95 protein-coding genes and 1 other annotated feature are annotated in these 105,410 nt (G+C 40.3%); of the genes, 88 read left to right on the top strand and 7 right to left on the bottom strand.

The window, feature by feature from the left end; translation table 11 throughout:
- Window positions 1-428: 428 nt before the first annotated feature.
- Window positions 429-1,547, bottom strand: coding sequence for an IS110 family transposase (locus G608_RS0113725; RefSeq protein ID WP_026496527.1), 1,119 nt, complete (start codon window positions 1,545-1,547; stop codon window positions 429-431).
- A 78-nt stretch (window positions 1,548-1,625) separates the two neighbouring features.
- Window positions 1,626-3,710 (bottom strand): methyl-accepting chemotaxis protein, encoded by a 2,085-nt coding sequence (locus tag G608_RS0113720; protein ID WP_026496526.1) that lies wholly within the window; start codon window positions 3,708-3,710, stop codon window positions 1,626-1,628.
- 275 nt (window positions 3,711-3,985) lie between these two features.
- Between G608_RS0113720 and G608_RS21225 the strand changes: the two genes are divergently transcribed.
- The 29 genes from G608_RS21225 to G608_RS0113580 all read left to right on the top strand — a co-directional run bounded on the left by G608_RS21225 (window position 3,986) and on the right by G608_RS0113580 (window position 31,174).
- Complete coding sequence (locus G608_RS21225) at window positions 3,986-4,282, top strand: NUDIX domain-containing protein (protein ID WP_081677432.1); 297 nt, start codon at window positions 3,986-3,988, stop codon at window positions 4,280-4,282.
- A gap of 209 nt (window positions 4,283-4,491) precedes the next feature.
- Window positions 4,492-5,526, top strand: coding sequence for a hypothetical protein (locus tag G608_RS0113710; protein ID WP_026496525.1), 1,035 nt, complete (start codon window positions 4,492-4,494; stop codon window positions 5,524-5,526).
- A gap of 71 nt (window positions 5,527-5,597) precedes the next feature.
- Window positions 5,598-6,230 (top strand): helix-turn-helix domain-containing protein, encoded by a 633-nt coding sequence (locus G608_RS22590; protein WP_051209345.1) that lies wholly within the window; start codon window positions 5,598-5,600, stop codon window positions 6,228-6,230.
- Between the two features lie 3 nt (window positions 6,231-6,233).
- Complete coding sequence (locus G608_RS0113700) at window positions 6,234-6,464, top strand: hypothetical protein (protein WP_026496524.1); 231 nt, start codon at window positions 6,234-6,236, stop codon at window positions 6,462-6,464.
- Window positions 6,465-6,762: 298 nt separating this feature from the next.
- Window positions 6,763-7,605, top strand: coding sequence for a macro domain-containing protein (locus G608_RS22585; protein WP_051209343.1), 843 nt, complete (start codon window positions 6,763-6,765; stop codon window positions 7,603-7,605).
- Between the two features lie 15 nt (window positions 7,606-7,620).
- A complete protein-coding gene (locus G608_RS0113690) occupies window positions 7,621-8,628 on the top strand; it encodes a DarT ssDNA thymidine ADP-ribosyltransferase family protein (RefSeq protein WP_026496523.1) in 1,008 nt (335 codons plus the stop codon).
- 400 nt (window positions 8,629-9,028) lie between these two features.
- On the top strand, window positions 9,029-9,925 hold the full coding sequence (locus G608_RS0113685; protein WP_026496522.1) for an FkbM family methyltransferase: 897 nt from the start codon (window positions 9,029-9,031) through the stop codon (window positions 9,923-9,925).
- Between the two features lie 35 nt (window positions 9,926-9,960).
- Entirely contained in the window at window positions 9,961-10,872 is a 912-nt protein-coding gene (locus G608_RS0113680) for a glycosyltransferase family 2 protein (protein WP_026496521.1), read from the top strand.
- A gap of 55 nt (window positions 10,873-10,927) precedes the next feature.
- Window positions 10,928-11,932, top strand: coding sequence for a stealth family protein (locus tag G608_RS0113675; RefSeq protein ID WP_026496520.1), 1,005 nt, complete (start codon window positions 10,928-10,930; stop codon window positions 11,930-11,932).
- Window positions 11,933-11,972: 40 nt separating this feature from the next.
- Window positions 11,973-13,142, top strand: coding sequence for a glycosyltransferase family 4 protein (locus tag G608_RS0113670; protein ID WP_026496519.1), 1,170 nt, complete (start codon window positions 11,973-11,975; stop codon window positions 13,140-13,142).
- Between the two features lie 22 nt (window positions 13,143-13,164).
- Window positions 13,165-14,370 carry a hypothetical protein gene (locus G608_RS0113665; RefSeq protein WP_026496518.1) on the top strand — a complete coding sequence of 402 codons (1,206 nt, stop codon included), beginning with the start codon at window positions 13,165-13,167 and terminating at the stop codon, window positions 14,368-14,370.
- Between the two features lie 37 nt (window positions 14,371-14,407).
- On the top strand, window positions 14,408-15,850 hold the full coding sequence (locus tag G608_RS0113660; protein WP_026496517.1) for a lipopolysaccharide biosynthesis protein: 1,443 nt from the start codon (window positions 14,408-14,410) through the stop codon (window positions 15,848-15,850).
- A complete protein-coding gene (locus G608_RS0113655) occupies window positions 15,825-16,718 on the top strand; it encodes a glycosyltransferase family A protein (RefSeq protein WP_196810204.1) in 894 nt (297 codons plus the stop codon). The genes G608_RS0113660 and G608_RS0113655 overlap by 26 nt, the downstream gene beginning before the upstream one ends.
- Window positions 16,719-16,751: 33 nt before the next feature.
- Window positions 16,752-17,639 (top strand): ATP-grasp fold amidoligase family protein, encoded by an 888-nt coding sequence (locus G608_RS0113650; protein WP_051209341.1) that lies wholly within the window; start codon window positions 16,752-16,754, stop codon window positions 17,637-17,639.
- 13 nt (window positions 17,640-17,652) lie between these two features.
- On the top strand, window positions 17,653-18,321 hold the full coding sequence (locus G608_RS22580; RefSeq protein WP_155833298.1) for a DUF1919 domain-containing protein: 669 nt from the start codon (window positions 17,653-17,655) through the stop codon (window positions 18,319-18,321).
- A gap of 168 nt (window positions 18,322-18,489) precedes the next feature.
- The gene (locus G608_RS0113640; protein WP_026496514.1) at window positions 18,490-19,176 is read left to right on the top strand and encodes a DarT1-associated NADAR antitoxin family protein; all 687 of its coding nucleotides are present in this window, start codon (window positions 18,490-18,492) and stop codon (window positions 19,174-19,176) included.
- A 282-nt stretch (window positions 19,177-19,458) separates the two neighbouring features.
- Complete coding sequence (locus G608_RS0113635) at window positions 19,459-20,229, top strand: Fic family protein (RefSeq protein WP_026496513.1); 771 nt, start codon at window positions 19,459-19,461, stop codon at window positions 20,227-20,229.
- Window positions 20,230-20,302: 73 nt separating this feature from the next.
- On the top strand, window positions 20,303-20,479 hold the full coding sequence (locus G608_RS23285) for a hypothetical protein (RefSeq protein WP_155833297.1): 177 nt from the start codon (window positions 20,303-20,305) through the stop codon (window positions 20,477-20,479).
- Window positions 20,480-20,647: 168 nt separating this feature from the next.
- Window positions 20,648-21,514, top strand: a complete 867-nt coding sequence (locus G608_RS0113625; protein WP_035795660.1) for a CtkA family protein — start codon at window positions 20,648-20,650, stop codon at window positions 21,512-21,514.
- Window positions 21,515-21,517: 3 nt separating this feature from the next.
- Window positions 21,518-22,294 (top strand): recombinase family protein, encoded by a 777-nt coding sequence (locus tag G608_RS0113620; RefSeq protein WP_026496511.1) that lies wholly within the window; start codon window positions 21,518-21,520, stop codon window positions 22,292-22,294.
- Between the two features lie 118 nt (window positions 22,295-22,412).
- Window positions 22,413-24,542 carry a DUF7309 domain-containing protein gene (locus tag G608_RS0113615; protein WP_026496510.1) on the top strand — a complete coding sequence of 710 codons (2,130 nt, stop codon included), beginning with the start codon at window positions 22,413-22,415 and terminating at the stop codon, window positions 24,540-24,542.
- An 8-nt stretch (window positions 24,543-24,550) separates the two neighbouring features.
- Window positions 24,551-24,715 carry a hypothetical protein gene (locus G608_RS23605; RefSeq protein ID WP_196810201.1) on the top strand — a complete coding sequence of 55 codons (165 nt, stop codon included), beginning with the start codon at window positions 24,551-24,553 and terminating at the stop codon, window positions 24,713-24,715.
- A 13-nt stretch (window positions 24,716-24,728) separates the two neighbouring features.
- A complete protein-coding gene (gene sfsA / locus G608_RS0113610; RefSeq protein ID WP_026496509.1) occupies window positions 24,729-25,409 on the top strand; it encodes a DNA/RNA nuclease SfsA in 681 nt (226 codons plus the stop codon).
- 4 nt (window positions 25,410-25,413) lie between these two features.
- Window positions 25,414-26,088 (top strand): hypothetical protein, encoded by a 675-nt coding sequence (locus G608_RS0113605; RefSeq protein WP_026496508.1) that lies wholly within the window; start codon window positions 25,414-25,416, stop codon window positions 26,086-26,088.
- Window positions 26,089-26,111: 23 nt separating this feature from the next.
- Window positions 26,112-26,786, top strand: coding sequence for an HAD hydrolase-like protein (locus tag G608_RS0113600; RefSeq protein WP_026496507.1), 675 nt, complete (start codon window positions 26,112-26,114; stop codon window positions 26,784-26,786).
- A gap of 175 nt (window positions 26,787-26,961) precedes the next feature.
- A complete protein-coding gene (locus G608_RS0113595; protein ID WP_026496506.1) occupies window positions 26,962-28,512 on the top strand; it encodes an FxLYD domain-containing protein in 1,551 nt (516 codons plus the stop codon).
- A gap of 40 nt (window positions 28,513-28,552) precedes the next feature.
- A complete protein-coding gene (locus G608_RS0113590; protein ID WP_207637696.1) occupies window positions 28,553-29,110 on the top strand; it encodes a VanZ family protein in 558 nt (185 codons plus the stop codon).
- A 59-nt stretch (window positions 29,111-29,169) separates the two neighbouring features.
- The gene (locus G608_RS22575) at window positions 29,170-30,171 is read left to right on the top strand and encodes an SH3 domain-containing protein (protein WP_051209338.1); all 1,002 of its coding nucleotides are present in this window, start codon (window positions 29,170-29,172) and stop codon (window positions 30,169-30,171) included.
- 13 nt (window positions 30,172-30,184) lie between these two features.
- Entirely contained in the window at window positions 30,185-31,174 is a 990-nt protein-coding gene (locus G608_RS0113580; protein ID WP_026496504.1) for a LacI family DNA-binding transcriptional regulator, read from the top strand.
- Window positions 31,175-31,230: 56 nt separating this feature from the next.
- On the opposite strand, the gene G608_RS21200 is transcribed toward G608_RS0113580, so the two are convergent.
- Both G608_RS21200 and G608_RS0113570 read right to left on the bottom strand, forming a co-directional pair.
- The gene (locus tag G608_RS21200) at window positions 31,231-32,028 is read right to left on the bottom strand and encodes a hypothetical protein (protein ID WP_035795657.1); all 798 of its coding nucleotides are present in this window, start codon (window positions 32,026-32,028) and stop codon (window positions 31,231-31,233) included.
- Window positions 32,015-32,827 carry a hypothetical protein gene (locus G608_RS0113570; RefSeq protein ID WP_026496503.1) on the bottom strand — a complete coding sequence of 271 codons (813 nt, stop codon included), beginning with the start codon at window positions 32,825-32,827 and terminating at the stop codon, window positions 32,015-32,017. The genes G608_RS21200 and G608_RS0113570 overlap by 14 nt, the downstream gene beginning before the upstream one ends.
- Window positions 32,828-33,041: 214 nt before the next feature.
- Between G608_RS0113570 and G608_RS0113565 the strand changes: the two genes are divergently transcribed.
- The 31 genes from G608_RS0113565 (at window position 33,042) to G608_RS0113415 (ending at window position 62,418) form a co-directional block, all read left to right on the top strand.
- Window positions 33,042-33,761 carry a Uma2 family endonuclease gene (locus tag G608_RS0113565; protein WP_026496502.1) on the top strand — a complete coding sequence of 240 codons (720 nt, stop codon included), beginning with the start codon at window positions 33,042-33,044 and terminating at the stop codon, window positions 33,759-33,761.
- A 75-nt stretch (window positions 33,762-33,836) separates the two neighbouring features.
- Window positions 33,837-34,190, top strand: a complete 354-nt coding sequence (locus tag G608_RS0113560) for a hypothetical protein (protein WP_196810199.1) — start codon at window positions 33,837-33,839, stop codon at window positions 34,188-34,190.
- A 69-nt stretch (window positions 34,191-34,259) separates the two neighbouring features.
- Entirely contained in the window at window positions 34,260-34,808 is a 549-nt protein-coding gene (locus G608_RS0113555) for a helix-turn-helix domain-containing protein (protein ID WP_026496500.1), read from the top strand.
- Window positions 34,805-35,614: a hypothetical protein gene (locus tag G608_RS0113550; RefSeq protein ID WP_026496499.1), complete on the top strand. Its 810-nt coding sequence runs from the start codon at window positions 34,805-34,807 to the stop codon at window positions 35,612-35,614. Before G608_RS0113555 ends, G608_RS0113550 begins: the two co-directional genes overlap by 4 nt.
- A gap of 616 nt (window positions 35,615-36,230) precedes the next feature.
- Window positions 36,231-36,758, top strand: coding sequence for a hypothetical protein (locus tag G608_RS0113545; protein WP_026496498.1), 528 nt, complete (start codon window positions 36,231-36,233; stop codon window positions 36,756-36,758).
- A gap of 67 nt (window positions 36,759-36,825) precedes the next feature.
- Window positions 36,826-37,935, top strand: a complete 1,110-nt coding sequence (locus tag G608_RS0113540) for a hypothetical protein (protein ID WP_026496497.1) — start codon at window positions 36,826-36,828, stop codon at window positions 37,933-37,935.
- A 125-nt stretch (window positions 37,936-38,060) separates the two neighbouring features.
- Complete coding sequence (locus G608_RS0113535; protein ID WP_026496496.1) at window positions 38,061-39,563, top strand: AMP-binding protein; 1,503 nt, start codon at window positions 38,061-38,063, stop codon at window positions 39,561-39,563.
- Window positions 39,511-41,058 (top strand): BCCT family transporter, encoded by a 1,548-nt coding sequence (locus G608_RS0113530; RefSeq protein WP_026496495.1) that lies wholly within the window; start codon window positions 39,511-39,513, stop codon window positions 41,056-41,058. The genes G608_RS0113535 and G608_RS0113530 overlap by 53 nt, the downstream gene beginning before the upstream one ends.
- A gap of 1 nt (window position 41,059) precedes the next feature.
- Window positions 41,060-42,211 carry a hypothetical protein gene (locus tag G608_RS0113525; protein WP_155833296.1) on the top strand — a complete coding sequence of 384 codons (1,152 nt, stop codon included), beginning with the start codon at window positions 41,060-41,062 and terminating at the stop codon, window positions 42,209-42,211.
- A gap of 19 nt (window positions 42,212-42,230) precedes the next feature.
- Window positions 42,231-42,464: a phosphopantetheine-binding protein gene (locus tag G608_RS0113520; RefSeq protein ID WP_051209336.1), complete on the top strand. Its 234-nt coding sequence runs from the start codon at window positions 42,231-42,233 to the stop codon at window positions 42,462-42,464.
- A 22-nt stretch (window positions 42,465-42,486) separates the two neighbouring features.
- Window positions 42,487-42,924 (top strand): adenylyltransferase/cytidyltransferase family protein, encoded by a 438-nt coding sequence (locus G608_RS0113515; protein WP_026496492.1) that lies wholly within the window; start codon window positions 42,487-42,489, stop codon window positions 42,922-42,924.
- A gap of 12 nt (window positions 42,925-42,936) precedes the next feature.
- Window positions 42,937-43,893: a DUF1919 domain-containing protein gene (locus G608_RS0113510; RefSeq protein ID WP_026496491.1), complete on the top strand. Its 957-nt coding sequence runs from the start codon at window positions 42,937-42,939 to the stop codon at window positions 43,891-43,893.
- A gap of 11 nt (window positions 43,894-43,904) precedes the next feature.
- Window positions 43,905-45,089 carry a LicD family protein gene (locus G608_RS0113505; RefSeq protein WP_026496490.1) on the top strand — a complete coding sequence of 395 codons (1,185 nt, stop codon included), beginning with the start codon at window positions 43,905-43,907 and terminating at the stop codon, window positions 45,087-45,089.
- Window positions 45,090-45,174: 85 nt separating this feature from the next.
- A complete protein-coding gene (locus tag G608_RS22570; protein WP_051209333.1) occupies window positions 45,175-46,383 on the top strand; it encodes a radical SAM protein in 1,209 nt (402 codons plus the stop codon).
- 22 nt (window positions 46,384-46,405) lie between these two features.
- Entirely contained in the window at window positions 46,406-47,212 is an 807-nt protein-coding gene (locus G608_RS0113495) for an aldo/keto reductase (RefSeq protein WP_026496489.1), read from the top strand.
- A gap of 34 nt (window positions 47,213-47,246) precedes the next feature.
- Window positions 47,247-47,690, top strand: a complete 444-nt coding sequence (locus G608_RS0113490; protein ID WP_026496488.1) for a hypothetical protein — start codon at window positions 47,247-47,249, stop codon at window positions 47,688-47,690.
- Between the two features lie 4 nt (window positions 47,691-47,694).
- Window positions 47,695-48,981, top strand: a complete 1,287-nt coding sequence (locus G608_RS0113485) for a hypothetical protein (protein WP_026496487.1) — start codon at window positions 47,695-47,697, stop codon at window positions 48,979-48,981.
- A gap of 272 nt (window positions 48,982-49,253) precedes the next feature.
- Window positions 49,254-49,835 (top strand): hypothetical protein, encoded by a 582-nt coding sequence (locus tag G608_RS0113480; protein ID WP_026496486.1) that lies wholly within the window; start codon window positions 49,254-49,256, stop codon window positions 49,833-49,835.
- A 1-nt stretch (window position 49,836) separates the two neighbouring features.
- Complete coding sequence (locus G608_RS0113475; protein ID WP_026496485.1) at window positions 49,837-50,034, top strand: hypothetical protein; 198 nt, start codon at window positions 49,837-49,839, stop codon at window positions 50,032-50,034.
- Between the two features lie 89 nt (window positions 50,035-50,123).
- Window positions 50,124-51,707, top strand: a complete 1,584-nt coding sequence (locus G608_RS0113470) for a sugar phosphate nucleotidyltransferase (RefSeq protein WP_035795654.1) — start codon at window positions 50,124-50,126, stop codon at window positions 51,705-51,707.
- Window positions 51,707-52,303, top strand: coding sequence for an SIS domain-containing protein (locus G608_RS0113465; protein WP_026496483.1), 597 nt, complete (start codon window positions 51,707-51,709; stop codon window positions 52,301-52,303). Before G608_RS0113470 ends, G608_RS0113465 begins: the two co-directional genes overlap by 1 nt.
- Before the next feature lie 17 nt (window positions 52,304-52,320).
- On the top strand, window positions 52,321-52,542 hold the full coding sequence (locus G608_RS0113460) for a hypothetical protein (protein ID WP_155833295.1): 222 nt from the start codon (window positions 52,321-52,323) through the stop codon (window positions 52,540-52,542).
- The gene (locus G608_RS0113455; protein WP_026496481.1) at window positions 52,523-53,782 is read left to right on the top strand and encodes a hypothetical protein; all 1,260 of its coding nucleotides are present in this window, start codon (window positions 52,523-52,525) and stop codon (window positions 53,780-53,782) included. Before G608_RS0113460 ends, G608_RS0113455 begins: the two co-directional genes overlap by 20 nt.
- Complete coding sequence (locus G608_RS0113450; RefSeq protein WP_026496480.1) at window positions 53,767-54,138, top strand: hypothetical protein; 372 nt, start codon at window positions 53,767-53,769, stop codon at window positions 54,136-54,138. Before G608_RS0113455 ends, G608_RS0113450 begins: the two co-directional genes overlap by 16 nt.
- 110 nt (window positions 54,139-54,248) lie before the next feature.
- Complete coding sequence (locus tag G608_RS0113445) at window positions 54,249-54,917, top strand: ribulose-phosphate 3-epimerase (RefSeq protein WP_026496479.1); 669 nt, start codon at window positions 54,249-54,251, stop codon at window positions 54,915-54,917.
- A 34-nt stretch (window positions 54,918-54,951) separates the two neighbouring features.
- Window positions 54,952-55,677 (top strand): IspD/TarI family cytidylyltransferase, encoded by a 726-nt coding sequence (locus G608_RS0113440; protein WP_026496478.1) that lies wholly within the window; start codon window positions 54,952-54,954, stop codon window positions 55,675-55,677.
- A 60-nt stretch (window positions 55,678-55,737) separates the two neighbouring features.
- A complete protein-coding gene (locus G608_RS0113435; RefSeq protein ID WP_026496477.1) occupies window positions 55,738-56,787 on the top strand; it encodes a galactitol-1-phosphate 5-dehydrogenase in 1,050 nt (349 codons plus the stop codon).
- A 171-nt stretch (window positions 56,788-56,958) separates the two neighbouring features.
- Window positions 56,959-58,611: a hypothetical protein gene (locus tag G608_RS0113430; protein WP_155833294.1), complete on the top strand. Its 1,653-nt coding sequence runs from the start codon at window positions 56,959-56,961 to the stop codon at window positions 58,609-58,611.
- A gap of 50 nt (window positions 58,612-58,661) precedes the next feature.
- Complete coding sequence (locus tag G608_RS0113425) at window positions 58,662-60,281, top strand: glycosyltransferase family 2 protein (protein WP_026496475.1); 1,620 nt, start codon at window positions 58,662-58,664, stop codon at window positions 60,279-60,281.
- 407 nt (window positions 60,282-60,688) lie between these two features.
- A complete protein-coding gene (locus G608_RS0113420) occupies window positions 60,689-61,021 on the top strand; it encodes a hypothetical protein (RefSeq protein WP_026496474.1) in 333 nt (110 codons plus the stop codon).
- 125 nt (window positions 61,022-61,146) lie between these two features.
- Window positions 61,147-62,418: a UDP-galactopyranose/dTDP-fucopyranose mutase family protein gene (locus G608_RS0113415; RefSeq protein ID WP_026496473.1), complete on the top strand. Its 1,272-nt coding sequence runs from the start codon at window positions 61,147-61,149 to the stop codon at window positions 62,416-62,418.
- Window positions 62,419-62,496: 78 nt separating this feature from the next.
- Here the strand turns inward: G608_RS0113415 and fliD are convergent, their stop codons facing one another.
- Window positions 62,497-63,789 carry a flagellar filament capping protein FliD gene (gene fliD, locus G608_RS0113410; RefSeq protein ID WP_026496472.1) on the bottom strand — a complete coding sequence of 431 codons (1,293 nt, stop codon included), beginning with the start codon at window positions 63,787-63,789 and terminating at the stop codon, window positions 62,497-62,499.
- 294 nt (window positions 63,790-64,083) lie between these two features.
- Here fliD and rpmG point away from each other — a divergent pair, with 294 nt between their 5' ends.
- The 16 genes from rpmG (at window position 64,084) to G608_RS0113330 (ending at window position 83,348) form a co-directional block, all read left to right on the top strand.
- Window positions 64,084-64,233, top strand: a complete 150-nt coding sequence (gene rpmG, locus G608_RS0113405) for a 50S ribosomal protein L33 (RefSeq protein WP_026496471.1) — start codon at window positions 64,084-64,086, stop codon at window positions 64,231-64,233.
- Window positions 64,234-64,319: 86 nt separating this feature from the next.
- Window positions 64,320-64,526: a preprotein translocase subunit SecE gene (secE, locus tag G608_RS0113400; protein WP_026496470.1), complete on the top strand. Its 207-nt coding sequence runs from the start codon at window positions 64,320-64,322 to the stop codon at window positions 64,524-64,526.
- Between the two features lie 14 nt (window positions 64,527-64,540).
- Window positions 64,541-65,179: a transcription termination/antitermination protein NusG gene (nusG, locus tag G608_RS0113395; protein WP_026496469.1), complete on the top strand. Its 639-nt coding sequence runs from the start codon at window positions 64,541-64,543 to the stop codon at window positions 65,177-65,179.
- A 148-nt stretch (window positions 65,180-65,327) separates the two neighbouring features.
- Entirely contained in the window at window positions 65,328-65,753 is a 426-nt protein-coding gene (gene rplK, locus G608_RS0113390; protein WP_026496468.1) for a 50S ribosomal protein L11, read from the top strand.
- A 14-nt stretch (window positions 65,754-65,767) separates the two neighbouring features.
- Window positions 65,768-66,457 carry a 50S ribosomal protein L1 gene (rplA, locus tag G608_RS0113385; protein WP_026496467.1) on the top strand — a complete coding sequence of 230 codons (690 nt, stop codon included), beginning with the start codon at window positions 65,768-65,770 and terminating at the stop codon, window positions 66,455-66,457.
- 137 nt (window positions 66,458-66,594) lie between these two features.
- On the top strand, window positions 66,595-67,923 hold the full coding sequence (locus G608_RS0113380; protein WP_196810198.1) for a CapA family protein: 1,329 nt from the start codon (window positions 66,595-66,597) through the stop codon (window positions 67,921-67,923).
- A 62-nt stretch (window positions 67,924-67,985) separates the two neighbouring features.
- Window positions 67,986-68,110, top strand: a sequence feature (ribosomal protein L10 leader region).
- A gap of 23 nt (window positions 68,111-68,133) precedes the next feature.
- A complete protein-coding gene (rplJ, locus tag G608_RS0113375) occupies window positions 68,134-68,721 on the top strand; it encodes a 50S ribosomal protein L10 (RefSeq protein ID WP_026496465.1) in 588 nt (195 codons plus the stop codon).
- Window positions 68,722-68,776: 55 nt separating this feature from the next.
- Window positions 68,777-69,151 (top strand): 50S ribosomal protein L7/L12, encoded by a 375-nt coding sequence (gene rplL, locus G608_RS0113370; protein ID WP_026496464.1) that lies wholly within the window; start codon window positions 68,777-68,779, stop codon window positions 69,149-69,151.
- A 302-nt stretch (window positions 69,152-69,453) separates the two neighbouring features.
- Window positions 69,454-73,314 (top strand): DNA-directed RNA polymerase subunit beta, encoded by a 3,861-nt coding sequence (gene rpoB / locus G608_RS0113365; protein ID WP_026496463.1) that lies wholly within the window; start codon window positions 69,454-69,456, stop codon window positions 73,312-73,314.
- A gap of 66 nt (window positions 73,315-73,380) precedes the next feature.
- Entirely contained in the window at window positions 73,381-77,076 is a 3,696-nt protein-coding gene (gene rpoC, locus G608_RS0113360; RefSeq protein WP_051209348.1) for a DNA-directed RNA polymerase subunit beta', read from the top strand.
- 182 nt (window positions 77,077-77,258) lie between these two features.
- Window positions 77,259-77,678: a 30S ribosomal protein S12 gene (gene rpsL, locus G608_RS0113355; RefSeq protein ID WP_026493590.1), complete on the top strand. Its 420-nt coding sequence runs from the start codon at window positions 77,259-77,261 to the stop codon at window positions 77,676-77,678.
- A 164-nt stretch (window positions 77,679-77,842) separates the two neighbouring features.
- The gene (rpsG, locus tag G608_RS0113350; protein WP_026496461.1) at window positions 77,843-78,313 is read left to right on the top strand and encodes a 30S ribosomal protein S7; all 471 of its coding nucleotides are present in this window, start codon (window positions 77,843-77,845) and stop codon (window positions 78,311-78,313) included.
- A 52-nt stretch (window positions 78,314-78,365) separates the two neighbouring features.
- The gene (gene fusA, locus G608_RS0113345; RefSeq protein WP_026496460.1) at window positions 78,366-80,483 is read left to right on the top strand and encodes an elongation factor G; all 2,118 of its coding nucleotides are present in this window, start codon (window positions 78,366-78,368) and stop codon (window positions 80,481-80,483) included.
- Between the two features lie 166 nt (window positions 80,484-80,649).
- The gene (gene tuf / locus G608_RS0113340; protein ID WP_026496459.1) at window positions 80,650-81,840 is read left to right on the top strand and encodes an elongation factor Tu; all 1,191 of its coding nucleotides are present in this window, start codon (window positions 80,650-80,652) and stop codon (window positions 81,838-81,840) included.
- A 268-nt stretch (window positions 81,841-82,108) separates the two neighbouring features.
- The gene (locus G608_RS0113335) at window positions 82,109-82,450 is read left to right on the top strand and encodes an arsenate reductase family protein (protein ID WP_026496458.1); all 342 of its coding nucleotides are present in this window, start codon (window positions 82,109-82,111) and stop codon (window positions 82,448-82,450) included.
- A 310-nt stretch (window positions 82,451-82,760) separates the two neighbouring features.
- Window positions 82,761-83,348: a hypothetical protein gene (locus G608_RS0113330; protein WP_026496457.1), complete on the top strand. Its 588-nt coding sequence runs from the start codon at window positions 82,761-82,763 to the stop codon at window positions 83,346-83,348.
- Between the two features lie 95 nt (window positions 83,349-83,443).
- On the opposite strand, the gene G608_RS0113325 is transcribed toward G608_RS0113330, so the two are convergent.
- Window positions 83,444-85,051 (bottom strand): CTP synthase, encoded by a 1,608-nt coding sequence (locus tag G608_RS0113325; protein WP_026496456.1) that lies wholly within the window; start codon window positions 85,049-85,051, stop codon window positions 83,444-83,446.
- A 727-nt stretch (window positions 85,052-85,778) separates the two neighbouring features.
- On the opposite strand from G608_RS0113325, the gene trpD reads away from it, so the two are divergent.
- The 11 genes from trpD (at window position 85,779) to G608_RS0113270 (ending at window position 103,820) form a co-directional block, all read left to right on the top strand.
- The gene (gene trpD / locus G608_RS0113320; RefSeq protein ID WP_026496455.1) at window positions 85,779-86,795 is read left to right on the top strand and encodes an anthranilate phosphoribosyltransferase; all 1,017 of its coding nucleotides are present in this window, start codon (window positions 85,779-85,781) and stop codon (window positions 86,793-86,795) included.
- Window positions 86,792-87,586 (top strand): indole-3-glycerol phosphate synthase TrpC, encoded by a 795-nt coding sequence (gene trpC, locus G608_RS0113315; RefSeq protein WP_026496454.1) that lies wholly within the window; start codon window positions 86,792-86,794, stop codon window positions 87,584-87,586. Before trpD ends, trpC begins: the two co-directional genes overlap by 4 nt.
- Window positions 87,583-88,188, top strand: coding sequence for a phosphoribosylanthranilate isomerase (locus G608_RS0113310; protein WP_026496453.1), 606 nt, complete (start codon window positions 87,583-87,585; stop codon window positions 88,186-88,188). Before trpC ends, G608_RS0113310 begins: the two co-directional genes overlap by 4 nt.
- 117 nt (window positions 88,189-88,305) lie before the next feature.
- A complete protein-coding gene (trpE, locus tag G608_RS0113305; RefSeq protein WP_026496452.1) occupies window positions 88,306-89,781 on the top strand; it encodes an anthranilate synthase component I in 1,476 nt (491 codons plus the stop codon).
- Between the two features lie 13 nt (window positions 89,782-89,794).
- A complete protein-coding gene (locus G608_RS0113300) occupies window positions 89,795-90,400 on the top strand; it encodes an anthranilate synthase component II (RefSeq protein ID WP_026496451.1) in 606 nt (201 codons plus the stop codon).
- Window positions 90,401-90,709: 309 nt separating this feature from the next.
- Window positions 90,710-92,479 carry an ammonium transporter gene (locus G608_RS0113295; protein WP_026496450.1) on the top strand — a complete coding sequence of 590 codons (1,770 nt, stop codon included), beginning with the start codon at window positions 90,710-90,712 and terminating at the stop codon, window positions 92,477-92,479.
- A gap of 76 nt (window positions 92,480-92,555) precedes the next feature.
- Window positions 92,556-94,139 carry an asparagine synthase B gene (asnB, locus tag G608_RS0113290; protein WP_026496449.1) on the top strand — a complete coding sequence of 528 codons (1,584 nt, stop codon included), beginning with the start codon at window positions 92,556-92,558 and terminating at the stop codon, window positions 94,137-94,139.
- Window positions 94,140-94,260: 121 nt separating this feature from the next.
- Window positions 94,261-96,369, top strand: a complete 2,109-nt coding sequence (locus G608_RS0113285; protein WP_035795646.1) for a glutamine synthetase III family protein — start codon at window positions 94,261-94,263, stop codon at window positions 96,367-96,369.
- A gap of 116 nt (window positions 96,370-96,485) precedes the next feature.
- Window positions 96,486-100,958, top strand: a complete 4,473-nt coding sequence (gene gltB / locus G608_RS0113280) for a glutamate synthase large subunit (protein WP_442852224.1) — start codon at window positions 96,486-96,488, stop codon at window positions 100,956-100,958.
- Between the two features lie 17 nt (window positions 100,959-100,975).
- Window positions 100,976-102,463, top strand: a complete 1,488-nt coding sequence (locus G608_RS0113275; RefSeq protein WP_026496446.1) for a glutamate synthase subunit beta — start codon at window positions 100,976-100,978, stop codon at window positions 102,461-102,463.
- A gap of 142 nt (window positions 102,464-102,605) precedes the next feature.
- Complete coding sequence (locus tag G608_RS0113270) at window positions 102,606-103,820, top strand: LL-diaminopimelate aminotransferase (protein WP_026496445.1); 1,215 nt, start codon at window positions 102,606-102,608, stop codon at window positions 103,818-103,820.
- Between the two features lie 15 nt (window positions 103,821-103,835).
- On the opposite strand, the gene G608_RS0113265 is transcribed toward G608_RS0113270, so the two are convergent.
- The gene (locus G608_RS0113265; RefSeq protein WP_026496444.1) at window positions 103,836-104,636 is read right to left on the bottom strand and encodes a YlmH family RNA-binding protein; all 801 of its coding nucleotides are present in this window, start codon (window positions 104,634-104,636) and stop codon (window positions 103,836-103,838) included.
- A 189-nt stretch (window positions 104,637-104,825) separates the two neighbouring features.
- On the opposite strand from G608_RS0113265, the gene G608_RS0113260 reads away from it, so the two are divergent.
- A partial coding sequence (locus tag G608_RS0113260) for an endo alpha-1,4 polygalactosaminidase (RefSeq protein ID WP_196810197.1) occupies window positions 104,826-105,410 on the top strand: 585 nt, incomplete at its 3' end.

Genomic DNA, 105,410 nt, shown 5'->3' with positions numbered 1-105,410 from the left:
TTAACTGATATGTAATGACCTCCTGTCAAGAGAAAACTTACAGGGAGTCACCACAAACTTATTTAATTGTTACTAAAGACATCCGGAAAGAGCCTCGGGGTATCAGTTCCCGGCATTGGCCACTCTGATATACGTGGATTGGTTACCGACAGGTCAATGGTCCGCCGTGAGCTCTACCGTCTAAAAGCGTGGATCACAGATCACTCTGTGCCGGCATAGTTAAATCGTAGATAGCTCGAACCTTGAAATGGCCGAAGCCCTTTCAAGATGCCTTCAGTTGTTACTTGGTTCTTGCCAGATGTAAATGGCATAAGCCATCTTACATCTGCTTGATCACCCACTATAACAGCGGGATGATGATGTCAAGGCTGCGTAGCACCGCCACAGGCGGTTTGGCCTTGATATCAGCAGTACGATGTTATACCTCATCAGGCTATGTTATCGGTCATCATGCCCCACATAAAGCACGCGAGTTCTCTTGCGATGGCAGTTTTTGCAACGTTATGTTTCTTGCACTTACTGAGAACCATTTTATAGTACCTGCGTCTCAGGCGCTCGTTAGCCTTATCGGCATAGGCGATGACCTGTGGAGTATTTCCATCCTGACGCGCCTTCAAGGCTTTTGATTTATAACCTATCTGTCCTCTTGAATAGCACTGAGAAGCCTCCGTCAGGAGCATGCGTACATGCCGGTTTCCGGCCTTTGTAATGCCCAGCCTCGTTTGATCGTCACCGCTTGAATCTTCGCCGGGAACAAGCCCAATATACGAGGCAAACTTTTCTGCAGAAGCAAAGCGTTTGAAGTCGCCCACCTCAACAATGACGGATAATGCTGTATGTGTCTTCACACCGATGAAACAACAAAGTTTCCTGACAGCCTCTTTGTATTCATCCTTTGCAGCAAGCTCTTCGATCCTTTTATCAAGACGTTCGAGTTTATCGCTTAAGGTAATATATGTCAGCAGATACTCATCGAGGATCTCTTTGTAAAGAGCCTCAGGGGTTAATGACTTGAGCCAGTTTATATGAGTTGCCGTCCAATGGCTGTTTCCGTCATATCGGTAATCATGCCTTAGACAGAATGCCAGGATCTGCTGCTTGACCTTTTTAAGTGCGAGTTTATGATCATCGCGCATACGGAGGAATTCTTTTACTTCCTCGTCAGATGCGGTAGGAACATGTACCGGACTGTAGTTGTGCTGGGCAAGGCATTTTCCTATGATCTCAGCATCACGCTTATCCGTCTTGATCCTCTTTTTGCTACGTTGCTCCAGCATCGTGGTAGGAGCAAGGATCACACAGTCGACATGATGATCGGTCAACTGGTGATATAAGGTGTAACCGAGGCAGCCCGCCTCATAACCGCATACGAAGATAGTATCGTTTCCGTAGACGGTGCGAAGGAATTCCAGATACTTCAGGACTTCCTTATAATCTGCGGGTGTTCTTCTGGAATAGGAGCCTTTCTCTTTCTCCAGAGTATAAGCACAAAGTGTAAAACTTTCTTTGTGGACATCCATTCCTACGTAAACTGTGGTATTATTCATTTGTGACCTCCTTTTGTATGCGGTAATCCCTGTTACCATTTGTTTTAGCAACTATAGTATACAGGTAAATCCACGTTGCTACAAAATGGAGGTCATTACATATTGTCTAATGGTGAACTTCTCAAGGTTATCATTGATGGTATCAACTGCATCCGATACGGAGGAAGCTGCATTAGCAACCAGCTCTGAAGAAGTTGCAACGCCTTTAGCTGCTTCTGTAACACGTTCTACGTTGTCTGCGATTTCCTGAGTTGATGCTGACTGCTCTTCGGATACAGATGCCATGTTAGTGGCAACATCGTTAACCTTCTGCATCTGACCTGCCATTTCGGTAAGTGTAGCATTTGCTTCTGAAAGTTCCATAGTGATTTCTTTGAAGGTGGTTGCTGCGGTATTGACTGTCTCAGCACTGTTGTTGATAAGCTCTGTATTGGACTGAGATTTTTCTGAGAGCATCTTTACTCTTGCGGACATTTCTTTGATGATCTCAGCAATCTGGTTTGTTGCATTGGCTGAGTTCTGTGCGAGAGCTCCTATCTCGGAAGCTACTACCGCGAAGCCTTTACCCATCTCACCTGCTCTTGCTGCCTCAATTGAAGCATTGAGTGAAAGAAGGTTTGTCTGTGAAGAAATGGAGTTGATGAGATCAATTATCTGTGTGATCTTCTCGGCTGCATCATCAACGCTTTCAACGGCTTCAGCCATATCTTTCATGGATTCAACGATATTGTTCATCCCGCCTGCAACGGTTGCCATATCATGCTGTCCGCTGTCTGCCTTTACAACCAGGTCGTTCATGGCCTCTTCTATCTGATGCTCCTGATCTGTTACGCTTGCAACGGTCTGAGCCAGAATAGTTGCATTTTCAGCAACCTCGTTAACGGCATCAGCCATGTTTTCAATGTTTTCGCGAATCTGAGTCATGCTTGCAGACTGGTTATTTGCTGCATCCTCAAGATCTTCTGCGGTGCTCTTGGAGGTCTGTGCATCTCCAAGGAGCCTTCCGGAAACATCTTTTATCTCACCAAGTGATGATCTCATTCCATGGATGAAATCGCCCATTGCTCTGTTCATGTAAGCAATTTCGTCGTTTCCGTTTGAGGTGATATCCACTGTGAAATCACCGCCTGAAATCTTTTCAATGTTATCTGTAAGAGATGTAACAGGCTTTTTGATCATTCCGTGGAGAACTCTTGAAATGATGAATATTACAACGATTACTGATATTACGGTTACGCATAACAGAACGAGAATGAGTCTTGTAAGGGTGGCGAGAACTTCATTTGACTTGGCATAGATGATTACGCGCCAGTTCGTTCCGCTTACAATGGAGGATACTACATAGTATTTATTGGATCCTGCCTTGAGAGACTGAACCTCGGATTCTTCTTTTCCTGATTCGCTTGCAGCGAATTCACCCATGGCTGTAAGGAACGGATTATCGGAGATTTCAGAGATGTTCTTTCCACATACACTTGGGTCATCTTTGTATGTCAGAACCAGTCCCTGCTCTGTTATCATCATTGCTCCACCTGTTTCATAGAGCTGTATGCCATTGAGCTCTTCCTGAGCACCGGCCATCATAAGATCTGCTGCAAAGCATCCTTCGCGACCGTCCTTTAGATGTACATGTCTGATAACTGTAGCACACAGATCACCGGTTACTTCATCAAAATAAGGGACATCATAGTAATAGAACCAGCTGTTGTCGTAGCTTACGGCCTCTTTATACCATGCCTTTTCAGTGATGTTCTCCATGGTAAAATCAGGAGCACTGGGGAAGAGGAAGGTTCCGTCTTCAAGAGCAAGGTATGCGCCGGTCGGGATCATGCCGTATCTGCCAACGGTACCGAGCATATATGCCATGATCTCATCGTTGCTGTCATACTCATTTTGTTCAACGGCATCGGCAACACCGTTAAGATAATAGAAAGTGGAAGACAGCTCTCTGTTTATCTGACCTGCATCTGCTGCAACCTCATTTTTCAAAGATGTATCTATCAGGTCTTTTACCATTCCGTATCCAAAGGCCAGAACCATAAGCTCTGCCACAAGAATACTGAGTATGAGTAGTATTACAAATATAATTGACAGTTTCAGACTTATTGGCTTTGGGGCTGCTTTTGCCTTGGCGCCTGCGTTGTTGTTTTCATTTGCACCCATCTTGTTATAACCTCCTATTAGTTTGTGTGTTGAGTTTCATGTTGGTTAATGGGCATAATAGCCACTCTATATATTATAAAAAACAAAAGTAATCGTAATTTTAATGATTTCTGTATTAAATATAAAATAATGGAAAAATATTTAATAAGTGGCGGAATTTTGTGAACGTGATTGGCTTTGCATGACTTATGGGGATTTTGAGATTGGTTTTCAAGTGGTAGAATGGAAAATGTGAGGTAAGAAAGAGATTGCCTCCGGGAAAGGATTATGAAGTTATGAGTGAGATTTTAAGAGATAAAAACGGACTTACAGAAGAGGAGTATTTAAAGGATTATAATCCGGATAAGTGGAAGAAGCCTTCACTTACAGCGGATATCTGCATAATTACCAAAAGTGAAGGCGCAAGAAAGATTCTTCTTATCAGAAGAGGAAATCATCCCTATATCGGAAAATGGGCACTTCCCGGCGGTTTTACACAGCAGGGAGAAAAGATTGAGGAGACGGCTTCAAGAGAGCTTGAAGAAGAGACCGGAATTCGTATGGATGCAATAAGTAGGCTTATGGCCGGCTGATTGTAATGCTGTTTTCTACAGCGCGATTCTTAAGATTTTCTTATGTTTTCCATATATTCTTAAGGTTTTCTTAAAAGGTATTGCCTTGCCTGTGCCAAGGTGATATCTTTTTTATTGCGTCATTTCTTGACGTTATCTGCCACTATACAAGCGGCAGAAAAATCCCGGGATTATTTAATTACAATAATAAAACAGGAGGATTATTTTAAATGAATATTAAAAGAGTAGCCTGCGTTTTAAAGCGTGTGGCCGTAGCTGCCTGCATTTCTGGAGCAATTTTTTTCTTTGCCCCTGTAATGCCGGCTTCCACGGTACATGCAGAAAGCTGCGGGCATGAAGTATATGAATGGGTAGAGCTTATCAAGCCAACCTGCAGTAAAGAAGGTAAAAGGGTAAGAATATGCCAGGACTGCGAAAAGGTCTTGGAGACAGAGGCTATAGACAAAACAGAGCATAAGGGAAAATGGGAGAAAACACAGGATGCCACCTGCAGCGCTGAGGGTGTTAAGTCCTATATCTGCAAGAATTGCAGTGAGGTGCTGGAAACAGAGGATATACCCAGAAAAAAGCATGTCTTTTTATGGACTACCACAAAGGATCCGACTTGCGAGGAGGAAGGATTAAAGCAGCAGATTTGTAAGTACTGCGATGCAGAGGGAGAATCCAAGGCTATTCCTGCCAAGGGCCATAGAATGGTCAAAAGGAAAACTACAGCTGCTACCTGCAGATCACCAAAGCTTATTGAAAAGGAATGTAGTCTGTGCGGTATCACCACCACAGAGCGCGAGGGAAGTACAATAGATCATCGCTATAAATGGGCTACTACAACGGCAGCTACCTGTGCTGATGCAGGGGTGAAGACCGGGACCTGCAGCATGTGCGGAGGTACAAAGTCGGAAGCCATCGCACCAACAGGAAAGCACAAATATGGTAACTGGTCCATCGAATCAGCCCAGATTAATGGTAAGGTTTTGAAGCTTACCCAGTCACGTACCTGCAAGGTATGTGGCAGACAAAAGCAGACGGTCACCGGGAAAACAGCACCTTTTTCCAAAAAGCATGACAAAAAGAAATACTATTATAAGCTTACTCAGAAAACCGGAAGGGTAGTAATTCTTTGCACTGACTGCCGCCAGTCTGTAACCGGCAAAATTTCATCAGGAGCACTGAAATTCACAAAGCCTAAGAAGGATAAGACGAGGACTATTTCGAAAGCGTGGAAGAGGCTTAAGATTGAAGGGTGACTTGCCTTGCTTGCGCATTAGTTTGTCAGTATAATATTCGTAATTAACGATATTTTTATCCGGAGGTATTTATGACAATAGGTCAAAGAGTTTTTCATTTACTGGAAGAAAAGAATATGACTCAGCGAGAGTTTTCGCGTAGAACGGGTATTGCAACCAATACTATAAGTAATTGGAAAAAGAAAAATACTAATCCCGGATCAGACAAAATAATGTGCATATGCGCTGCTCTGGAAGTAACTCCGGAATACCTTCTTTCCGGAGTTACTGAAGATAGCAAAAGAGGAAAGGAAGTGGATTTTATGGTTATTCCAAGTGGAACAAAGGAGCGAGAACTATTGGAAATGTTTAATGACATGGAATGGATTGACCGTGAGCATCTTCTTGACTATGCAAAGAAGACACTATCTAAATATGCTCATCATAGTGGAATTCGCAAAGAATCCGATTCTTTGGAAAAGATAGCAGAGTTCAACGATATTGAAATTTTTATGGATTCGAATTTTGAAGGAAAGCCTTCGCTTGCAGTGTACTATATTGATGATGATATTACAGGAACAATCGACATCCAAAAGGGGCTTATCGAAGGTGACTTTTCTGAGTATGTGCGTCCTGTTATTTATGAATGGCTTAATGATAACAGGGCTCAGCTTTTAGATATGTGGGGGAAAAAGAAAATAGAATTATTGCCAGAGTGGGAGTAGTAAATGGCGTGTATAGTAATAAAAAGAATACTTGGATATGAGCTTTGTGTACTGGAAAAGGAGGGAACGCTTTTTTATTCGGATCCTGTTGTAATAATTCGGAAAGAGAATTTTACTGAAATCTATAACATTCAAAAGCATGAACATGAAACCGGTGATATTATTCAAAAGAAAACTACAAGAGAAACAATATATAGTTATATAGAGAATCATTTAGAGTTGTTTGAATTGTAAATTATCAGTATGTGTATTGAAGATTCTATCGCTCAATATACAGCATATTTCCATGACAAATGCCCATATTTAGCGTATAATATCCCTATAGAACGTCTAGTTCTATGGGGATTTTCTTATGATTTGTACCAATGAAATTTGGTGCATAAACTTTATGAAAAGAGTTTAATTTGGGGGCATACATAACGATTAGTTTAGCGGCAGCGCGCCTGGATGCTCCAAGACATACGTGCTGCTTTTTCTATAAGTTCGATCGGAGCTTTATACTGGCATAAAGTAAGGGGAGACGGTATAATACATGATTAAATATTTAAAGGGGGACATTTTTAGCAGTCCTGCTCAGGTTATTACAAATACGGTTAACTTGGAAGGGGTTATGGGAAAGGGAATCGCTCTTGAATTCAAAAAGAGATATCCCAAGATGTTTGATGCATATAAAAAGAAATGCGATAGTGGAGAATTTAAAATTGGGAATTTGATGCTGTTTAGAGAAGTTGATAAACAGATTTTGCTTTTTCCAACAAAGGATAGGTGGAGAGCAAAATCACAACTTGAATATATTGAGAAAGGATTAATCAAATTTGCTCAAAATTGGGATAAGTTGGGGATTCACTCTATAGCTTTTCCTGCGTTGGGATGTGGCAACGGGGGATTGTTATGGGATGATGTTCGAAAGCTTATGGAAAAATACCTTAAAAAATTGCCCATTGATATCTATATTTATATTGATAGCTATTTTGACAGTAAGAGCAATATCGAGGAACTGTCAGATATTGAAAAAATGATGAAGGGTGAAGTCGGATTAGAGGGATACGTTTTATTTAGGCATAGATGTATTACATATATCAAGGAAAATGGCTTTGTAACGGTTGATGATGGCAAGAAATGGACATTAAGTGCAGATAATGAATTGCAGTTAGATTCATCTATAGTTGATGAGAATTGTCTTATTCATGCATGGGACTATATTAGAAATGTAAAAGTTATATCAAGAGAGGATGCAAAGAAAAAGGACAATTCATTAGTTTATCCTCTGATGGGATTGATGAAAAGTCTGGATTATACATATAGGGTTTTTGTATCAAAAGACGGTTTGCAGTTTACGGATGAACCTAATGCATATGCGTTTTGTGCTGCTTGATTTGGTGATATAGGAATGGAATATAAGAGAATACTTGGAGAACAGGCAAAGAAATTGAATATTGCTTATAAGTATTGGCCTCTTTATCTATATCATTTTTCTGACATTCATAATATTGTTAATATTTTGAGTGATGGTATCATACTTTCAAGGAATGAAGCCAGAAGGCGTGGTGTAATGTTTTCAGATAATTCAAGTGAACGAGTTATTGAAAAAACTAAAGAAGAAGCCTTTAATTACGCAAGGCTTTACTTTAGACCACAAACTCCAACCCAGTATCATAGCGAAGGGTATAAACCAAGGGCTGTACGTGATCGTGAAATAAATGCAAGCTGCCCTGTACCAGTTTTTTTGGTATTAGATGCGGATATTATTCTTGGTATGAAGGATACATATTTCGTTGAGCAAGGTATTGCGGGAGCAGGTCATAAGGTTTCGAATGGAATTGATGAGTTTAAACAGCTTAGCTTTGAGCGAATATATGATAACAGACTATACTCAGGAGATAAGTGGGAGATAGAAAAGAAGTACAGAATGTCTGAAATCATAAATCAAAGAGGGTTCCCATTAGAGAAAAGCTTAAAAGGAATAGTGTGCAGAAGCGAAGCAGAGAAAGAGACACTATGTTGCTTGCTTACGGAAAAGTCGGGTGACTTATATGAAAAATATAAGAATTATGTCAATTTCAAGCCAGATTTTGAATGCTTTTTTTATAATGGTTTATTTGTGAATAGCGTTGAAATCAGAGGTAATACATTGGATGTTGATTTTAACACGCCTGCTGAGAGACGTTATCAGATTGCCCAGATAGATGTGAAAATACAATTAACTATGTGGGATGCTTATGGGACAAAAGTTGATAACGCCGAGTACGAGAGGAATGCAGACTATGACAGTACAGTAGGCTTTCAGATACCAATAGAGCTTCCATTATCTACAGACAGGATTGGTATACGAATTCTGTTTGATGGCATAGAAATGTATAAGAGTTATGTGTATATCGGACAAGAGATAATGATATAGAGGCTTATGCGCAGTATATGGTACTATGATTCGACAAAAATATGTAAATATCTGCGTGTTTAGGCAAAAGTGACTTAATAATATTGTGATTAACAAGAATTTTAAGACTGTTTTCTACTGCATCTTGGTTGCATCTTGAGGTTGTTTTCAATGACAAATGCCCATGTTTAGCGTATAATATCCCTATAGAACGACTTGTTCTATGAGGATTTTCTTATGATTTGTACCAATGAAATTTGGTACATAAACTTTATGAAAAAAGTTTAGATTTTGGGGGCATACATAACGATTAGTTTAGCGGCAGCGCGCCCTTAGTCTATAGGTGCGACTGCCGTTTTGTTATTGTTCATAATACACGGTTCCAATGTATGGGAGAAAAAGGAATCTATGTGGGGGCATTATGGTAAAAAAGGCTATTTATAGACTTTATTATTCGTTGCAAAAAAACAAATTATTCTTTGGTGTTGTGGCTTGGTTGCAGAGTCATTACATAACTATTTTTATTGGCGATTTGGTAAATTACCCTCAAAATGTGCGTAACCGTATTAATCCGAAAAAATACAAGGAAAAATCATGGAATTTCTTTGAAAGCAATAAGCAAAGAGTTGCGAATGTAACAAATATGCTCGAAGACGACAAATCAAAAAAAGCATATATGGCTGCGATTGGGTTTAGAACAACAAGCAGACGTTTTAAAAGAGATGAATGGTCTCTTTGTGATCAGTACTTTGTTGAGGATATTATATGTTTGTCTAAAAATGAGGTTTTTGTTGATTGTGGAGCTTATGATGGAGATATAATAAGAAAGCTTTTGAGACATTCTAAAAAGGATAAGGAAAGTTCCGTAAAACAGGTGATTGCTTTTGAACCTGGGCAACTAAGTGGTGATTTCTTAAGAAAGCATTTTTGCAAAGACAGTAGAGTGTTGCTTGTTGCAAAAGGTGTTTCCGATAAAGAGAGGGAGGTTTACTTTAATGATAAAGGCAGCTCATCAAAGGTGACGTCTAAAGAGCAGGCTAATAAAAAAATTTTAGTAACATCAATAGACCAAACACCGGAATGTAAGGATGCTACTTTTATAAAAATGGATATTGAAGGGGCTGAATGGGATGCCTTACATGGTGCTAGAGATACTATTGTAAGAAATAAGCCTAAGCTAGCTATATGTATATATCACAGTGATGAAGATATGATAAGAATATCAGAGTATATTCATGAAATCGTTCCAGAATACAAATTGTTCATTAGGCATCATACAAGAAGAGACCATGAAACGGTTTTGTATGCTGTTTTGTAAGCGCGAAAAACAGTGGCGTTATGTGAGGAAGAGCTATGAAATGTAGAGATGTATGTGCTGTCGTAGTTACTTACAATAGAAAAGAACTTGTTGATAATTGTATTAAAGGTATTCTTTCGCAGGAAGGAGAATCCTGTGATGTTATTATCATTGATAATGGTAGTAGTGATGGAACGGAGGAAATGCTGAAAGCTAAATACGCATATGATAGTATTAAATATTTCAATATGCATGAAAATCTTGGATGTGCTGCAGGGACATCCAGGGGAATAAAGGAAGCGGTTGAAACTGGCTATAAATATGTATGGGTGATGGATGACGATGTAATTCCACATACTGATACATTATCTGAATTACTAAAGGCAGCTAGAGAATTGGGAGACGAATGGGGAATCCTTTCAAGCGCGGCATATTGGACAGATGGGAGCATATGCGAATCTAATCGTCAAAAGAAAACACTGTTCAAATTCATGAAAGAAGATGATTATAACAAACGACTTGTTAAAGTTTGCATGGTATCTTTAGCCTCTATGTTTATTAGAGCAGAAGCTGTGAAAGAAGTGGGGCTTCCTATATCAGAATATTATATTTATACCGAGGATTACGAATTTTGCAGTAGAGTAGGGAAGAAATATTCGATATATGTAGTGCCATCAAGTAAAGTGACACATGCAATGAAAATTAATAGAAAGGCTAATCTAGTAAAAGATACTCCAGACAGGCTATACAGATACAAACATTTATATAGGAATGATGTTCATTGTTATAGGCACTTGGGAATAAAAGGGTGGTTATATTTGGCGGTAAAATTTGTATATACATTTCTTATGGTTTTAGTTAAAGAGAAAGAGCATAAAATAGATAAATTAAAAACGCTAGTAGAAGGATATGCTGAAGGGGTTAGATTCAATCCTTCGATTGAACGAATTGATGCTTCTACGGTGTAATATTCGCAGTAAAATAAGGATGTGAGTTTACGTGGGAGAGGAGCGAGAATGACTAATGAACTCTGAGAAAATAGATTTTGTAATCTTGTGGGTTGATGAAAGTGATTCAAAATGGCTCGAAGACAGAAAAAAATACAACCCTTCAGCTACAGATGATGTAAGTGAAAAACGCTATAGGAATTGGGACAATCTTCAGTATTTTTTTCGAGGGGTAGAAAAGTTTGCGCCTTGGGTGAACAGGATTTTTTTCATTACATATGGACATATTCCCAAATGGCTTAATATGAGTCATCCAAAGTTGAAGGTAGTTAAACATGAAGAGTATATGCCGGCTGAATGCCTGCCTACTTTTAATAGCAATCCTATTGAGCTGATGTTGAATAGGATTGAAGAATTGTCAAATCATTTTGTGCTTTTTAATGACGACATGTTTTTGATAAAGAAAACTGAGCCATCGGATTTCTTTTTTAATGGATTGCCATGCGATTCAGCTTGCTTAAATATTCATTCGATTTCACCTACGAAGATGAGCGTATATTCAAGTCTGCAAGCTACAGGGATCATAAATAAATACTTTGATATGAAAAAATCAATTATGGGCAACTGGAAAAAATGGTTTTCACCATGCTATGGAAAACAAATGTTGAATACATTATATCTTCTTCCGTGTAAGGCGTTCCCGGAAATAAAGCAGATTCATTTACCATATTCATATCTAAAATCAACATTTGATACTGTATGGGAGAAAGAGGGCGACGAACTGCTTGGAACCTGTCATAACAGATATAGAACTAAACTTGATTATTCTCATTGGACTATGAGAAATTGGCAGATTGCGTCAGGAAACTTTTATCCTAGAAAGTTTTCGTTTGGTAAAAGCTTTTATATATCAGATGAAATAGCACTTTCAGAATGCATAAGATATATGCGCGATTCAAAAGGAAAAGTTATATGCATAAATGATGGAGATATGTCATTAGATTTTTTTAGTAAGTGTAAGTCTAGAGTTAATGGACAATTAGAAACATTATTACCAAATAAAAGTAGTTTCGAAATATAAAGCGATTGTTTTTATATTTCATTATCAGGAGATCGGAGCGATGAATATTCTTGTGATAACTCCGCTGTATTACATAGAAGGCAGACCTAAATTGTATCATGATACCAGTTCTATACATTACCTGGTAAGGGAGTGGGTAAAGAAACATAATGTACTTGTTGTTGATGTTTACTTTGAGACATTAAGAAGAATTGGGAGATATATCAGTAGCGAAGAGCGTAATTTCAGAAAAGGATATAAATACGAAATTGATGGAGTAAGAGTTGGCCTTATAGAAGTAATGCGTCCTTTTAAGCAAGGATCCAGATTGAGCAGATATGAAAAGAATAGAGTAATAAAATATATAAATAAGTTTACAGCCGACAATAGTTTTAAGCCGGATATGATAGTTACACATATTCCGATTACAGTTGTTAATGCAGTCGCAGAAGTGTTTTGTGATATCCCTAAAATTGCAGTATTACATTCAACTGATAGAAGATACTGGAGCAGAAATAAATCAGAATCAAAGAAAGTCAGGCAGACGTTTGATGCATTTTTTGCCAGAAGTAAAGATATTAGGGATTTTTTTGATGAGCAGCAGTTGGAAGGACTTAAGCATGAGTTAATTTATTCGGGAGGTAAAAAAGCAGATTCAACAGGGCAAAAATCTTCAGATAGAATTTCAATTATGTATGCCGGAAAATTGATTCCTCAAAAACATGTGGAAGTTGTAATCGAAGCATTAAGTTTACTTAAAGAAAAATATGATTTCCGATTTGAAATCTATGGAGATGGCACTGAGATGCAAAGCCTTAGGGAACTGGCAGGACAGAGACTAGATGAGTCTGATTATTTTTTTGCAGGAAGTGTGGAACGTGAAAAAATATTGTCAGCCATGTCAAGGAATGACTTCTTTGTTATGGTTAGTGAGAATGAATGCTTTGGATTGACGTATGTTGAAGCAATGATAAATGATTGCATTCCTATTGGAAGTAAAGGCGAGGGAATAGATGGAGTTATTGTTGATGGATATAACGGTTTTTTAGTTAGAACCAATGAAGTTATTGAACTTACTGATTGTCTAGATAAATGCTTTTCAATGAAAAGTGAAGAGAAAAATGTAATATTGAAAAATATTGCAGAGAGTAAAAAAGCCTTTTCTGAAGAAGGGGCGGGAAATAATTATTTGACTTTAATTGAAGCTGAGTATAAACGTTTAAAAAAGTAATCTTGCGATAGAGGATATGTTTATGTGGGGGAAAAACTTAAAATCATATTCGAACATCAGCATGCCACAAAATTTGTGGTATGACATTGCGTTTATAATGTGGTTTGGTGGCGAGCTTATATTCAAATCAACGTTGGAGACAATTAATGATATACCCTTGTCGTACTACGAGGAGCGAGTAACTTATATAGTTACATTTATGCTTATATTTCAAGTGTTTTTTCTCCAAAAATATACAAAGAGAGATATATTCATAATAACCGGAATAACGGTTATTGTTTTGTTGGCAACCTATAATAGCGGGGCTCAATATTTGGCCGCAGCATGGCTTTTTATAATGGCTTCCAAGAATTGCCATTTAAAAAACATGACAAAAATAGCTTTTTGGGTGCTCACCTTAGGAATTCTGTTAGTCTTGACAATGTACAAGGTGGGAATTATTACAGAAACAATTGTGTATCGACATGGAATGATACGACATTCATTTGGATTTTCTCATCCAAATCAGTTGGCGCTTAGAATATTTCAATGGATTTTGTGTTTTAGCTATACATATTGGGAAAACTTCGGAATTTTTCATTTTTCTGTAGTATGTATAGTAGGTTATTGGATGCATTCGGTAACTGATTCTCAAACAGCAACAGTATGTGCCGTAGCATTCATTATTATGACAATAATCATTAAGAGATTGGAAAAGCGTAAGGATAAATATATTGCTTATGTTGGTGTCATGTTAAGAATAGGAAGTGTAATAATAGGTGTACTAAGTGTCGGCCTGACATATATTGATGTACGTACAGTTCCTTTGTTGAGTATTATTGACCGAATAATATCAAACAGATTCTTTTGGACGCATAAAGTATATAAGCGAGTAGGGAATTCTCTTCTAGGTAAAAAGTTCTCTATTGGAGCAGTGATGAATGGAATGATTCAGATTAGAAGGGGAATGTATTTTGACAATGGATATGCGAATTTATGGTTGAGATTTGGAATTATTGTTCTGATTTGTTTTTTGACCGGATATTATATTCTCATGAAAAAAAGTGCAAATAATAAGCTACTGACCGTCATTCTATTTATTTATTCAATATATGGAATCATGGAAGCGGGATTTGTACAGCTGACGCATAACATTTTTTTACTGGCATTAGCGCAAGTGATTTATTCGGATAATGCATATTTGAATGAACAAAAAAGAGAGAACAGGAAAATTGTTTTTAGAATGTGACTGTGATGTTATGTACTAAAAATGATGAGTGTGATGGATGATAGTAAAAAACATTCTTTGGCGATTTTTTGAGAGAATCGGAGCACAATTAATTGAATTATTGGTTACTATTATTCTTGCAAGAATACTTGCTCCGGAAACATTCGGTACCGTTGCCTTGCTTACTGCTTTTTTGTCTATTTTGCAGGTGTTTGTTGATGGCGGATTGGGAAATGCACTGATTCAAAAAAAGGATGCAGATGATTTGGACTTTTCATCAGCATTTTTCTTTAACATTATATTTTGCGTAGTTGTCTATGTTGCTGTTTTTTTATCGGCACCTTATATTGCCGGCTTTTATCATAATAATGACTTAATAAACATGATAAGAGTGGCAGGGATAGTTGTAGTAATCTCTGCTGTGAAAAATATCCAACAGGCAGCTATTGCAAGGCAAATGCTGTTTAAAAAGTTCTTTTTTTCTACTTTGATAGGTACAGTTATATCAGCTATAGTCGGAATTTTGCTTGCACTTAATGGATTTGGTGGTTGGGCACTTATAGCTCAGTATTTGAGCAATGCTTTAATTGATACTATCGTAGTGTGGATTATTGGTGTATGGAAGCCGGGATTGCAATTTTCACTTAATAGGTTGAAGGGGCTTATTTCAGTAGGATGGAAATTATTATTTTCGAATCTTATTGATAATATTTATGGGAATATACGACAGTTAATAATAGGTAAATTTTATTCACCCAGTGATCTCGCGCATTATAATCGAGGAAGGAGTCTTCCTAACATAATAGTAAGAAATGTGAATACATCCATAGATAATGTATTGTTTTCTGCAATGTCAAAAGACCAGGATGATTCTGATAAGCTGCGAGAACTGACAAGAAAGGCAATACTTATAAGTAATTTTATAATGTCGCCGATGATGATGACGCTTTTTTTTGCAGCAAATAATCTCGTTGAGTTGGTACTTACTCCAAAATGGCTGCCATGCGTGTTATACTTACGCATTTTTTGCATAATATATATGATGCAGCCTATTCATACTGCTAATCTGAATGTGATCAAAGCAGTTGGAAGAACAGACCTTTTACTAAATATTGAGATACTAAAAAAGATGATAGGAATTGCCTTTTTAATTATTCTGGTCCCTAGAGGAATGAAGGCCATTGCATATGGATATTTAGTCAATAATTTTTTTGATCAGGTAATAAATAGCTACCCCAGTAAAAAACTAATTAAGTATAAATATTTTGATCAGTTAAAAGATATTCTTCCGTGCATGATTTTGGCTGTTTTTGTCGGCGGAGCCAGTCTTGTTTTTCCTTATTTTAAAGTGAATCTTATAATTAGCACAGGCTTACAAATTATATTTATTGTGACAGCCTATTTTATAATGGCTGATTTGCTGAAGCTGGAGGCGTATTTACATTTTAAGGATGTTGTTCGTGAATTATTCAAAAATGAAAAAAATAGTTGCCAGAGTTAATTATTTATATAGATCAAAAAAAAGATATGGACTGTTTTTGCTTAGATGGAAGATATTTCAGTTAGGTGGAAAAAGGCAGTACGGATCTAGGAATGTGGATGTCATAGTTTCTTTGACTTCCTATCCTGGAAGAATTAATTATGTACATGAAACACTAAGGTCTTTGATTGTTCAGTCGTATACTGCTAAAAAGATAGTTTTATGGCTTGCAAGAGATGAATTTCCTAAAGGTGAAGAAGCATTATCGCAAAACATAAGAGATTTATTTAAGTATGGAGTAGAGGTACGGTGGTGTGAAAATATTTATTCATATAAAAAGCTTATCCCGTCGCTTTTAGAATTTGAGACAGATGTAATTGTTACAGCTGATGATGATGTTTGTTACGATAAAAGATGGTTGGAACAGTTAATTATTCAGCATGAAAGATATCCAAATTGTATTTGTGCACATAGAATAACGAAATTTGTTGTCAATAACGATAAGTACGACATTATTCCGGGGGGATATGATACGTGGCCGTTTCCGTCCGGCTTGAATAAATTGACCGGATGCGGAGGGGTTTTGTATCCCATAGGAACATATAGAAAAGATTATTTGAATGAAGAAATATTTTTCAAGTATTGTAAAACTAATGATGATATATGGTTTTGGCTTATAGCTGTTATAAATGGAGTTTTAGTTGTTCCTGTGCATAATAGTTGTAATTTACCAATAACTACGATACCTGGGGCACATAAGGAAGGGACTTTGTCGGATATAAACGATAAGGGAGAAAAATTATTTTGGAAGGATTTTTACAACATGATTTCGTTATGTAAGGAACTGGATCACATATTAAAGCAAGAATATGCTGACAATTGTAGATGACTTTCAAGGATTATTCGTAAGGAAAAAATAATTATGATTCGATACTCGGGGGCAAAATATCTGATAAAAAAATATATGCCGGGGTTTTTGTACCCTTCTTTGTTAAAACATCAGTATAATATAGCTTTTGGTAAGCGATGTAATTTGAAAAATCCATGTACATTCACCGAAAAAACACAGTGGGCTAAGTTGTATCGTGATAATAAAAGACTTTCGGAATATGCGGATAAGATAAGTGTCAGAGAATATGTAGGGAGTACAGTAGGATCAGAGTATTTGATTCCTATTATTGGTTCGGTTTATAAATCAGCTGATGAAATTGAATTTGATAAGCTACCAAATCAATTTGTGATTAAAACAAATCATGGATGTGGATTTAATTATATTGTTAAGGATAAAACCAAGGAAGACTATGATTATATAAAGAAAACTGTTAACCAATGGTTGAAATATGATAGTTCCGTTATTTCGTTGGAACAGCAGTATAAATACATAGAACCCAGGATTTATATAGAAAAATATATGATTTCCGAAGGCATTAATGACTTACCGGATTACAAATTCTTCTGTTTTGATGGAAAGGTTTTTTGTTCATACACCATGATGGATTACACTTTTAATCATAAGGAAGGGAAGCTTGGATTCTTTGACAGAGCTTATAATTTGATGCCCTATCATAGGGCAGATTATAAGCCAATAACAACTCAATTGCCCAAACCTGAAAATTACGAAAAAATGGTAGAAATCGCAGAAAGGCTTTCAAAAGGTTTTTCACATGTAAGGATTGATTTGTATAATATTAAAGGAAATATTTTTTTTGGAGAAATGACATTTACTACAAATGGAGGGTTTTGTCATTTTGTTCCTGAAGAATTTGATAGAATACTTGGAAATCAGTGGGATTTAAAGGCGGGGATATAGAGGTGAGGGGATAGTGCTGGCGAGAGTGTTAAAAGGTATTTGGAATAATATTCGTTCTGTAATGGTTGAATTTCATAAAGCAAATATTAGAAGAAAGATTAATCAGACAGATGTGTCTATCATTTCACAAAATTGCATTGGAGGGATTATTTATAATTATATAGGAACAGAGTTTTCAAGTCCCACAATTAATATGTTCATTGAAGATGAGAATTTTGTGAAGTTGGTGGAAAATCTTCCTCACTATTTAAGCGTTACACCCGTTGCACTTTGCGAAAAATATATTGATCCAATTGATCCGAGTATTTCGTATCCTAAAATTATAGTAGATGATATAGAAATCTGCTGTATGCATTATGCTAATTGCGATGAGGCTATTTTGGCATGGGAACGAAGAAAGAAGAGAGTTAATCTTAATAAGGTTTTGATAATAGCAAATTCATGGAATATGCATGAAAATGAAGAACTGGTAAAACGTATTTGTGATATCTCTCAATATAAAGTTATATGCTTCACTTATGGGAATTATGATATGAAAAACTGCGTTCACTTAGATGGCGACTTTTGGAGGCTTGATGATCGTAAGATTGTTCATCCAATTCTTACGGCATATAAACCCAAATCATATAAGAGATATTTTGAAGACTTCATAGATATTTCGGAGTTAATTAATTGTGTGTAGGGTTGGAATAGCAATGTTGGAAGAGATTATTAAGAAAAGAAATATAAAGCGTCTTTTTCATTTTACAAGAGCCGAGAATCTTTTCAGTATTTTTGAGTATGAAATCTTGCCAAGGAGTGAACTAAATAAACGCAATATACCTTATTTATGGAATAATGAGGGCATCAAATGGCTAAAAGACCAGTGTTTATTGTGAAAATGGACGACAATTATATCGAAAAGATAGATATGGAATTTACTTATTATAATGGATTTAGTGCTGAGCAGAAAAGAAAAAGCATCCGAAGTCTTCATGAAGAGTATAGAAAAGCATTCATAAAGAGCGAAATATTGGAAATATCGAGCAAATCTGATAATGATTTGGGAATACAAGCAAGTGCGTTTAATTTGAAAATTAAGTTACCTAATGATAATGTGTGTTCAGTAGAATCGGCGTTTCAAGGAAGCAAAGTATTTGAAAAGGGCGGTCCATATAGAGATTTGTTGATGAAATCATCAATTGATGTCAAAAAAGATGAAAGACTACGAAGTAGCGGAAATATTACAAGTTTCGATTATTGTGGAGAAATCTTTGATAAGGAGCCTAAAACTCTTTTTTATAATTGGCTCTACATAAATGCGTTGCCTGAACAACATCAATTAGCAGAGAAGATTATTCAATATGATGCTTTTACTGATATAGAATTTAATCCCAAAAAATCACTTAACTGCCAAGCAGAGGCTGCCGCAATTTATGTATCTTTATATAGGCAAGGAAAGATTGCATTAGCATTAGAAAGTAAAGAGTGTTTTAAGCAGATTGTTTATACAGAATCAAAAGAAAATCCCAATTATACTCAAATGACATTTTTTTGAAAAGGGATGCGTATGAGAAATCTTGACGGGAGCATACTTGGTGATAGAAATTGCGATTACTCTTGTGAGTATTGTTGTTACGATTATCAGTATCATCGTAACGATCATCAGTATTTACAAAGAATCAAAAAAGTAAGCATCAAAAAAGACCGCCACGACTCCAAGTGTTCGGTCTTTTTTGATTGAACTATTAACGGAGCCAACCGTCTATCGGCAGCACCTTTTACATGTATATATTAGCATAACAGATTCATTTTTCAAGCAAATCAAAAGGAAAAAACAATGCCAATAAAATACTCAGATATTTTATCTAAATGGAAAGAAAACAGCATAAAAACTGAAGCAGACCTTGATGTGCTCCTGGGTGATTTCAGGGTTTTGTTTGCATATAATTCCAATAAGATTGAAGGCGCGGGAGTGTCAATTCATCAGACAAGAGAGATATTTGAGAATGGTAAGGTTGTTGGATATACGGGAGATCTGAGAGCACTTTTTGAAGCTGAGAATCAGAGAGCTTGTTATGTTTTTCTGAAAGATAAGATTCTTGTAAGAGAGAAGGTATCAGAGAACCTTATTTTAAATGTGCAGGAAATCCTATGCCATGGCTGCTATGATGAGAGCAGATGGCAAAAGGGAGAACGCCCGGGAACCTATAAGAAGAATTATTATGGCGTAGGGCTTTCTGTTGGAGTTATGCCGGAGGATGTGCCAGAAGAAGTTCGATTTATTTGTGATGAACTTAATGGGTATCAGTTTGATAATGCTGAGAAGGTTCTGAAGGCAGCAGCGTGGTTTCACTGCAGCTTTGAGAGGATACACGCTTTTGCAGATGGCAACGGCAGGGTCGGCAGGACGCTTCTTAATTACATACTTATGATTAATGATGTGCCGCCGATAATCCTTTTTGATGAGGATAAGGAAACCTATTATATGGCATTGGAAGTCTTTGATCATACCGACAAGATAGATGGGTTTGTTGCCTATTTAAAGGAACAAATGGTGAAGACTTGGACAAGGACTAACCCGAAGGGGGAGGAGTTTATTTGTATATAAGGTGATAGAACATTCAAGGGTGAGGTGTTTGTTTACGAATAACTCACCCTATTGTTTAAGGTAAGGAGTAGCCATGCCGGTTACACAAAACGACATATTTGAATTTCTTGAAAAAGCAAATATCAAGCACGATGATATCGTTACAATCCATTGCTCGCTTAAATCAATCGGAGAGATTGAGGGCGGTGCAGATGGCTATCAGGCAGCAGCCTGGTTTCACTGCAGCTATGAGAGGAAACAACTTATTTGAAAAACTCTACAGAATGCAGGTTCAATTGTTTAAGTGGTATTGGCAGATAGGTGACAGTTCCATGAATTTGCGAGAACAATGTCGCAATAAACATGATAATGAAATATGATACATGGCTTGTAGACGGGCTATATTTGTGATAGTATCAAAATAAAAAGATAAGTTAAAATGAGACTAAAAGATATGGATTTTACAAACTTTCCGAGATCAGGAACCTATTATGGAGGGTCTGAGAAAAAAATAGGAATTGTAATAGATGATGAAGAATATATGCTCAAATTTCAGAAGAAAACACCTTTTGGAATGCGATATAATCATCTTTCAGAATATATAGGATGCCACATTTTTGAAATTGCGGATTTCTCTGTTCAGGAAACCTTTTTGGGCACATATGGTAGCGAAAGTGTGGTGGCGTGTAAGAATTTTATAAGAGCTGACGAGCAGTTTGTTCCATTTAATGATGTTGGAGAGAGTACTTTGGATCGGGATAAAGAGCTATATCAATATGATTATGATGATATTATGCAAATGCTATTGGATAATTCAAAGTTGACAAATATCAGTGAGACTATCGATCTGTTCTGGGAAATGTATATTATGGATGCTCTGCTTGGAAACTTTGATCGTCATGGTGGTAATTGGGGCTTTATAAAAAGAAATAACAAATATTCTCTGGCCCCGGTTTTTGATAATGGCTCCTGTCTTTTTCCGCAGATGATTGATGAAAATTTGATGCATGTAATAATTGGCTCTGAGGAGGAAACACGGAAGAGAGTGTACTCTTTTCCTACTTCACAGATAAAACATCATGGAAGAAAGAGTTCATACTACGAGATTATTAGTAGCCTGGAATACCCGGAATGCAATAAGGCATTGATTTCTGTTGCAGATAGAATTAAATCCAATTTTGATGCCATGTTTGAGATGATCGATGATATAAAGTATATTTCTTCAATACATAAAGAATTCTATAAACATATGATAAGGTCACGATATGAGCTGATAATTGAATCATCGCTCAGAAAAATGAGGTAGTACATGGATAGTATTGAAACAACAGGTTTAATTGTTCTTCAGGATAATTACCATATTGAATATAAAATTGCGAAGATAGTATATACTGAGTATCAGAATGGTGATTTTCAATATGATTTTATGCCCTATTATAATGTGATTGATCTGCTGGGGGCGGATCTGTTTCAAGGTATTCCGGGAATTGATCTAGATAAGAGAAAAAAGTGTTATACCAGAAAAAATCTAGTTCCGACTTTTATAAGTGAAAGAACTCCATCAAAAAATAGGGAAAATCTGTGGGAATTATTAGACGAAGTTGGTATGGACTATCTCAATCAGCTTGAATGGCTTATAAGGACAGATACACATTATAGTGGAGACAGGCTTTATGTCCGCCGATTTGAAGCATCTGATGAGAAAAAGAAGGTGGAATATAGTGTTAGTAATAATGCTTGCAGGGCCAAAAACATGAGTCATGATTTGCTTATTCATATTTGTCAGGGTGATGATATTCTGATAGAGGGTGCAGAGATAAATGATTCCAATCGCATGGCATTTTATAGTCTGCTTTTTAATATGTATAAAAATGAGTCGGAATACAGGAATTCAAGGTTGAGAGAGGGTGTTGCAGAAGCTAAAAAGAAGGGGCTTTATAGAGGAAGAAAGAAAAAGAAAATATCTCGTCCAAAGATTTACGAAGTCAGTAGAAAGCTAAAAGAGGGACTAATAACGGAAGATGAGGCTATTGCTGAATTGGGTGTAAGTAGAGCTACTATGTATAGAAGATTTAAGGAACTATGATGATTATAGCCCTTTGTGGATTAGATCTTACGAAAAGGCGGTAAAGGGCAAAGTGGTTCCAAGGGATAGTCTTAAAGAGGTATACAAAGAACTGGTTAGATAATAGAGGAGACATGTAATGAAATACATTTTGAAAATAGAGCTTGTTGGCGGGGCGTATTATACCCATGGGGTGATGAGAAAAATAGAAATTGGCGGAACGTCCACTCTGGATGACCTTTGTATTGCCATACTTAATTCTGTTAGTTTTGATTACGATCATCTTTATGATTTTGAAATAGATGGCGTTGTTTATGAGAGAATGAAGTCGGAATTTGGAAGTGGCAAGAAAACTAATGTGAAGCTTTATTCAACAGGAATAAGGAAAGGTTCAGTTTTCAGGCTGAACTATGATTATGGCGATGATTGGACATTCCTTATAACGGTAGAAGATGCTATCGATGAAAAGGGCTTCATTCCTGCGAAAGTCATAGAAAGCTCTGGAGAAGTGGAGCAGTATCCGGATGAAGACTGGGATGATGAATATGCTGATGACAGTTTTTATGATGAGTATTTCGAGATAATAGACAGTGATGAAACGGCAGATTATCCGGCAGGAACAAGAGAAGAGGCGACCAAAGAGGAATGGGAGAAGCTTTACAAACTTGCTTTTGAGTTTAAAAAGAAGAAACCCTGGACTTATATGATGAACTCAGATGTTGTGGAAATCCGTTTTGATGATGAGGTTTTTGGTGAATTCATTATCATGGGTAATGGCGGAATGGAATACGGATTTTCTCTATATCTTGGAGATGAAGGCTATAGCCAAATGAGAAGAATGGTATTAACGGACCATTATGGAATAGAAGATTCGCATGTAATACTTGGGCAAAATAGCATAAATATGTGGATTGGAGATAAGGAGGATTTGTCTCCCGGACATGAAGAACTGATCAAGAAGCTTGGACTTAAGTTTCGGGGAAAGAAATCTTATATCTATTTTGATAAGTATTCTCCCGGGTTTGCACCATATATACTTGATGGAAAAGAAGTAAGAATATGTACAGAATTTTTGACTCTTTTGCTGGAGATTCTCGATAGATGCAAGGAAAATATAAATGAGATCAGAGACAATTTTACTATTTTTTCATATGAGTCAAAGGGTGGAGATTTCGAGTTTGGAATAAAGAAGCTACCTGAGAAGGAAAAACTATTTGTGGCTCCACAGATGGTAGTTGATAGCAATACAACCAAGTTGAAGAAAGCAAAAAAGAATAACGATACATGGGAACTGGATATGCAGATTAGCGGAGGAATAGTTCAGGATGAAGAATTCTCAAAACCGCTTTTTATGCCCACTGTTCTTATTGCTTCCAGAAAAAATGAAATCATAATTGCCCGTATGATGATAGAGCCGTCCATGATAAAAGAAGAGGAAGCTTGTAACCTTCTGGCAAATGCTATTTTATCACATGGAAAACCGAAGTCGATAGTTGTAAAAGATATCATGATTTCAAACATGATAGCAGATGTATGCAAGGTGTGCGGAATAGAGATTACATTAGGTGATACGCCAATAGTCTCAGATTTTTATGAATATGTAGACGATCCGGAAACAGACAGGGAAATCGCGGAAATGATGAATTTCCTTGGGATAGATATGGATGAAGCGTTGGAAGCTGCGTCCAGATCAGAAGCAGATTTCATGGAATATGCTAAGAGCAAGATATCTGAGAACCTTATGAATGGAGATTTTTACGGCCTTGTTCCGGAGGAAGAAAAACTATCTTCTCAGAAGCAGAAAATACAGAGAGTTTTGGATGCATTTGGTGAGGGGCAGTTTGATGAGGATACTCTTGAAGAGTTAGATATAATCATTACCTCTGAATGGGCGCAGCGCACCAGAGATGTAGTCTCCATGTGCAAAAAGCAGACTCTTGAGTATATGGTCGGGGAGCTGGGGCTTTTGGTGAACAGTGGAGCAAAAAAAGAAGTTCTGGTCGACATAATTACTGACAGGATAATACGAAAGCCAAATGAGATGGTAAGCTTCCTTAATGCGGATGAGAAGAAACTGCTAAAGACATGCATGCGACTTACAAAAAGCGATGACTGTGAATTTCCGGAGGATTGTCCTTTTTCATCAGATACAGTAATATCTCTCGTTGAAAAAGGTATGCTCGATGTGAAGTGGCTGACCAGTAACTTTGGGATTCAGCTAGTACTATGTCCGTTAAAAGCTATGGAGAAAGTGATTAAAAAGTTTTAGTGCAGGGGATGCTATGCCGGTTACACAAAACGACATATTCAAAGCTTGGTGATGCGCTTGTATATGTCTGCGACGCCAGGAAAATGACGGATACTGTTCGGAAGATCTGGGATAGAACTGACAGGGATCTATGCATAGCACCTATGAAGATTCCGGAGGAGTATTATCAGTAACGGAGAATTTTAAATGCAATATAATGCAATTTCTGAGGCGAAATTCATATCCCGGCCAAACAGATTCATAGCTAAGGTTATGCTTGATGGAAAAGAGGTCACAGTTCATGTGAAAAATACCGGAAGATGCAGAGAGCTTCTAATTCCGGGCTGCAGGGTATTCTTGGAAAAGGCGTCAAATCCTGAGAGAAAAACTCCCTATGATCTTGTGGCAGTAGAAAAGGATGGACGCATAATCAACATTGATTCTCAGGCACCTAATGCTGTTGTAAGGGAGTGGCTGCTTGGTAAGGGTGAGTATAGTCTTGTAAAACCTGAATATAAATTCGGTGATTCGAGAATTGATTTTTATATGGAAAAAGGTGATGAAAAGCACCTTATGGAAGTTAAGGGCTGTACGCTTTTTGTTGATGGCGTAGGCTATTTTCCTGATGCTCCCACAGAGCGCGGTGCAAAGCACCTCAGGGAGCTTGCAGGTGCTGTTTCAGAGGGTTATGAGACTGCAGTTGCTTTTGTTATTCAGGGTGAGGGCATAACTGAGGTGAAGCCTAATGATGCCACAGATCCTGATTTTGCAGCTGCCTTTGCAGAAGCCAGGGCAGCAGGAGTGAAGGTGATTTTTTATCTGTGCAAGGTCACGGAGGATAGTCTTGAGATTGTGAAGGAGATTGTGGGGTATCGCGGTAGCGATTAAAGATATGAAAAAAAGATTAGTATATATAACAGCGATATTAGCAGTTGCGCTTTTTACTGGTTGCGGAAGCAAGAAGCAGGATGAAAGCGCAGAGTTATGGACGCAGATTCAGGGTGAAAGCGTTGATGAGGAAAAAACAGAAGCGAATAAGCGAACAGAGGATACTGCCCAAATAAATGAGTCGGTTACATCAGAATCAATAACTACCGAGGCAGATTCATCCCGGTCTTCTGCAGCTACAGCCTCGACAAAGCCCGGTCTCCTTAAGTCCACTGCAGATATAAAGCTTACCGATGTTGATGGAAGCGGCGCGAATTATACTTTTATGTATGATGGCGAGCAGTACAGTGCAGAATACATCACGGATAACTGGAAGATCATAAACTCCTACAAGATAAATAATGAAAGTGATATGATTATTATTTGTAAGGCTTTGATTGACGAAAAGCCTGTTCATGGCAGGGACATGGAGTCCTTCAGAACAGCTGACGACATGGTTTATGAGTGGATCATACACAACATGGCGTACGAGTTTTTAGAGGATGATGATCCAATGAAATCCCATGCCAAGGATGTGGATTTTGATCCCGAGGACCAGAACAGAACCTTTGAGGAAATCTATAAAGACAGAACCGGCAAGGATTTTGACCTTAATGATTTCTTGAATTTTATGAATTGAAATCTGTTCAGACAGAGGATTATATGAAATATAAAAACTTACTATTTGATTTAGACGGAACACTTACGGATTCATCGGAGGGCATCTTTAAGTGTTTTCACTATGCCTTTGAAAAAATGGGATATAAGCAGCCGGAGCAGAGCCTTCTTCAGACCTTTATCGGACCGCCACTTGGGAGCAGTCTTGTAAGAGGCGGCATTCCGGAAAGTGAAAAAGAAAGGGCAATAGCAGTTTACAGAGAGCGCTATAACACTGTCGGAAAGTTTGAGAATAGCCCTTATCCCGGAATGACAGAGCTTTTACAGAAGCTAAAGAGTGAAGGCTTTAAGCTTTATGTGGCTACTTCAAAGCCAGAAAAGACATCCCTTGAAGTGCTCGATCATTTTGATATGACAAAGTATTTTGATGAGGTTGCAGGATCGACCATGGATGGCAGTCGTGAGACCAAGGAAGATGTCATAAAATATCTTCAAAAGAAAATTGAAACTGCCAAGGACAGCACGGATTCAGTAACTATTGAGGAGCACAATACAGTTATGATAGGAGATACCTCATACGACGTACTTGGCGCAGCTGAATGCGGAATCCCTACTATTTGCGTAGCCTGGGGCTTTGGCGATAAGGAACAGATGATAAAAGACGGAGCCCTTGCCATCGTTAGCAGTATGGATGAGCTCTATGCATTTTTGCATAACTAAAGGCCAACTAACTTAGTTATACTGACAGCAGCGACAGAGGGGTTCAAAAATCGGCAAAATGTGCCGATATATATATGAATAAAATGTGTTTTGCATTGCTATAAATGTTGATGTTTGCTACCATTTTATGTATAAAGTGGTTTTTAACCACTAATCTGTGTCTGAGGGGAGTGTCATGAAATACGCAATTACATCTTTTGCACTGATAATAACGCTGGTTTGTGGATTTATTTTCGGTGCTTATTATATGTATAACAAGTATAATCCCAAGCCCATCGTCGAGACAGTTGAAAGTGAAACGGCCGAGGAAGAGGAGCTTGATAACTCTGCCTATTATGACAGTGATGGTAACTGGATTTTCAGATACGGAACCGATGAAAACATAAATGGTGAAACAGGCTCAAATGCAGTTTCGGCCGGTGGTACAGCAGCAGAGAACATAGATTATCGCATAACCGGCACTAACTTTGTTTATGAGGATGATGGTACGTACTCGGGCTTTCATGCAGTTGTAACTGTGGAAAATATCGGGTCCGGCAATCTTTACCTTGGAAGCAATTCTGTTTTTGATATTGAAGACAGAACGCTTAATGTAGTAGATTCCTATGATTATGTCAGGGCAGTGCCTGATGTTATTGCTCCGGGCGAAAAGGGATTTTTCTATGTGCCCTATGGCCAGATAAAGACAAGGGAAGACAGCGTCACAATCGAGGAGGGCGATCTTTCGGGAGAGGTTCTTGATGTAGAGAGCGGCGATACTATTGAAGGCGCCATAGATAATGGCGAAGATGTAAATGCTGTTGATATAGACGAGCTTGAAAAAGCGCTGGGAATAAGAGATGTTGATAACGGCGATATCGAAGAAAGCAGCGAGAATTCAGGACCCGGTACCAGCATTACAGAAGATGACGGTTCATCCGATTCTTCTAGCGAATCCAGCGGAACCAAGCTTGATGATGCAAGGCTGGAATCAGGAAAAACAAATACAATAGCTTCAATAAAAGCAGGAGCGTCTGAAAGCGGAGTATCATCTGTGGATGTCAGACCTCAGATTTTCCTGGCGGCAGCAGATGCTTCCAAGGATGCAGATGCAGCAGAATCTTCCAGCGAAAATGGCGATAATAAGGCAGCAGAAAAATCGGACAGTTCATCTGACACTGAAAAATCAGACAATAAGTCGGATGCATCAGAGTCTGCAACTGATGCAAATACAACAGATGCTAATGCAGCTGACTCAGATACATCAGCAAGTGATGAGAGCGCATTGGAAGATGCCGAACCAGGAACAGTACTTGAAGGTATCACATCTGAAGCTGCAGATGAAGCAGAAGAGGATGCTGCGCCTGAGAAGCCGCAGTACCCCGGGCTTTCATTATATAAGGTAAATGAGTATTTCATCATGCCACGCCTTGATATCCAGAAATGTGCGGATGATCCCAAGGTTGATCATGATATTGACAGAATAGTATATGGAAGTAACAATAAGGGCTATTTTACATTGTCCGCGAATGTTACTAATGAGACGGAGAAAAATATAGATTTTATCCCTGTTACAGTTATTGCACTTGATAGGCGCGGTAATGCCATAGCAGCCTGCCGCGACTCCATTACGGATTTTTATTCGGGAGCAACCAAGAGCTTTGGCGTAAGCTATGTTCTTACAAGAGAGCAGCGCTCTAATATTGTGCAGTGCATAATTTATGCAAGGGATACTGTAGTTAAATGATATGATTTTGGATTTTTTAAACGAAAATAAGGATGTTTTTATGCGCATCCTTGACGATATAGGTAATGTTACAAGATACGCCGGAGTCGGCATTGTGATCGCCCTAATCTATGGGGCGGTCTATTTGCTGTATTCCCTTTTTTGTAAGCTTTTAAAAAAAGAGAGAAGACTTGGTACCGATCACGCGGTGGCGGTTTTCATGCTTCTTATATATATGACGGCCTTCGTTTATATTGTGCTTATGAGCAGGGAGCCTGATAGCTTTTCCGGTGTGAATACACAGCTGTGGTCCACCTGGGGACACTCTGTTACGACCAAGGCATTTTTTATAGAAAACATACTGCTGTTTATTCCGATGGGAATTCTCATGCCCTCAGCTTTTAAGGCATTCAGGAAGCCGCATATATGTATTCCTGCGTGCATTCTGGTTTCGCTTTGTATCGAGGTGATCCAGTATTCCTTTGGCCTTGGGTTTGCGGAGCTCGATGATGTGGTCACAAACACCATTGGAAGTGCCATAGGTTATACCATATGGGTGATGCTTTTATTTATTCACTGGATTTGTAATAAATTTGACAAATCTGTAAAAATGGGTTAACATTCGGATTTGTGGGGAGCAGTGCGCTCCCTTCTGTTTTATAGACTCCGAGGTTATTTATGAGCCATATTTCGATAAGACAAAAGAATGTTACTTCATTCGAATTGACGATGCTTGCGGCATCGGCTATTGTTATGCTTATTTTAATATGTGCTTCTTTACTAAGACCTGCCACTACGGCGCAGACACCGGTTGTTGCTGAGGCTTTGGAGATCGAAGCTGTCGATGAAGAAAAGTCTTATGATGTGAGTAAGGCTGTCGTTATGGCGAAAGCAAACGATGACGAAGAGGCTGAGGAAGGTCTTGTTTCTATTAATAATACTCCCGAAGAAGATATTGTGATTCCGGATTACAGCATCAGTGTTTTTGAATCTGAGAAAACGCTTTATACAAGTGACAGAGTTAATGTCAGAACAGGTGCCGGAACAGACTATGACAAGGTTGCAGTTTTAAACAGAGGCGTCAGCGTTTCTGCACTTGGCGAGACTGACAACGGCTGGTATCAGGTCCTTTATGATGGCGAAGCAAGGTATATCAAGAGCGATTATTTGCAGGAGAAGGTTGTTCCGGTGGTATCAAATTTTGTTTTCGCAGGCGATTCAAGAACAGTTCAGATGAATCAGGCTGTAGGAAAAAGTGGCAGCGTATGGGTTGCACAGGTAGGCGAGGGCTATGATTTCTTTGTGAACACTGCAATCCCTTCAATTGATGCAAATGCCGGAAGCGGAACAGCTATCATAATTAATTTTGGCGTAAACGATCTGCATAATGTAGATAAGTATATTAAGAAGGTTAATTCCAAGATTGATTCATGGGTATCAAAGGGGGCAACTGTCTACTATGCTGCCGTTCTTCCCGTGAGTGATTATCCTACCATTACCAATGCTGATATTGAGGCATTCAATTCTAAGCTTCAGAGCGGCCTCGACAGCAGAGTATGTTATCTTGACGGATACACATTTTTGCAGAATAATGGATTTAGCACAAATGATGGGCTGCACTATGATTACGACACTTATAGAAATCTGTATGCCTATTATATGAGCAAAATATCCGTTTGAGAGGCATGAAGTAATGGTTTCTATCAAGGATGTGGCGAAAGAGGCAGGGGTTGCCATTTCAACAGTTTCAAAGGTTCTGAATAATTATCCAAATGTAAGCGAAGAGACAAGACGAAAGGTTAATGACGCTGTTGAGCGTCTTAATTTTGTGCCCAATCAGGTGGCAGCAGCTCTTTCATCCAAACGTTCCGGCAGAATCGCACTTCTCCTTAAATTAAACATGAAAACACAGGCAATCGATGAAATCGATATGCAGTATATCTCCGGTGCCCTTGGAATGGCCCAGGAAAAGCAGCTTGACTGTATCACAGTATTCTATTCAATGATCGCCAAGATGAATCTTGAAGAGATGATCAGATATTTTGCATCCCAGAACATCAGCGGTATTGTGATCTTTGGAATGAACAATGATGACAAGGTTTTGCATCAGCTCATTGATTCACAGTATTTTAAGATAGCTGTGGTTGACGGTGCTACTACAAATGAGAGTACATCTGTGGTTGGTATTGATCATTATCAGGCACAGATTGATGTTGCAGAAAAAACAATAAAAGAGAACTACTGCAAGCGCATCCTTTATATCGCCGGAATGCGAAACAGCTATGTTACAGAAGAGAAAATACGAGCTATGGAGGATCTTTGTAAAAAGAGAAAGCTTAAGCTTTTTATAAGGAACGGAGACTTTTCAGAGCTCAAGGCCCGTAACCTGACACTTCGCTACGGTAAAAACAAGGATATCGTGGTATGCGGCTCGGATCTTATGGCAATCGGTGCCATGAAGGCCTTGATGGATATGGATATTTTCAGACCTGTTTGCGGTTTCGATGGCATTATTCTAATGGGCTATGTTGGAAAGCAGATGAACACAGTAAAGCAGAATTTCAACAACGTGGCAGCAGAGGCTGTCCGCGAACTTGCCCGCCTCCTTACAGGCTCAAAGGGCAGGAAGGTCCGTCTTCCTCACACCCTGGTGAGAATGAAGTATGAGGATATTATTTGCTGAGATTTGTAGAACTGCGGGGCTTGGTTATGCGTATAACCAAGCCCCGTTCTTGATAGTCACCACTGATTTCGCAACACTTCGCCATATGAGTATAGGTTTCCCTTTGTGTTTTCTTTTATAGGCGAGAGCTGACCAAGCTTTACCATATAGGATATATTTTGTCTTGAACATTCCAGGATATCACAGCACTGCGCGGTATCAAGGAGGTTCTTTTTTGCAAAGGTGAAAAAATCATCAAGTGTAAGCGGTATTATTGTTCCTGTTTCGCGTAATATATAAGCAGGGATATCGATAGAATTATTAAACGTAAGAAAATACCCTCCGGTTCCAACTTTACAGGATGAAAAAAGAGTCGGATTATTAAGAATTTTATCTAAATCAGCGAAATTGCTGATTTTTTTCATATCGATTTTCCTTGTGCTGTCGTCACTGAAAAAGCATAAAAGTGTGTGATCGCCTAGTACGGTACATTCTGTAAGATTTGCTTTTTGTCTGCTTATCACATATTCCGGTAATTCATCCAGCTTTTTTATATACAGACTGTCCTGAGAACAACGGCCATCTGATAATTCAAGAAATTTCATCTCGTCGTATTCTTTAAGGCGATGCGTGTTAAGGATGCTTCCTATATTCTGTCGCCCACTAGGAATAATGCGTTCCTTTACCCATAGAAGGCTGATATCCCTGGGGATTGTATACACACCCTTTTTTATAAAGCTTGTGAGCAATAAAGGCGCTGTCCATTCGTCCAGTTTTTCCTGAAGCTCTATTATAAAAGTTCTTTCTTTTTCATAGTAAAGGAGAACGCCGATTGAAATATTGATTTCTTCATCTATAATTTCATAGATTTTCATAGATTAAGTACCTTTCATATATCATTGACCAGATTTTGTCTATAAAAACATCTGATAATATTCCGTCCAGACCGTCAAAAATATAAGCTTTATCAGATTCTGTAAGACGATTTTTGAATACATAATCGCGGTCTTTGATAAGGTTTAGGTTTTCAAGGCAGGATCCTGATCCAATGAAATTCTGGCAACGTTTGTCTTCCATTATATCGAAGGCGGCAGCAGCCTCCTCTGAACCACATGAATAGAGAAGAGAGAGCCCGTGATCAAACAGCGGAGCAATTCGAAGAGTGTGATTTCTAGTGTTTCGCAAAATCTCAATGTTTGCCCCGTGCCGGTCTCTGTTGAGTATGATAAAATCTATCGCAATCATCTCATCAATGTAGTCTTTAAAACCGTTTCTTGCGCAGAATTCATAATGTGATTCTCCAGGCATAGCGTTGGTTCTGAAGTAATCATCCAGGGCTATTTTGCTCTCACCTCTGTTCTTGAAGTCTTCGGAAGCACATAAATACGTATTGAAAGTTCTTCCCTCTATTTCTATATCCGCGTTGATCAGGTTGTAGCTCAAATGGTCGACACCTAATATAGAAAGCAGGCGGTCAACAATTATCTCGTTAACGCATTCATGGCCAATGACACCCTTTTCTGAATCAAAATTGGAGAGTTTATAATAAATCTTTGCTCCACCAAGAGAAGACTGGGATTTTAGAAAGGTCCCCGCCGTGCCACTGGAGCTTCGTATATGTGACCATTTAAGGTAGGTGAGATCTTGTTTTTTGTGGATGATTGCAGTTTTCATTGTTTCACTCCGTTTGCGCGATATATTTGACGTGCGTCAAATATAAATACTTTCTTAATTACATTATAGAAGCTTATTTGACGCGCGTCAAATAAAATACAGAATCGAATAAATATCCATTAATGGATATCTTAATATGGTTGTTTTGTGACTGGCGATATTATATAATGGATATGAGAATATGGATTAATGGATCTATGAAGGAGTAAAGCATATGACTATAGATCAGATGATTAGGCGAAAAGAAGAGCTTGGGCTGACCTACGAGCAGATAGCTCAGAGGTCGGGAGTGCCGGTTGGCACAGTTCAGAAGGTCCTTGGGAAAATTACGAAGTCTCCAAGGTATGACACCATCAGTGCGCTGGAGAAGGTTCTTGGTGCTACAGGGGAGTTTACTATAGAAGATTATTACGCCCTGCCGGATGATCAGCGTGTGGAGCTCATAGATGGCGTGTTCTATGATATGAGTGCTCCGTATACCTCACACCAGATAATTGCCTTGGATATTTTTACTCAGATAAAAAATCACATCAGGTCTAAAAAGGGCAAATGCATTCCTTTAGCAGCTCCATGCGATGTGCAGCTTGATAAGGATAATAAGACCATGCTGCAGCCGGATGTGATGATCATATGCGACCGGGATAAGGTTGTTAAGCAGAAGGTTTATGGTGCTCCTGACTTCATAGTTGAAGTATTGTCGAAATCAACTAAGAAGAAGGATATGACTCTTAAGATGACGAAATATGAAAATGCCGGAGTAAAGGAATACTGGATAGTTGATCCGGATAAACAAAAGATCATAGTGTATGATTTTTTGCATGACTATGACGTCTCGATATATGGATTTGAAGACGAAGTGCCGATAGCTATTTATGATGGAAAATGCAAGGTCGACTTCAAACAGATTATAGAGGATATAAGCTTCTTATTATAAGAAGAACAGACAAAAGATTTATTGGTACTGTATATATTAGAGGCAATGAGGGAAATAATGACATTATACCGTTTTATGTCAAAAGAAGAATATGAGCAGCTGCTTGCGGGAAAGGTTCTTGTGAATGAAGAAGATCACACAAGGGAATATAAGACCGCAAGTGTTGGGTTTTGCTTCCTTAATATCAATGATTATTCCCCAAGGCAGGCATACGAATTTCTTAGGGGCATAGTATCAGATTATGCGGCAGTGATGTTCGAAGTGGACGAGAAACTTCTCACGCCTTCCTACGGTGTCTATGCCTATGTGGACAAAATTACCGAGTACTACACAACTACCTATTCAATTGAAACTTTCAGGCCAATAAAGGTCAGCTTCAATTTTATGGACAGGACTCATGCTGTGTGGCATGAGATAGCGAAAAGATGAGATGACATACCATCAAAATGATTGTAATAATATATTTACTTACCATCAAAATAATGGTATATTTCAGTTATGAATAAAAATAATTATGTGACGCCTAACTACATAAAAGCAGAGGACATAAAAGCAGTAAGAGCAAAACTGGGGATGACACAGAAAGAGTTTGCTCTTTTTTGCAATGTTTCAAAGCCTACAGTTGAACGCTGGGAGATGTCTGATAAAGAGGTGACGGGTCCTATTACTCTGCTTGCACAGATAGTACTTCTTCATCCCGATATTGCCAAGGAGCTTGCGCTTCCGGAGAAAAAGTACCCGATGAGATTGTGGTATTACCATAGGGATACTGTATGCACAATTATTGATGTAGATATTATTAATATGAGAGTTAAGATTAAGAACTACACTGATAATCTTATTTTTCGTGCATTTGGCAGGAATGAACATCCATCATTTTCTGAATATGAGGATTTCCTTCGCTCCAGATGCTTCCCTGAAGAACGTGACAAGATGAAGCTTGTTCTAAAGGATTTGGGGATACCGTTCTACGATCCGCTTTTAATAATAGAAAAAACAGGTGGACGTATGGCAGAGGATGACTTTTGGATAAGGATTGAAAGATGATAGAGCTGTTTGATAGAGATAAGAAAGAATTTAATAGAAAATCTTCAAAGGGGAATCAGCTGAAATGGGAAAAGGATGGAATCTGGTATAAGGCAGATTATACCGGATACGAGGGTCTTGTGGAGTATGTGGTGTCGCATTTTCTTATGAAGAGTTCTCTTAAGGATTCTGAGTTTGTTTTATATAATCAGGAGCAGATAAAATATAATTCTCAGATTTTTAACGGGGTTTCGAGTAAAGATTTTCTGAATAAAGGGGAACAGCTAATAACTCTTGAGCGGCTGTATCAGAATACATATGGTATTGGTTTGAATAACATTATCTACGCTACTCCTGATCATGAGGAACGTCTAAATTTTATAGCTTCAAAAATTCAGGATATCACAGGAATTAAAGACTTTGGCGTGTATATGGCGAAGCTTCTAACGATAGATGCTTTTTTCTTAAATGAAGACAGACATACTCATAATATCGCTGTGATTATGCGAGACAACGGAGAATATAGGCTTTCTCCTTTTTTTGATCAGGGTGCAGGACTACTTGCTGATATAACTATGGATTATCCGATTACAGAAAATGTTTATGAGCTTATGGATAAGGTTCAGTCAAAGACCATATGTCAGGATTTCGATGAACAGCTCAAACTTGCAGAAAAACTATACGGAACAACCATCTCATTTTCATTTAACAAAAAGGATGTGGATGAAATACTGAATAATATATATGGTTATGATAAAGTGATAATTGACAGAGTAAGAGATGTGATATTTGAACAGATGAGAAGATATAAATACTTGTTTGTGTGATAATAGTATATTGTTACTATGTTATCAATAGTATTGGTTAGAGAAGAAATTGATATCATAAAGCTCACATTTTATGTGAGCTTTTTTTATTTTATTATCGAATTTTGGATTTTTACCAGTAAAAATTATTGTAATTATGAATAAATCATAATGAAAAAAAGACAACATGACGTTATATCGTACCTTACAAGTCTAATAAAACATAAATAAAAATTCAAAACTCCTTGATTTATGCGGCTTTGAGTACAGTTTATAAATTGATTATAATTTAATCAGATTTGTTTAATGGCATTTTAAATGTGATTGTAGTATTCTACATGCAGATGGAGTGCTATGTGTCGTTCTGATAGATTATTTCAGCATTAGCCTCGAAGAAAAAAGAATTCTTTCGCTATTAAATAAGGTTTAGAGTATGTCGATATATATCTTGAAACGAAAATGTACGAGATGTATCTCGAACCGGTAATTGCGAAAGTGCAAAGAAATGGGGTGATGCCTATGTGGGTTAAGAGGACACATAGTTGCAACATAGGAAAGAAAGAGATGGAACCGAGAGGACCATCGCCTTGAGCTTAAATATAGTTTTTGGTATGAACAAAAATTAAGGAGAAGAAAAGTGGGCGGAGAAAAGAGCATAAGTAAAGGCATTATTATTGGATGCATCATTGGTGTTGCGGCTATTGGAATTGCAATTGTGATTGTTTTGGTATCAGGAAAGAAAAGTGTAAATGAAACTGAGGTACCAGAAGGAAACAAAAAATCGGTTGTAACGGCTGAGAATGTTGAAGAGGTTGTTGAAGAACTTACAACCGTGGAACCGACAAATATTCCTCAATCCTATACAGTATCACAGAATTCTGAATGGCATTTCCCGGATGGCAGTTCAGAAACCGCAGATGCATTTGTAGAGAATATCGCAAGTAATGAAACTCCTGTATATATAGAGGTTAAGCTCAATGATACAAATGAAGTTGTTTATTCGTCTCCTGTTATTGAGCTCGGAGCGAAGCTTACAAATTTTAAGCTTGATAAGGTTTTAGATGCCGGTACTTATACGTGTACGATTGATTATCATCTAGTAGATGATGACCAAAATGAGCTTACGCAGGTTCATGTAGGTGGAACAATAATTATAGAAAACTAATGTTGTAACAAACTTTTTAACTGTAGTCATGGATGACTACTTGTAAAAACCAAGGAGGTAATTTTTTATGACAAGAAATTTTAACAGAGTATTAGCAGTAGGAATGGCAACCACAATGTTATTTGGCGGAGCTATGACAGCTTTGGCAGCTGCTGGCGCTAGTGGTACAGACATTGGCATTTCCGGAGCAGGAACAGAAGTGTCTGCCAAGACTGATATTTACCAGATAGCACTTCCAACAGACGATGCCCTTACAAGTACATTTAAGTTTAATGTAGATCCTGAAGGACTTATCGCCGAGTCAGGAAAGGCATTTGGTGCGGATGTAACAGTTAATGATAATGAAGGTGTTCTTTTTAAGAATGTTGATGGAACAAACGTATCTGTATCAGGAACTAGTGATAAGTTGACAATATCTAATAAGAGTTATAAGCCTGTTGATCTTAAAATCAAGGTGAAGATGACAGACGCAGGATATACGTCAGGATATTCAACAACATCTGATTTTAGCGGAACAGACGATAGCACTAAGGGATTGTATATTGGATTTATTGCAACTGGAGTTGCAGAAAAAGCCGTTAGTGCTACTGAGGCAACTTTGAATAATGCGATGAAGTCTGACGAGGCTGAATATGAATTAAAAGGAACACATGGTACGGGCGACAACGCAGGCACGACAACATATGAATATGCTCTTAAGGATGCTACTAATGCGACAGGTACAGCATTTGACCTTCAGATAACAGCTGCAATGAACCGTGGTTTAGCAATGACTACTTGGCAAACAACTGATGCTACATCAGGTGTAGTAACTGCTAAGCCAATGCCTACTATTTCAGTTACATTCACTCCTACACAGAATAAGTCAGTTATTGCTCAGGCTAAGTGGAATAGTTCATGGGGCTTTGATATCGCTCTTAAGAGTGGAACAGCAGATGATGGTGGACTTGGAACTACAGCTCCTACAGCGGTTAAGTGGAATGGCAGAGATATCACTGGTGATCTCACAGTAAAGAATGGTTGGGCAACAATTTCATGGGCACAGATCATAGCTGCTTATAATGCGGATGCTGGAACAGAGTATACAGCTAGTAAGTATGATGATGCCATCTGGAAAGGCAATAACGTTATTCAGTTTACGTGGGGCGGACAGACCTACATTGCTGATGTGAAGTAAGTATCTATTTCAAATGATGTGACCAGCTAAATTGATTCAATGAAGTTCGAAAGGCACTACATTTTGTGATAAACTTAATGTAGTGTCTTTTTTGTGCAAAAAACAAATATTATGAGGGGCTTATAATGATTATTACTGATTACCTTGATGAACATGCTGTTACATATTCAGACAAACTGGCCTTTTCAGATGGAAAAACTAAGGTTACGTACACTGAGCTTCAAAAAATGGCTCGTAATATGGCAGGGAAAATAATTGAATTCGATAGTAACAGGCGACCAATAGCAATCTTAATGGGCCGATGTACTGAATGTATTGTGTCAATATTTGGAGCAATATATAGCGGTAATCCGTATGCTGTGCTTAACAGTGCGACGGAAATTGAGTATAATATTCGTATAATAAATATTCTGCATCCTTGCCTTGTTATAACGGATGAAGCAGGAAAAAAGAAACTTGAAGAGAAAAATATCGATATTCCGGTAATGGAATATTCTGATTCTGTAGAATGTAAAGCCGATTCTGATAAGCTTCGCAATAGGAGGAATCAGATATTATTCAGTGATCCCACCTATATTATCTTTACCTCCGGATCTACGGGAGAACCCAAAGGAGTAGTAACAACCTATGGTGCTGTAAACAGCTTTTATGAGATGGCTGTCCGAGAATATGGTATAAAGGACACTGATGTTTTTGCCAATCAGTATGCTCTGCATACTGTGGGACCCATAGAGGATATATTTTATACGGTGAGATGCGCAGCGACCACGTATATAATTCCTTCTGCCCTGTTTTTTGCACCTGGTAAGCTGATGAAGTTCTTAGAAGAGAAGCAGGTCACAATTATCAATTGGCTTCCGTCTGCTATGGCAATACCGGTTCATTATGAGGCTCTTGGAGAAGCAGATTTGTCAGGTATTAGATTGGTTACCTTTGGGGGAGAGGAAATGCACCCGTCGGTTTTGAGAGCTTGGATGCGGGCTCTTCCACAAGCAACATTTATAAATGCCTATGGATCTACTGAAACTACCGAATTAGTATGCCGATATATAATAGACAGAGAATTTGAAGATAGCGAGAAAATACCTATGGGCGTAGCATATCCAAATACGAGGATATACATAAGAGCTTTAGGCGATTCTACATTTGACAATGAGGGAATAGGGGAATTATGTGTCCTAGGAGATTCCCTGGCAAGTGGCTACTACAAAAATATGGAACTTACTGAAAGATGCTTTGTTCAGAATCCGGAGAATAATGAGTATCCTGAGAAGATGTTCTGTACTGGTGACTTGGTATCACTGGATGAAAATAATAATCTTATCTATAGAGGAAGAAAAGATCAACAGATTAAAAGGCATGGTTACCGCATAGAACTTGGAGAAATTGAGAATACGGCGATGACAATGGGCTCGATAAAGGAATGTGCGTGCACTTTTAATAAAGAAACGAGCTATATAAGTTTCTTTTACGAAGGAGATATTTCTGAGAATGAAGTAATGACAACTCTTAAATCTATAATTCCGGGGTATATGTTACCGGACAGGGTTATAAGGCTGGAGGAAATGCCCCATAATGAAGGTGGAAAAATTGACAGAAATGAACTCAGAAAGCAATCTAAAGGATAATGCAGAGCAAAAGTTGGATTTATCAGTTTTTGTGTACTCTTTGACTGTGGTCTTGTTAATTGTGCTTCTTATTACATTGTTTCCTTCTAAGGCTAATAGTCTGGTTGGTGCAATATATGATTTCATTACTGATAAAGTCGGCGTTTTATATACCATTATTTACATAATTACTTTGGTGTTTTCCTTTTGGCTTGCCTTTAGCAGATATGGAAAAGTAGTGCTTGGCAGTAGCAAGGAGGAATTTTCTGATTTTGACTGGGCTATTATGCTGATATGTACGGGCTTAGCAGGTTCACTGATGGTTTTCGGTATAATTGAACCCCTCAATTTTCTGATGGATCCGCCCTTTGGAATTGAGAAAATGTCGGATGGAGCTTTTGAATATGCGCATATGTGCGGACAGTATTACTGGGGAGTCTCCTATTGGGCTTTATGTGTTCCTGTGGCGGTTTTTATCGGCTATTTTTTGTATGTCAGAGAAGAAAAAACGGCCAGGGTTGGGCAGATACTTGCCAACCGTGGCATTTTGAATAGCGCAGGAGCTCTGATTGTTGATGTGCTGGGTGTAATTGCAACGCTTGGGGGTGTTTCTACATCCATGATTTTTTCTACGCCACTTTTAAGTAGTATTTTATGCCGATTCACCGGAATAAATGATAGGGAAAAGGTTACTGTTTTTGTTTTGATGTTATGGCTGATCTTGTTTGTTTTTTCTGTATGGAGGGGGCTTGATAAGGGAATCAAGTTTCTGAGCAGGATCAATGTCTTTGTTTTTTCATTATTCTTATTGTTTCTTGTGATTATTATCAATCCTATAACTGTTATTAAATGGGAGACTAACAGTTTAGGATTATACATACAGAATTTTATTAGAATGTCATTTTATACTGATCCATTGGGAAATGATGGCTTTCCTGAGAGGTGGTCAGTTTTCTATTATGCCTATGATATGGCTTATGTACTTATTATCGGGGTGTTTATCGGAAGAATATCCAGAGGAAAGAGTTTAAGGAAGATGGTACTTGGAACTATTGGATATGGTACTATTGGCGCATTATGTGGCTTCTCAATTCTCAGTTGCTTTTCATTGGAGGTACAAAGAAAAGGCGTTGTAGACCTCGTGACTTTTTTACAGAATGAAGGCAATGAGGCGGCCGTAATAGGTGCTTTGGAAAGTCTTCCGTTTACTGGAATTGTTCTTTTGGTGTATGCTGCTTTGTCTTTGATATTTATGGCCACCACAACTGATTCAACAGCTTTTACATTGTCCTTGATGACGTCCAAAAACTGGAATTGTGATGACCGGACAGGGAGAAAAAATAGAATAGTATGGGCAGTTGTTATAATTGTGTTAACCCTTTCGTTTTTGCAGTTAAAGGGGGCTCAAACCATGCGAACAATCAGTATGATTGCGGCGTTTCCTATGATTTTTATTCAGGCGATTGTGATGCTTACACTGGCTAAGGATTTAAGAGATAACCATAATGCGGAGTGATATGGAAAATGATGTCAGAAAACAGTACAAGTACATAAAAACCTATGATGCATATTTGGACGGGGATACTATGCTTGTTATTCATGAGGATTATCCTTGTCTGTGTAGAGTTAATCTGAATACGCATACAGCGTGGGTTGAGCAATGGCTAACTCATTCTGGAGAAAAACTGAGACGTTTCTTTTATTCTGCAATTTTCAAAGGCGAAAAGGCAATACTAATACCAGGAGAGTCAGGCAGGCTCGATGTTGTTGATGTACATTCGGGAAATACTGTTTCTATTGAGCTTAGTTTTGATGTGAATGACGAACTGGTCACTTTTGACTCAAATGATCCTTTTTTCAAGGGATTTACACATAACAATTTCGCATATATCCTAGGGGCAACATATCCCGGACTAATAAAACTGAGCTTGGAAACAAACGAGATAGCATGTTCCATAAACGCAAATATAAATAAGAATGATTTCATTCATATAAACTCAAAAAATTATTATTTTGCTAACGGATATGCAATCAGGGAATCAATTGCGTATCTACCGCTTGGAGTAGTACCTGCAATCGGAAAACTTTATCTAGAAACAGATGAGATGGTATTGAATAGATTTGATGATGAGATCAAGATGGTTCACGGTTTACTTGATCGGCGCAAAGATATTCTGCTATTGATTGAGGATGATAGAAACAGATTGTATCTGTGCAAATGGGACGAGACAAATGGAATTGAAGAAAGGCTTTATGTTGGTGAAATAGATAATGCTGATGAAGTGGTTTCTTATTACTGGGAACCGCTAGAAGCAGGTGACGATATCTTTTTAATTCCAATGAATAAAGGCAAGATCTATCGTATTAATTGGGGGCAGAAAGCTGTGTCCGAATGTAAGACGATTAATGAAGGAATAGGGGATTTACCAGATAAAATAGCACGCTTCATGATGGTGCCATTGGGGGTGAAGGATAATAAACTATTGCTTCATACATTATGGGATAGATGTTGGCATGAATACGACTCAGAAGGTGATAAGTTGGAGAGTTTTTTTGTGACGATGGAGGACGATGAGTATATAAGGCGTTGGTGGGCCCCTAGTTTGATGCAGCAGAGTATTACGTACGAAACAAACTGTCCTTTGGATGATTTTATAAAATCAATCTGAGGCTTATATTGGAGGCAGAATGGATATTAAGGAAAGAATAATCAAAGCTTTGAAAACAATTAAAGGTGAGTACTTTAACGAAGAGAACAATCTTATTTCAGGAGGTTGGATAGATTCTTTTTCCCTTTTAAAGCTTATAAGAGAACTTGAGAAAGAATTTGAAATCAAGATAAGACTTGAGGAGATAACTCCGGAATCGTTTAACAGTGTGGAGCAGATTGGATTTGTAATTGAGAAATATCTTGGGCATTAAGCGTTAGAAAGGCGCAGAGGTAGTGGGAAACGTTATCGGCTATACAACCGGTGTTTATGATATGTTTCATATTGGGCACTTAAATGTTATTCGCAGGGCAAGGGAACTATGCGATTATTTAATTGTTGGTGTCAGTACTGATGAACTTGTTATCAAAGAAAAGGGGAAACGGCCTGTTATTCCCTATGAAGAAAGAGTTGCGATAGTTGAAGCAATAAAATACGTGGATCAGGTTGTTCCCCAGACAGATAAGAATAAATACGGTGCCTGGGAAAAATATCATTTTGACAAGATGTTTGTCGGATCTGACTGGCAGGGAACTCCACAGTGGAAGCACTATGAGGAACAGTTTTTGCCGGTTGGAGTTGAGATTGTATATTTACCTCACACGGATGGAATATCAAGTACACAATTGACTTCGATAATTAAACAGTATTTGGATGAACATCCAATGATATGACAGGAGTTGTATATGATCAGAGTTACCAATGATATGAAGGCTTTTTTTGAAAATGAAACCGGTGAAATAATAATCTATGGCGCAGGAAATGCAGGGTATTGGGTTGGATACTACCTGAATAAATGCAATATAGACTTTCTCTTTTACCTTGACCAGAATCCAGAGAGGAAAGATACGCTTTGCAATCGACACCATATCTATCCAGTTAATAGATTGCGGGAGTATTCCGGAATTCACGTCAGAATGATTATTTCACCACATGTGTATAAAGAAATACTGGCGGATTTATTATGGCTTGATCATCTGTGGGATTTGGATATGTTGTGCATAATACCACAGTATAAGGATCTTATGATTGATGGGGATACTTATAATATCAACCGATTTTTAGGGTACTTTAGAAGAAAGCTGACTAGCGGAAGTGCACCTACAATAATAAGTAATACCTGTGTGGGTGGAACAATATATGAAGCATTTGACATGCCACTGCTGTCGCCTACAGTTAACGTTGGAATTAAAGATGATGATTTCATTAAGCTTTGCCTAAATTTGGAACACTATATGAACTGCGAGATGAAGTTAAAGGGATGGGAAAAACAAACGAGGACTTATGGATTTGAACAAGCCTGGCCCATTGGAGTGGTGGATGATATTGAGGTTTTGCTTGGACATACAGAATCTGCTGATGAAGCTGTAGAAAGATGGAATTTCCTTAGAGAACGTTTAAATTGGAACAGGATCATCTTTGTCATGGAGGAATATGGCTATAGGCCACCGATTTCAAAAGAGGCTTATAACGCTTTTGCTAAGTTAGATGAAAAAAAACTGTTTGTGCAAGGACGCAGTTATTATGACCATTTTGAATATAAACCCCCATATATTGTTGCGACTGAAGCAACAAATAGGCGTGAGCCAGCGATTGAAAACTTCTTTGATCTTGTAGGATGGATGAACAAAGACAATAACTGAGGTAATCATATATGTTAAAGAAACATAATTTTGTTGTACCACTATTGGATGTTTTGATGCAGGAAATAACAGAAAAAAAATATGTATCCGTCGTATGGCTTGGGGTTCATCCTTGGCTATCAGTGATTGTTCAGGCACTATATGATTATGGAATAGATAATGTGAGGGTATTGGATAATGACCTTAGAAAAATAGGAAAGGTGATTATTCCATACAAAAAACAGTTCTCTAATATTATTTCGTACAAAAGAGTAGTAGTCGAGCCTGTGAGAGTTAAAACAATCAGTGAGGATGCGCTGATCGTGATGGCAAACACACATTATGCTGAGTTCAAAGCGCAACTTTGTGCTGAAGAAATATCTGATGAGAGAATTATTAATCTTTATGATTTGTCGAGAGAGCATATTGAGTATAAGAAAGTGAGGAATTGTTTTGATGCATCACACATAAAGCTATCCCTTAAAGAAGTACAAAAGCTGGAACTTAATCTATTAAAAGATTTTAGTGATTTTTGTGAGGATAAAAAGCTAAAGTATTTTTTGGGTGGCGGAACACTGATTGGTGCGCTAAGACATGAGGGTTTTATTCCATGGGATGATGACATAGATGTATATATGCCTTTTGAGGATTTTACAGAGTTTATAAAAGAGTACTCCGAGCATGGAAAAAATGAAGTTTTTTATTGGGAAAAAGACGACGATTTTGTTTTGCAATTTGCTCAGGTGGTAAATCCCAATACTAAGATATTCAGGGATTATGATTGGATGTTTGGCGCAGGAGAACTTTCGGTCTTTATAGATATTTTTCCAATTGCGGGTTACCCAAGTGAACCCGAAGCGATAGAGAGACAATGGCAAAGAAATTTGGAACTAGATGCAGATTGGTTTTATTACGCAATCATAAAGGATGTTCCTAATATAAACAGTGTCGATATAAGGAAGAGAGTTATTCAGGAGAGACACAGTCGTTCGTTCTATCAATCAGAATATGTTGGAAATGTTATTAGGACAGTTCACAGGCCATGGGCTGTTCCTGCTAACATATATAGTGACTACAAGATGGTTAAATTTGAAGACGGTTATTTTAGAGCACCAATTGGATATGAGCAGTATTTAAAATACAGATATGGAGACTATATGGTACTGCCACCTGTAGAAAAAAGGGAACAGCATTTATTTCCGTCATATTATGTGTAGGTTAGAAATGAAGAAAATGTGTTGAGCATAGTAGAGCATTCATGGAATGGCTATGAAAATAACTATTTAATCAAAAGGGGACTTAATGAGTACTATAGCAAGGAACAAGCACTGGATTAACAGATTGCCACATATTTTTGAAATTGATGATTTAATGGAGTTCTGTAAAAAATATGAGCACATATATGTTTTTGGGCGTGGAGAAGCTCAGGAATGGCTGGTCCGTTTCCTTGATATGTGCGATGTTAATGTTGAAGGATATGTAATATCTTTTACTCCAAATGAAGATAATTTTTATTACAGACATTTACAGGTTAGGAATATAGATGAACTTATTGATATTCCAAATATTGGAATTGTTTTGGGGATTCCGGATTATCATCAGGGAATAGTTGTGCCTATGCTTAGAGAAAAAGGTTTTAAAAACCTGTTCACTATGACAGAACACACAAGACTTGGTATTGCAGAGCAGATGGCACCAAGGAATAAGGATGAGATGACATTTGAGATTAGTCTGGCAGATCATTGTAATTTGTCATGCCAGATGTGTGACCATTATTCGCAGCTTTCTGATGAGTGGTTTGTGGATGTTGAACAGTTCAGAAAAGATATGACTCGGATGGGTGAAATTTATGATCATGAGATTGGGGTAATAACCTTTCTTGGTGGAGAACCGACTCTTCATCCGGACATTATTGAGCTGATTAAGATAACAAGGGAGCAGTTTCCCAATGGGCAGTTGATTTTATTGACGAATGGAGTACTTTTGCTCAGTCTTGAGCATTCTGATAAGGGTAATTTATGGGAAGTGTTAAAAGAGTACAACATAGATGTTACGGTGACTGTTTATCCTATAAAGCTTGATTATGAAGCTATAGAGAGGAAAGCCAATGAATATGGAATACATCTTAAACTGTCTTCGAATATTCATGCGGTTGATCCGACGAAAGTTGTAAAGATTTCAGATAAACACGTAATGGATTTAGAGGGCAAAGTACCCAAGGCTCATGTAGTACACTGTCTGTATTTCAACAAGTTTAATGTAGTTAAAGATGGTAGATATTATATGTGTCCGGTTCAGGCGCATATAGATATTTTTAATAAAAAGTTTAATAAGAACCTGGAATTTGCAGAAAGAGATTATCTTGATATTTATAAGGTGAAGGATTGGCATGAGTTTGCTGAGTTTTCATCCTGGTGGGTTCCGTTCTGCAGGTTCTGTGATCAGAAAAACTGGGGACCTGACTCTGAGTGGAAGGCAAGTAATAAGACAATTAAAGAGTATACATTATAGATTTTTGTGTAGGGGATATTACATGCAATATTTAAAGCTAAATAATGGCGTATCGATGCCTGTTATTGGTATCGGTGGATGGTCTCAGAAAAAAGAAAATATCATAGATGCACTTAATGTTGGATATAGGATGATTGATACTGCGGCGCAGTATGGAAATGAGTCGGAGGTCGGGGGGGCAATCAGAGATTTCGGAGTAGGTAGAGGTGATATTTTCCTTACAACTAAGCTTTGGACACAGGATATAAGAGAGCATCGCGTCAAGGAGGCTTTTGAAGAGAGCCTTAACAGACTTGGTACGGATTATGTGGATTTATATTTGATACACTGGCCTGCCGAAGGCTTTGAAAATGCTTATCTTGAAATGGAGAAGCTATACAAAGAAGGTAAGGTACGAGCAATCGGTGTAAGTAATTTTGAGAAGCATCATTTGGACGCACTTGTTCAAAATGGTGCTTCTGTGGTACCTGTAGTTAATCAGGTCGAAATACATCCATATTTTTCTAACAGTGAAATAGTTGATGAATGTAATAAACGTGGTACGGTACCTGAGGCTTGGTGCCCTCTTGGAGGTCCTGGCAGTTCGGAGATGAATGATGAGAAAATCCAAGGTGTTGCTGAAAAATATGATAAGACTATTGCCCAGATTATCCTAAGATGGCATATTCAGCGTGGCGTTGCAGTAATTCCGAAATCTTCCAATCCGGAGAGAATGAAGCAGAATTTTGATGTGTTTGACTTCGAACTGGATAGTAGAGATATGGATATTATAAACGAACTGGATTGTGGTAAGAGACTTGGTGCTCATCCTGATAATTTTGATTTTTAGATATAACTGTCGGGATAGATAATGAGGTTTCCTTATGATTAAAGGATGGTTTCTCTGGAAGATTTTGAGAATAAAATACGGGATAAATTATAAGAAAGTAGTGCTTGTCCTTTCCGGTGAGAACAGGGCATTAGATATGGCTTGCATTGACAATCTTCCTGATTTTATAGGGAGAAAGTATGCGAGGGCTGCTATAATTTTTTATCCTGAGGATGTATATAGCTTGGGTGATTTTGATATAAGCCCCGGAGATAATGTCAAACTGATTTCTCTACCTGGAGGTGATATTTCCAAGCTTTATGATTATTATTGCTTTATGAAGTTTTTTGACAATATTGTTTTTACATTTACAGATAAACCTGCTGACAATTTACTCCAGAGATATTTGGATGAGACAGATATAAATGAAGATGATGCTGCGTGTCTTGCGTTATATCACTTAAGATATGTGCCTGGGGCTTCGGGTACAAAGGGGTGAGGGAATGTATGATAGAGAGCTTCGAAGGGTAACCAGAGCATTAAAAATCCGGCACTTCTTTGGTAGGATGGCGAACAAAGAGATATATCTGTTTGGCGTTAGTGACAACACCAGACAGATTATTCAGATATTGCGAGAGTTAGGTGTAGAGCCCCTTAAAGTAATTGATAACGATAAGCAAAAGCAGGGGAGTTATTGCTCAAGACTGGAGGTTATTGATCCTCGTAGTATAACGGATCCTTCTGCACCTGAAAAGTTATATATTTTATATTCAAACTATTGGCGTGAGATGATACCGCAACTGACAGAATCGGGTATTTCATCCGGGAATATATGGAGTTTGAATCCCAAAATCATAAGTGTAATTTTGGCGTTATTTAATGCCGGTATTGGTAAAATTTACCGAAGAAGTCTTTTGAAAAAATATGGTGATTTACCCATATTTCTTTGCCCATATACAGGTACCGGAGATATTTATCTTATTGGTACTTTTTGGGATGAATATATAAAACGGAATGGAATAGATAACTACATTTTTGTTGTCATAACAGGCGCCTGCAAGAAGGTTACTAAGCTTTTTGATATAAAAAATGTTGAATTAGTAAAGAAAAAGTATTATGCCTCGTGTTTGATTTACTATTACATGCTTAACAGAGAAAAGGGCTATTTAAAAATTCTTAATGACTGCTGGCCTCAGGTTCACACTAATCAAGTGGAGTGGTTTAGGGGATATAAGGGACTTTATTTCACGGAGCTTTTCAGGAAGTATGTGTTTGATTTGCCTGATGATGTTAAGCCTCAGCATCCTGCTTTTAAGGATGAGTCAGACAGAGTTGGTAATTTTTTTGATGAATATGAACTGCAGTACAATAAGACTGTGGCTCTTTCACCGTATTCAAATACTTTGTCAGATCTTCCTATAGAGTTTTGGGAGAAGCTGGTAGAAGAACTCGTTCATAGAGGTTATAGCGTAGTTACTAATTCAAGCGGCAAGACGGAAACTGCAATAAAGGGGACGAAGGGAATATTCTTCCCTCTTGATATTGCGCCTCAATTTATTGAGGCAGCAGGAACATTTATTGGGATTAGGAGTGGTTTCTGCGATGTTATAAGTGGAGCAAAGGCCAAGAAAATTATTCTCTATGATGCAGGTAACCGTTTTTATATGGATAGTGCTTTTGCGTATTTTTCACTTAAGACTATGGAACTGTGCGATGATGCATTGGAACTGGAATTTGATGTTCCGAGAATAGATGAAACACTTAAGAGTATTCTTGGATATTTGGACTGATAAACTTAAAACAAGCCATTATTTGGATTAAAACATATTTTCGGGACCTTGACAACTTCATACTTTACATCATGAGCATAATGTGTTATCTTTCCATAGTAATCTTTTCATATGTAGAGTTCATGGCATTTCGCCAGACTATTCCCATGATTGAATTATTATGAACCGATAACAGCTTTTTGACGTTTTAGTTCTTTCTTTTTAGGAATTATAAGCCTTTCTAACCCTATGTATGTCTGTGGTTACAAAAAAGTACATAGGAGGAAATATATTTGGAAGAAAATAACGAAAAAGAAGAGCAACGGGCGGGGAGGAATAAGTCGACGCAAATAGTTAAGGCTTATATAAATGGAAGTGAATTCAGAAGAAAATTTGATTTAATTACTGCGAGCAAGGATGTTAATCGGCTCTTGTATCAGGTAGCTAAGAAAATGCTCTTTCATCGAACAGGAACAGAATATGAGGATATGTATTGGATAGATCCAATTCAGTGTAGAATTGTTGCAAAAGAAATCAATGAGCAGGAAGAACAGACGATAAGTTATTCTGATGCTATTAAGACTATAATAATAGCTAATCCCGGATTAATTACAATTCATTCACATCCCGAAGGTACACCTCCAAGTATTGATGATCTAAATTCTAATTATGTCAACAAGTATTCTTTGGGCATAGTAGTAGGGCATGGAGGGCAGATTTACATATATAGCAGTAATGAATATATTAACCCAATTTACTTTGAAATTAGCGTTGCTGAGTATATTCAGCAAGGATATAATGAAAGTGAAGCAAGGGTGAAAGCTATTGAATCTTGTATGCAGACCAACGATATTTATTTTGAGGAGGTGCGATAATATGGCTGATATTAAAGATTTTCCTATTGGCTCAGTTACAGAAGATGATAGTCGCGAGATTCCGGAATGGATTAAGAATATGTCTTTAGAAGAATTAAAGGCAGAGGAAGAAAGATTATTTGCAGAGATGAAGGCGAACCCACAAAAGAGAGAAAAGATAAAGCTTCCATTTAAGACAATTCTTGATGATTTAACATAAAAAGCAAATAAACTGTTAGAACTCCTGATGTAAAGTATGAAATTGACGCGCATCAGGAGTTTTTGATTACTATAGTAACAGAGGGAGATATGGATTACGTAATAATTCAGGCAGGCGGTAAGGGAACACGCCTTGGATATCTTACAAAAAATAAACCTAAGGCACTGACACCGGTGAAGAACCTGCCGATGATTTTTTATTTGTTCAGGAAGTATCCGGATAAGCGGTTTGTGATAATTGCAGATTATAAGAAGGACGTACTTCACAGGTACCTTTCTGCTTTTGCTGATGTTAAGTATCAGATTGTTGATGCATCAGGAACCGGAACCTGTGGTGGTATAAGACAGGCGATAGATCTTATTCCCGATGATAAGCCATTCATGCTTGTGTGGTCGGATCTGATTTTGCCGGATGGGTTCGAACTGCCTGAGGAGTACAATGATACAAACGACAGCTCGGAGAAGAATGCAGGTCATATTGATGATGGACCTGAGAGTGATTATGTTGGTATATCCTCTACTTTTTCATGCAGATGGAAGTTTGAAGACGGTAAGTTTGAGGAGGAGAGATCAACGGAGCATGGAGTTGCCGGATTTTTCCTTTTTGGAAAAAAGGCTGTTATTGCAGATGTTCCTGAAAGCGGCGAGCTTGTTCGGTGGATGCAGGGTAAAAATCTTAAGTTTAAAGAAGTAAGCCTTGCCGGGACCAGAGAGTTTGGACTACTTGAGGAGTATGAGAAGCTTGGTCAGGTGAAAACAAGACCTTTCAACAGGATAACCGTTGAAGGAGATGTTCTGATTAAGGAACCTGTGGATGAGCAGGGAAGGAAGCTGGCAAAGCGTGAATGTGCCTGGTATGTGAAGGCTAAAGACAAAGGAATAAAAGGGCTTCCTATAGTTTATGAAACATCACCTTTAAAGATGGAGTTCATTAAAGGTAAAAACATATATGACTGCAATTATGGATACGATGATAAAAAGAAGATTCTGGAAAGCCTTGTTGATACGCTAAAAACTCTTCACGAGTCTGAAAAAAGCGTCGCGGACAGCTTTAGCATGAAAGAAGCGTATTACAACAAAACCATGGAGCGCTTATCCAAGGTTCAGAATCTGGTTCCCTATGCATTAGATGAAAGCATTACAGTAAACGGCAGGAAGTGCCGAAATGTATTTTATCATAGGGATAAACTTGAAAATGCATTATCAAAACTTCGTTGCAATGAATTTAGTTTTATTCATGGCGATTGTACCTTTTCCAATTTGATGATAAGAGATAATGGTGAGCCGGTATTGATCGATCCCAGAGGGTATTTCGGGTTTACTGAAATATATGGTGATGAAAGATATGACTGGGCGAAACTCTATTATTCTATTGTTGGAAATTATGATAGGTTTAATTTGAAAAAGTTCAACCTCGATATAGGTGGACATTCAATTGTAGACGGTAAAGCTATTGAAACTCTCGGTTATGGTGAAGTGAGATTGTCTATCGAATCCAATGGCTGGGAGGACATGGAGAAGGATTTCTTTAATTTAACAGGTGCGGACGAGTATGAGATTAAGCTTTTGCATGCAGTTATATGGCTGTCTCTTACGACTTATACATGGCAGGACTATGATTCTGTTTGCGGCTCATTTTATAATGGGCTGTATTACTTAGAGGAGGTTCTTTGATGCTTGAATATTACAGTGAAGTTCTTGAAACAATCAAAGAAGCGATGGATTCTATTGATGAGAATCAGTATAAAACGATATTAGATGAGTGTGAGAAAACACTTAAGAATGGTGGCAAGATAATAGCAAGTGGCCTCGGGAAAAATGTGCCAATCTGTGAGAAGTTTGTTGGTACACTTAACAGTGCCGGTATTGATGCCAGATTTCTTCATACCAATACAGCAGTCCACGGAGATCTTGGTATGATTGGATCAGAGGATATCGTTTTTTTGCTTTCTAAGGGTGGTAATACATATGAGACCGTGGCGCTTGCCGGATATCTAAAAGAAAGAGGTACCAATACCTGGCTTATATCGTTTACGGATAAATGTAAGACCATGGAGATTCTGGACAAGAACTTTATTATGAAACTTCGTAACGAGGGTGATATGTGGGATATTATGCCAAACAACTCAACGACAGTTTACTTGATAGTGTTACAGGGAATTGCTATAGAGCTATGCAAGAGAATGGGAGTAACACTTGATGATTTTAAGAAGAACCACCCCGGTGGCGGTATTGGCGCAAGACTCAGGGGCGAGGATCTTTGGAAATAGTGTTGGGGTATATGTGTATGGAAGTATTTGACTATTTACCTCGTGGTAATGAATCGCATGAAGCTAATACGAATACGGATTATGATAAATATTATTATTTGTATGAGTTTACAGATGACATTATCGTGACGGCCAAAAGCCGGCAATATCCATGTATTCAGAATTATGTAAAAACAGGGATTCTGACTCCGGAGGAAGTTCGGAAGGCAGTAGGTGAAAATGGAAAAAAAGCTTTTTGATGAAATGGTTCAAAATCTTAATTCCATAGATAGTAAGCTTGATTTGCAGCAGAAGACTGTCTTTTTGTTTGGGCATTGTAACGCTACGCTGGAGTGTATAGATTTTCTTGAGAAAAAAGGAATAAAGGTAAAGGGTATCCTGGATAATAGCATCGAAAAACAGGGAATTATTTATAAGGATGCAAAGGTAATATATCCAAATCAGATTTTCGAATATATAGATGGTGGGCAGAAGAATGCAATAGTTCTAATTACTTCCAGGTTTTATGCTGCTATGCTCAAACAACTGCGAGATATAGGGTATGAAGGAATTGTAAGGAAGGTAATAGACTATAATACCTATGCGGAATACTCACTCTCAAAAGAAACAATTGAGAGGATGACAAAAAGAGAGCAGCATGGAGAACTGCTTTTAGAGGAACTGTCATCTAAATATCCTGGATGCTTTAAAGTATTTTGTCCGTTTAATGCTTTGGGAGATATTTACTTTATGAGAGCATATTTTCCTGCATTCGCCAGGGAAAAAGGAATCGGGAAAACAGTGTTTTGTGTTCCGTCGAAAGTATTATCGGGTGTGATTCGGTTGTTTGATGACGAAAACGATATTGAAGTTTACGAACCAAAAGAGCTGGATGCTATGATTCAGGCAGTGTTGTACACTCGGGATGAAAACTCATACATAGCGCATCAGGACAGACCTTATGTAATAAATCTATCGAAAGCTCTTTATATTAAAAAGATAAACCTGGAACAGATATACTGTTGTGGTGTCTATGGCTTGCCTGTAGATACAGTACCTGAAAAGCCCAGAAGAGAACTGATGAGAGTGTATCCGGAACTTGAAAAGATACCGTCTAACAATGCGGTTATTTTTTCGCCCTATGCCAAGTCAGTAACTGCAATCGATTTTAGGGTATGGAGTGATGCTGTAAGCTATTATACTAAGCAGGGGTATAAGTGCTTCACAAATGTAGTTGGGGAGGAGATGCCTCTTGATGGTACTGAAGCAATATCTCCGTCAATATCGGAACTTTTTTCAGTTGTGGAGAGAGCGGGAACTTTCATAGGAATAAGAAGTGGTCTGTGTGATATTCTTCGCGAGGCAAAGGCAAAAAAGATAGCGATTTATCCGGATTATAATTACTGTGATACAAAGTGGAAATCTATAGATATTTATTACATTAAGCAGTTTGATAGAAATATAGTGGAGGCTAAGGATATTATATGGGACAACCTTTGATTTTATCAACACTTCCCAAGACCTGGATTTTTGATATAGACGGGACGATAGTAAAGCACAACGGATATAAGATAGATGGTCACGATACGCTTCTTAAGGGGGCGAAGGAGTATATTGATGCCATACCGTCTGATGATTATATAATTATACTTACGTCAAGAACAGATGAGTACAAGGAGATGACACTGGCTTTTTTGAAAGAAAATGGAATCAGGTATGATGATATAAAATTCAATATGCCTATGGGAGAACGTATTGTTGTGAATGACAGAAAACCTTCAGGACTTGAAATGTCAGTTGCCATTAACGTTGACAGAGACATATGTGAACTACCGGTGATAGAAAGAGAAAAATAAACTAAAGTTTTGCTTACAATAAGCCGATAATATTTTAACGATATTATCGGCTTTTGTGTTATTATCATTTTAGGATTTGACACATAATATATGTGTAGGCAGGAGGCCTGATGAAACATATTTTTATGGCATCTATGATGTGCGCAGATTACAGCAATCTCAGGAAGGAAGTTACTGAGTTAGACGAGGCGGGGATAGATTCGTTCCATATTGACATAATGGATGGCCGTTATGTCAATAATTTTGCTATGTCTTTAAATGACCTTAGGGCGATCCGCAGGCTGACCAAAAAGCCGCTTGATGTCCATCTTATGGTCGAGCATCCCCTCAATACAATAGATATTTTCACGGGAGCGCTTAAAAAGGGTGATACCATTTATATCCACCCCGAGGCGGAGTATCATCCTGCCACGACCCTTCAGAGAATTATCAATGCAGGGATTATTCCCGGTATTGCCATTAACCCGGGAACCAGCGTTGAGACCATTTATGAGATGCTAAGGATCGTTGATAAGGTCCTTGTTATGACAGTTAATCCAGGAAATGCGGGTCAGATGTATCTTCCCTATGTCGGCGAGAAGTTTGAAAAGATCCTTCCTCTCAGAGATGAGATGAAGTTTGAGGTTTATTGGGATGGTTCATGTACGGCGGATAAGATAGAGGAGTTTGCACCAAAGGGCGTTACGGGCTTTGTTCTTGGAACAAATCTTCTTTTCGGAAAGGGCAGACCATACTCGGAGATTCTTTCCGAAATACGAGGTCTTATCCCGGGAAAATGATATAAAACTCATAAAAATTTAGTGATGGAAGCTTATGAATGTAGCGATTTTATTATCCGGCGGTGTTGGAACAAGGCTTGGCGGCGATATTCCAAAGCAGTATTTGGAAGTATGCGGAAAAATGATCATTATCTACGCCCTGGAGAGTTTGTACAGAAATAAGAATATAGATTCGATATGTATTGTTGCAGATAAAAAGTGGCATGACAGGATCGAAGAAGGTATCAACGCAGAAGTATTATCGAATTCAATGACTTCTGAAAAAAAGATTTTTTTTGCCCAGCCAGGTAGAAATCGTCAGGATTCTATAATAAATGGCATGAAGGAGATAAAAATTCAGTGCCATGGCGCAGATACCGTTTTTGTCCATGATGCTGCCCGTCCTGCACTTTCGGATGATCTAATAAATGCCTGTTTTGATGCGCTTCAGGGACATGACGGCGTAATGCCGGCGCTTCCGATGAGTGACACCGTATATTCAAGCGATGACGGAGTGAGTATATCTGGGCTTTTGGACAGATCTAAAATTTTTGCAGGTCAGGCGCCGGAGCTTTTTGATTTTGAAAAGTATTTCGATGCGAATGAAAAGCTGTCTGAAGCAGAGCTTCTTGATATAAAAGGCTCGGCGCAGCCCGCTGTTATGGCAGGGATGGATATTGCCATAATTCCCGGTGATAAAGCCAATATCAAGATAACCACCAGAGAGGACCTTGCTACTTTTGAGCATTTTCTTACAACCAAAAAGAGCAGCCCTGAATAATATGGCATTCATAAAATCAGAAGAAATTTTTAATGACACTAATATTGGAGGGAACCTGAATTGAAGGCATGGGTTCTTAACGGAATAAACGATATAAGCTTTGAAGACGTTTCGGCACCTGCTCCTGAACGCGGATGGGCGCTTGTTAAGGTTATGGCTTCAGGAATATGCGGGTCTGATATTCCAAGAATATATAAAACAGGAGCCCATAAGCATCCAATCATTCCGGGGCATGAGTTTTCGGGAATAGTAGAAAAGACATACAACAATGAGTATGAAAAACTCATAGGCAAAAGAGTCGGGGTATTTCCCCTTATCCCCTGCGGAAAATGTGATTGCTGCAGGAATCGTCACCCTGAGATGTGCGAAAATTATAATTATCTGGGCTCAAGGTGTGACGGTGGATTTGCAGAATATGTTTCCGTGCCTGTTTCGAATCTTACAGTGCTTCCGGATGAAATATCCTATGAGTGTGCAGCTATGCTTGAGCCTATGGCTGTTGCAGTGCATGCCATGAGACAGGCAGGTTCGGTAAAGGGCAAAGCGGTTCTTGTAATCGGGCTTGGCACGATAGGACTTTTACTTACCATGTTTTTACTTGATGCAGGGGCAGAGAAGGTGCTGGTTGTTGGTAATAAGGATGTGCAGAAGGATGCCGCAACTAAGCTTGGAATAAAAAGTGAAAACTATTTTGATACCAGAGAGGGTGAGGCTTCATTTTATAGCTGGCTCCATGACATGGCAGGCTCAGGGGCTGACCTTGTTTTTGAATGTGTAGGATCAAATGATACCTTCAGTCAGGCTGTATTGTCGGCAGCGCCTAAGGGCTGTATTGTTACTGTCGGAAATCCCCACGGCGATATGACCTTAAAAAAGGATGAATACTGGAAAATCTTAAGAAAACAGCTGACAATAACAGGGACCTGGAATTCAACTTTTCTTGGAAAAGACGGCGATGACTGGGATTATGTAATTCAAAGGCTACGGAAAGGCACTATTATGCCGCAGCAGCTCATAACCCACAGATTTTCTCTTGAGGACTTGGAAAATGGCTTTGAAATAATGAGAGATAAGTCCGAAGCATATATTAAGATTATGATGGTCAGATGAAACCATAGAATAATCAGTGGTTTGACTGCATCAAAACCACAATATGCTGATTTTATCAGCTTTTTAATCATCTTTTAATAGTTTTATAACATATTTATTAAACTTTATAACACCATACTCCGATATAATATATGTAGTATCGGCAGAACATGGATGTTGGAGGTGGCCGTTATGAAGAAACATTTTTTTAGAACAATATTATCATTTTGCGTGACCGCGCTACTGGTGGGGAATCCACTGGTGGCTTTTTGTGCTTATGAAAAGGGCGATGAGTATATAGATGGGATTGACGAGCTGACTCCATCAGAGCTCTCAGACATAGAGGATGAAGCCTATGATGCGGTGGACGAAAGTGCGATCCGTGATGAGATAGACGAGGATGGCCTCTATTCTCAGATTGATGAAGATGAGCTTCGTGACGAAATCGACATGGAGGAGCTTGAGAGTCAGATCGATGAAGATGAGCTGTTATCTCAGATAGATGACGAAGATCTTGAAGCCGAGCTTGAGCAGAGAGAAGCTGAGGAAGCAGAAAAAGACGGCTCTGATGTCAAAACTGCCAAGGTTGAAATTGATCCTCATCCTGTGGATGTTACGAATATTAGTTATCCAACATGGGGCAAGGATTCTCCTTTCGACTATGTTATTGATCCTATGCAGCTTATTTATGCTACAAATGCAGCTAAGTATGGTGGTGGTAATGTAGAAGAGGATGCAAATCTTCTTTTTAGAAATAAAGAGGGTGATTACGATTTTTCCTCAAGAAGTGACATGCTCTCTGTTAAAAATATGGGCAATGTGCCTGCAAAATTCGAACTTATAGCAGAAATCGAAGATGCAGAGGATGTTATTTTTACAGATTCTGATGAGTTCGATGGGAATGATTGTAGTTTATATCTTGCTCTTGTGGATGCCGAGGGTAATGAAACTCCAATAGGGAATGATCTGGAGGAAAAAATTGAGATAGAGCTTGGGCCAGCCCCTGATAATGCTTATGCATATACCTGGAATGAGGAAACACAGACCTTTGATTATGGTCTTACTACGGATCCTGAAAATATTGATTTTGATTCCTATTCCTTTGGGCTCGTTGGAAAATGCAATGGCAACGGCAATTGGTCAAAGCTCAGGAAATGTCCGACGATCAAGATTAGTTGGTCTGCGGTTTCTGTACTTACCGATTGGGACGCAGTTAATGCAAAAAAGGCCCAGGAGGAAGCAGAGCGTAAATCTCTTCACGATGCAAAGATAGATGCTCTTAGGGATGAAAAGCTTCGTGAGCTGAAGGATGCAGCTCTTGAAGAGCTTGTGGAAGAGAAGCTCTCTGAGCTCATTGAAGAAAAGAAGGATGAACTTCTTGAAGATGAATTTGAAAGACTTTTCAAGGAAGAATATCTTGGAATAAGAGAAGAAAAAATCCGCACATATATTTCTGATAAGCGCGAGCGGGAAGCCGAAGATGATGACGTTTATTATGATGCATCGGATGATGGTACGGGATATGATGGCGGTGGCAGTGATAATTCCGGCTATGCTGATGATTCTTATTCCGGTGATGAAAGCACCGGTGTAGATAATACATCGGAAGGCGGAAGCACATCAGGCAGCGATAGCGATCCGCAGGATGGTGATGCCGGCGCTGTAGATGGAAGCAGTGATTCGGGTTCAGATAGCGGAGAGGATGCTTCATATGCGGAAGAATCAGGAGCAGAAGCTTCTACGCTTGATAGCTATTATGAAAGTGCCAGCGAGAGCGCAGATGAGACTATAGACGAAACTGCTGGCGAAGCTGCCGATGCAGATTGTGAAGAGGTATTTGATTGAACGGACAACTAATCTTGGGGTAGAACATAAATATTCTAGTGGGGGAAACTATGAAGGCGCATGAGGAAAAAAGTTTGAGGGAGTCTGCTGAATCCTTTATTCTGCGGGCTGGGGAATTTGAGCAGGAGGGCAGCAGCATAGATGAGTATGCTGTACTTATTGAGGGCCTTCGCGCTCACTATGATAATTATGAATTGTATTTTATGCTTGGTCTGTATTACAGGTATCGCAATGCAGATCAGGCATTTTTGTGCTTTGAAAACGCCCTTCACTACTGCGATGAGCCTGAGGATGAAAAGGTAATACGTGATGCTATGGAGGATATTTCGGATAGGGCAAGGGTTCGCGGAACGTCAATTGTGATCGTGTCCTACAATGATTTTGAGCTTACAAGGGAGTGCATCAGAGCTATAAGAAGATACGTCAAAGCAGGCAGCTATGAGATAATCGTTGTGGACAATGCTTCTTCGGATGAAGAGCTTAAGGAGTATTTAAGAAGTCTTGCAGAGGAGCATGATGATTTTGTTTTGGCCGAGAATTCCGAAAATCTGGGCTTTCCTGCAGGTTGCAATATTGGTCTTGCCAATGCAAATGCAGATAATGACATTTTTTTCCTAAATAATGATGCAGTTCTTATGCCGGGTGCGTTTTTCTGGCTTAAGATGGGGCTTTATTCAGACAAAAGAAACGGCGCATCCGGTGCTGTCACAAACTGTGCACCGTCCCAGGAGGTCTCTCAGGAATCGCTGGAGCCATACGTAAAAATGGCACCTATGAATGATGCAAGACCGCTGACGAATCTGTCCGCAAATTTGATAAAATCCGCGGATACCGCAAAGGAGCCTGAAAAAGAGCACCGCTGGTGGAGAACCATAAGTCTTGATTCGGCTATTGAAGCATCCAAGAGCTACGCAAAGGATCACAATGTTCCCATGTGGAATCCCTACGAGGTCCGCTGCAGGTTGACAGGCTTTGCTATTTTATTACGCCGAGAAACAGTAAGGGATGTACTTATAAAGTCTTCTGAAAAGGAGCAGCATGTTTTTGATGAACGTTTTTCTCCCGGCTATTTTGAGGATGACGACCTTGGAATAAGATTGTGTCTTGCCGGCTGGAGGCAGGTTCTTTGCCATAATGCCTTCATCTATCATCATGGCGGAAGCGGTTTTGCAGGCAGAAATGATGCCATGGAGAATTCAAGAGAAAAGTTTAAGGAAAAGTGGGGCTTTGATATCTGGAGCTACACTTTGCCTGAGGATGACAAGATAACTGCGTTTATGGATGCGATAGCAAAGAGCTGTGAGAGGCCTGCCGGAGGTCCTCTAAATGTAGAAGGTGCCGGTGAGAAAGCAGCTGATTTAAAGCTCTATAACAGAGTATTAAGGATCCTCGATATCAGCGCCGGAATGGGCACAACACTATCCTTTATTAAATATCTTGTCCCCGGAAGCTATACCGCCGGAATTACAAATGCTGATGTTTTTGCAGGCCTTTCGAAGTATATGGCAGATGATATGATATCCGGCAATCCTGAGCTTGTTACCTTCCCATGGCCGTCAGGAAGCTTTGACTACATTCTTGCAGGGGATGCTGTTGCCGGTTCATCTGATCCTGAAAGGCTTCTAAAAAAGTTGTCAGCATATTTATCAGAAAACGGAATGATAATTTAGCGTTTACATTTTTGATATATTAAACGTTTTAGGAAACGATATAAAACACAAGACGAAAAAGCGAAAAATATTTTTATACAATTTGAAAAATTTGTTTGTAATTTCGATAAAGTTTTTGAAATTTACGAACATTTGTAAAAATAAATATCATTATATTGTCGTATTTGTGGAAAAACAAATACGTAAAAAAGACAATGGCTATTTGCGCGGGCACAGATAATTCCTATATCTGTGCCTTTTTCGTTAATTTGCCCAAAAACCGAAGATAAATTTATTTAATTTTATTACAAAATTTAAGAAAAAAATAAGTGACGAAAAAACGTACATGTGTTATATTTGTAACTGCTACAAAGAGACGAAAAAACATTTGCAGCACATTGAAATACAGAATAAAGGAGGTAATGCAGATGACAAAGGCTGAAATTCTTAAAAGAGAAATATTGGCACAGTACAAGAGCGTAAGGCAGTTTGCGATTGACATGTCGATTCCATATAGCACACTGGTAACAGCACTGGACAGAGGAATAGAAGGAATGGCTTATGGTACAGTTATCCGTATGTGCGATAAGCTCAACCTTAATCCGGTTGACTTTAGTACTCTCGAGAAGGGCACCGATCTTGGCAACAAGATTGTAGAGAACAGAGTTATGCAGCAGTATGTTAAGCTCAACAAGGTTGGACGTAAGAAGGTTCTTGATTATATGGGAGACCTTACAGCGCTTGATAAGTATCAGGCATAATATAATGAAGAAAATTGGGGCTCACAGGAAATTCCTGTGGGCCTTTATTAATGTAATATAATGGCAATTTGCATCTTGACCCTGTGATTGTTACAATAACTTAAAGTAATTTTTTGGAGGGAAACATGAAATACGATTATTTAGTTGTTGGTGCCGGACTTTTTGGCAGCGTCTTTGCGCATGAAATGGCAAGGGACGGTAAGAAGGTTCTCGTTATCGACAGAAGAAATCATATCGGCGGAAATATCTATACAGAGAACAGGATGGGAATAAATGTCCATATCTACGGAGCTCACATTTTTCACACATCTGATAAGAAGGTCTGGGAGTATATAAACCGCTTTACGGAGTTCAATCAATATATCAATTCACCCGTGGCTGTTTATCATGATGAACTCTATAATCTTCCTTTTAATATGAATACCTTCAGCAAAATGTGGAATATCAAAACACCTGATGAAGCAAAGGATATCATTGATAAGCAGGCAAAAGCTGAGGTTAAGCGTATTCTTAAGGAGCGCGCCGAAAACGGAGATGAAGAGGCAGCAGAGTTCCTTGATGTGGCAAAAGCCAGCGGCCAGGATATTCGTGAAGGTTTTGAGGCTGCAAACCTTGAGGAGCAGGGACTTTCTCTTGCAGGCCGTGACGTGTTTGAAAAGCTTGTAAAGGGCTATACTGAAAAACAGTGGGGACGAGATTGCAAAGAACTTCCTGCATTTATAATAAGAAGACTTCCCTTCCGTTTTGTTTATGACAATAATTATTTTAACGACAGATACCAGGGAATTCCTATCGGTGGCTACACAGATATCATTAAAAAGCTTCTTTTACTTGAGGCTAATGAAAATGAAAAAGAGCAGGGTATTACAGGAAGCATTACTGTAAAAACTGAGTGTGAGTTTGCTGATTTTATCAAGATGAAGGACGGAGTTCCTGCAAAGCCCTTCGAATCTGTAACCGGAGACAGCTTTGACAAGGTTCTCTTCACCGGAATGATCGATGAGTTCTTTAATTATAAGCTTGGAAATCTTGAATACAGATCTCTTCGTTTCGAAACAGAGGATCTGCCGGATACCGATAACTATCAGGGAAATGCGGTAGTAAACTACACAGAACGCGATATTCCTTATACCAGAATTATCGAACATAAGCACTTTGAATTTGGTACCGGAAAGGGAACTATCATTACCAAAGAATATCCCGCTGACTGGAAGAAGGGAGATGAGCCGTACTATCCGATGAATGATGAGAAGAACAATTCTCTCTTCGAGGAGTATAAGAAGCTTTCAGAGGAATACGGCGATGTACTCTTTGGCGGACGCCTTGGTCAGTACAAATATTACAACATGGACCAGGTCATCGCTGCAGCCCTGGATATGGTGGACAGCGTAAGATAAAAAAATCCATTCTGATCGATTATTCGCGAAGCGAAACGAGAGCAGAATGGATTTTTTTATTTTCACTTATGAAAAGCTTCAACAGTAGTTGTTGAACATCATGCCACTGTATTCACTGGTGATATAGGGCGAAGGATTGTCGCTGCCATGCGGATCCTTGTAGTTAAATACCGGGCGCTCCACATATTTCATGGGATTGATGGAAATTTCTTCCGTCTTTGCAACCAGCGCTTTTGTAAATTCCTTAAGAGGCTCGATGGCTTCCTTTGTTTTTCCTGCGTTAGCTGCATCTCGGAGCTTTTGCGCGTCATAATCGATGCGTCCTTCGGCATTTATGGTTATGCCGTAGCTTTCTGTATTTTGCAGATGGTGCTGTGCGATTGATACGGTCTCACCTACAAGCTTAGAACTCTTGAAATCGGAATCATGAACACCGCTTACACTATCAATAAATCCGTTGTAGCCGTTTACCAGGCCTCGTACGTTTTCAATAAGGGCATCGTTTTCGTTTTTAACACCTATTGAAACGGGAGCTTCCGGATCGGTGGTCTGTTTTAACGTGATGTCAAACTGATTTCCAACCGTAAATCTGTTGGAGGAGGAGTAGTGCTCATTCCCGTTCAGGTAGAAATGTGCATTTACCGGTTCCTGAGCTACAAGGTTCAGCCCGAAATAGCCTACGTTGAGACCTTTTTCGCTGGAGCTTGATTCGCTTATTTCAAACCTTAAAGTGTAGCCGGTTTTTAATCCGGTATCATTTGAACCTATTATAATAGTAGATTGATTTTGCGAATCCTCCTGAAGACCTGCCACAAGTCCAATGCCTGCCTTGTTTATCAGTCTTGTCAGCTTGGATTGAATATCTTTGTTGGTATCGCCTTCATGTATGCTATACTGGAATTCATACTCGTGTCCGTTTACATTAGCATTGAAAGCGTAATTTCCTTTCGGAAGAGCAACTTCTTCATCGGGAAGGAAGTGACCTGCATTTATCTGATTGGTTGCCAGCTGATCAACTGCGATCGTGAATTCTGTTGTGTTTTCCTGACCGCTTCCTACATATTCAACGGACACCTTATCGCTGTCAGAGGATACAGCAGAGCGTTTGCTCAGAGCGGATTCTTCTTCGCTTCCGATATCCTGAAGCTGACTTCGAAGAGCCCGGGCATGCTCTTTAATACCCACGGCCTCAGCCTGAGCATTATCATCCTGTTTTAAAACATGAAGAGGGGATTCTTTATTGATCCTGGCGATAGACTTGTAGACATTCTGAAGATCGCTCTTTTTGTGCTTGTCTACATTCGCGTTCTCTTTAGCAACATATGTGCTTGCGAAATTATTATATGCTTCATTAATACCAATGCCTGCCATGATGCCCCTCCTTTCTTCCTTGATGTCATGCGATAACTTCTGCCAATCCATTGGCAACCTGCATGTGGGCATACAAAGACATGTTTTCTTACTATTACATTAGCATCCGCTATGCAAGGCAGTCAATTAAAAAAGTATGAAATAATCATAAAAAGAAAACGCATAGAAAAAAATTGATTGACGATTTGCAATTACCATGCTATAGTATGTAGGCGACAGAAATTTAGGTCTTTTTTTTATGCCAAAAAATAAGACTGTATTTAAAGTATAGAAAACGCACGGAGGAATGAACAAATGCGTACAAGAATCACACTTGCCTGCACTGAGTGCAAAAACCGTAACTATGATACAACTAAGGATAAGAAGACACATCCTGACAGAATGGAGATCAAGAAGTACTGTCCTTTCTGCAAGAAGCACACAACTCATAAAGAGACCAAGTAAATAATGATACTGGCTATTGCACTTTATTTATTGAAGCGTTATAAACAAAGTTGTATTCATCCTATGGGTGAAGGGAGTTTACTGTTATGAGCGAAAATAAAGCACAGAAAAGCGGATTATCTTCTTTTATAAATGGGGTAAAAGCTGAGTTTAATAAAATCATGTGGCCCAGCAGAGATGATATTATCAAGCAGACTTCAGCAGTTGTAATTATTTCACTGATTGTAGGTGCTTTGATTGCTGTTTTTGACTATGGTTTTGGATATCTTATTAACCTTATTACCAGTATTTGATAAAAAGGAGTATTATGGCTGAAGAGATGCAGAATGAGAATGAACTCGATCTGACTGCAAATGCAGCAGATGCAGAGAGTACCTCTGCTCCTGTTGAAGAAGCTGATAGCAATGAGGCTTCCGGAGAGCAGGCTGTTAATTCAAATGCACATTGGTATGTAGTACATACTTATTCAGGTTATGAGATGAAGGTTAAGGCTAATCTCGAGAAAACTATCGAGAACAGACACCTTCAGAATCAGATATTTGAAGTTCGCGTGCCTGTTCAGGATGTCGTAGAGGTGAAAAACGGCACACGTAAAAATGTTTCACGTAAGATGTTCCCTGGATATGTTCTTGTGAACATGGATATGAACGATGAGACATGGTATGTTGTTCGTAATACCAGAGGTGTTACTGGATTCGTAGGACCGGGAAGTAAACCCGTTCCGTTATCAGATGCGGAGATTAAGCCGCTTGGAATTAAGACCGAGAATATGTCTATCGACTTTGGCGTTGGTGACGAGATTGAGGTCGTTGCAGGTGTTTGGAATGGTACTGTTGGTATTGTTCAGCGTATGGATTTCGGCAAACAGAGTGCTACTATCAATGTTAATCTGTTTGAGAGAGAGACACCTGTTGAGATCAGCTTTTCTGAAATCAGAAAGGTTTGATGCAGTGTTGGTATAATGTGCTAATGCACTTTATATATGTAGTATGAGTTGGAATTAAGATGTTTCAATTCATGGGAACTGGAGTGGGAGCATTCACGCAGTTTTGCAAAGGATGCGCCTGACCACATTATTTCTAGGAGGTGCCACAATGGCAAAGAAAGTCGAAGGATACATTAAGTTACAGATCCAGGCTGGTAAAGCAACACCAGCACCGCCGGTTGGTCCGGCTCTTGGTCAGCACGGTGTTAATATCGTTGAATTCACAAAGCAGTTCAACGCTAAGACAGCTGACAAGGGTGATCTTATCATCCCTGTAGTAATCACAGTTTATGCAGACAGAAGTTTTACATTCATCACAAAAACTCCTCCTGCAGCAGTTCTTCTTAAGAAGGCTTGCAATCTTCAGAAGGCTTCTGGTGTTCCGAACAAGAACAAGGTTGCAACAATTTCTAAGGATAAGATCAGAGAAATCGCTGAGACAAAGATGCCTGATTTGAATGCAGTTGATATCGAAGGTGCTATGAGCATGATCGCTGGTACTGCACGCAGCATGGGTATCGTGGTAGAAGACTGACGGAGGGCTAAGAGATGAAACACGGAAAGAAGTATGTAGAGGCTGCTAAGCTTGTTGACAGAGCACAGCAGTATGAGACCGCAGAAGCAATCTCTTTAGTAAAGAAGTCTGCTACTGCAAAATTTGATGAGACTGTTGAAGTACACATTCGTACAAGCTGCGACGGTCGTCATGCGGATCAGCAGATCCGTGGTGCGGTTGTTCTTCCGCACGGAACAGGTAAGACAGTTAAGGTTCTTGTTTTCGCTAAGGGAACAAAGCTTGATGAGGCACAGGCTGCAGGCGCTGACTATGTTGGCGGCGAGGAGCTTATTCCTAAGATTCAGAACGAAGGTTGGCTTGACTTTGACGTTGTAGTTGCTACTCCTGATATGATGGGTGTTGTAGGACGTCTTGGTAAGGTTCTCGGACCTAAGGGTCTTATGCCCAACCCGAAGGCTGGTACAGTAACAATGGATGTTACTAAGGCTATCGCTGATATCAAGGCTGGTAAGATCGAGTACCGTCTTGACAAGGCAAACATCATTCACTGCCCTGTAGGAAAGGCATCTTTCTCAGAAGAGCAGCTTGAGCAGAACTTCACAGCTCTTATGGAAGCTATTGTTAAGGCTAAGCCTTCAACAGTTAAGGGTCAGTACCTTAAGAGCATCACACTTGCAACAACAATGGGACCTGGTGTCAAGGTTGTTGCAAACAGATATTAATTTATAACTGTTAGTGTTAAAAGGCAGAAACCGCAAGGTTTCTGCTTTTTTTATATATAAATACAAGATATGGGTGTGATGTTTCTATTATCCACATAATATGGTATTCTAAATGTATGAAAAACTTATATAATTTTGTGAGAAAAAGAATAACGGACAACAAGGGCTCCATTAATTCTGTGGTGATTGCTTTTGTATGCTCTTTTCTTGTGACAATAACTATAGGTGCGGTGGTTCTGGCTATTTTGCATAGTAAAAATTCTGCCGTTATGCCGGAAGATGCAGCACAAGCGCAGCCATCTGTCACCAGGGTTCCCTATGCTGAAAAAATAGTTTCTTCTGTTGTGGATGATGCTTTAATAGGGACTGAAAATGAGGTAGTTCGGGAGGATAGTCCGGAAACTGCCGACGAGGATACAGAAGCTTTAGAAAATGATCAGACCGAAGCGACAGCTGTTGAAGTTAGTGCGTTGCCGGAAGGAAATCTTGAGTATGACATAACTTCTGCGAATGAGGATTATATCTCATTTGGATTTGCAGGAGATATTTTATTTGATCCCGGCTATGCCATCATGAACAGGATAAGGCAGAACGGCGGTGCAATTTCCGGAGTGATCGGAGACAGCCTTATGTCTTATATGAGAGATGCAGACATTATGGCCATAAATAATGAGTTTCCCTATTCAAATGGTGGTGTGCCTAAGGAGGGAAAAGCATTTACCTTTAGGGCTGATCCTTCATCCGTGAGTCTGCTTAATGATATGGGTGTTGATCTTTGCACTATTGCCAATAACCATGTCTTTGATTATGGCGAAACTGCGCTTCTTGATACCCTTACAACTATTGATAATGCCGGTATAGCCAGAGTTGGGGCAGGAGTTAATATAGAAGAGGCTTCAAGGCCTGTATACTATACTTCTCAAAGTGGGAACAGGGTTGCTATCATAGCTGCGACTGAGATCGAGCGACTTGATACTCCGGATACCAGAGGCGCAACAGAATCTTCGCCCGGTGTATTCAGATGCCTTGATATTACAAGACTTTGCTCACGTATAAGGGAAGCCAAGGATAACGGCGCATTTGTCATTGTTTGCATCCATTGGGGAACAGAGAATCAGGAGGAAATCGACTGGTGGCAGCAAAAGCAGAGTGCCGAGATCGTTGAAGCCGGTGCAGATCTTATTGTTGGCGGACATCCGCATATTCTGCAGAAATTTGAATATCTAAACGGTGTGCCTGTTGTTTACAGTCTTGGCAATTATCTCTTTAATTCAAAAACTCTGAATACCGGATTGTTGCAGGTAAAGGTACATAATGATCACAGCGTGGAGCTCAGATTTGTTTCTGCTATTCAGAGCGGCTGTACGGTACGCGAAGCTGTGGATGGTGAAAAGGCCGGAATACTGCAGCATCTTCGTGATATTTCTCCCGGAGTGAACATAGACGATGATGGAAATATCAGATAAAAGTAAAATGATAAAATAAATAAAAAGTGATTGACTTTTTCTTTGGATTATGGTAAATTATGCAAGGTCGTTATGACCAGCCGAAGACAGTAGGTGTCCAAAAGGACGTAAGCGAAGCGCCTACCGAGGAAAAGTTATTTAGACTTTTTTCGCCTCTTGTTTTCGGGAGGCGTTTTTCTTTGGCGGTAAATTCTATAAGGAGGTAAAAAGATGGCAAAGGTTGAATTAAAACAGCCTGTAGTAAAAGAGATTTCTGACAAAATTCAGAACGCACAGGCACTCGTACTTGTAGATCACCGCGGATTGACTGTTGCTCAGGACACAGAGCTTCGTAAAAAGCTTCGTGAGGAGAACGTTAGTTACAAGGTTTACAAGAACACCATGATGAACTTTGCATTCAAGGGTACAGACTATGAGCAGCTCGCTGATCTTCTTAACGGTCCTAGCGCACTTGCTATTTCCGAGACAGATCCTGCAGCTCCTGCACGTGTACTTTATGATTTTGCAAAGAAGGCAAAGGCACTTGAGATCAAGGGTGGTGTGATTGAAGGCAAACTTTATGATGCAGAAGCACTTAAGGAGATTGCTACAATTCTTCCCAAGGATCAGTTGCTTTCCAAGTTGCTTGGTTCTATGCAGTCACCTATCGCAAACTTCGCTCGTGTGGTTAAGCAGATCGCAGAGAAGAAGGCAGAGGGTGGTGAGGCAGCTCCCGCTGAGGAAGCAGCACCTGCAGAAGAGGCAGCACCTGTAGCTGAGGCTCCTGCTGAAGAAGCAGCAGCACCTGCAGCAGAGTAATTTAAAGATTTAGTAATTTAGAATTTTCATTAAAAATTTATGGAGGTAAATAATAATGGCAAAGTTATCCACAGCAGAGATTATCGATGCAATCAAAGAGTTATCCGTTCTTGAACTGAACGATCTTGTAAAGGCTTGCGAGGAGGAGTTCGGCGTATCAGCAGCAGCTGGTGTTGTTGTAGCAGCAGGCGGTGCAGCAACAGGCGCTGAGGAAGAGAAGACAGACTTCAACGTAGAGCTTACAGAAGTAGGTCCTAACAAGGTTAAGGTTATCAAGGTTGTTCGTGAGATCACAGGTCTCGGACTTAAGGAAGCTAAGGATCTTGTTGACGGAGCTCCTAAGATGCTTAAGGAAGGCGCTACTAAGGAAGAAGCTGACGACATCAAGGCTAAGGTTGAGGCTGAAGGCGCTAAGGTTACTCTTAAATAATAAGATTAACCATTATATCTTCGAGATAACACAGAGGGATATGCACTTGTTGCATATCCCTTTTTTACATCATAGGAAATTCTGGCGCATTTCCTATGATGTAAAATATTAGCTTTTGTTAAGCGTTGTAAATATAGTATGATTTTGAAGGTTTTAAACAAAAATAAAAAAACACTTGACTGGTAAAATTGCTTGTTGTAGAATGGAAAATGCACTATTGTGGAGTGGTAGGCGTATTATGCTCTTTTTTAGGGTGTTAACGCTTTTCTACTAAATAAAAATTAAGAACGGGGTGAATGTCAATGGAAAAAAACAGATTGCATCCTAGTGGTACTGGTAAAAATGTACGTATGAGTTTCCAGCGCCAAAAGGAAGTCCTTGAGATGCCGAACCTGATTGAAGTTCAGAAGAACTCATATCAATGGTTTCTTGACGAGGGCCTTAAAGAGGTCTTTGACGATATCTCTCCTATCGAAGACTACAGTGATAAGCTTAGTCTCGAGTTCGTTGACTTTAAGTTATGCGAAGATGAGATAGACAAGAACAAGAATACTATTGAGAAATGTAAGGAAAGAGATGCTACTTTTGCAGCGCCTCTGAAAGTCAGGGTACGTCTGAATAACAAGGAAAGCAGAGAAGTTACAGAGCATGAGATCTTCATGGGTGATCTCCCGCTTATGACTGCAACCGGAACATTTGTAATAAATGGCGCAGAGCGTGTTATTGTCAGCCAGTTAGTGCGTTCCCCTGGTATTTATTATGATATTACCCGTGATAAGATCGGTAAGAAGCTCATTGCCTGCACAGTTATTCCTAACCGTGGTGCATGGCTTGAGTATGAGACTGATTCTTATGATGTATTTTATGTAAGAGTGGACAGAACCAGAAAGGTACCGGTTACTGTTCTTATTCGTGCGCTTGGTATTGGATCAAACGAGGAAATCTCACAGTTATTCGGTGATGAGCCTAAGATACAGGCAAGCTTTGCAAAGGACCCTTCAACTGATTACCAGAGTGGTCTTTTAGAGCTGTATAAGAAGATTCGTCCCGGTGAACCTCTCAGTGTTGAAAGTGCAGAGAGTCTTATTCACGCTATGTTCTTTGATGCAAGAAGATATGATCTTGCTAAGGTTGGACGTTATAAGTTCAATAAGAAGCTTCACTTCAAGAACAGAATCAGTGGCAAGATCCTTGCAGAGGACGTAATCGATGAGAATACAGGCGAGATGATCGCAGCAGCAGGCACAAAGGTTGACCGTGCTCTTGCTACTGAGATTCAGAATGCAGCTATTCCTTATGTAATGATCCAGGGTGAGGAGCGTAACATTAAGGTTCTTTCTAACCTTATGGTAGACATTACAAGCTTTATTGACTGCAATCCTGAAGAGCTCGGAATCACTGAGAGCGTATATTATCCTGCTCTTAGAGATATCCTTGCAGAGTTTGCAGAGAATACTGATCCCGAAAGCCTTGCAGAAGCAATCCGCAAGAATGTAAATGATCTGATTCCTAAGCACATTACAAAAGAAGATATTCTTGCTTCTATTAACTATAATATGCACCTTGAGTATGGCATCGGTAATGATGACGATATCGACCACCTCGGAAATCGTCGTATCCGCTGCGTAGGTGAGCTTTTACAGAACCAGTACAGAATCGGTCTTTCAAGACTTGAGCGTGTTGTACGTGAGCGTATGACAACTCATGATGCTGATGAGATTTCTGCACAGGGTCTTATAAACATTAAGCCTGTACAGGCAGCTGTTAAGGAATTCTTCGGATCTTCACAGCTTTCACAGTTCATGGATCAGAATAACCCGCTTGGTGAGCTTACTCACAAGCGCCGTCTCTCAGCTCTTGGTCCCGGTGGTCTTTCAAGAGACAGAGCCGGATTCGAGGTTCGAGACGTACACTATACACACTATGGACGTATGTGCCCTATTGAGACACCTGAAGGACCTAACATCGGTCTTATCAATTCACTTGCAAGCTATGCAAGAGTTAATCAGTATGGTTTCATTGAGGCACCTTACCGTAAGGTAGATCAGTCAGATCCTCAGAATCCTCGTGTAACTGATGAGGTTGAGTACCTGACAGCAGATGAAGAGGATAACTTCCATGTAGCTCAGGCTAACACACCTCTTGATGAGAACGGATACTTTAAGAAGAACAACGCATCCGGTCGTTTCAGAGATGAGACATCCGAGTATCCCAAGACAGCGTTCGAGTACATGGACGTATCACCGAGAATGGTATTCTCAGTTGCTACAGCACTTATCCCTTTCCTTGAGAACGACGATGCTAACCGTGCTCTGATGGGTTCAAACATGCAGCGTCAGGCAGTGCCGCTTCTTACAACAGAAGCTCCTGCAGTAGGAACAGGTATGGAGCGCAAGGCTGCTGTCGATTCAGGTGTTTGCGTTGTTGCCAAGAAGGCAGGAACAATTGATTTTGTAGACAGTAAGCTTATTAAGATGACATACGATGATGGTGAGAAGGAAGAGTATCACCTTATCAAATTCCAGAGAAGTAACCAGAGTAACTGCTACAACCAGCGTCCTATCGTATTTAAGGGCGATCATGTTGAAGCAGGTGAGGTTATCGCTGATGGTCCTTCAACAAGCATGGGTGAGCTTGGTCTTGGTAAGAATCCTCTTATCGGATTCATGACTTGGGAAGGTTATAACTACGAGGATGCTGTACTTCTTAGTGAGAGACTTGTTCGTGACGATGTATTTACATCTATTCACATCGAGGAGTACGAGGCAGAAGCTCGTGAGACAAAGCTCGGACCGGAAGAAATTACAAGAGACGTTCCCGGTGTTGGTGATGATGCACTTAAGAACCTGGATGATCGCGGAATTATTCGTATCGGTGCAGAGGTTCGTGCCGGTGATATCCTTGTAGGTAAGGTTACTCCTAAGGGAGAGACAGAGCTTACAGCAGAAGAGAGACTTCTCCGTGCTATTTTCGGTGAAAAGGCCAGAGAGGTTCGTGATACATCACTTAAGGTTCCTCACGGTGAATACGGTATCGTTGTTGATGCTAAGGTATTCACAAGAGAGAATGGCGATGAGCTCAGCCCTGGTGTAAACCAGGCGGTTCGCATCTACATTGCTCAGAAGAGAAAGATTTCAGTTGGTGATAAGATGGCTGGTCGTCACGGTAACAAGGGTGTCGTTTCCCGTGTACTTCCTATCGAGGATATGCCGTACCTGCCTAATGGTCGTCCACTTGATATCGTACTTAATCCTTTGGGCGTGCCTTCTCGTATGAATATCGGACAGGTCCTTGAGATTCACCTTTCTCTTGCAGCTAAGGCTCTTGGCTTTAACATCGCTACACCTATTTTTGACGGTGCAAACGAGAAAGATATTCAGGCAACACTTACCATGGCTAACGATTATGTAAACAGCACATGGGAAGAGTTTGAAGAGAAATATAAAGATTCAGTTGATCCTGAGATCATGAAGTATCTCTATGACAACAGAGATCACAGAGAACTTTGGAAAGGCGTTCCGATCCACACAGATGGTAAGGTTCAGCTCCGTGACGGACGTACAGGTATTCCGTTCGATTCACCGACTACAATCGGACACATGCATTACCTCAAGCTCCATCACCTTGTAGATGATAAGATCCATGCTCGTTCAACCGGCCCTTACTCACTGGTTACACAGCAGCCTCTCGGCGGTAAGGCACAGTTCGGTGGACAGCGTTTCGGAGAGATGGAAGTTTGGGCTCTTGAGGCTTATGGCGCTGCTTATACACTTCAGGAGATCCTTACAGTTAAGTCTGATGATGTTGTTGGTCGTGTTAAGACTTATGAAGCAATCATCAAGGGTGACAACATTCCTGAACCCGGTGTTCCGGAATCATTCAAGGTTCTTCTTAAGGAACTTCAGTCACTTGGTCTTGATGTAAGAGTACTTCGCGAGGATAACACTGAGGTCGAGATTATGGAATCTGTTGATTACAGCGATTCTGATTATCGTTATGAGATCGAAGGCGAAGTAAACCGTGATTATGATCGTGAGTCATTTGCGGAAAATGGTTACCAGACAGGTTCATTCAGCGAAGACGGTGAGCTTGTAGCGGATGAAGAAGACGATGCAGCTTTTGAGGAAGAGTTTGATGCTGCAGACGGTCTGGATGAGAACTAAAGCAACTTAGTAGTTTTAGAAACCATGTAAACAACAGAAAAGAGGTTACGAATGTCTGATTCTACAATGAATAAAGCAATAAATGATGCTTCAAACGGTAGGGTAGCTGCTACACCTACATATCAGCCAATGACATTTGATGCAATTAAGATTGGTCTTGCTTCTCCTGAGAAGATCAGAGAGTGGTCACACGGAGAGGTACTCAAGCCTGAGACTATTAACTATCGTACTCTCAAGCCTGAGCGCGACGGTCTTTTCTGCGAGAAGATCTTTGGACCCACCAAGGATTGGGAATGTCACTGCGGTAAATATAAGAAAATCCGTTATAAGGGCGTTATTTGTGACAGATGTGGCGTAGAAGTTACAAAGAGCAGTGTACGTCGTGAGCGTATGGGTCACATCGAACTTGCTGCTCCTGTTTCCCACATTTGGTATTTCAAGGGTATCCCCAGCAGAATGGGTCTTATACTTGACCTTTCACCCAGAGTACTTGAGAAGGTTCTTTACTTTGCTTCTTATATAGTACTTGATCCCGGTGAATCAAACCTTGAGTACAAGCAGGTTCTCTCTGAGAAAGAGTACCAGGAAGCACGCGATGAGTTCGGAATGAAGTTCCGTGCAGGTATCGGTGCAGAGGCTATTAAAGAGCTTCTTATGAACATTGATCTTGAAGCTGAGTATCAGGAGCTTAAGGATGGTCTTGATACATCTAGCGGACAGAAGAAGCAGCGTATCATCAAGAGACTTGAAGTAGTTGAGTCATTCCGTGAGTCCGGAAACGAACCTTCGTGGATGATTCTTGACTGCATACCGGTTATTCCTCCGGATCTTCGTCCTATGGTACAGCTTGACGGTGGACGTTTTGCTACATCAGATCTTAACGATCTGTATCGTCGTATCATCAACCGTAACAACCGTCTTAAGAGACTTCTTGATCTTGGTGCTCCGGACATCATCGTTAGAAACGAGAAGCGTATGCTTCAGGAAGCTGTAGATGCGCTTATTGATAACGGTAGACGTGGAAGACCTGTTACAGGTCCCGGTAACCGTGCACTCAAGTCACTTTCAGACATGCTTAAAGGTAAGGGCGGTCGTTTCCGTCAGAACCTTCTTGGTAAGCGTGTTGACTATTCAGGACGTTCAGTTATCGTCGTAGGTCCTGAGCTTAAGATTTATCAGTGCGGACTTCCTAAGGAAATGGCTATCGAGCTTTTCAAGCCTTTTGTTATGAAAGAGCTTGTTTCCAGAGGAATCTCACAGAACATAAAGAATGCTAAGAAGAAGGTTGAGAGACTCGAGGAAGAGGTATGGGATGTACTCGAGGATGTAATCAAAGAGCATCCTGTAATGCTTAACCGTGCTCCCACACTTCACAGACTTGGTATTCAGGCATTTGAGCCCATACTTGTAGAAGGTAAAGCTATAAAGCTTCATCCTCTTGTATGTACACCTTTCAATGCCGACTTCGATGGAGACCAGATGGCTGTACATCTTCCTCTGTCAGTTGAGGCACAGGCTGAGAGCCGCTTCCTTATGCTTGCTCCCAACAACCTGCTTAAGCCTTCTGACGGTGGCCCTGTAAACGTTCCTACACAGGATATGGTACTTGGTATCTACTATCTTACACAGGAGCGCGAAGGTGCTAAGGGCGAAGGAAAGTTCTTCAAGAACATTGATGAAGCTATCCTTGCTTATGAGAACGATTACATCACACTTCAGTCTCGCATCAAGATCCGTGTTACACGTAAGGATGAGAACGGTGAGGATGTTACAGGTGTAGTTGAGTCAACACTTGGTAGATTCCTTTTCAACGAGTTCATTCCTCAGGATCTCGGATTCGTTGATCGTAAGGATCCCGAGCATAAGCTTGACCTTGAAATCGACTTCATGGTTGGTAAGAAGCAGCTCAAGAAGATCGTTACAAATATGATCAATACACACGGAACCTTTGCTACAGCAGAAGTTCTCGATAAGATCAAGGCTACAGGTTACCATTACTCAACAAGAGCTGCTATGACAGTTTCAATCGCTGACATGACAGTTCCTCCGCAGAAGCAACAGATGCTTGACGAGGCTCAGGCAATAGTTGATAAGATTGCTACCGAGTACAGACGCGGTAAGATGACAGACGAAGAGCGTTATCGTCTTGTTGTTGAGACTTGGATGAAGACCGATAAAGAGCTTACAGATGCCCTTCTCGAAGGTCTTGATAAATATAACAACATCCACATGATGGCTGATTCCGGTGCCCGTGGTAGTAACCAGCAGATCAAGCAGCTGGCAGGTATGCGTGGACTTATGGCAGATACAACCGGTCGTACGATCGAACTTCCTATCAAGTCCAACTTCCGTGAAGGCCTTGACGTTCTGGAATACTTCATGTCAGCGCATGGTGCTCGTAAGGGTCTGTCAGATACAGCTCTTCGTACAGCCGATTCAGGTTACCTGACACGTCGAATGGTTGACGTATCTCAGGAACTTATCATCCGTGAGCTTGATTGTAGCGAAGGAAAGGCAACTATTCCCGGAATTACAGTTAAGGAATTCAAGGATGGTAATGCCATGATCGAGCCTCTTGAGGATCGTATCACAGGCAGATATACATGTGAGGATATCAAGGACAAGGACGGAAACGTTATTGTTAAGAAGAATCACATCATCACACCCAGCCGTGCTAAGAGAATCTTAAGCCAGGGTGTTAACAGTAAGGGTGAGCCGGTTAGCGCTGTAAAGATCCGTACAATCCTTACCTGCCGTTCACACATTGGTATCTGTGCTAAGTGCTATGGTGCAAACATGGCAACAGGTGAGCCCGTTCAGGTTGGTGAGACAGTTGGTATCATCGCTGCTCAGTCAATCGGTGAGCCCGGTACACAGCTTACAATGAGAACATTCCATACCGGTGGTGTTGCCGGTGGCGATATTACACAGGGTCTTCCCCGTGTAGAGGAGCTTTTTGAGGCAAGAAAGCCTAAGGGACTTGCTATTATTTCAGAGCTTGACGGAACAGCTCAGATTAAGGATACAAAGAAGAAGCGTGAAGTTGTCATCACTAATGACGAAACAGGAGAGTCAAAGGCTTACCTGATTCCTTACGGATCACGTATCAAGGTTACAGACGGCAAAGTCGTTGAAGCCGGTGATGAGCTTACAGAAGGTAGTGTAAATCCTCACGATCTTCTTAAGATTAAGGGTATCCGTGCTGTTCAGGACTATCTGCTCCGCGAGGTTCAGAGAGTTTACCGTCTCCAGGGTGTTGATATCTGTGATAAGCATATCGAGGTTATCGTACGTCAGATGCTTAAGAAGGTTCGCATCGAGGAGAGCGGAGATACAAGCTTCCTGCCCGGAACACTCGTTGATGTTCTTGATTTCGAGGATGATAACGAGAGACTTATCAGCGAAGGTAAGAAACCCGCTGAAGGAAAGCAGGTAATTCTTGGTATCACCAAGGCTGCACTTGCTACAAACTCATTCCTTTCAGCTGCTTCCTTCCAGGAAACAACAAAGGTTCTTACAGACGCAGCTATTAAGGGTAAGGTTGATCCTCTTATCGGTCTTAAGGAAAATGTTATTATCGGTAAGCTGATTCCTGCAGGTACAGGTATGAAGCGTTATCGTAATACAGCACTTAATACCGATGCCAACTTCAAGGATCCTGAGAAGCTGATCCTTAAGAAGAGAGCAATGGATGATGATGATGTATTTGTTGAAGAAATCGACGATGCAGAAGAAGTTATCGTTGCTGATGATGAAGAGTAATTTAGAAATATTTAACTTGACAACACATATTGATATACGTATACTTTAAAACTGTGCGACAAGCGAGAGGGGTAGTTTGCCCCTTTCGCTTGAAGTGTGTGTTGATTTTCAGATAGTTTCTATGTCAGAGAGCTGTCTGTTTATCATATATTGTTTTACTACTAAAATAGGAGGTAAAAGGAATGCCAACATTTAACCAGTTAGTTCGTAAAGGTCGTCAGACTTCTGAGAAGAAGTCTACAGCTCCTGCACTTCAGAAAGGATTCAATTCCCTTCACAAGAAGGCTATCGACACTGCATCACCGCAGAAGAGAGGCGTTTGCACAGCTGTTAAGACTGCTACACCTAAGAAGCCTAACTCAGCTCTTAGAAAGATCGCCAGAGTACGTCTTTCTAACGGTATCGAGGTAACAAGCTACATTCCCGGCGAAGGTCACAACCTTCAGGAGCACAGCGTTGTTCTCATCCGTGGCGGAAGAGTTAAGGACCTGCCTGGTACAAGATATCACATTATCCGTGGAACTCTTGATACAGCAGGTGTTGCAGACCGTAAGCAGGCTCGCTCCAAGTACGGCGCAAAGAGACCTAAGGCTGCAAAGTAATCTAAGTAACTATCATTAACAAGATCTAATTTTTTTATAGTGTTGGTGTTTCTTTTTTCGTAATAAAAAGACCCGCACGTACACTAAAATTAGTGAGTACCTATGATCTATAGTAAACAGATGAAGACTGACACTCATCTGCGATTCTAAAGGAGGGAAGAACCGTGCCGCGTAAAGGACATATTGTAAAACGTGACGTATTAGCGGATCCTTTATACGATAACAAGGTTGTAACAAAGCTTATCAACGCAGTTATGCTTGATGGTAAGAAGGGTGTTGCACAGAAGATCGTATATGGTGCATTCGCACAGGTAGAGGAGAAGGCTGGAAAGCCTGCTCTTGAAGTATTCGAGGGTGCTATGAACAACATCATGCCCGCTCTCGAGGTAAAGGCTAGACGTATCGGTGGTGCTACATATCAGGTACCGATCGAGGTTCGTCCGGATAGACGTCAGGCCCTTGCACTTCGCTGGCTTGTAACATTTTCTCGTAACAGAGGCGAGAAGACCATGGTTGACAGACTTGCATCAGAAATTCTTGATGCATTCAACAACACAGGTGCATCTGTTAAGAGAAAAGAAGATATGCACAAGATGGCAGAAGCAAACAAGGCATTCTCACACTACAGATTCTAATTTTTGGATTCTCAGTGTAAGAAACGTCGTATTTTATTAGGAGGATAAACCTTTGGCTGAAAGACAATATCCATTGGAAAGAACCAGAAACATTGGTATTATGGCTCATATCGATGCTGGTAAGACTACACTTACAGAGCGTATTCTTTACTATACCGGTGTTAACTACAAGATTGGTGAGACCTATGAAGGTACTGCTACCATGGACTGGATGGAACAGGAGCAGGAGAGAGGTATCACTATCACATCTGCAGCTACAACATGCCATTGGACACTTCAGGAAAACGGAAAGGTTAAGCCCGGTGCTCAGGAGCATCGTATCAACATTATCGATACTCCCGGCCACGTTGACTTTACCGTTGAGGTTGAGCGTTCACTTCGTGTACTTGACGGCGCTGTAGGCGTATTCAGTGCAAAAGAAGGCGTTGAGCCTCAGTCTGAGAACGTATGGCGTCAGGCTGATGGATTTAATGTTCCTCGTATGGCATTCATCAACAAGATGGATATCATCGGAGCAAACTATTTCGGAGCTGTTGAGCAGATCCGTAATAGACTTAAGAAAAATGCTATTATGATCGAAATCCCGATCGGAGCTGAGGATCAGTTCCAGGGTATTATCGACCTTTTTGAGATGCAGGCTTATATCTATAATGATGATAAGGGTGAAGATGTTACTATCGGTGAGATCCCTGCTGATCTTAAGGACGATGCAGAGCTTTATCGTAGTGAGCTCGTAGAGAAGATCTGCGACCTCGATGAAGATCTTATGATGAAGTACCTTGAAGGTGAGGAGCCTACAAAGGAGGAGCTTAAGGCTGCTCTTCGTAAGGCAACTTGTGAATGTAAGGCTTTCCCTGTTTGCTGTGGTTCTGCTCACAGAAACAGAGGTATTCAGAAGCTCATCGATGCTGTTATCGAGTTCATGCCTTCACCTCTTGATATCCCTGCTTGTAAGGGTACAGACATGGATGGCAATGAGGTTGAGGTTGAGTCAACAGATGATGGCCCCTTCGCAGCTCTTGCATTCAAGATTGTCAGCGATCCTTTCGTAGGAAAGCTTGCATTCTTCCGCGTATATCGTGGTACTGCAAATTCAGGTTCTTATGTACTTAACAGTACAAAGGACAACAAGGAGCGTCTTGGACGTATCCTTCAGATGCACGCTAACAAGCGTTCAGACCTTGATAAGGTTTACTCAGGTGATATCGCTGCAGCTGTTGGTCTTAAGAACACAACTACAGGTGATACTCTCTGTGATGATAAGAACCCCGTAATCCTTGAGTCTATGGAGTTCCCGGATCCCGTTATCGAGCTTGCTATCGAGCCTAAGACTAAGGCTGGTCAGCAGAAGCTTGACGAAGCTCTTATGAAGCTTGCAGAAGAGGATCCTACATTCAGAGCACATACTAATGCTGAGACAGGTCAGACAATCATCGCTGGTATGGGTGAGCTTCACCTTGATATCATCGTCGACAGACTTCTCCGTGAGTACAAGGTAGAAGCTAACGTTGGTGCACCTCAGGTTGCATACAGAGAAGCTCTTCTTAATGCTTGCGATATCGAGAGTAAGTATGCTAAGCAGTCTGGTGGACGTGGTCAGTATGGTCACTGTAAAGTTCGCTTCGAGCCCATGGATGCTAACGGAGAGAACCTTTACCAGTTCGATAGCGAAGTTGTCGGTGGTTCTATTCCTAAGGAATACATCCAGCCTATCAGCGAAGGTATCGAAGAGGCTATGAAGGCCGGATCACTTGGTGGATTCCCTGTTGTAGGTGTACACGCTACAGTTTACGACGGATCATACCATGAAGTCGATTCATCAGAAATGGCATTCCATATTGCCGGATCAATGGCATTCAAGGATGCTATGGCTAAGGGCGGAATGGTTCTCCTTGAGCCTATCATGAAGGTTGAAGTTACTATGCCTGAAGAGTACATGGGTGATGTTATCGGTGACGTTAACTCACGTCGTGGACAGGTTGAAGGTATGGATGACATGGGCGGTGGAAAGATCGTTAGAGCACACGTTCCGCTTGCTGAGATGTTCGGATATGCTACAGACCTTCGTTCAAGAACACAGGGTCGTGGTAACTACTCAATGTTCTTTGAGAAGTATGCTCCTGTTCCGAAGAACATCCAGGAGAAAGTACTCTCTAACAAAAATGCTTAAATAAATTAAGGGGTGGCAACGATTTCTAATGAAATCGTGCCACAAAGCCCTTGTTTATACTATTTTATGCTTGATTTCAAGCGTAAATTTCTATATAATCGATATAGTCGGTTATTATGAGAAAAAATGTTAAAGTAACATTTTTATTTAAGGAGGATATTTAAAAATGGCAAAAGCTAAGTTTGACAGAAGTAAGCCGCACGTTAACATTGGTACAATCGGACACGTTGACCATGGTAAGACAACTCTTACAGCAGCTATCACAACTGTTCTTGCAGACAGAGGATTCAGCCCTGCTGTTGCTTTCGATCAGATCGATAAAGCACCCGAGGAAAAAGAGCGTGGTATCACAATCAACTCTGCTCACATCGAGTATGAGACAGCTAGCAGACACTACGCACACGTTGACTGCCCTGGCCACGCTGACTATGTAAAGAACATGATCACTGGTGCTGCACAGATGGATGGTTCTATCCTCGTTGTTGCTGCTACTGATGGTGTTATGGCTCAGACAAGAGAGCACGTTCTTCTTGCTCGTCAGGTAGGTGTTCCTTACATCATCGTATTCATGAACAAGTGCGATATGGTTGATGATCCTGAACTTCTTGACCTCGTTGAGATGGAGATCAGAGACCTTCTTACAGAGTATGAGTTCCCTGGAGATGATATTCCGATCATTCGTGGTTCTGCACTTAAGGCTCTTGAGGATCCTAAGTGTGAGTGGGGCGACAAGATCATGGAGCTTATGGATACAGTTGATTCTTACATCCCTGAACCTACTCGTGAGACAGATAAGCCTTTCCTTATGCCTGTTGAGGACGTATTCACAATCACAGGTCGTGGAACAGTTGCTACAGGCCGTGTAGAGAGAGGTCACCTCAATCTTAACGACGAAATCGAAATCGTTGGTATCAAGGAAGAGACAGCTAAGTCTGTATGTACTGGTATCGAGATGTTCCGTAAGACAATGGATTACTGCGAAGCTGGTGACAACGTTGGTCTTCTTCTTCGTGGTGTTGACCGTGATGGTATCCAGAGAGGTCAGTGTATCACAAAGCCCGGTTCTGTAACTTGCCACAGAAAGTTCACAGCTGAGGTTTACGTTCTTACTAAGGACGAGGGTGGACGTCATACACCTTTCTTCAACAACTACAGACCTCAGTTCTACTTCAGAACAACTGACGTTACAGGTGTTTGCAACCTTCCTGAGGGAACAGAGATGTGCATGCCTGGTGACCACGTAACAATGTCTATCGAGCTTATCCACCCCATCGCTATGGAGCAGGGTCTTAAGTTCGCTATCCGTGAGGGTGGACGTACAGTTGGATCAGGTAAGGTTGCTACAATCGTTGAGTAATTCTTATCAGATCGCATGATCACTGAATTTATAAAGGGTTTCAAGCTTAGGCTTGAAACCCTTTTTGTGTTTAAAGTTATCGGAATAATTATTGCCGGTGCCAAAATGGCGCCATAAAATAAAAATCCCCATGAACGAAGAGCTATTTTTATATAATGTAGTTCTAAATGGGTTATAATAAAATATCTTTATAATTTACAGAAATTGATACAATAACATTCAAATTTTGGAATGATGTTCATAAAAGACCTTTTACGAGGAATATGAGATGAATATACAGATTTTTGGCACGAAGAAATGTAATGATACTAAGAAAGCAGAGCGTTTTTTCAAGGAGCGAGGCATTAAGTTTCAATTTGTTGATCTGAGGGAAAAGGGCATGAGCAAAGGAGAGCTTACATCTGTTGCAAGTGCTAACGGCGGTATAATGAATATGATAAATCAGGATGCTAAGGATAAAGATGCGATTGCTCTTGTTCAGTATATTGCAGACGAGGATAAGCTGGAAAAACTCCTTGAAAATCAACAGATAATCAAGACACCGATTGTAAGAAATGGAAAACAATCCACCATTGGATACCAGCCGGATGTATGGAAGAAATGGGAATGAGAAATGTCCCAATAAATTATTAGTGCAATCATAATTATAATAATGCTTACAAATGTATTGACAAATATTATTAAGTCAGTTATTATATCTTTCGGTCGATGACCAGATATTTAATCCGGGAGTTTCTCCCAGTTTTCACTACTCATGTTTTTATTGGCGAATGTCTTTAGAAGTACATACGCGTTATTTTGATGCACAAAACTATGTCACTAAGTTTTGTTGGATTCCGCACAGAATAAAAGCGTACTTTTTAAAGAAATTCATATTGTGAAGAATTTAGCATCAAATGATTTGATTGAAGGAGGGTAAAATGGCTGATTTTAATAGTGCTATTGATTTTAAGGTTGATAATAAGGATAGGTTACTAGGGTTTATTTTGGGAAGTCCTGAAAACAGGAATATGTTGTTCAAAAAATATGATGATTCAGAGAAAAGGCAACAGAATGAAGAAGAGCTGTTAGAGATGAATTCTGTCATGGAATCATGCAGGCCTTTATATGAGTATGCATGGCTTGTATCCAAGGTTAAGGACAATACAAAGAGATTTACAATGGAGCCTGCAGTTGAGCTTGCTATCGAATTTATGCCGGAAGATTTTTTGATAAAACCATTTATGAAAAAGAATATGAAAATAGTGCTCGGTATGATGCTTAAGGAATATGATGATGCCAGATCAATGGAGTTGTCACGTAACGAGGGGAAAAAAGAGGGAATCAGAGAAGGACGTTTAATGGGTATAAGTGAAGGAAGAGAATCCGGTTTTAGAGAAGGTTTGTGTGAGGGAGTAAGAAAAGCAGCATCAATGCTTAGGTGTATGAAGTTTAGCGATGAACAGATAGTAGAGAAAATCTGTTATGAGTTTGGTCTTGGTAGGAGCGAAGTTCTAGAGTTAGTATAAGAGATGAATTGCTTCTGAAGGAAATGAGAGTACATAAAAATACCCAAGTGAAATATTTAATTCCACTTGGGTAGCTAATAAGCGAAATATTTGATTTATTTTGCTTCAAACGCAGCAGCTGCCTTAATGAAACCGGCAAATAAAGGGTGCGGGTTGTTGGGGCGTGATTTGAATTCCGGATGAGCCTGAGTTGCAATATAGAAAGGATTCTCGGGATATTCAATCATCTCAACTATTCTTCTGTCAGGTGAAAGGCCGCATAATTTAAGACCATTGCTTGTAAGAGTTTCTCTGTAATCATTATTTACTTCGTAGCGATGACGATGTCTCTCTGTGATATCGCATGTACCATACAAGCTGTAAGCGAGAGTATCCTTTTCAAGCGTGCAAGGATAAGAACCAAGTCTGAGGGTTCCGCCAAGGTCTTCACCTGCACTATGATCAGGTAAGAATGCGATCACAGGGTGAGTTGTAGAAGGATTAAACTCGATAGAGTGCGCATCACTGTGGCCTATTACATTTCGGGTAAACTCAATAATCGCAAGCTGCATACCGAGGCATATTCCAAGGAAAGGAATCTTGTTCTCTCTGACGTACTGAATAGAAGTGATCATTCCTTCAATTCCACGATCGCCAAAGCCGCCGGGTACAATTACACCTGAAACATCTGAAAGCTTTTCGGCAACATTCTCCGGAGTAATCTCTTCTGAGTCAATCCACTTAATCTTAACTTCTCTCTTGGCAGCAATTCCGCCGTGTTTTAGAGCCTCAACAACACTGATGTAAGCGTCATGGAGCTGAGTGTATTTTCCAACAAGAGCAACGGTAACAGTCTTATCAAGAGAATAAAGAGTGTTTACCATATCTGTCCAGTCATCAAGCTTAGGTTCTCTGTGTTCAAGATGTAGGCATTCAAGTGCTACATCAGCAAGATGTTCCTTTTCCATAGCGAGAGGTGCTTCGTATAAATACTTAAGATCAAGGTTATTAAGGACATATTTGCTGGGAACGTTACAGAAAAGGGAAATCTTTTCTTTGGTCTCATTATCAAGTTCAACCTCGCTTCTGCACACGATGACGTCCGGACTGAGGCCCATACCCTGTAAGGTCTTAACTGCAGACTGTGTGGGCTTTGTCTTAATTTCCTGTGAGCAGCGAAGATAAGGTATAAGAGAAACAAGAATAATCATTGCATTCTCATGTCCAACCTCGTGCTGGAACTGTCTAATAGATTCAAGGAAAGGCTGTGACTCAATGTCACCGACTGTACCACCTACCTCTATTATTGCAATATGAGTATTATCCTCTTCGTAATTACGATAGAATCTACTCTTTATTTCATCTGTAATATGAGGGATTACCTGAACGGTGTGTCCGCCGTAATCACCACGGCGTTCTTTGTGAAGCACAGACCAGTAAATTTTACCGGTTGTAACGTTAGAGTTTTTGTCGAGGCTTTCATCAATAAAGCGCTCATAGTGCCCCAGGTCAAGATCAGTTTCTGTGCCGTCTTCTGTTACGAAAACCTCACCATGCTGAATCGGATTCATTGTACCGGGATCGATGTTGATATAGGGATCAAACTTTTGCATGGTAACTTTATAACCACGAGCTTTTAAAAGTCTACCAAGAGATGCTGCTGTGATACCTTTTCCAAGACCAGATACTACACCACCAATTACAAATACATATTTTACTGACATAATCCACCACCTTTGACATTATAAAAAAGAAAAAAAGCGCACAAAACAATAAGTAAAATACTACTGTTTTGGCGCCTTTGCCTTAATTAGATAATAATAGATATATTTAGGTTTAGTGTCAATATATTTTGTACCAAAAATGAAAAAAATGTAGCGAAATTAATATTTGAATTTTCTTGAAAAAAATAAATTTACACCCTTGACGATTATGAGGATAAAGAAGTAATATAAATAAAAATTTAATAGTTTAAACCGTTGAAGTGGAGATAACGGCAATGATGCCTTTACAGAGAGCCTGGGTTGCTGAGAACAGGTGAGAAACAAGTTGTCAAATGGACCACTGAGGGCGCAGTGAAAAGTGAGATAGTATTTTTGATGAGCTTAGTATTCTGCGACGTTGGGCATACGTCAGTTGCCGGGGATATGTTGGTATCCTGTTAAGCGCACAGCTTTTAACTGTGAATTCGAGGTGGCACCGCGGATAGATTAGATTATTCGTCCTTGATAGAAACCGTACCGTTTCTATCAAGGACTTTTTTTCGTGAAAAGCAGAGCCATGCAGAGCTTTCTTCTCATGCTCGCATGAAAGAAGAAAGCTATATATGGCGAGCTACACGAACTCGAAAATACGAAGTATTTTCGAGTTTGTGCTGCTTTTCACGAAAGGCTAAGAAGCAGAGCCATGCAGAACATTTGATAGAGACATAACCAGAAGGAGGAGACACACATGATCAGAGAAGCAATCGAAAAAATCGTAAACAAGCAGGACCTTACTTATGATGAGGCCTACACAGTAATGAATGAGATTATGAGCGGTGAGAGTACACCTACTCAGAATGCTGCATTTTTGTCAGCGCTTTCAACCAAGAGTGCAAAGGCTGAGACAACAGATGAGATCGCAGGCTGCGCTGCAGCAATGAGAGATCATGCGACTAAGGTTGAGACGAATATGGATGTATTCGAGATAGTTGGAACAGGCGGAGATAACGCAGGCAGCTTTAATATATCTACAACATCAGGCTTGGTCGCAGCAGCTTGTGGCATGAAGGTAGCAAAGCATGGTAACAGAGCAGCATCTTCAATGTGCGGAACAGCTGACTGTCTTGAAGCTCTTGGCGTTAATATCAATCAGGATCCTGAAAAGTGCGTAGAACTTCTTAATGAAGTTGGAATGTGCTTCTTCTTTGCTCAGAAGTACCACACATCCATGAAGTATGTTGGACCAATTAGAAAAGAGCTTGGCTTCAGAACAGTTTTCAATATCCTTGGACCGCTTACAAACCCTGCAACACCTTCAATGCAGCTCCTTGGTGTATATGATGAGTACCTGGTAGAGCCTCTTGCACAGGTTTTAATAAGCCTTGGCGTAAAGAGAGGAATGGTCGTATACGGAATGGATAAGCTGGATGAAATCTCCCTTAGCGCACCTACCAAGGTTTGCGAGATTAAGGAAGGATGGTACAAAACATATACCATCGAGCCTGAGGACTTTGGTTTTAATAAGTGCACAAAGGACGACCTTAAGGGTGGTACACCTGAAGAAAACGCTAAGATCACAAGAGAGATTCTTGGCGGAGCAAAGGGCCCCAAGAGAGATGCCGTTCTTTTAAATGCAGGCGCATCACTTTATATCGGAGGAAAAGCTGATAGCTTCAAGGAAGGCGTAGAGCTTGCAACAAAGACTATCGATTCAGGAAAGGCACTTGAAACTCTCGAGAACTTTATAAAGGTAAGCAATAGATGAATATTCTGGATAAGCTGAGTGATTACGCAAAAGAAAGAGTACAGATATCAAAACAGGAGATGCCATTGGAAGAGATAAGGAAGAAAGCGTTGTCTCTTCCCAAAGGCGGATTCGAGTTTGAGAAAGCTCTTAAGAAGGATGATGTTGCATTTATTTGTGAATGCAAAAAGGCATCTCCTTCAAAGGGCATAATTGCAGAGGAATTTGATTATCTGACAATTGCAAAGGAATATGAGAAGGCAGGAGCGGATTGTATCTCTGTTTTGACTGAGCCTAAGTGGTTTCTTGGAAAAAATGAATACCTTAAAGAAATAGCAGAAAATGTATCAATCCCCTGCATCCGTAAAGACTTTACAGTTGATGAATACATGATATATGAAGCTAAGTGCCTTGGCGCCGCTGCAGTTCTTCTAATATGCGCGATTCTTTCAGAGGAGCAGATAAAAGAATACATAGGAATCTGCGATGAGCTTGGAATAAGCGCACTTGTGGAAGCTCATGATGAGACGGAAGTTAAGATGGCAATAAGAGCTGGGACAAGGATAATCGGAGTGAATAACAGGAACCTTAAGGACTTTAGCGTTGATCAGAACAATAGTAAATCACTGAGGCAACTGATTTCTGAGGATGTAATTTTCGTATCGGAGAGTGGAATTCAGTCTGCAAAAGACATTGAAGCTTTAAGACAAGCGAAAGTAGATGCTGTGCTGATTGGCGAGACCCTGATGAGGGCTGAAGATAAAACGAAAAAGCTCAGAGAACTTAAAGGGATTCAGGAGATACGTAAATGACATTAGTTAAGTTATGCGGCCTTACAAGAGAGGAAGACATAATTACTGCAAATGAGCTTCGGCCGGATTATATAGGTTTTGTCTTCTTTGAAAAAAGTAAACGGAATATATCAAAGAAAGACGCCGCAACACTAAAAAGGAAGCTGGATAAAAACATAAAGGCAGTAGGCGTATTTGTGGATGCAGAATTATCTTTCATAACTGAGTTATATGATGAAGGGATAATAGATTACGCCCAGCTTCACGGACATGAGGATGACGATTATATTATGGCATTAAAAGCGAAAGGAATAAGTGTCATAAAAGCATTCAAAATATCCGGTGAAGAGGATGTGAGAGTAGCAGAAAACAGCAAGGCGGATAATATCATGTTTGATGCCGGAGCAGGATGCGGAAAGACTTTTGACTGGGAATTATTGGCGAGGGCCAAAAGACCATATTTTCTGGCAGGAGGTCTTGATACCGAAAATGTAGCAGATGCAATAAAGAAGCTTAATCCTTATGCAGTAGATGTCAGCTCCGGTATAGAAACTGATGGCACAAAGGATCCGGATAAAATGGAGCTCTTTGTTAGCAGAGTGCGTATAGGAAATGCTCTGTGAATCAGGCAAAGATAAGACTATCAAAGGCTGACCTGTATGGAAAATAGTCAGCTATCAACTTAACCATTAGAAAAGCTAAAGAGAATTACCAAAACATATAAGCAAGGGAGCAGAAAAATGAAAATACTTCCGGAAATATCAGAAATAGAAAAAATAGCGAATGAAGGAAACTACAATGTCCTTCCCGTAAGCTGTGAAATACTGTCTGATTTCACAACACCCATAGAGGCTGTTCGCATACTTAAGAATGTTTCAAAACATGTTTACATGCTTGAATCGGCTCAGGCTAACGAAACCTGGGGAAGATATACTTTTCTTGGTTACGAGCCAAAGATGCTTATTACATGCACAGATGGGAAGATCACAATAACCTCAGAGGATGGTAATGAAAAGAGCATGAAGGGAGATCCTTCAGAATGTCTGCGGGATATCCTTAAAGATTTTAAGAGTCCGAGATTTTCATATCTTCCTTCCTTTGCCGGTGGGATGGTTGGATATTTCTCCTTCGATTATCTTGGCTACAGTGAACCCACAGTAAGGACAAATCCGGAAGATACTGAAAATTTTAAGGATATGGATTTAATGCTCTTTGATAAGGTTATTGCTTTCGACAATATCAGACAGAAGATAGTTTTGATAGTGAATATCAATATCAAAAACAATAATATAGAAGAAAACTATAAAAAGGCAGCTGAAGAACTTAAGAAAATGGCGGATCTTCTTCACAATGGAGAAAAGAAGGCAGAACCTGATGGCAAAATGACAGGTGAGATCACACCGCTTTTTGATAAGGAAAGATTCTGCGATATGGTGGAAAAAGGAAAGCATCATATATTTGAAGGTGATATTTTCCAGATAGTTTTGTCAAACAGATTTTCAGCAGAGTTTGAGGGAAGCCTTTTCAATACATACAGACACTTAAGGACAATCAATCCTTCGCCATACATGTTTTATTTTTCCGGAACTGATGTGGAGGTAGCGGGAGCATCTCCTGAGACTTTGGTTAAGCTTGAGGATGGCATTCTTCATACATTCCCGTTGGCAGGAACAAGACCTCGCGGTAATACTCCGGAAGAGGATGAGCGCCTTGAAAAGGAACTTCTTGCAGATGAGAAAGAACTGGCAGAACACAACATGCTGGTGGATCTTGGAAGAAATGATCTTGGAAAAATAAGCAAATTTGGAACTGTTGAGGTAGAGACCCTGCATTCAATTGAGAGGTATTCTCATGTAATGCATATAGGCTCAACTGTTAGAGGTGAGATCCGTGACGACAAGGATGCGCTTGATGCGATATCTGCGGTACTTCCTGCGGGCACATTATCAGGTGCACCCAAAATAAGGGCTTGTCAGCTGATCGGCGAGCTTGAAAACAACAAGCGAGGCATATACGGTGGTGCTATAGGATACATTGATTTTACAGGAAACATGGACACTTGCATTGCAATAAGAATTGTATATAAGAAAAACGGCAAGGTATTCGTAAGAAGCGGCGCAGGAATAGTTGCAGACTCTGTACCCGAAAAGGAATTTGAGGAGTGTATGAATAAGGCAAAAGCGTCCTTTAAGGCGCTTTTGCCAGAAGATGAATAGGAAGGACAATTCCATGGTTTTACTAATAGATAACTACGATAGCTTTTCATATAATCTGTATCAGATGATAGGCGAGATAGAGCCTGATATAAAAGTTATAAGAAATGATGAGATGACTGTGCAGGAGATTCTGGCTCTTAACCCTGACAGGATAATACTGTCTCCCGGTCCAGGAAGACCTGAGGATGCCGGTGTCTGCATGGATGTGGTAAAGGAGATTGGAGATAAGATTCCGATACTTGGCGTATGCCTCGGACATCAGGCAATTTGTGCATCCTTTGGAGCTACAGTAACCTATGCAAAAAAGCTTATGCATGGGAAGCAGTCAGATGTAAAATTCGATAAGGACTGTGCTCTTTTTAAGGGTTGCCCTGACGTAGCGCCGGTAGCAAGATATCACTCACTGGCAGCAGACCCTGCAACAATTCCGGATGAGCTTATGGTTACGGCTGTGACAGTTGACAGTGCAACCAATGCCTTAAAAGCCGGTGAAACAGAGGCCGGAGAAGTAATGGCTGTAAAGCATAAGGACTATTCGATTTATGGAGTTCAGTTCCATCCGGAATCCATAATGACACCGGACGGAAGAAAAATGCTTGAAAATTTTGTGTTAAAATAAATCAATCTAAAGTTTTTTAAAAACAATAAAATTACTCCTTGACACAGAAATAATCAAAGCGTAAAATCACAAACTATAAAAGACAAGGGCGTCTTAAAGAGGTTAATACTCTTTAAGGCGCTTTTTTCTTTAGCTTCAGGCATGATCAACCTGAGACTGATGCAGAATACATAACTCCGGATAACGTATGCATACAAATGTATACATGTATTCTCGAATAAAATGAATTATTGAATTAGCGGTGCAATGGGGCATCTAAGGTAATAACTTAAACTCCCTTTGCGCCGCTTTTTTATGGAGGAGCGGATTATGAGTGAAGAAATTTTGAGTGGAATCAATGCGAGTGTTTTCGGAGTGTGGTTCTTGATTGGTGCAGCTCTTGTATTCTGGATGCAGGCCGGATTTGCAATGTGTGAAGCCGGATTTACCAGAGCAAAAAATACAGGAAATATCATAATGAAAAACCTTATGGATTTCTGTATTGGTACTGTAGTCTTTATCCTTATCGGTTTTGGCCTTCTTCTTGGCGAAGACATGATGGGTGTCATCGGAAGACCCGGATTTGACATTTTTACAAGCTATGCAAATTTTGACTGGTCTAATTTCGTATTCAACCTGGTGTTCTGTGCAACAACAGCAACAATCGTTTCAGGATCCATGGCTGAGAGAACAAAGTTCATTTCTTACTGTGTATATTCAGCAGTTATCTCAGCAATCATCTATCCCATTGAAGCACATTGGACATGGGGCGGCGGCTTCCTGGCACAGATGGGATTCCATGATTTTGCAGGATCCACATGTATCCACATGGTTGGCGGTATCTCAGCTCTCATCGGCGCAGCTTTTCTTGGAGCCCGCATCGGTAAGTTCGAGGTAAATGCAAAGGGAGAAGTTACTAAGGTAAATGCTTTCCCCGGACACAATCTTACAGCAGCAGCTCTTGGTGTTTTCATTCTCTGGCTTGGCTGGTACGGATTCAACGGAGCAGCCTGCACATCAGTAGAACAGCTTGGTTCAGTTTTCGTAACAACAACAATCGCACCTGCACTTGCAACAGTTACCTGCATGATCTTTACATGGGTAAAGTATGGTAAGCCTGATGTTTCAATGTGTCTCAATGCTTCACTTGCAGGTCTTGTAGCTATCACAGCTCCCTGTGATGTAACAGATGCTTTTGGCGCAATTGTAATCGGTATTGTAGCAGGACTTCTTGTTTGCTTCGGTGTATGGTTCCTTGATTATAAGCTTCATGTTGATGATCCGGTTGGCGCGGTTGCAGTACATTGCCTGAACGGTATTTGGGGAACCCTGGCAGTTGGTCTTTTTGCAACAAATGCAGCTCCCGGTTATTCAATCGCAGATGCAGCAGGAAACGAGATGGTAGGTCTTTTCTACGGCGGCGGCTTTAAGCTTCTTGGAATTCAGTTTGTAGGATTCCTTGCTGTAGCAGCATGGACAGCAGTAACAATCACTATTACCTTCGCAGTAATCAAGGCTACACTCGGTCTTCGTGTTTCTGAGGAAGAGGAAATCACAGGACTTGATGCAACAGAGCATGGTCTTGCATCAGCATATTCAGGATTCGCTATTATGGATGTTTCTAACACACTTAACATGAGCGTAAATGAAAACACAGATCTTGGCGTAAGTGATTATGACGCAGCTACAGAGTTCCAGAAGAATGCTTCTGTACCTGTTGTAACTCAGGCTGTTAAAACAGATAGCGGTATTCATAAGGTAGTAATCGTTACAAAGCTTTCAAGATACGACAAGCTTCGTAAGGCTATGAATGATCTTGGTGTAACCGGTATGACAGTTACTCAGGTTATGGGATGTGGTGTGCAGAAGGGCTCAGGACAGAAGTACCGCGGCGTAGAAATGGATGTAACACTTCTTCCTAAGATCAAGCTCGAAGTAGTTGTCAGCAAGATCCCTGTAGAGGATGTTATCGAGGCAGCTAAGAGAACACTTTACACCGGTAAGATCGGTGATGGTAAGATCTTCGTTTACAGCATCGACAACGTAGTAAAGATCCGTACAGGAGAAGAGGGTATGGCTGCTTTGGCAGATGCTGAGTGATATAGCATGAATGGCGCATAAGTGGTGATATGCGCATATCGCTCAAATATAAAAATTAGTATCAGGAGGAAACAGTATGTGCGCAATACTTGCATACGAAGGAGAAGAAGTATCAGAGGATTATTTTAAGGGATTGCTGGAGAGAACAGCATCCAGAGGACCGGACAAGTCCAGAACTCTTAAGGTGAAAAACGGATGGCTTGGTTTTAACAGACTTGCGATCATGGGACTTAATTGCAAGGGCATGCAGCCCTTTGAGTTAAATGGTAAAGCGGTTATCTGTAACGGAGAGCTATACGGCTTCACATATCTTAGAGATTATCTTAAATCCCTCGGATACAGCTTTGACAGTGACAGCGACTGCGAGATATTGCTTCCTCTTTATGAAAAGCTTGGAACTGCAATGTTCTCTATGCTGGATGCGGAATTTGCATGTGTTATCTACGACGGCGAGAAAAACAAATTCATAGCTGCAAGAGATCCGATTGGAATCAGACCTCTTTACTATGGATATGATAGCGATAAGCACATCGTTTTTGCATCAGAGCCTAAGAACCTCACCGGAGTATGTGACAGGATCGAGCCTTTCCCTCCCGGACATTACTATGAGGATGGCAAGTTTATCTGCTACAGAGATATGACAAAGGTCAAAGAGGTGAGAACAGATAATCTTGAAACAGTTATAGAGAACATTCACGATAAGCTTCTTTTAGGAATTAAAAAACGACTTCAGGCTGATGCACCTGTAGGCTTCCTTCTTTCAGGAGGGCTTGATTCATCACTTGTATGCGGCGTGGCAGCAAGACTTTCAGATAAGCCCATCGAGACCTTTGCAATAGGTATGGATATAGATGCCATTGACCTTAAGTATGCAAGAGAAGTTGCTGATTATATTCACAGCAATCATCACGAGGTCATCATTACCAAGCAGGATGTTATAGATGCCATCGAACCTGTAATACACGCACTTGGAACCTATGACATCACAACAGTAAGAGCATCAATCGGAATGTATCTTCTTTGCAAATGGATACATGAAAATACCGATATCAAGGTTGTTCTTACAGGTGAGATTTCTGATGAGCTTTTTGGATACAAGTATACGGATTTTGCTCCCAGTGCTGAGGCATTCCAGGAAGAAGCAGAGAAAAGAATCAGAGAGCTTCATATGTATGACGTTCTCAGAGCCGACAGATGTATAAGCGTGAATTCGCTTGAAGCAAGAGTTCCTTTTGGAGATCTTGATTTTGTGGATTACGTAATGAGTATTGATCCTGCTAAAAAGCTTAACACTTATGGAAAGGGTAAGTTTCTTTTAAGAAAAGCATTTGAAAAGGATGAGTTTATTCCAAGAAGCATTCTTATGAGAGAAAAAGCAGCGTTCTCAGATGCCGTTGGACATTCTCTTAGAGATGACATCATCGAATATGCAGAAGCTACATATACTGATGCAGCATTCGAAGCAGGAAAAGCAAAGTACTCACACGCTACACCTTTTACAAAGGAATCACTTTTATTTAGAGATATTTTTGAGAAGTATTATGAGAATCAATCTCATATGGTTGTGGACTTCTGGATGCCAAATAAATCCTGGAAGGGCTGCGATGTAAATGACCCCTCGGCCCGTGTTCTCTCAAATTACGGTGCCAGTGGTGAATAAAATGTTAATTATTTAAGTGAGGTTCCATGAAAGATATGTTCCAATTTCAATCGATTATGCGTAAGCAACGAGAGTGAAATTGGAACATATCTGGGAAGGAGCCGTACAAAAGGAGGAAGATATGATTGAAGCCAGCAAATTAACAGAAGAATATGGATGTCTTGTTTTCAATGACAAGGTAATGAAACAGCGTCTGCCTAAGGATATTTACAAGGCAGTACACAAAACAATAGAGATGGGTAGTCACCTGGAGCTTGAGGTTGCAAATACAGTTGCTGCCGTAATGAAAGAATGGGCAGTAGAGAACGGTGCAACACATTTTACTCACTGGTTTCAGCCTATGACAGGCCTTACAGCAGAGAAGCACGACAGCTTCATTTCACCTGCTGATAACGGAACTATCATTATGGAGTTTTCAGGAAAAGAGCTTGTAAAGGGCGAGCCTGATGCTTCAAGTTTTCCTTCAGGCGGTCTTCGTGCCACATTTGAGGCACGTGGATATACAGCATGGGATCCTTCATCTCCTGCCTTTATTAAAGATGGTTCACTTTATATCCCGACTGCATTCTGCTCCTATGGTGGAGAGGCACTTGATAAGAAGACACCTCTTCTTAGATCCATGGAAGCTCTTTCAAGAGAAGCAGTAAAGATGCTCCACCTCCTGGGACATGAGGATGTAAAGCGCGTAAACACCACAATCGGCTCTGAGCAGGAGTATTTCCTTATAGATAAAGACTTCTATAAAAAGAGAAAGGACCTTCTTTTTACCGGACGTACACTTATCGGTGCTCCGGCATCAAAAGGGCAGGAGATGGAGGACCATTACTTTGGTGTAATCAAGCCCAAGGTTTCCGCTTACATGCATGACCTTGATGAAGAGCTTTGGAAGCTTGGTATACCTGCAAAGACAAAGCACAACGAGGTAGCTCCTTCACAGCATGAGCTTGCACCTGTTTTCGAGACAGCCAACATCGCTGTTGATCACAACCAGCTCACAATGGAGGTAATGAAGAAGGTTGCTGATAAGCACAACTACGCATGCCTGTTACATGAAAAGCCCTTCGAGGGAATCAATGGTTCAGGTAAGCACAACAACTGGTCGGTTTGCACTGATACAGGCCTTAACCTGTTAGATCCCGGAAAACATCCCGGAGAGAACATTCCTTTCCTTGTTTTCCTTATGGCAGTTATCGCAGCTGTTGATGATTATGCAGGTGTTCTCAGATTATCGGTTGCTTCTGCAGGTAACGATCACAGACTTGGCGGAAACGAAGCACCGCCTGCAATCATCTCTATTTTCGTAGGTGATGAGCTTGCTGAAGTACTTAAGGCAGTTGAAGCCGGAACCGCATATGAGGGCTCAGGAAAAGTTCAGATGGCTATGGGTGCTCAGGTTCTTCCTCACTTCACAAAGGACAACACAGACAGAAACAGAACATCACCCTTCGCATTTACAGGTAACAAGTTCGAGTTCAGAATGCCCGGTTCTGCAGTTTCCGTAGCAAATGCAAACATCGTTCTCAACACTGCAGTTGCAGAAGAGGTTGCAAGATTATACGAGAAGCTTGAAGGCTATAGTGGTGACGAGCTTAAAGAAAAGATCGCTGAAGTTCTTAAGGAAGAGCTGGCAGCACATAAGAGAGTTCTTTTTAACGGTAACGGATATACAGAAGAGTGGGTTGCAGAGGCAGAAAAGAGAGGACTTCTTAACCTTAAGTCTCTTCCGGATGCAATGCCTCACTGGATTTCTGATAAGTCCATTGAGCTTTTCACAAAGCACGGTATTTTCACCAAGGAGGAAATCTTCTCAAGATATGAGATTCTTCTTGAGAACTACTCAAAGTCAATCCACATTGAGTCTCTTACAATGCAGGAGATGATCAGAAAGGATCTTACAGAAGGCCTTGTAGCTTACCAGAAGGATCTTACAAAGGAAATCCTTCAGAAGAAGAGTGTACTTGAAAGTGCAGATTGTGCTCTTGAGACAGGTGTACTTAAGACTCTGGATGAGCAGGGTGCTAACATGTGCAAGGCACTTGCAAAGCTTGCAGAGGATACCAAGACAGCAGAAGGAATGACAGAGGTTCTTGAAACTGCGGCATATTATCAGAAGACAATTCTTGCAGATATGGATGAGCTTCGTAAATATGCAGATACTGCTGAAGCACTTATTCCTGATAAGTATCTCAGCTATCCTACATACGGACAGATGCTGTTTTCACTTCGATAACCTTTCATATTTTTTCTAATAATGTACGTCTCACCCGGCCCAGGTTCTCCTGACCGGGTGAGGTGGCATACAGAGTTTAAAATTTTGAGGAGCTTTTATTTATTATGAATACTTGGATGAACGAACGTGATGCCTGCGGTATCGGTGCAGTCATCAATATAGACGGAAGTGCAGATAATAAGGTTTTAGATGATGCTCTTTCCATAGTAGAGAAACTTGAACACAGAGCAGGTAAGGATGCTACAGGTAAAGTCGGAGATGGTGTAGGCATCCTTATTCAGATATCCCATAAATTCTTTTCAAAGGAAGCTGCTAAGATTGGTATCAAGCTGAAGAAAGCCGGGGACTATGGAATTGGTATGTTCTTCTTTCCCCAGGATTCCATGAAAAGAATGTTCGCAAAGCGCATGCTTGAAGTAATTGCAGAAAAGGAAGGCCTTAAGGTTCTTGGATGGAGGGACGTGGAGATTCATCCTGAAATCCTTGGTGAGGTGGCAAGAAACTGCATGCCTTATATTTGCCAGTGCTTTGTTGAGAGACCTTTAGATGTTCAGAGGGGTATTGATTTTGACAGACGTCTCTACTGCCTTAGAAGAGAGTATGAAAAGTCTTCTGAGGATACCTATATCTGTTCGTTTTCATCCAGAACTATTGTATACAAGGGCATGTTCCTTGTAGGTCAGCTTAGAAATTTCTACGGAGATTTATTATCACCGGATTATCATACAGCTGTTGCCATGGTGCACAGCAGATTTTCAACCAATACGACACCTTCGTGGCAGAGAGCTCATCCATACAGGATGATCGCCCACAACGGTGAGATCAATACCATCCGCGGTAATAGTGACAGAATGCTGGCTCGTGAAGAGACCATGGATTCCGATGTTTTCGGGGATGATCTTGGTAAGGTTTATCCCGTGATCGCATCTTCGGGTTCAGACTCTGCGATGCTGGATAACACTCTTGAGTTTTTATATATGAATGGCATGGATCTTCCTCTTGCCATGATGCTTACTATTCCTGAGCCTTGGAAGCACAACGATTTCATGGATAAGGACAGGAAGGATTTCTATCACTATTATGCAACCATGATGGAGCCCTGGGATGGCCCTGCGGCTGTTCTTTTCACAGACGGCGAAGTATTCGGAGCAACTCTCGACAGAAACGGTCTTCGTCCTTCCAGATACTATGTGACTAAGGATGGCAGACTTATTCTGGCTTCCGAGGTTGGCGTGCTTGATATTCCCGAGGAGAACATTCTGAAAAAATCCAGACTTTCACCGGGACATATGCTCCTTGTTGATACCAGAGAAGGCCGCATAATCTCTGATGAGGAGTGTAAGGAGAAGTATTCCAAGGCAAGACCCTACGGTGAGTGGCTTGACAGATATCTCCTTCATCTGGATTCACTTAATATTCCGAATAAAAAGATCCCGACCCACACACAGGTTATGAGGGATAAGCTCTACAAGGTGTTCGGATATTCCTATGAGGATGTGAAAAATCAGATCATGCCTATGGCAATGAATGGCATCGAGCCTACAGTTTCCATGGGTACGGATATTCCGCTTGCCATGCTTTCAAAGCATCATCAGCCGCTGTTTTGTTATTTTAAGCAGCTTTTTGCGCAGGTTACAAATCCGCCCATCGATTCACTTAGAGAGAAGGTTGTAACGGATACAACGGTTTACATCGGATCTGACGGCAATCTTCTTAAGGAAAAGAGCGATAACTGCAGAGTGCTTGAGGTTAACAACCCGATTCTTACAGGCGTTGATCTTATGAAAATAGAATCACTGGATCAGCCGGGATTTAAGGTAAGGAAAATCTCACTTCTTTATTACAAGAATACTCCTGTTGAAAGAGCACTGGAGCAGCTTGATGTTTCTGTGGACAGAGCTGTGGCAGACGGCGTTAATATCATCATTCTCTCAGACAGAGGAGTTGATGAAAACCACATGCCTATACCATCACTTCTTGCTGTGTCATCAGTGGAGCAGCATCTTGTAAGAACAAAGCAGCGCACGGTAGTTTCTCTCATTCTTGAGAGCGGTGAGCCCAGAGATGTTCATCAGATCGCAACACTGCTTGGTTTTGGTGCAAGAGCAATTCATCCTTATCTTGCTCAGGAGTGTATAGCAGAGCTTATAGATATAGGAATACTGGATAAAGACTATCACACTGCAATAGCAGATTATAATAAGGCACTTCTTAGCGGCGTTGTTAAGATAGCTGCAAAAATGGGTATATCCACACTTCAGTCATATCAGTCAGCCAGAATCTTTGAGGCGATTGGTCTTTCAAAGGAGCTTGTTGATAAATACTTTACCGGAACCACAAGCCGTGTAGGCGGAATCGGTATAAATGAGATCGGTGAGGACGTGGAATTTCGTCATAACAGAGCATTTGATCCCCTTGGACTTTCCACGGATTCAAGCCTTGATTCCATCGGTTTCCATGCTCTTAGAAGCGGCGAAGATAAAGAAGATCACATGTACAGTCCAAAGACAATCGTTACTCTCCAGAGATCTGTCAGAGAGGGTGACTACGATATGTTCAGACAGTACACTCAGATGGTTGATGATGAATCAAGACCTCATACACTTAGGGCACTCCTTTCATTTGTACCTGCAAAAGAGCCTGTACCCCTTGATGAGGTTGAGAGCGAGGAAGAGATTGTAAAGCGTTTCCAGACTGGCGCCATGTCCTACGGCTCACTTTCAAAGGAAGCACACGAAACTCTTGCAATCGCCATGAACAGACTTGGCGGAAAATCAAACACCGGTGAAGGCGGTGAGGATGCAGCTCGCTTTGGAACTGAGAAAAACAGTGCTGTTAAGCAGGTGGCATCAGGAAGATTTGGTGTAACAAGCCAGTATCTTCAGAGCGCAAAAGAGATTCAGATAAAGATGGCACAGGGCGCAAAACCCGGTGAAGGCGGACATCTTCCCGGTAAAAAAGTATACCCCTGGGTTGCAGCAACTCGTTTTTCAACTCCCGGCGTAGCACTTATTTCACCTCCGCCGCACCATGATATTTACTCGATCGAAGATCTTGCGCAGCTTATCTACGATCTTAAAAATGCCAATGATAAGGCACGTATTTCGGTTAAGCTGGTATCTGAGGCAGGTGTTGGAACTATTGCTTCAGGTGTTGCAAAAGCAGGTGCACAGGTAATCCTTGTGTCAGGTTATGACGGAGGAACAGGTGCCGCTCCTTCATCCTCAGTTCATCATGCAGGACTTCCCTGGGAGCTTGGTATCAGCGAAGCACATCAGTCACTTCTTGATAACGGCCTTAGAAGCAGAGTCGTTCTTGAGACAGACGGTAAGCTGATGACAGGTAGGGATGTTGCTATTGCAGCACTCCTTGGAGCAGAGGAATTTGGCTTTGCTACAGCGCCCCTTGTATGTATGGGCTGCATGATGATGAGAGTATGCTCCAAGGATACATGTCCTGTTGGTATAGCTACTCAGAACGAAGAGCTTAGAAAGAGATTTGCAGGAAAGCCTGAATACGTAATGAACTTCATGCTCTTTGTTGCAAGACAGCTTCGCGAGATCATGAGTGAGCTTGGCTTTAGAAAGCTTACAGATATGGTTGGTAGAACAGACTGCCTTAAGATGAGAGCGGTTTCTGATGCAAGATGTAAGGATGCCGCTGACCTTAGCAGAATTCTTAATAAGGCATATACAAGTCCTGAGAAAAACCATTTTGATCCTGCAGATGTTTATGATTTTGCCCTTGAAAAAACACTGGATTCTAAGGTACTGATACCTGCCTATGAGAAGGATAAGAATGCTCATATTAAGGTTGATGTATCAAGTACGGACAGAAGCTTCGGAACTCTTCTTGGCAGCAGGGTTACTGCAGATTACCAGAATACCCTTCCGGATGACTCTGTGATGATAGAAGCACATGGAGGCGGAGGTCAGTCCTTTGGTGCATTCCTTCCAAAGGGTGTGACTATAAAGCTTTACGGTGATGCCAATGACGGTTTTGGAAAAGGCTTGTCAGGCGGTAAGGTAATAGTGAGACCTGCAACAAAAGCTACCTATAAGGCCCATGAAAACATCATCATAGGTAACGTTGCACTCTATGGTGCAACAGCAGGTAAGGCTTATGTCTGCGGTATTGCAGGAGAGAGATTCTGTGTAAGAAATTCAGGAGCAATTGCTGTTTCAGAAGGCTGTGGCGATCATGGCCTTGAGTATATGACAGGCGGTAGAGCTGTAATACTTGGAATGACAGGAAAGAATTTTGCAGCCGGCATGAGCGGTGGTATTGCTTATGTACTTGATAAGGAGCATACTCTTTACCTTCGCATGAACAAGGATATGGCTTCACTTTGTGAGCTTACTGAAAAATATGATATAGCTGAACTATACGGAATTCTTGAGGATTACGTAAAGGAGACGGGTTCAGAGTACGGCCGTGAGATTTTAGATAATTTTGATGATTATATTCCTGATTTTAAAAAGATAGTTCCTAACGATTACCAGAAGATGCTTACAGCTATCGGAAGGCACGAGGAGCAGGGAATGGATCATGAACACGCAGTACTTGAGGCATTTAAAGAGCTATCATAAAAACAGGAGCAAAAACAATGGGAAAAGATACAGGATTTCTTGAATATAAAAGAACAAATAATAAGGATGTTTCGCCTGCTGAGAGGCTTAAAAATTTTGAAGAATTTCATAAGCCTCTTATCCCCGACGAGAGAAGAAAGCAGGCAGCAAGGTGTATGAACTGCGGTGTTCCCTTTTGCCAGTCAGCCATGAACCTTGGCGGTATGGTGACAGGGTGCCCTCTTCATAATCTGATACCGGAATGGAATGATGAGATTTACAGAGGTCATGATAATCATGCTTTTGCAAGACTTCGTAAGACCAGTAATTTTCCGGAATTTACCGGACGCGTGTGCCCCGCACTTTGTGAAAAAGCCTGCATGTGCGGACAAAACGGAGACGCGGTTACAGTTCATGATAATGAGCTTTTCCTGATAGAGACAGCTTTTAATCATGGATACATAACACCCAGAATACCGGAGATCAGAAGCGGTAAAAAGGTGGCAGTAGTTGGAAGCGGACCTTCGGGCCTTGCAGTTGCAGATGAGCTTAATCACAGGGGACACACGGTAGAGGTGTTTGAAAGAGAGGATGAGATCGGCGGGCTTCTCATGTACGGAATCCCCAATATGAAGCTTGATAAGAGCGTTATAAAGAGAAGAAGAGCACTGATGGAAGAAGAGGGAGTTGTTTTCCATGCAGGCGTGGATGTAAAAAAGAAGGAGGCAGCAGGACTTCTTAAAGACTACGACGCGGTCGTTTTATGTTGCGGATCCAAAAAGGCAAGACCAATTCCTGCGGCAGATCCTGCCAGTGTAAAGGGCGTTTATTTTGCGGTTGATTTCCTTACTCAGACCACAAAGGCCCTTATGGATTCTGAGGACAGATCCGTAGAGGCACTTAAAAAGCATGGTGGTTACATAGATGCAGCAGGTAAAAATGTTGTGATCGTCGGCGGCGGTGATACAGGTAACGACTGTATCGGTACTGTATTAAGACATGGTGCAAAAAGTGTAACTGCACTTGAGATGATGCCAAAGCCACCTGTAGAAAGAGCACAGAACAATCCCTGGCCGGAGTGGCCAAGGACTCTTAAAACAGACTATGGTCACGAGGAGGCAATCCATGTTTTTGGTGATGATCCAAGAGTATATGAGACCACAGTTAAGAGTATAACTACAGATAAAAAGGGTGCTATCAAAGAGATAGAAACCGTTAAGGTCACCTTCAAGGATGGCAAGCTTACCGAAGTGAAGGGCTCTGAGAAAAAGCTTAAGTGCGATATTCTTCTTATCGCTGCGGGCTTCATCGGATGTGAGGATTATTCCGCTGATGCCTTTGATGTAAAGAGAAATCAGAGAGGTGTTGTGGTTACAAATGAGAATGGTTATCATATTGAAGGTACAAAAATATTCTCAGCAGGAGACATGCACAGAGGCCAGTCCCTTGTAGTATGGGCCATTGCAGAAGGCAGAGCCTGCGCTGTAGAAGTAGATGAATTCCTTATGGGATATTCAAATCTATAATTTGACAATATGTTTTCATGAAGGTAAGATGTAACTTGATGAAGACAAAGGCGTCTTAGAGTGATAGCTCTAAGGCGCCTTTTTGCTTTTTTGTGGAAACTAACAGAGAAATATATTAAGAGAGGAGTATGAAAAATTTATTATGGCTACAATAAACAAAAATTATTTAAAGCTTCCGGGAAGCTATCTTTTTTCCAGAATAGCAAAAAAGGTTGCCGCGTATAGCGAAGCAAATCCGGATGCAAAGATTATCAGACTTGGTATCGGCGATGTTACAAGACCTATCGCGCCTAAGGTGATCGAGGTACTTCACAGCGCTGTTGATGAGATGGCTGATCCCTCTACCTTTAGGGGATATGCTCCGGATCTTGGATATGAGTTCCTTAGAAATGTTATTTCTGAAAAGGATTTTAAGGCAAGGGGATGCGATATTTCACCGGACGAGATTTTTGTTTCCGACGGAGCTAAGTGTGACTGCGGTAATATACAGGAGATTTTCGGGCTTGATAATGTGATCGCAGTATGCGATCCCGTTTATCCTGTCTATGTTGATTCCAATGTCATGGCCGGAAGAACAGGCGAGTTTGATGCAGCTGCTGACAGATATAAGGGCGTAATTTACATGCCCTGCAAGGCTGAGAACGGCTTTGCACCAGAGCTTCCCGAAGAGGTTCCGGATCTTATTTATCTGTGCTTTCCTAACAATCCGACTGGAGCTGTCATTTCAAAGGAAAAGCTGCAGGAGTTTGTGGACTATGCAAATAAGAATGATTCCATAATTCTCTATGATGCAGCCTATGAAGCATATATTTCCGAAGATAATGTTCCTCACAGTATCTATGAGTGCGAGGGAGCAAAGGATTGCGCCATAGAATTTAGATCATTCTCAAAGACTGCCGGATTCACCGGTCTGAGACTTGGCTATACAGTTATTCCAAAGCAGCTTAAAACAGGTGGCGAGGAGCTTTGGCCTTTATGGGCAAGAAGACATGGAACCAAGTATAACGGTGCGCCATACATCATTCAGAGAGCCGGAGAAGCAGTTTATTCCGAAGAGGGTATGAAGCAGGTTAAGGAGCAGATTGCTTATTATATGTGGAATGCAAAATATATCCATGATGGTTTAAGGGATGCCGGCTATGAGGTGTCAGGTGGCGTGAATGCTCCTTATATCTGGCTTAGAACTCCGGATAATATGACCAGCTGGGAGTTCTTTGATATGCTTTTGGAGAAGGCAAATGTAGTTGGTACCCCCGGATCAGGCTTTGGCCCCGGCGGTGAACATTACTTTAGGCTTACAGGCTTTGGAAGTAAGGAAAATACAATCGAAGCAATTGAAAGAATAAAAAAGATGTAATGAGATTTTATAATCTCAATACACCTTGATTTTTACGGAGAGCCGCCCTTTACGGGTGGCTTTTTGTACACCGTCATATATGAATTTGCCATAGCCTCTTACGGAGACCCGTGAGCCTTCCTTGAGGTCATAGCCACCGCTGTGGGCAGTTTTTCCATCGACAAAAACAGATTCTGATTCCACAAGGTCCTGAGCCTTACTTCTGCTTAGCTTGTAGACAAGAGCGAGAATTGCATCTAGTCTTTCGGAAGAAACGGTGCCTTCAAGGATTCTGAATTCCGGAATGATATCACATTCGGAAACGGGAACTTCTTTACACTTTACGGTGGTATGTTTTATTCTGCAAAGCTCATCACATATAAGTGCGGCCACATCCTTCATGACAAATACGTAGCCCTTTGTCTGGTCCGTTCTTATATCTCCGATTCTGTTTCGCTCTATTCCAAGATTCATAAGTGAACCAAGAAAATCCCTGTGAGTCAGTTCGTCGGCAAATTTTCTGTTAGCAGGTTCTATCAGAATACAGCTTACCACGTCGCATTCAGAGCGCTCCTGTAATAGGAAGGCTTCGGAATCCAGATATGATGGAAGAAAACAGATAACTGCTCTTTCCGGATCTTCTATTCCGCCGTAAATGCAGTAATCCACACCTTCAATCTGATTTTCTCCGGTAATAAGTCCATTTGATACGCATAGCGAAGTCACGTCATAGAGCTCTGATTGTGAGAGAAAATCAGTGTGCGTTACGTAGTTGTTTTCATAGGCCCGTCTGGCCAGATCTTTAATTCGTCCCAATAATAATCTTTCGTTGTCCATTTTTTTAATCTATATTTTATGCTGATAAATGTCAACAATTTGAAGGTGGTATCTTGTCGTGGATGCGGTGATATTTTAGAATTATAGAGGATAATTGGAATGCCGTAGGAAATTAACAGCATCTTTATGGTATAATAAGTTTTGATTAAAAAGATTAATTTTTTAATATTATGATAGCAAGGGATGAATATGAGAAAAAGGCTTACAGCATCAGTACTTGCACTTATGATGCTTGTGGGGATTTTGGCAGTAACAGCCACTACAGTATCAGCTAAGAAAAACTTTGCAAATGATTACGGTGTATTTCTTAGCCTTAACAGTAATAAGAAGACCATGAAGAAACTGGCCGGGTACAGGACTGTAGTGATAGATGCTCAGAATGATTTTACAAAAGAAGATATACGTAAACTCAGGAAGGCAGGTCATAAGGTATACAGCTATATAAATGTCGGAGCAATTGAAAATTACAGAGACTATTACGATAACTTCAGGGATGTTATGCTCGATGTTTATGAGAACTGGGAAGATGAGCGATGGGTTGATGTATCTCAGAAGAAATGGCAGGATTTCATTCTAAATGATCTTTCAGTCAGGATTAAGGCAACAGGAGTTGACGGATTTTTTGTCGATAATGTAGATGTCTACTATATGTATAGGGACGCTGCATTTGCTCCTGATATTTACAATGGCCTTGAAATTATATTGAAGGGACTGTCCGGAAGAGGTAAGGTAATCATTAACGGAGGAGATACATTTGTATCTGAGTACTATGAC

The organism is Butyrivibrio sp. WCD3002, from assembly GCF_000424265.1.
In the GTDB taxonomy this organism is placed as follows: domain Bacteria; phylum Bacillota; class Clostridia; order Lachnospirales; family Lachnospiraceae; genus Butyrivibrio.
This window is presented reverse-complemented; position numbering and strand designations above follow the sequence as displayed.

Bases quoted from the DNA above. Each gene is read 5' to 3' on its own strand.
- G608_RS0113725 (WP_026496527.1), bottom strand. From the start codon at position 1,547: ATGAATAATACCACAGTTTACGTAGGAATGGATGTCCACAAAGAAAGT.
- G608_RS0113720 (WP_026496526.1), bottom strand. From the start codon at position 3,710: ATGGGTGCAAATGAAAACAACAACGCAGGCGCCAAGGCAAAAGCAGCC.
- G608_RS21225 (WP_081677432.1), top strand. From the start codon at position 3,986: ATGAGTGAGATTTTAAGAGATAAAAACGGACTTACAGAAGAGGAGTAT.
- G608_RS0113710 (WP_026496525.1), top strand. From the start codon at position 4,492: ATGAATATTAAAAGAGTAGCCTGCGTTTTAAAGCGTGTGGCCGTAGCT.
- G608_RS22590 (WP_051209345.1), top strand. From the start codon at position 5,598: ATGACAATAGGTCAAAGAGTTTTTCATTTACTGGAAGAAAAGAATATG.
- G608_RS0113700 (WP_026496524.1), top strand. From the start codon at position 6,234: ATGGCGTGTATAGTAATAAAAAGAATACTTGGATATGAGCTTTGTGTA.
- G608_RS22585 (WP_051209343.1), top strand. From the start codon at position 6,763: ATGATTAAATATTTAAAGGGGGACATTTTTAGCAGTCCTGCTCAGGTT.
- G608_RS0113690 (WP_026496523.1), top strand. From the start codon at position 7,621: ATGGAATATAAGAGAATACTTGGAGAACAGGCAAAGAAATTGAATATT.
- G608_RS0113685 (WP_026496522.1), top strand. From the start codon at position 9,029: ATGGTAAAAAAGGCTATTTATAGACTTTATTATTCGTTGCAAAAAAAC.
- G608_RS0113680 (WP_026496521.1), top strand. From the start codon at position 9,961: ATGAAATGTAGAGATGTATGTGCTGTCGTAGTTACTTACAATAGAAAA.
- G608_RS0113675 (WP_026496520.1), top strand. From the start codon at position 10,928: ATGAACTCTGAGAAAATAGATTTTGTAATCTTGTGGGTTGATGAAAGT.
- G608_RS0113670 (WP_026496519.1), top strand. From the start codon at position 11,973: ATGAATATTCTTGTGATAACTCCGCTGTATTACATAGAAGGCAGACCT.
- G608_RS0113665 (WP_026496518.1), top strand. From the start codon at position 13,165: ATGTGGGGGAAAAACTTAAAATCATATTCGAACATCAGCATGCCACAA.
- G608_RS0113660 (WP_026496517.1), top strand. From the start codon at position 14,408: ATGATAGTAAAAAACATTCTTTGGCGATTTTTTGAGAGAATCGGAGCA.
- G608_RS0113655 (WP_196810204.1), top strand. From the start codon at position 15,825: ATGAAAAAAATAGTTGCCAGAGTTAATTATTTATATAGATCAAAAAAA.
- G608_RS0113650 (WP_051209341.1), top strand. From the start codon at position 16,752: ATGATTCGATACTCGGGGGCAAAATATCTGATAAAAAAATATATGCCG.
- G608_RS0113640 (WP_026496514.1), top strand. From the start codon at position 18,490: ATGGCTAAAAGACCAGTGTTTATTGTGAAAATGGACGACAATTATATC.
- G608_RS0113635 (WP_026496513.1), top strand. From the start codon at position 19,459: ATGCCAATAAAATACTCAGATATTTTATCTAAATGGAAAGAAAACAGC.
- G608_RS23285 (WP_155833297.1), top strand. From the start codon at position 20,303: ATGCCGGTTACACAAAACGACATATTTGAATTTCTTGAAAAAGCAAAT.
- G608_RS0113625 (WP_035795660.1), top strand. From the start codon at position 20,648: ATGAGACTAAAAGATATGGATTTTACAAACTTTCCGAGATCAGGAACC.
- G608_RS0113620 (WP_026496511.1), top strand. From the start codon at position 21,518: ATGGATAGTATTGAAACAACAGGTTTAATTGTTCTTCAGGATAATTAC.
- G608_RS0113615 (WP_026496510.1), top strand. From the start codon at position 22,413: ATGAAATACATTTTGAAAATAGAGCTTGTTGGCGGGGCGTATTATACC.
- G608_RS23605 (WP_196810201.1), top strand. From the start codon at position 24,551: ATGCTATGCCGGTTACACAAAACGACATATTCAAAGCTTGGTGATGCG.
- sfsA (WP_026496509.1), top strand. From the start codon at position 24,729: ATGCAATATAATGCAATTTCTGAGGCGAAATTCATATCCCGGCCAAAC.
- G608_RS0113605 (WP_026496508.1), top strand. From the start codon at position 25,414: ATGAAAAAAAGATTAGTATATATAACAGCGATATTAGCAGTTGCGCTT.
- G608_RS0113600 (WP_026496507.1), top strand. From the start codon at position 26,112: ATGAAATATAAAAACTTACTATTTGATTTAGACGGAACACTTACGGAT.
- G608_RS0113595 (WP_026496506.1), top strand. From the start codon at position 26,962: ATGAAATACGCAATTACATCTTTTGCACTGATAATAACGCTGGTTTGT.
- G608_RS0113590 (WP_207637696.1), top strand. From the start codon at position 28,553: ATGCGCATCCTTGACGATATAGGTAATGTTACAAGATACGCCGGAGTC.
- G608_RS22575 (WP_051209338.1), top strand. From the start codon at position 29,170: ATGAGCCATATTTCGATAAGACAAAAGAATGTTACTTCATTCGAATTG.
- G608_RS0113580 (WP_026496504.1), top strand. From the start codon at position 30,185: ATGGTTTCTATCAAGGATGTGGCGAAAGAGGCAGGGGTTGCCATTTCA.
- G608_RS21200 (WP_035795657.1), bottom strand. From the start codon at position 32,028: ATGAAAATCTATGAAATTATAGATGAAGAAATCAATATTTCAATCGGC.
- G608_RS0113570 (WP_026496503.1), bottom strand. From the start codon at position 32,827: ATGAAAACTGCAATCATCCACAAAAAACAAGATCTCACCTACCTTAAA.
- G608_RS0113565 (WP_026496502.1), top strand. From the start codon at position 33,042: ATGACTATAGATCAGATGATTAGGCGAAAAGAAGAGCTTGGGCTGACC.
- G608_RS0113560 (WP_196810199.1), top strand. From the start codon at position 33,837: ATGTCAAAAGAAGAATATGAGCAGCTGCTTGCGGGAAAGGTTCTTGTG.
- G608_RS0113555 (WP_026496500.1), top strand. From the start codon at position 34,260: ATGAATAAAAATAATTATGTGACGCCTAACTACATAAAAGCAGAGGAC.
- G608_RS0113550 (WP_026496499.1), top strand. From the start codon at position 34,805: ATGATAGAGCTGTTTGATAGAGATAAGAAAGAATTTAATAGAAAATCT.
- G608_RS0113540 (WP_026496497.1), top strand. From the start codon at position 36,826: ATGACAAGAAATTTTAACAGAGTATTAGCAGTAGGAATGGCAACCACA.
- G608_RS0113535 (WP_026496496.1), top strand. From the start codon at position 38,061: ATGATTATTACTGATTACCTTGATGAACATGCTGTTACATATTCAGAC.
- G608_RS0113530 (WP_026496495.1), top strand. From the start codon at position 39,511: ATGAAGGTGGAAAAATTGACAGAAATGAACTCAGAAAGCAATCTAAAG.
- G608_RS0113525 (WP_155833296.1), top strand. From the start codon at position 41,060: ATGGAAAATGATGTCAGAAAACAGTACAAGTACATAAAAACCTATGAT.
- G608_RS0113520 (WP_051209336.1), top strand. From the start codon at position 42,231: ATGGATATTAAGGAAAGAATAATCAAAGCTTTGAAAACAATTAAAGGT.
- G608_RS0113510 (WP_026496491.1), top strand. From the start codon at position 42,937: ATGATCAGAGTTACCAATGATATGAAGGCTTTTTTTGAAAATGAAACC.
- G608_RS0113505 (WP_026496490.1), top strand. From the start codon at position 43,905: ATGTTAAAGAAACATAATTTTGTTGTACCACTATTGGATGTTTTGATG.
- G608_RS22570 (WP_051209333.1), top strand. From the start codon at position 45,175: ATGAGTACTATAGCAAGGAACAAGCACTGGATTAACAGATTGCCACAT.
- G608_RS0113495 (WP_026496489.1), top strand. From the start codon at position 46,406: ATGCAATATTTAAAGCTAAATAATGGCGTATCGATGCCTGTTATTGGT.
- G608_RS0113490 (WP_026496488.1), top strand. From the start codon at position 47,247: ATGATTAAAGGATGGTTTCTCTGGAAGATTTTGAGAATAAAATACGGG.
- G608_RS0113485 (WP_026496487.1), top strand. From the start codon at position 47,695: ATGTATGATAGAGAGCTTCGAAGGGTAACCAGAGCATTAAAAATCCGG.
- G608_RS0113475 (WP_026496485.1), top strand. From the start codon at position 49,837: ATGGCTGATATTAAAGATTTTCCTATTGGCTCAGTTACAGAAGATGAT.
- G608_RS0113470 (WP_035795654.1), top strand. From the start codon at position 50,124: ATGGATTACGTAATAATTCAGGCAGGCGGTAAGGGAACACGCCTTGGA.
- G608_RS0113465 (WP_026496483.1), top strand. From the start codon at position 51,707: ATGCTTGAATATTACAGTGAAGTTCTTGAAACAATCAAAGAAGCGATG.
- G608_RS0113460 (WP_155833295.1), top strand. From the start codon at position 52,321: ATGGAAGTATTTGACTATTTACCTCGTGGTAATGAATCGCATGAAGCT.
- G608_RS0113455 (WP_026496481.1), top strand. From the start codon at position 52,523: ATGGAAAAAAAGCTTTTTGATGAAATGGTTCAAAATCTTAATTCCATA.
- G608_RS0113450 (WP_026496480.1), top strand. From the start codon at position 53,767: ATGGGACAACCTTTGATTTTATCAACACTTCCCAAGACCTGGATTTTT.
- G608_RS0113445 (WP_026496479.1), top strand. From the start codon at position 54,249: ATGAAACATATTTTTATGGCATCTATGATGTGCGCAGATTACAGCAAT.
- G608_RS0113440 (WP_026496478.1), top strand. From the start codon at position 54,952: ATGAATGTAGCGATTTTATTATCCGGCGGTGTTGGAACAAGGCTTGGC.
- G608_RS0113430 (WP_155833294.1), top strand. From the start codon at position 56,959: ATGAAGAAACATTTTTTTAGAACAATATTATCATTTTGCGTGACCGCG.
- G608_RS0113425 (WP_026496475.1), top strand. From the start codon at position 58,662: ATGAAGGCGCATGAGGAAAAAAGTTTGAGGGAGTCTGCTGAATCCTTT.
- G608_RS0113420 (WP_026496474.1), top strand. From the start codon at position 60,689: ATGACAAAGGCTGAAATTCTTAAAAGAGAAATATTGGCACAGTACAAG.
- G608_RS0113415 (WP_026496473.1), top strand. From the start codon at position 61,147: ATGAAATACGATTATTTAGTTGTTGGTGCCGGACTTTTTGGCAGCGTC.
- fliD (WP_026496472.1), bottom strand. From the start codon at position 63,789: ATGGCAGGCATTGGTATTAATGAAGCATATAATAATTTCGCAAGCACA.
- rpmG (WP_026496471.1), top strand. From the start codon at position 64,084: ATGCGTACAAGAATCACACTTGCCTGCACTGAGTGCAAAAACCGTAAC.
- secE (WP_026496470.1), top strand. From the start codon at position 64,320: ATGAGCGAAAATAAAGCACAGAAAAGCGGATTATCTTCTTTTATAAAT.
- nusG (WP_026496469.1), top strand. From the start codon at position 64,541: ATGGCTGAAGAGATGCAGAATGAGAATGAACTCGATCTGACTGCAAAT.
- rplK (WP_026496468.1), top strand. From the start codon at position 65,328: ATGGCAAAGAAAGTCGAAGGATACATTAAGTTACAGATCCAGGCTGGT.
- rplA (WP_026496467.1), top strand. From the start codon at position 65,768: ATGAAACACGGAAAGAAGTATGTAGAGGCTGCTAAGCTTGTTGACAGA.
- rplJ (WP_026496465.1), top strand. From the start codon at position 68,134: ATGGCAAAGGTTGAATTAAAACAGCCTGTAGTAAAAGAGATTTCTGAC.
- rplL (WP_026496464.1), top strand. From the start codon at position 68,777: ATGGCAAAGTTATCCACAGCAGAGATTATCGATGCAATCAAAGAGTTA.
- rpoB (WP_026496463.1), top strand. From the start codon at position 69,454: ATGGAAAAAAACAGATTGCATCCTAGTGGTACTGGTAAAAATGTACGT.
- rpoC (WP_051209348.1), top strand. From the start codon at position 73,381: ATGAATAAAGCAATAAATGATGCTTCAAACGGTAGGGTAGCTGCTACA.
- rpsL (WP_026493590.1), top strand. From the start codon at position 77,259: ATGCCAACATTTAACCAGTTAGTTCGTAAAGGTCGTCAGACTTCTGAG.
- tuf (WP_026496459.1), top strand. From the start codon at position 80,650: ATGGCAAAAGCTAAGTTTGACAGAAGTAAGCCGCACGTTAACATTGGT.
- G608_RS0113335 (WP_026496458.1), top strand. From the start codon at position 82,109: ATGAATATACAGATTTTTGGCACGAAGAAATGTAATGATACTAAGAAA.
- G608_RS0113330 (WP_026496457.1), top strand. From the start codon at position 82,761: ATGGCTGATTTTAATAGTGCTATTGATTTTAAGGTTGATAATAAGGAT.
- G608_RS0113325 (WP_026496456.1), bottom strand. From the start codon at position 85,051: ATGTCAGTAAAATATGTATTTGTAATTGGTGGTGTAGTATCTGGTCTT.
- trpD (WP_026496455.1), top strand. From the start codon at position 85,779: ATGATCAGAGAAGCAATCGAAAAAATCGTAAACAAGCAGGACCTTACT.
- trpC (WP_026496454.1), top strand. From the start codon at position 86,792: ATGAATATTCTGGATAAGCTGAGTGATTACGCAAAAGAAAGAGTACAG.
- G608_RS0113310 (WP_026496453.1), top strand. From the start codon at position 87,583: ATGACATTAGTTAAGTTATGCGGCCTTACAAGAGAGGAAGACATAATT.
- trpE (WP_026496452.1), top strand. From the start codon at position 88,306: ATGAAAATACTTCCGGAAATATCAGAAATAGAAAAAATAGCGAATGAA.
- G608_RS0113300 (WP_026496451.1), top strand. From the start codon at position 89,795: ATGGTTTTACTAATAGATAACTACGATAGCTTTTCATATAATCTGTAT.
- G608_RS0113295 (WP_026496450.1), top strand. From the start codon at position 90,710: ATGAGTGAAGAAATTTTGAGTGGAATCAATGCGAGTGTTTTCGGAGTG.
- asnB (WP_026496449.1), top strand. From the start codon at position 92,556: ATGTGCGCAATACTTGCATACGAAGGAGAAGAAGTATCAGAGGATTAT.
- G608_RS0113285 (WP_035795646.1), top strand. From the start codon at position 94,261: ATGATTGAAGCCAGCAAATTAACAGAAGAATATGGATGTCTTGTTTTC.
- gltB (WP_442852224.1), top strand. From the start codon at position 96,486: ATGAACGAACGTGATGCCTGCGGTATCGGTGCAGTCATCAATATAGAC.
- G608_RS0113275 (WP_026496446.1), top strand. From the start codon at position 100,976: ATGGGAAAAGATACAGGATTTCTTGAATATAAAAGAACAAATAATAAG.
- G608_RS0113270 (WP_026496445.1), top strand. From the start codon at position 102,606: ATGGCTACAATAAACAAAAATTATTTAAAGCTTCCGGGAAGCTATCTT.
- G608_RS0113265 (WP_026496444.1), bottom strand. From the start codon at position 104,636: ATGGACAACGAAAGATTATTATTGGGACGAATTAAAGATCTGGCCAGA.